This is a genomic window from Amycolatopsis sp. CB00013 (assembly GCF_001905755.1).
Classification (GTDB): Bacteria; Actinomycetota; Actinomycetes; order Mycobacteriales; family Pseudonocardiaceae; genus Amycolatopsis; species Amycolatopsis japonica.
Map to the genome: position 1 here is coordinate 1,771,391 of NZ_LIWC01000001.1, position 113,221 is coordinate 1,884,611.

The window sequence follows — 113,221 nt, forward strand, 5'->3', positions numbered from 1 at the left end:
GACGTAGATCAGCCCCATTTCGGCGGCAGCCAACGGTTCGTCGAGTTGGCGCAGGCCGCTATGGCGTTCGTCAGCGAGCCATTTGCGTTCCGGACCCCAGTACAGCTCGTCGGGTTCGCACACCTCGGCCCGGCCGCCGCCGAACCCGAAGGTCTTGAACCCCATGGATTCCAAGGCACGGTTACCGGCGAAGACCATCAAGTCGGCCCAGGAGATCTTGCGTCCGTACTTCTTCTTCACCGGCCACAACAACCGGCGGGCCTTGTCCAGGTTGCGGTTGTCCGGCCAGCTGTTCAACGGTGCGAAGCGTTGCATTCCCGCGCTCGCCCCACCTCGGCCGTCGCTGACGCGGTACGTACCCGCGGCGTGCCAGGCCATGCGCAGCACAAGAGGACCGTAGTGGCCGAAGTCGGCAGGCCACCAATCCTGCGACGTCGTCAGCACTTCGTCGATGTCACGCGCCAGTTCGTCGAGATCCAGCGTGTCGAATCGCTCGGCGTAGTCGAAGTCCGCGAACAAGGGGTCGTCCTCGGGCCGACGCCGGCGCAAGGCCGTCAGGTCGACCCGGTCCGGCCACCAATCGGTGGCGTCGCCCCCCGCCGCCGGATGATTCCGCCGCCGGGGCTGCCTGGTCTCGCCCAGAACCTTGTCGTAGGTCCGGTAGACGTGGGTATCGGGATTCTCGGGCATCGTCGCCTCCCCAAGTGCCATCGCCGCTTTGCCGCCGGAACGGCCACACCGCTCAGCCGAAGACCAGTGGCAACAGGATCGCGGCGCTGAGCAACGAGATCCCGCTGAACAGGTCGGCCCTGATCCGGACGACCCTGGCGGCCATCCTCCCGACGTACAGACCGGCGAACGACATGACCACGGTCATCGCGCCGAACGTCAGCATCGGGACCACGAGGGAGAATCCCGCGATTCCCAGCCCGGCGCCCGCGATGAAGTTGTCGACGGTCAGCGAAAGCGGCATGCCGAAGAGGGTCACCCATGGGTGATCCATGTCCTGCGGCTCCGGATGACGGATAGCCCCGACGATGAAGTACACGCCGTACAACCCCAGCGCCGCCGCCCCGATGTACTCGGCCCAATCCCCGAGGAAATCACCCAGATAGCTACCGAGGAATCCACCCAAGAGCGGCCCCACCGCGTCCCATATCCCGAAGACGAGGGCGACCTGCAAGGCGCGCCGCCAGCCGAACGGGATCGTCCCGATGGCGATCGACGAGCGGAAGTTGTCGAGACTGAGCCCGAAGGCGAGCGCGAGTAGCGGCAGGAATTCAAGCGACATCTGAACCACCTCGAAAGGGCGAGCAGGGTGACCAGGGAGAGCGGGCCGGAAACGGTTCATTTCCGATGGCCGGAACTCACAACCCACAGGGAGCTCGTGACTTCGCCGGTGGACTGTCGAAGGGCGTGACGCAAGGCCCGCGAGACCGAGTTTCCGATCCGGGGCCTTGCGTCAACGCCGACGTAGCCGGGAAGCAGGTTTTCGGGTACCTGCCGCGACTACGGGAAAACGAACGGCACGGGCCCGGGAGCCCGGCCGTCAGCCACGGTAGAAGTAGCCGGTGGCCTCAGCACACACCTCGACGACCGTGTACTCCGGAGTTTCCCACTTCATATTTCCTCCTCGCTGTCGACTACACCCGGCGACGGGGCGAACCGGGCATTCGTGATCCGCGCAAACTCGAGGACGAACTCACGAAATTTCGCGGTCATGAAAGAGCATCCTCGATTTAACGAAGCCGGGGCAACCGACCTTGAACCACTGGGTGGCAACCGGTGCCGAACGGCGTCCCGGCGCCCACGAACGGAGTGGGCGGGTGCACGGACGGGCACCGCACCCTCACCCGCCACGCCAGGCCCACGTCGCCGGTGCGGCGAGTGCTTCCCCTCACCGGCGCCGACCACTCACCCATGTCTCCACTGACGTTGCGAAAGCCACTTTCGCAACGTTGAAGGTTGCGAAAGTGGCTTTCGCAACCCGCCACCTTTGACGCCTCACGGCCGGAGCCCGAATCGCCACCCCGTCCACCGAACGTGGCCGACCGCGGCCATAAGAACTTGGCCTTGACGTATAAGGCCTTTCGATGGCGATCAGCCGACTTTCCATCCGTCGACCCACGAATCCGGGATTAAACTGCCGACGTGCGAATCTACCTTGGCTCCGATCATGCCGGACTCGAACTCAAGAACCACTTCGTCGCAAGGCTCTCCGCGCTCGGCCACGAAACGATCGATGTCGGGCCGTCCGTCTACGACGCGAACGACGACTATCCGCCGTTCTGTGTCGAAGCGGCACGGCGCGTCGTGGCCGACGAAGGGAGCCTCGGTGTCGTCATCGGCGGTTCCGGGAACGGGGAACAGATCGCCGCGAACAAGGTGCCCGGCGCACGCGCCGCGCTGACCTGGAGCGTGGACACCGCCAAGCTCGCCCGGCAGCACAACAACGCGCTGCTGGCGGGTATCGGCGCCCGGATGCACACGGTCGAAGAGGCCGAACACATCGTGGACGCGTTTCTCGGCACCGAATTCGAGGGCGGACGCCACCAACGCAGGATCGACCTGCTGTCCGAGTACGAGCGCACCGGCGAAGCTCCCGCCCTGCCGGGACACTGACCGAGGCGGCAAGTCCGTGAAGGCCTCCTTGAGGGACTCTGGGTCCCTCAAGGAGGCCTTCACGGACACTCGGACGGCACCTGCGGCCCCGTGTGAAGGCCCCCTTCACACGGAATGGCCAAGCCCGAGCTGCTGTTCGATCTTCTCCCAGAGACCGTCGTCGTCCGAGACCGCGCGGCCGGCGTCATGGACCGCCCACGCCGTCGTGACGACGGACCGCAGCAGTTCGTCATCACCGACCGCGTTCGGCATGCGGGACATGGCATCCGGCGTGAGGTCGGAGGAGACGGCCCGCAGGGGCCTTCCAGGCGCGAGCAGCCCGCTCAAGTCGGCGGCGACATAGGTCGGACGCGCGGACGGCTCGGCGCAGGCCAGATCGCGGAGACGGGACGCGCCGCTCAGGACGAGGAGCGAATCGAGGCCGGCAGAGTTGGCACCTTCGATGTCGGTGTCCAGCAGGTCCCCGCACACCAGGGTCTCGGAGTGAACGGTGCCGAGCCGGTGACGCGCCAGGTCGAACAGGGCCGCTCGTGGTTTGCCCACCACGTGAGGGGATGCGCTGGTGGCGGTCCGCACCAGGGCGACCAACGCCCCGTTGCCCGGCGCCCGCCCGTACGGCGTGGGCAAGGTGAGGTCGACGTTCGTGGCCACCCAGGTGGCTCCCGCGTCGGCGAGCCTGCCCACCGCCGCCAGCTCACGCCAGGTGACGTCGGTTCCCAGCCCCTGGACGACGGCCTCCACCGGCGTACCGTCCAGATCCGCGACACGGACCGGGGTCAACCCGGCCTCCGTGAGCGCACGGGCGACGCCTGGGCCTCCCACCGCGAACACGGGTGTCCCCCTGCCAAGACGCTCCGCCAGATGTGCCGCGGCCGCCTGCGAACTGGTGACCACCGACCAACCCCGCGGGGCGACTCCCAGCCCGCGAAGATGCTCGCTCACCTCCTCGGGTGGGCGGGACGCGTTGTTGGTCGCGAACACGACCGGGGTGCCCCGCGCCGTCACGCGGTTCAAGGTCTCCACCGCATGGGGAACGGCCGAGGGGCCGCGGTAGACCACGCCGTCGAGGTCGCAGATCAGCCCGCGGTACCGCGTGATCAGCGCATCGTTCCCGGTCTTCTCAGCCGTCATGCGGTTCGGCGCCCCTCCTGCTCGCGCCGAGCGACGTGCGGGCGTTCGGACCGCACCATCCGCACTGTCTCCGGCTTCGACGACATCACCAGAGACTGGGTGAAGACGCGGCCAGAGTGGTGCTGGACACCTCGCAACAACTCGCTTCCGGTCAGCCCCGTGGCGCAGAAGAGGATGTTCTCCCCACCCACCAGGTCTTCGGTGTGGAGGACCTTCCCTTCCTGCAGCCGGGCCTGCAGCGCGCCACCCGAACAGGTCAGGGCGGCCGCGGCGATCACCCCTTCGGCCGCTCCCCCGGCGCCCAGCAGGATGTCCACTGGGCTCTCGGGCCGCGCCACCGCGATCGCGCCGGAGACCTCACCGCCTTCCAGCAAATGGATCCGTGCGCCCGCGTCGCGGATCTCGTGGACGAGATCCCGGTGGTACGGGCGGTTGAGCACGGCGACGACGACGTCCGACACGCGAATGTCCTTGGCCTTGGCGACCGCTCGCAGGTTCTCCGCCACCGGGCGGCGGATGTCGACGACGTCGACGCACTCGGGACCGACGGCCAGCTTCTCCATCGAGGCACCCGGCGAGGGGTCGAACAACGCACCACGCTCGGCAACGGCGATCGCGGACAGGGAGTACGGCACGTCCTTGACCGGCGAGAGCGCGCCGTCGCCCGCGGTGATGGCGACGTCGCACGCCGGGCCGTCCCCGCTCCCGACGTCGTCACCGGCGAACAGGACCGGCGTGGCGCCCTTCCCGTCCGCGCCCGCCACCACAACACCGCGCATCCGCACCGACCCGAGGAGTTCGCGCATCACGTGGGCGGCGGCCTCGCCGCTGTTCCCGTCCCCGAACCCGACCCATTCGCCCGCCGCGATCGCGGCCGCCTCGGTGACGCGCACGAGTTCGAGCGCGAGAGCCTGACCGGAGCCCCCGGCCGCCATCCCTGGACGTCCGGGGATGTCCCATTCCTGAGTATTCATCGTTCTCACTTCACTCGGCCGAGCAAGGAAACAGCACCGCGGGCGACCGGCCCGGCCGTCCGCGTGGCCGGACCGGTCGCCCTTCAAGCGGACGCGAACCGCATTCAGCGGGCGGCGGCGTTCGCGACCGCTCGTTCGGAGAGCGCGTTCTGGGCGGCGACCCGGTTGCCTTCGTCACCCCGCCAGGCCTCCAGGGCGGGCCCGACGAGCGCCCGTCCGAAGGAGTAGGTGAGCTCCCAGGGAAGCGGGTCGAGTTCCTGCATCGCCCCGAGGTGCTGTGTCGCCACCTCCGGGCTTTGCCCACCGGAAAGGAACGCGATACCCGGCACGGACGACGGCACGGTCTCCCGCAGGGTCTCCACCGTCGCCCGCGCGACGTCGGCCACCGTGGGCCGCTCCGGGCTCCCGGTCCCGGCGACCACCATGTTCGGCTTGAGGACGATGCCGTCGAGCCGCACCCGCATCAGATCGAGTTCCTCGAACAGCGACTCCAGTACGGCCGTGGTCACCTGACGGCAACGCTCCAGCGTGTGGTCCCCGTCCATCAAGACCTCGGGCTCGACGATCGGAACCAGACCGGCCTCCTGGCAGAGACCGGCGTACCGCGCCAGGGCGTGCACGTTCGCGCGCACCGCGCGGGCCGAAGGCTCGTCCTCGCCGATCGTGATCACGGCCCGCCACTTGGCGAACGTCGCGCCGAGCCGCACGTACTCCGTCACTCGTTCACGCAGGCCATCGAGGCCCTCGGTGATCTTCTCCTCCGGCGATCCCGCCAGCGGCTTCGCTCCCGTGTCGACCTTGATCCCGGTGAGAATCCCGATGTCTTCGAGGAACTCCGGGAACGTGCGCCCGTCACTCACTTTCTGGTGGAACGTCTCGTCCGCGAGGATGATCCCGCTGACGGATTCCGAGAGCCGCGGCGTCGTGACGATCAATTCCCGGTAGATCCGGCGATTTTCCGCGGTCGCTTCGACGCCCACCTTCTCCAGCCTGGCGGACATCGTCCCGATGCTCTCGTCGGCGGCGAGGATACCGCGCCGATCGGAGACCATCGTGCGAGCGATCTTGTTCAGGGCTGACATCTACTGTTGCTCCTCCTGTATCGGACACCGGATGGTGTGACATTTCCGCGAGAGGTCTGAGTCAGGTCATCGATCCGTGTCCCTCGCCTGCCAAGCTGGGCTCTCGCGAGTGCTTGCGCTTCCGCCAGTCGACCGTCCTCGGTTGCTGCCCCGGCACGACGACCGGCGGCATCGGGCTGCCCTTGGACACCGCGATCTCCAGTAATTCCTTCGCGTGGTCCGGGAGACCCCGGCGTTCGCTCCAAGCCGCGTAAATGGGTTTGGCCGGCATCTCCTGGTCGACGGTCACCAGGTGCAGCCGGCCTTCCGCGAGTTCGGACCGCACGGTGGAGACGTTCAGCACGGTCACCCGCTTGCTGGTCGCGACCGTCTGCTTGATCGCGGCGCTGGAAGGGAATTCGACGTAGCCGCGGGGGACCCGGGAGGTTCCCAGCAGTTCGTCGGTGAACTCGCGCAGCCCTGAGCCGCGCTCGCGCAGCACGAGCGGGGCGGCCGCCAGCTCCTGCACCGTCAACGGGCTGCGCCTCGCCGCCCAAGGGTGCCTCGAGCCGACGACCACGGCCAGTTTGTCGTCGCAGATGTACCGGGTCATCAGGTCCTCGCGGGACTGTTCCCGCCCTTGCCCCCCGGCATGGCACCAGCCGTCGATGAACGCGAGATCGACGTGGCTCGCGCGGATCAGCCGGTGCAGTGTCTCCACGCTGCCTGTCCGAACCTCGACACGCGCCTCACCGAACGAGAAACCCGACCGGTTCAGCCATTCGGGGATCAAATGCTCGGAAACCGCCGGGCTGCCCGCGATCCGGAGCCGTTTCGCGTCGGAAGACCTCGCCCCCGAGCCGAATTCGAGCAACTCCCTTGCCGCCTGCATGACATTGCGGGCGTACTTCGCCAGCATCTCCCCGTCTTCGGTGAGCTTCGATCCGGCGGGAGAGCGCTCCAGAAGCTTGAGCCCGAGACGTCGTTCCATCGCGCTGATCCGGATACTGGCCGCGGGCTGGGAAAGGCTGTGCGCTTGCGCGGCCTTTCCCACGCTCCCGTGGCTTTCCACCGAGAGCAGCAGATCGAGGTCTGCGAGCTGAGGCATCTTCGACGGAAGAACCACGGTTTCACCTCTCATTCCGGACTTCGTCGTGCTGTCACGTTCGTTCGCACGGGACGCCGGGAATATGCCGATCGCCACCGGCGCCCCGTGCTGTGGACCGAGCCTGCGGGGAGCGGAACGCAGGGTCAATCCGTCCGGCACGAACGTCCGGCACCCGAGCACGAACGGTGTGCACCAAGCCATTTACGGGCCGAAACGGAAGCCGGGCCGGAGGTGAAAGGGCTCACACTCCCTTTCGTCGCGGCGAAGACCCCGTTCGTCCTCGATCCACCGCCGTTCGTTCTCGCGGATCCCGTCAGAGTGCCGCGTCACACGCTCGTGCGGCGCGGATCAGGAGGAGCTCGGCCCGCTCCTCACGAACGACCTTCAGCACATCGTCCGAGAGCAGTCCGCTCTCCATCACTTCGTCGGTGTCCGCCAGCACGCTGAGCTCGTCTTCGGTGAACCGTGGATAGAGCGCGCGGGCGAACGCGAGTACGAACTCGGGCCGGCCGGTCGCCGCGAGGTCCTTCAACGATCGCCAATAGTGGTCGGTGTACCGGGTGAGCAAGGCTTCCTGCCCCGGCTCGCGCAACCCCGCCATGACGGCTTTCTTTTCCGCGAGCGAAAGGTCGTCGCCGGTCGACCGCGCCCACGCCTCGTCCTTCGCCGCGACGGTGGGGCGTGCGGCTTCCACCATCAAGGCGTTCCGGTGGCCGCTGTCCCCTGGATCGGCTTCCCGCGCGACGTCCAGCAGTCCGCCGACGTCGCGTCCGATAGCCGCGAGGCGGAACAGGCTCCGCCACCGGAGATCCCGGTCCACTTCCAGTCCGGCCCAGGGAGATCGTCCGCACACGATCTCCTGCAGCAGACCGTGCCCCTCGGCCCGCACGACCCCCACGAGGACACGGGCGAACACCAATTGCCGATCACCACCCGGCGCGGCGGCCGCCAGCTGTTCGTGGATCCGGCGCGCCAGGCCTTCGAGCGCCTGGCGCCGATCGGCAGGGGCACCATAGACCCGCACCGCTTGTACGGCGCGCTCCAGAAGCGCCTTCAGGACCCCGTCGTCGTCCTCATGTACACCGTGGGTGAGAACGGCCGATGCGTAGCTTCGTGCGGGTAGTCGCGCGTCGAGCACGTCGTCCCACAGCGCTCCCCACACGACCGCGCGCGCCCGCCGATCGTCCAAGGTGGACAGAGCTCGTAAGGCCGTCCGGCGGGATCGTGGATCCAGCCTCACCTTGACGTGGCATACCGCGTCGTCGTTGGGCACCAGCAGGTCCGGACCGCCGAACGCGGTGAGGTCCTCTTCGGACCTGCCGGGGGTGAGCACGACCGGCACCCGCCGCCGTGGCACCAGCTTGCCGTCGTGGTCCTCGAAGGCGGCGACACGCAGATTCAGGTGACGCGGCAGGACTTCCGGATCGGGAAGCTGTACCAGCCGGTCACCGGCGGCGAGGCGGGACACCTCGACCGTGTTGACGCCCCGGCGCAGCAGCCATTCGTCCACCCATCGGCCCAGATCCTCGTCCGAGGACTGTCTCAGCGCCGCCACGAAGTCGTCGAGGGAGGCGTTTCCCCACGCGTGTGCTCGCAGGTACGTCCGTACCCCGGCGAAGAAGGTCTCCCATCCGAGTCGCCCGGCGAGATCGCGCAGGACCGCGGCTCCTCGTTTGTAGACGATCGGGCCGAAATTCACCCGCGCGGCGTCGGTGTCGACGGTTTCGACCCGGATCGCGTGGCCGGTGGGCAACCGGTCGGCGTGCCGGGCCACCGGCAGGGAGTGGTGCGCGTACGCGGTCCAGCCTTCCCCGTACCGCGTCGCGTCGCGCTGCGCGATGATCGACATCAGCTCCGCGAACGCCTCGTTCAGCCACAGGTCGTCCCACCAGCGCAGGGTCACGTAGTCGCCGAACCACATGTGCGCCATCTCGTGCAGCAGCACCTCGGCCCGGCGCCGCCGTTCGTCGTCGGTGACCCGGTGCCGGAACAGGAACCGCTCGTTCAGCGTGACGCAGCCAGGATGTTCCATACCCCCGAACGCGTATTCGGGCGCGAAGACGTGGTCGTACTTGGTGAACGGGTACGGCAGGGCGAACGACCCGCGGTAGAAGTCGAGGCCGCGGCCGATCACGTCGAACAACTCGGGCGCGTCCTCGACGAGCTCTTCGAAGAGCGAGTCCCGCGCGTACAGTGCCAGCGGCACTCCGCGGTGGTGGGAGCCCAGCCGGCGGAACGAGCCGACGGCGAAGGCCACCAGATACGGCGGCAGTGGTGGTGTGGGTTCGAAACGCCACGCCGTCCGCCCGCCCGCGGTCCGCGATTCGACGGGGTCGGTGTTGGCGACCACCACCGCCTGGTCGGAGGCGGTGACGGTCACTTCGACAGGGGCCTTCAGGTCGGGCTGGTCGAAACAGGCGAACACCTTGTGCGCCGCGAAAGGCTGGAACTTCGTGTGCAGGTAGACGTGGCCGTCGAGCGGGTCACGGAACCGGTGCAGCCCCTCGCCGGTTCGCGAGTACGGAGCGGTACCGGCCACCCTGACCGTGTTCGCACCCGGCCGGACCTCCAGCCGGACGCGCGTCCCGTTCTGCGCGTCCGGCCCCAGCGCACGGCCGTTGCACTCGACCGACTCGACCTCTCCCGCGAAGTCGAGGAAGACGAACCCGATTCCGGTCCTCGCCTGGAAGCGGACCACCGTCGTCGTCGCGAACGTCCGCTCCCCCAGTGTCACATCGAGGTCCACTGTGTACTGGACACCGAAGATCGCGGCGGACCGCGCCGTGGCTTCGTCCCGCGTCAGGGGGCGTCCGGCACGACTTCCGGCGGACATGCGGTCATCGCCTTCGGGCCGAGACGGTCGGCCGCCGGTAGACGAGCCGCTCGCGGATCACCTCGCCGTCCGCCGCGACGTCCTCCTGATTGGCCCGGACGAGTGCCGACTGGACCAGGTGATGATCCGGTGAGTGCTGGCACACCGGATCGGTACGGCCCGCATCGCCGGTCAGCGCGAACGCCTGGCACCGGCAACCGCCGAAGTCCAGCTCCTTGCGCGGACAGCCGCGGCAGGGATCGGGCATCCACTCCGTGCCCCGGTACGCCTCGAACGCGGCGGATTTCGTCCAGATCCACTCGAGGTCGTGGTCGCGAACCGAGGAGAACTCCATCGTCTTGATCTCCGCGGCGACAGGACACGGGTAGACCACGCCGTCCGGCGCCACGGTCAGCGCGGTCTGCGCCCAGCCGCCCATGCACGGCTTCGGGTAGGGCTCGTAGTAGTCCGGCAGGATCCAGAGCATCTCCATCCGCTCGGCCAGCTCCGCCTTCCGGCGTTCGTAGACGCCGACGGCCTCGTCCAGCTGGGATTTGCTCGGCATCAGCGACTCGCGATTGCGCAGAGCCCAGCCGTAGTACTGGCTGTTCGCGAGTTCCAGCCGCTCGGCGCCCCATTTCACGCAGACGTCGATGATCGCGTCCAGCCGGTGCAGGTTCAGCCGGTGCAGCACCACGTTCATGTTCAACGGCAGCCCGGCGTCGCGGATGATGCCCGCGGCCGCTTCCTTCTTGTCGAACCGTTTGCTGGCCGCGACCAGGTCCGTCGACTCGGCGGCGTCCCCCTGGATGCTCAGCTGGGCGCTGTTGAGGCCCGCCGCGACGAGCGATTCCGCCCGGGCCTCGGTCAGCCCGAGGCCGCTGGTGATCAGGTTCGTGTACAGGCCGAGACGGCGGCACTCGGCGACCAACGTCTCCAGGTCGCCGCGGACGAGGGGTTCACCGCCCGAAAAGTGGACCTGGACGACGCCGAGCCCGGCCGCCTCGCCGATCACCCTCACCCATTCGTCGGTCCCGAGTTCGTCCTCCCGCTCGCGCAGCTCCAACGGGTTCGAGCAGTAGACGCAGTGCAGCGGGCACCGGTGCGTGACTTCGGCCAGCAGGCCGTACGGCTGCGGGGTCCCGTTCATGTGACCACCACCCAGCCCCGTCCGCTCGCGTCACGGAGGAACGTCATCACGTCGTTCACCAGATCGGTCGCCTCGAACTCCTGCTCGAGCCGCTCGACCACCTGCCGCACGGTCCGGCTGCCGTCGCACAGGCCGAGGATCGCCGCCCCGGACTTGTTCAGGAGCACCACCCGCTCCGGCAACAGCAGAAGCTCCACGTCGCGGACGCTGTCATGCTTGAGCATCGCCTTCGTCGCCAAGCGGGGCGTGGCCGCCAGATCGCCGTCGTCCATCACGAACCCTTGCCGTACGCGAACTGCACGGCGTCCAACAGGCTCCACAAGACATCGCATTTGAACTCCAGGGCTCGGGCGCACGCGTCCTGCTGCGCCCTGGACTTCGCGTGCTCCAGCACCAGCTCGAGCAGATGCGCGATGTCCTTGGGCTGCTGGGTCAGGCGCGCCCGGAAGTACTCCAGGCCTTCCTCGGCGATCCACGGGTAATGCCGCCGGACGTCGGTGATCCGCCTGCTGAGCAGATCCGGCGCGAACAGTTCCGTCAGCGCCGACGCCACGGATTCCAGCCACGGCTTCTGCCGGCAAAAGTCCACATAGGCGTCCACTGCGAACCGTACTCCGGGCAGCACCGTGTCGACGTCGAACAGTTCTTCGCGGGTCAGGCCGACGGCCTCACCCAAGCGCACCCATTTCTCGAGGCCGCCTTCGGTTCCTTCGCGCCCATCGTGATCGATGATGCGCTGGATCCACCGGCGGCGGTCCGCCCGGCCGGGCAGTTTGGTCAGGATGAACGCGTCCTTCACCGGCAGGTTCAGCTGGTAGTAGAAGCGATTGCGCACCCAGCCCCGGAACTCTTCCTCGGTCAGCGTTCCCGAATGCATCCGTTCGTTGAACGGGTGCAGATGGTGGTACCGCTTCTCCCCGATCGACCGCAGCCGTGCTTCGAACTCCTCCGCGGACCAAGGGTTCATACTTCCACCTCCAAGCCTGCTCGACCGATCTCGATGCCCAGGCTCGTCAGCCACCGCCGCTCGCCGGACCCTTCGTCGAGGATCGGGTTCGTGTTGTTGATATGCGTGTAGATCTTCCGTTTCGCCGGAAGCGCCGCCAACGCACGGGCCGAACCGTCGGCGCCGCCGACGGGCATGTGTCCCATGGACCTTCCGGTCCGGCTTCCCGCACCCTGGCAGGACATCTCGTCGTCCGTCCAAAATGTCCCGTCCAGGAAGACGCAATCGGCCGAGGCCACCTGCTCGGCGAACTTCGCGTCCCAGCGCGGCAGCGTCGGCGCGTACACGACGGTTCCGCCCGTCACCTTGTCTTGCAGACGGAAACCCACCTCCCACTCCGACGAGCCGCGCTGCGGCGCATGCCGCGACTTCCCGACATAGCGCGGCGCCTTGGAACCGGTCAGGAAGGCGGTCGCCCGTAGCCGGTCGTCCAGGTCCAGCGGCTTGCCGATTTCGAGAAGCGACCAGGAAAGATCCGCGTAATCGCTCAGCAGTTCCCGGACCGGGAACCACGAACTCAGCGCCTCCAGCACGGGACGGGTCCCGTAGACCTTCAGCGACGACTCCTCACGCAACATCAGCAGGCCGATCGTGTGATCGAACTCCGCGTCCGTCAGGAGCACGCCGGCCACCGGCGTCGCCCGGATCCCCGGTCCCGGATGCAAGGCGGGATCCGCCGCGATCTGGTGGTGGACGTCCGGGGTCGCGTTGAGCAGGAACCATCGCTCACCGTCCCCGGAAACCGCGAGACCGGCGTGCATCGTCGCGACTTCGGGCTTCGCTCGGGCGGTACGGCATCCGGCGCACGCGCAGTTCCATTGCGGAAAACCGCCGCCTGCCGCGACTCCGAGGCAATGAACGAACACGCGTCCTCCCTCGAATCCGGCCCCTGGCAGCGGCCGTGACCTGAACTCGGTTTGTCTTCGCCCACCTTCTTCGTCCACGCCGGCCCTGACAATCGATCGCGCACGACCGGCGCCGAATCTCTGACGAACGGCGACCCCGCCGCCACGAGCGGATCGCCGCGGCCATGGACGGGACCGGCGGAGCCGCGCTCCCGGGGAACGGTGTGGTTATTCGTTGTGTGTATCGGGGGATTGTGTTTTCGGATGTGGTGGGGTGTTGCCGGTTGGTGTTGGGGTGGTGATGGTGGTGGGGTTCTGGTTTTCGTTGTGGTGAGGAGTGTTGTTGTGGAGTTGCAGGTTGCGTTGGATGTGCTGGATCTGCCGTCGGCGTTGACGTTGGCGAATCAGGTGGCCGGGCATGTGGACATTTTGGAGCTGGGGACTCCGTTGGTGAAGTCGGCGGGGATCGGTGCGGTGTCGGCGATCAAGGCGGCGTTCCCGGACAAGCTGGTGTTCGTGGATCTGAAGACGGCGGACGCGGGTGAGCTGGAGGCGACGCTGGCGTTCGAGGCGGGCGCGGATCTGGTGACGGTGATGGGCGCCGCGGACGACGACACGGTGCGGGGTGCGGTCGCCGCCGGGAAGAAGTACGGCAAGCAGGTGGTGGCGGACATGATCACCGTGGTGGACGGGCGGGTGTCCCGGATCCGGGAGGTCGCGAAACTCGGGGTGTCGTTCGTGGAGATCCACGCCGGTCTGGACGAACAGGCCCGTCCCGGCTACACGATCGAGCAGTTGCTGCGCGACGGCAGGGAAGCGGGAGTGCCGTTCTCCATCGCCGGCGGCATCAAGATCGACACCATCGCCTCCGTCCGTGAGGCAGGCGCGAAAGTCGCCGTCGCCGGAGGCGCCATCTACAACGCCACCGACCCCGCCACCGCAGCCAAAGAACTCAAACAACGCGCCACCCGCTAGGAAGGAGTCGGCGTGGAAGGCCAGAAGACCAATGCCCGCCACGACACCTATTGCTCCTTGATGCTGCAGGCCGCCGGCGTGCTTAGGTTGCGCTACGCGGAATGCAGCCAGGACACCACGTTGTCCCCCGCCGCGGCGAACCAGCTAGCGGACGTCTTCGAGAGTGTCGCGCACGGGGATCCGGCTTACGACCAGATCGATCCGAAGGAGGCGATCGCGCTGGCGCATCGCCTGCTCGACGACGACCACCCTGAGCTGTCGAGGATGTGGCCCAGGACCAGGTGATGGGGGCGCCGGTCCACCGGCCGTGCGCGAGCCGGTGGACCGGCGAAATCAAGGATCATTCGCAGCTCGACGAGGAGTACACGATGACCACTGCCGTTGCCACCGAAGCCCCCGCCCGATCCGCGCCCACGGGCGACCCCGCCCTGATCGGCGTCCCCACCTTCATCGTCGGTGCGACCGCGCTCGGCCTGGTGCTGACCGGCTACGTGCCGGCCGCCGCGGTCGGCGCCTCGATCGCGATCATCCTGCCCGCCACCGGTATCGGCCAGCTGGTCGCCGCCGTATGGGCCGCCGCGCTGGGCGAAAACGCCGTCGCCGCGGTGTTCGGGATCTTCGCCGGGTTCTGGCTCAGTTACGCGGCGCTGGTACTCGGCCTGATCCACGGCTGGTTCGGCATCACCCCCGACGCGGCGGTCGCGACGCAAGGCCTGTTCCTGATCGCCTGGCTGGTCACGATCGTCCTGCTGACCCTGACCACACTGCGGCTGCCCGCCGCGTTCACGGTCCTGTTCGTGTTGGTCGACATCGCGCTCGCGCTGGTGCTGTACGGCACCGTCGGCGGCTCCACGGCGGCCACCACGGCGGGCGGCTACGCCGTGTTCGCGTTCACCGCGGTCGGCGTGTACCTGTTCGCCGGCGCGGTGTCCACCGCGACCGGCGGCAAGCCACTGCCGCTCGGCCGTCCGGTATTGACCTGACCCGGACGCGAAATCCGTATAGTTCTCCCCGGCGCCGACCGTATGGCGTCGGGGAGACGTTTGCGTCGGAGATCCGGTCAACCGATCTTGTCGCAGTCGGCTACACCGCGAATATGGACCCCCTTGCCTTCTTGACTCGTCACATTCTTGATGAATTCCCAGTTCGCCCGGTACTCGGCGAAGATACGATCGTCCGTGATCCGGAGAAGGTTCTCGTCGTTGCTGTATTCGGACAGCGAGTTGAGGTTGTTGCTGCCCGCGAACACGACCTTCTTCCTGGACCCCTCGTACTCCCCGTCGATGAGCACGTCTTTGTTGTGCATGTACCACGGATTGTCCGGGTGGAAGACTCGCAGGCTCAGCTTCCCGTACTTGAGCGCCCTCGCCACCTTCTGACAGTCGGACTTGTCGATCCTCGTGACGACGATCGCGGTACCGCACCCATCTCGCGCCTTCTCGATCAGCTTGTCGAGAACCTCGGGACGCTTGAGGGAGAAGTGTCCGACCCGGATGTCGCCCCCCTTCGTGCAATCGGTCTTGCCGAGCTCTTCGAGCATGGTTATCGGCCGACCATCGCCCGAGCGCGGATAGAAGTAGCTCTTGACGTTTCCCGTAGCCGTCGGGCCACCATTCTCGGCATAGTAGTTCTCGGACTGCTTCATATTCTCGAGGTCGGCGAAGTACTTCTCATAACGGGAATACAATCCCCGGTTCCCGACGTCGGTGTACCAGCTGTCGTAATATCCGTCCGACGGAGCGGCGACCCCACTCCCGCTCCCACCGGAGGTGCCGAGCAGGTTCGCCGATCCGGTGGAGACCACCGGCGCGGTGCCTTCCTGATCGTCGATCAACAGGAACTTGTTGTGCATCGCGTTCGTACCCTGACACGAGTTCTTGCGCGCGCCTCCTTCGCAGATCTTTATCCAGGATTCGTCGCCACCGCCCTTCAGCGCATCCTGAACGGCGCTCACCTGCTGCTTCGCCTCGTCCGGCGCCTTGCCACTGACCAAAATCTGAACTGTCACGTCGTTGTTCTCGTGAGCGTTGATCAGCGCGTCGGCGATCCCCTTGTGCGAGAAGAGATAGGCGGCGTATTTGATCGTCGAACCGCGCTTGGCCGACTTGATCAAAGACTCCAGATGTGGGGCGATGTTGTTTCGGCCCGGAACATCGAAGACCGCGGTCGCCTTGTTCTCGGAGATCACGGCTGCCGACACCCCTTCGGCGAGCCCACCGGCCACGCCGGCGACGGTGATCGCCACGACGGCGGCCATCGCGGCCACCTTGCCGATACGAGTAGTACTGCGGATGTACATGGACCTTCCCCTCTGAGCGGTACCCGTACCGGCTCGAAGGTGCTGCCTGACCTGGCCGTCTCAGGCAGCCCGCGGCACGTGGCGTTCCTCGACACCAAGATCCCGTCGTCCCCGGGGGACGACAACACCTTTTCGCCGAGTCGAAAACCCGCTCCGCGGCTTCGAATCAGCTCCGCAGCTTCGTCACGGTCCACAGCGCCGTTCCCGCACGGCAGACCCGGAGCCCGACGGCCTCCGCCTGGCCGCCGCTGTTGTGCAGGCAGAGCCCGGTCGACACGTTGGTGAAGTACTTGTTCGTCGTGGACGACGTCCGCCAGTCGCTGGCATTGGCCTCACAGGACCCGGCGAAAACCGATGACGTTCCCGCGGCGAGACATAGTCCGGACGCCTTGTTCTTGAACTTTCCGGGAGCGTAGTTGTTCCACTTCTGGTGATTGTTCCCATCCTGACAAACATGCGTGTACACGCTGCCCGCCGAATTGGAATCCAGGCAGCGCTGGACACCTGCCGCGAACCTGATCCAGAACAGCGACTCGGCCTGCGTCGCCGCGGTGGCGATGCCGGGTGCCGCGGTGAACGCCAATGCCGTGGTCGCGGCGGCCGCCGCGATTCGGACGAGAATTCCCTTGAGTGTCATGATGATTCTCCTCATGGCCGACTGATACGAATTTCCGGATATCCAACGATCACCCATGAAATGTACAAATTTCGAAATCCCCACGCCCCCGAACGGAAATCGACGTTAGCGCCTGCAAGACCCGATTTCGTGGATCGATCACCGAAAGCACTCCAATGGAGGAATACGTGATCACACGACACGCCGATTCGCCACCCGCACACTCCACGTTCAGAGCAGTGCGGTCACCCATCCGGACGCCACTGCCCCCGCGCGCGTCGTCGAGCGGGCGCCTCCATGCGACCAAAAGCGTGAACAGGGCACCAAACCAGAAGTTGGGTGTTACATTGCCTAGGCGAAGTGTCACACGGTCGGGGAGGGCGTGCTGTGGGTTTCGAGGTCGATGTCGCGGACATCAGCAGCGCGGCGGGCAAGCTCGCCGCGGGGAAGCCGCCGGCGCTCGCCCCCGGCGGCGCGCCGAACGTCGGTGCCACCCATCGGGCCGCCGGGTTCGCGGGAGACTACGACGTCTGGCTGTCGACCCGGCAGGAGGATTTGGTGGCCTCGCAGCAGCAGGTCACCAGCCTGGTCGAAGCCATCCAGGCCGCCGCGAAGAGCTACGACGGCACAGAGTCGGCCGCGCGCGACACTTTCCTGAAGGCGCTGGACAAGGGCTTCGCGGGGATCGACCGGTGAGCTCGGTCTTCGACAAGATCCGCCGGCTCCACGACCAGGTCGCCAAAGGCAGCACGACCGACCTCGACGACCGGGCGCGGGCGTGCCGGACCACCAAGGAAGCCGTGCTGGACGCCAAATCGCTGGTCGAAGCAGTCCGCGTTCAGCTGGCCGAAGGATGGCAAGGCGGAGCCGGTGAGTCGGCGCTCGCCTCGCTCGCGGACTTCAAGAAGAACCGTGACGACCAGGCCCAAGATCTCGAAGAGTCCGCGAAGTCGTTCGAGGTGGTCCGCGACGCGCTGGCCAAGGCACAGGGCGACGCCCGCAGTCACCTCGCGGACGCCGAATCCCTGCGGCAGAAGCTGGACGGCGTCTGGAACGACCTTTCGCACGGAAAGGGCAACATCGTCTTCGCCTGGGCACAGGACAAGGCGATCAAAGCGCGGGCACTCGTCGTGCTCGCCGACTTGGAGAGGGTCATCCTCGGTTACGACGCGGTCCTGCTCGCCGAAGGCCTGAAACTGCGGAACAAGACGGGCCAGGTATGGGAACTCGCGGGTTCGGGAAAGCGGAACCTCGCCGAGATCGCCGCGATCATGCTGCGTGAGATCCCGGGTTTCGCCGAGCTGGTGAAGAACGATCCGAGACTCAAGGCCGCCCTGCTGACCGGTAACTGGGAACTGCTCCTGCAGAACCGCGAGATCGCGCAGAAGATCTACGACTACCTCGGCTTCAAATACGTCGCGGACGGCGACTACTACACCACCGGCGAACACTCGGTACAGAGTTTCCTCGGCTGGCACGACTTGTACGACAAGCTCGAAAAGCTCATCGGCGCGAACCTCGACAAGACCGGCGACGACGGCGACAACATGGAGTTCACCGACCCGAAGACCGGAAAGCAATACCGGCTGGAGCTGTGGAAGGGCGGTTACGGATTCGGCGGCGCGTTCGGCGGCGAAGTCGGGTTCTACACCCGCGAACCGGGCTCCTCGGACCCGTCCGGCTACTTCAACGCCGCCCAGGGCGACGACCAGATCAAGGTGACCCAGACGATCTACGACAAGACCACCGACGAGGTCTACTTCACCAACGACGGCCAAGGCGCCGACGGCAGCGACAAGAAGCACTTCTGGAACCTGGGGATCCGCACCGACCCGAACGTCGATCCGAGCCAACTGGCCCAGCGCGCCACGATCGAGGTGCGGGACGCAGGCCTGCGCGACCAGCTCTACGACGAGATGACCCGGTGGGCCGCCGCGCACCCCGACCAGAACCTCACCGTCACCAAGACGACCGACGTCCCACCGGCCCTGAGCTACACCTGGGAAAAGTGACCCCGCTCAGGTCAAGGACTCCCGTTTGAACTCCCACGGCTCGTCGTCATCGCTTCGCCGCGGGATCTCGGTTTCCCGCAGCCCGGTGAACACGCCGTCGACGTCGATCAGGCCGGCGACGTCGTCGGCGACACGCCGGCCGTGGCGCTCTTCGATGTCTTCGAGCCCCTCGCGCAGGGCGGTGGTCGCGGCGTTCCTGGCCGTGGTCCGCAACGCACGGGCCAGCTGCTCCGGGTCACTCATGAACCCACTCTAGGCGGTGACCGGGCCGCGGCGTTCCAGGAAGACGGCGTCCTGCCAAGCGCCGTCGCGTCGGACGATGCGCTCGCGGATGCCGACGGTGCGATAACCGGCACTCTGATGCAGGGCGATGGAGGCGCGGTCATCGGTGAAGACCGAGGTCTGCAGCGTCCAGAGCCCGGCCGCGTCGGCTTCCGTGACTTGCTTGTGCATCAAGGCTTTACCCACGCCGCGGCCACGGTGGCTTTCAGCGACGAGGACGGATGTCTCGGCGACTCCCCGATAGCACTCGCGTTCCGAAACCGGAACTGCGACCGCCCAGCCGACGACCTCGCCGCCGATCTCGGCGACCCATCGGTGGCCAAAGGTTTCGCGACTGGGAACCTCGGCTTTGAAGGTGGCGATTCCTTCACCATGGATCCGGCGGACCGAGTCCCGGTCGCCGTCGCGCAGCGCGCGGACGACGACGTCTTCCGGCAGGTTCTCCGGACAGCACGGACGCGGGGCGAGCAGGCCCATCACGGCGTCGGCGGCGTGCGGCAGCCCGCTGCAGCAGGCCTGGTTGATGGTCACGACCGTGGCCGTGCCTTCCTTGCGCAGGTGCAGGAAGCCGACCTCGGCCAGTTTTCGGACGTGGTGGGAGCACGTCGACTGGCTGGTTCCGAGGATCTCCGTGAGCGCGCCGACGGTCAGGCCACGCGGCGAGGTCGCGACCGCGTGCAGGAGTTTGACCCGCATGGGCTCGGCGAGACAGGCGAACCAGCCGGCGTAAGTCGTGGCTTCATGCTCGGGCAGGAGGACGGGCTCAACCGTGGTCATGCCGCCCAGTATCGACCGGAATCGATGGTTGCGTCAATCGATTGCGGTCGATACAGTCCCCGCATCGCTTCAATCGAGACAGATCGATGAAAGGTGCATGGGGATGAACGAGCTGCCTGTCGTGGTGATCGGCGCGGGACCGGTGGGGTTGGCGGCGGCCGCCGAGCTGGTGGAGCGGGGTTTCGAGCCACTGGTGCTGGAACGCGGCGCGGGGGCGGGCGCGGGAGTGGCCGAGTGGAATCACGTGCGGTTGTTCTCGGCCTGGTCCGAGCTCGTCGCTCCGGCGGCCGGGCGGTTACTGGAGGGCACCGGCTGGACGCGACCCGATGGCGAGGCGTATCCGACGGGCTCGGAGTGGGCCGAGCGTTATCTGCGACCCCTGGCGACGGCGCTCGGCCATCGGGTGCGGTTCGATGCCGAGGTGGTCGGTGTCGCGCGGCGAGGCCGGGATCGCGTCGTGGACGGCGGCCGCGACACGGAGCCGTTCACCGTGCATGTCCTCGCCGGGGACGGCTCGGAAGAGCGGATCGCGGCACGGGCGGTCATCGACGCTTCGGGGACCTGGTCGACGCCGAATCCCCTTGGCGGGGAAGGACTTCCCGCCATCGGCGAACGAGCGGCGGCGGACCGGATCGCCTACCGCGTGCCGGATCTGGGCGACCCGGCGGTGCGGAACCGGTACGCGGGCGGACACGTGGTGGTCGCGGGGAGCGGACACTCGGCGCTGACCGCGCTGGTCGCGTTGTCCGGGCTCGCGAAAGACGCGCCCGGTACGCGGATCAGCTGGGTGTTGCGCCGCGGGTCGGTCGGCAACACCTTCGGCGGTGGCGATGCCGACCAGCTCCCGGCGCGGGGAGCGCTCGGCCTGCGGGCTCAGGAGGCCGTGAAGTCCGGGCTGATCGACGTCGTGACCGGATTCCGCACAGAAGCGCTCGAACGCGACGACGCGGGGAGGCTCGCGCTGATCTCCTCCGCGGGCCAGCGGATCGAGCACGTCGACGAAGTGGTGACGCTGTCCGGGTTCCGGCCGGACCTGACCTGGTTGTCGGAGCTCCGGCTGGAGCTGGACCCGACCCTGCAGGCGCCGGTCGCCCTCGCGCCGCTGATCGATCCGAACGTGCATTCCTGCGGAACCGTCTACCCGCACGGCGCGAAGGAACTCGCCCACCCGGAGAAGGACTTCTACCTGGCCGGGATGAAGAGCTACGGCCGAGCGCCGACTTTCCTCGCCATGACCGGTTACGAACAGGTCCGCAGCATCGCCGCCGAACTCGCCGGTGACCACGAAGCGGCGACGCGCATCGAATTGCACATGGCCGAAACCGGCGTATGCGGCGGCGCCGGGCTGTTCGACGAGCCTGACGACGCGGCGTCCGGTGGATGCTGCGTCACGCCGGAGACGGAGGTCCTGACACGGTCGTGACCCTCGCCCGCGCGGTTCCGATCACTCCACCGGCGCTTTCGTGGTCCAGCGTTTCCGCAGCCGGAGACTCACGTACACCAGGGCGACCAGCACCGGGACCTCGATCAGCGGTCCGACGACCCCGGCGAGCGCCTGACCCGACGTCACGCCGAAAACGCCGATGGCGACGGCGATCGCGAGTTCGAAGTTGTTGCCCGCGGCGGTGAACGCCAGTGTCGTGGTGCGTTCGTAGGACAGCCCGGACGCCTTGCCCAGCAGATATCCGCTGGTCCACATGACGGCGAAGTAGGCAAGCAGCGGCAAGGCGATCCGGGCGACGTCGAGAGGCCGGGACGTGATGGTCTCCCCTTGCAGGGCGAACAGGATCACGATGGTGAACAACAGGCCGTACAACGCGACCGGGCCGATCTTCGGCAGGAACGTGCCCTCGTACCACTCACGGCCCTTGTTCCGCTCCCCCGCGCGGCGGGACAGATAGCCCGCGGCGAGCGGGATGCCGAGGAAAACGACGACGCTGAGCGCGATTTCCCACGGTGAGAAGTCGACGCTCGAGGTGTCCAGACCGAGCCAGCCGGGCAGCAGGTCCAGGTAGAACCAGCCGAGCACCCCGAACATCAGCACCTGGAAGACCGAGTTCACCGCGACCAGCACCGCCGCGGCCTCGCGATCACCGCAGGCGAGGTCGTTCCAGATGATCACCATCGCGATGCACCGGGCGAGACCGACGATGATCAGGCCGGTCCGATACTCGGGTAGGTCCGGCAGCATCAGCCAGGCGAGCGCGAACATCAGCGCCGGGCCGAGAATCCAGTTCAGCACCAAGGAAAGCACCATCGTGCGCCGGTCCTTGGTCACCGCGCCGAGCCGGTCGTAGCGGACCTTCGCCAGGACCGGGTACATCATCAGCAACAGCCCGAGCGCGATCGGCAGCGACACCTGCCCGATCTTCACCGCGTCCAGCACTTCCCGCAGACCGGGGATCACGCTGCCCAGCAGCAGCCCGGCACCCATCGCGATGATGATCCAAGCCGGCAGATAACGGTCCAGAAAGGACAGATTGCGCAGGACGTCGGGTTCGTCGGCGGCAAGCGTCACGTTGGGGCCTCCTGGCTCCGGGAAGTCGGTCAGGCGTCGAGGATTTCGGCGACCAGGCCGCGGACGCGGCGGTCGATCTCGTCCCGGATCGGACGGACGGCGTCCGCGCCCTGCCCCGCCGGGTCTTCAAGGGGCCAGTCCAGGTACCGCTTTCCGGGGAACACCGGACAGGTGTCCCCACAGCCCATGGTGATCACCACGTCGGATGCCTCGACGTCCTCGGTGGACAGCTTGCTCGGCACCTCGGCGGTGATGTCCAAGCCCCACTCCGCGAGCGCCGCGGCCGCGGCCGGGTTCACCATCGCGGCGGGCTCCGAACCAGCGGACCGGACAGTGATCCGGCCGAGCGAGTAGTGCTGCAGCAACGCCGCGGCCATCTGTGAACGACCGGCGTTGTGCACGCAGACGAACAACACCTCGGGTGTGCGGGTCATCGGCGGAGTCCTCTCGGCGTTCGACTGGATCGAAGTCCACGAATCCAGATTCAAGGACTTGCATCGATATTTGTCAATCCACCGGGTACGCTCGCCGTCGAAGGTCACTCCGACCGAGGAGGACACATGGCGACGGAGCACGGGCGCGGCCGGAAGCCGGTGCCCATCACCCTTCTGATGGCCGAGCCCGCGGCGGTCATCGCCCAGGACGAGGCCGAGCAGGCGGCGAAGTTGTTCAAGGCCCTCTCGGATCCGATCCGGATCAGGCTGCTGTCGCTGGTCCGTCATTCACCCGGCGGCGAGGCCTGCTTCTGCGATCTCGCCGAAGAGTTCGACATGCCGCAGCCGTCACTGAGTCATCATCTCCGCGTTCTGGTCGCGGCAGGCATCCTCGATCGGGAACGACGCGGCACCTGGAGCTGGTACACCGTCCTTCCCGAGCCGCTCCGCTCCCTGGAGACCCTTCTGCACGCCGGTGGCCCGCTGGCCGACCGGGCCGCGCCGCTGTCGAAGACGTGACCGTCCGGCTGACGATATGCCGCGGCACCTGACGGTTCCGGCGGCCGCCACAACATGTTCACAACAGTCCCGTGTCGTGTCGCCGGTCAGGATTCCTGCTCGATGTCTTCGACGCAGGGAGGGAACTTGCGCGCATTGAGGAAGCTTTCCGCGATGGTCGCCGTAGTGGCCGCCACCATGCTGTGCCCGGCGATGGCGAGCGCCGCCGTCGGGTGCGCCGAACTCAGCCGGGGCGGCAACATCGATCCAGGTCTGGCCTCGATGCCGAACGGGCCGCTGGACATCTTCCAGGTCAGCTCGTCCGGCAACGTCTTCCGCACTCAGGTGGACCCCCGCACGAACGGAGTGATCACCGCCCAGAACCTCGGAGGCGTGTCCCGTTCCGAGCCGGGCGCCGTTTCCTGGGGCCCGGGGCATTCGGCGGTGTTCGTCCGCGGCGCCGACGACGCGCTGTACTTCATGCAGTTCGAGAACGGCGTGGCGTCCGGCTGGCAGAACCTCGGCGGGGTCATCACTTGGAATCCGCACGCGGTTTCGGCCGGACCGGGGCATCTCATCGTCTTCTATCGAGGCTCCAACAAACAACTGTGGTACCGCGAATACGTGAACGGCGTGTGGGGCCCGCACACCAGCCTCGGCGGCGTGCTGACGTCCAGCCCGATCGGGGTCTCCTCGCGGCCGGGCCATGTCGCGGTCGTCACCAGGGGCCAGGCGAACGACCTGTACTACCTGGAACGGGTCGGGGCCGGCTGGAGCAACTGGGTCGGGCTCGGCGGCAGGTTCGCCGTCGACCCGATCGCCGTCTCGCGGGGGCCGGGACTGGTCGACGTGTTCGTGCGGACGACCAACTCGCGGGTCGCGGGGATCAGCTACAACGGCTCGTCCTGGGGCTCGTGGTTCGACCTCGGGGCGCCACGGGGCGGCGCGGTGTCCGAACCGGGCGCGGCCGCGACGAGTTCGGGCGAACTGGTCGTGTTCGCCCGCGGTGACGAGGCTCCCGCGCAGTTCCGCCCCATCACGCGCAACTCCTCGTTCGACGGCGGGGTGACCTGGTCGGGCTGGATCATGGTCGACGCGGGTTATGGCCCTCCGTCGTCCAACAACCCCGAGGCGACCGCGAACGCGTTCGGCGGTTGGAACTTCGCCGCGACGAACTTCCCGGCCGGTGCTCGTGTCGGACCGCTACGGGTTTGCTCGTCCTCGTTGTGACCGTGAAACCGCCGCCGGGGCACCGTTCCCGGCGGCGGTTCGTGGCCTCACTTCTCCCTCAGCCACTGCTCCGCTTTTCGCCAGATGGCCCGCGAATCGAGGCCGGCGGTGCGCCAGGTGGTGGCGCGGGTGGTGCCGAGGTCGCGGTACTTCCGCATGATCGCCACGTGGGCCGGCAATCCGACGAACCCACGCAAGCCCTCGTGGTCGCGCCACACCGAAACCGATCCCAGCCGCCAGCGCGACGGTTCCACCCACAGCCATTGGCCGACCGCGCCGGGCAGCCGGGGCCACTCGCGGCTGAGCACGTAGCCCGCCCGGTAGGCACCCGGGGTGCTCCGGAAGTCGTCGAGCGTCAACGCGGTGACGCTGACCAGCACGTCTCCGGAGAAGTCCGCGGCATGGCCGGGCATCCACTTACCTCTGATCATGCTCGCTCCTCACGTCGCTTCAGTCCGAAATGGCTGCGCCACGCGTATGATACGCACATGCTTACTAATTGGTTGTCGTACCTTCGCGCTAGCGTCGCTTCATGACCCCCGCCGATGCCCGCGAAGCCCTCCTGTTCCACTCATGCACACACCCGGATGTGGACGATCCGCGCTGGCGGACGGGTTTCATCGGGTCATTGCGTCCCTTCTCCGGCTTGCGCGAGGAGAACTACCACGAAGTGATGTCGGCGTTGCGGGCTCTCGCCGAACCACTACAGGCCGACTTCGTTCCCCGCGAGGTGGTCTCGGCCGTGGTCGGAATGTGTCATTTCGCGCGGGCTTGGGGTGTCGCACCCGATGGCATGCTGGGCCAGAACGGGCTGATCAGCGCCGCGGACGCTGCCCGTCTCGACGAATGGATCTGGACCATTTCCTACGCGCTGGCCATGATCCTGGACGGCGCCGTGGCGGAGGCCTTCGACGACTACGACCGTCGCCGAACCTGAGCGGCAAGAAACTGACTTCGTCGGGCGTTGCGCCTACGCTGGCGGATCACCGGGCCACATCAGGAGGCAGCGATGCGCAACGAAGCCATGGAACGGCTGGACGTCCTGGTGGGATCGTGGCGAACGACGCTGAGCGACGCGTGGTTCCTGGAACCGGCCGATCGAAAGGTACCGGGTTCGGCGACGATCGAGTGGCTCGGTGAGGCGTTCGTGGTCCTTCGCTGGACGATGGACTGCGAGGACGGGCAAGCCGCGAGCGAGATGGTCCTGGTTCTCGGTCGCAGCGACACCCGCGACGCGTATACGGCTCTGTACCACGACGAACGAGGTGTGTGCCGGGTCTTCGCCATGACCTTCGACGAAACGAACTGGAGCCTGAGCCGGGAAGACCCCGACATGTTCCAACGGTTCGTCGCGGAGGTCGAGCCGGATCGGATCACGGGCCGCTGGGAGGCGTCCGAGGATCAGGGATCCACCTGGCGCAAGGATTTCGACCTCGTTTTCGAGAGGTAGCCGTCAGGTCTTCCGGACGGCGCCGGTGAAACCCGCGATGAACAGGGTCGCCGACGCCCACGCCGCCAGCTGCAGGGCCCAGCCCGCGATGGTGAGGGCCTGCCCGGTGGCGGTACCGGTGGGGGCGCACAGCTCCCGCGCTCCCGTCTTGACCAGTGGCAGCCCGAGATCCAGCCCCACCCCGATCCGTTCCACGACAGCGCATGGCGTCGCCGGTGCGCTCGCGCGCGCGGTGTGCGCCAGGCCGCCCTGCCCGCCGAGGACGAGGGCCAGCACGACCGAACCGGCGAGGACGGTGAACAACAGCAGCAGTGCCCGCCAGGGTTGATAGCCGAAGCCGAGGGCCAGCCCGGTGAACCGGGCCCACATCCGGTCGTGCCACCGAAGTCCGCCGCGGCGGATCTGATCACGCCGTTGCGCCATCAGGATGCCCCGCACTTCGGCGTCGTGGCCGGCCGCCCGGTGGACGGCGGCCAACTGCTGATAGGGCTGGGCGGCGTAGCCGGGCGTACGGGCACGCAACAGCTCCAGCCACCGGGACAAACCGATCTGCTCCGGAAGGTCTCCGTAGGTCGTCTCGGCGATATCGATCAGAGCCCCCGACGCCTGATCCGACCGGGTCACCTCGCTGGTGTCCAACCACAGCGAGCCCTCGATCGACGCCCCGTTCAACCGGATCACGGCGGGTTCGGTGCCGGTGGCCCGGAACCCGGCGCGCAGGAACACGGCCCGGTCGACCTTCAGACCGTCGGCGTACAAGGCGGGCCCGTCCGGGTTCTCCAACCACGCACCGCCGCAATCGAGCAAGCCGACGTGGGCGTCGACCAGTTGGACCGCGCCGGTGGCCCGGAATCCGGCGCGCAGGAACACGCCGTGATCGACGTGCAGCCGGTCGGCCTGCAGGGCGGGCCCGGACGTGTTCTCCAGCCGCGCCCCGTCGCATTCCAGCACCCCGAGATGGGCCCCGCGCAACCGGACCGCACCGGCCGGAGTGCGGGCGTTCACGACCACACCCTTCATCTTCATCGCCGAAGTGGTGAACCTTTCGGCGTCCACCGGCGGATCCTGCGCGGAATGCCCGAAGCGGGACCGGTCCAGCACCAGCCCCGGCAGACGGCCGTCGCGCAGGTCCAGGCCGTCGGGGAGAAAGCAGTCGACCAGCTCGACCCGCCTCTCGCCGGCGATGTTCGCCAGATCGAGGCGGCCGGTGATCCGCGCCCCGCGCAACCGCAGCCCGTGCGGGTCCACCTCGACGTCCCGGCGGCCCCGGACCAGGTCACGGATCAGCGCCGCGGAGACGGTGCGGCTGCTTCCCCACGACGGCATCTCGGCCGGGTCGACCCTTCTGCCACCGGTCAGGTCGAGCACCTCGCCGTCGCGGACCGCGTCGAGCAGGCGCCGCCCCATCCCCTCGTCTGACACCCGATCATGCTGGCCCGCCCACGGCACGACGGCAAGCGCGAAACTCGAGTGCGATCGGCCTGATCTGCCACTACGGTCCCGACCATGCCCGCGGATGCTTTCGTACCAGCCGGTTTCGTCCCGCCGACCGCGCTCGTCACCGACGAGTTCCGCCTCGAACCCTTGGGACCGGAACACAATTCGGCCGACCATGCCGCCTGGACGTCGAGTATCGAGCACATCCGCTCCACTCCCGGCTATCCCGACGGCGACTGGCCGCCGCGCGACGGTATGACCCTCGACGAGAACCTCGCCGACCTGCGCCGCCACGCCGAAGACTTCGCGCGACACAAAGGCTTCACGTTCACCGTCCTCAGCCCGGCCGACGGCGACGTCATCGGTTGCGTCTATCTGTATCCCACGGCCTCCGAGGACTGGGACGTCACGGTGCAGTCCTGGGTCCGGGCCGACAAAGCGGAGCTGGATGCCGTGCTCGCCGACGCCGTCGCACGCTGGCTCGTCTCGGATTGGCCGTGGGAACGGGTGGATCGCTGCGGTCGCTGAGGTGACGGCTGTACGTGAAGGCCCCCTTCCTTGCGCTAGACGCAGTGAAGGGGGCCTTCACGTACTTGGGGAGGCCTTCACGGACCTGATCATCAACGTCCGGCGACCCGAAATCGCAGGTGAGTCGCGACCCCCGCGACAGGTTCACCCTCCGGCACCAACTCGCCGGCGCGCCCGCCGAACAGCCCGGTCCCCTGCCCCAGCAGCACCGGGGCGATGTGGAGATGCACCTCGTCGAGCAGGCCCGCGCCGAGCAGTTGCCCGGCGACGTCCGCGCCCATCACCAGGACGTCCTTGTCTCCCGCGGCTTCCTTGGCCCGCCGGACCGCGGCCTCCAGTCCGTCGAAGGAGAACGTCCCGCCGTTGTCGCCGCGGAAGTCTTCCTCGATCCGGTGGGTCACCACGAAACTCGGCACGCCGGGCCACGGCGTACCGCCCCACGGACGCAGGCCGAGGTCGAAGGTGCGCCGCCCGATGACGGTGGCCCCGACGATCGCGTTCACCTCCTCGACGGCACGGGCGTCGGCTCCCTCGCCCGCCATCCACTCGTGCAGCCGTTCGCCGCCGTCCCCCATCGGCTCGTCGGCCCGCACGTTCGGCCCGGCGGTGAAACCGTCCAGCGACATCGACACATCCAGCACCACCTTGCTCATCGCAAGGCCTCCTTCGTCTCCGTAGCGCCGCGATCCGGGCGCGTTCATCGAAGAGTCGGAGCCGGCCCGGCCATCTCGACATCGGCGATTGCGCGATCCAGCCGACGCGGTCTATGTTCCTACGTGTCCGGATAGCGTCTCAGGCTGTCCGATTATCGGACGCCTCGCCGGAATCGGCCGAAGACGAGGAGCGAAAGTGACGAACGTGCCCGCCTCGCGCGCGACGGCCGATTCGAGTGTCAGCCGGTCGGCGTTCCGGCGGGTCCTGGCGGGCAGTACCGCGGGCGCCGTGCTCGAGTGGTACGACTTCGCGCTCTACGGGATCCTCGCGGCGACCGTGCTCGGCCCGCTGTTCTTCCCTGGTGGCAACGGATTCGCCCAGTTGCTGCTCGCGCTGGCGACGCAGGGGCTCGGCTTCGTCGCCCGCCCGATCGGCGGCATCGTCTTCGGGCATCTCGGCGATCGCCTCGGGCGCAAACCCATGCTGGTGACCACTTTCCTGCTACTCGGGTTGTCGACCTCCGCGATCGGGCTGCTCCCCACCTATTCGCAGGTCGGGATCGGGGCGACGATCTCGCTCGTCGTGCTGCGGCTGATCCAGGGATTCGCCCTCGGCGGCGAGTTCGGCGCGGCGGTGCTGATGGTCAGCGAATACGGGAGCCCGAAACGGCGCGGGTTCTGGTCGGCGTGGCCGCAGGCGGGTGCGCCTCTGGGCACGGTGCTGGCCACGGCCGTGGTCGGCGGGATCGCCTTGGTCCTCCCCGACAACGCCTTCGACCAGTGGGGCTGGCGAGTCGGGTTCTTGTTCGCGATCCCGCTCCTGGCCATCGGCTTCTGGATCCGGCGCCGCATCGACGAATCCCCGGTGTTCCAGGAAGCGCAGGCACGGGCCTCGGCTTCCGCGGAGACCGTCCGCGAGCGGTCGAGCATCCTCGAAACGCTCGCCCACCCCGGTCCCGTCCTGCGCGGTCTCGGCGTGCGGCTGGGCGAAAACGTGGCCTTCTACGTCTACACCGTCTTCGTGGTCGCTTATGCCACAAAGACTTTCGGCTACGACAAAGCCGACGTTCTCCTCGCCGTCGCCATCGGGTCGCTGCTGCAGTTCGCGGGGATGCTCGCCGGCGGCCATTGGTCCGACCGCGTCGGGCGGCGCACCGCGATGCTGGTCCCCGCGCTCGGTCTCGCGGTCTGGGCGCCGGTCTTCTTCGCGATCGTCCAGGCCGACGCGCTGCCTTTGCTCTATCTCGGCGTCGGCGTCGGCGCGGCGTTGCACGGGCTCCTCGCCGGGCCGGAAGCGGCTTGGATCGCCGAACTCTTCCCGACGCGCCGCCGTTTCGCCGGCGCTTCCCTGGTCTTCCAAGGATCTTCGATCATCGCCGGTGCGCCGGCGCCGCTCATCGCGGTGTGGCTGGCCGAAAAGCAGGGCCCCACGGCGGTCGTGCTGTACCTCGTGGGCACGATCGCCGTCACCGTCGTCGCCCTGCTCCTCAGCGCCGAAACCCGTGGAGCCGACCTGAACTAGGCGTCGATGGGCACGAGCAGCCCGAACACCCGCGTCGCGACCCGCCCCTCGGCGACCAGCGCCGGATGATCCGCCACCACCGCTTCACCGCCGGACCACGGTCGGCTGTCCAGCAGGACTTCGTTGTTCAGCAACGCGCCCTCGTTGTGCGCGACGAACAACCGGAGCCCGTGCACCTTCCGGCTGAGCTTCTCCGCGCGCAACGCTTCCAGCAACCGGTCGAGCAACGGTTCGACGGAAGGCACGTTCTCGGCGAACAGGGTGATCTGCGCACCCAGCACCAGTTCGAACGGACCGTCCGGATGGTCGTACCGCTCGCGGTCGACCTGATCGGCCGCGGCGCCGGGCGACAGCAACCCGTTGACCATCGGATGCAACGACCCGAGGCTGAACTTGTTCACCGCCTGGCCGATCGCTTCACGCCAAGTGGTGCCGAACCCGGCGAAGCTCTCGACGAGCCACGGCTCGGCCAGCGCGGGATGCGACACTGCGAAGTCGACCTGAGCCATCACCTTGCCTTCCGAGGTGGGGTGCACGACGAGTTTCGTATCGACACGAGCGTCATCGCCCAGCAGGACGCCGTGCTCGCTGAGCAAAGACTCGAATACCGCTTGCGGTGAAGGCACACCGCCGTCGTCCTCGACGACCGGTTCCAGATCCTTGAACAACACGGGTTCGCCGAGTTCCAGGTCCGCGAGCTGCGATCCGGCGTTCAGCGCCTCGTTGATCACGGCGAACGTGCTGCTGCGGAACGCGATCCGCTCGAATTCCGCACGGGTCGCGTACTGGGCACGCTCGTACGCCGCCACGAAGACCGGCTCCTGCGCGAGGAAGACCTGCCCGCGGGAGTCGCGCACGGTGTCCGGATACGTGACGTCCGGCAGCAACCGCCGGACGTAGGCCATCGGCAAAAAGACGAGCAGCCGCTCGGCCAGCCACGGCTCCACTCCCGCGCCGGTCAGCCGTTCCCAGAACACGTCGTCGCTCGGCGGTTCTTCGCCCGCGCAGAACGCGGCGATCCCGATTTCGAGCGCGCCATCGAGCCCCCATGATGCGATCACCGCCGAAGTCTAGGGGAGGCACGCGGGACCCGGTGCACTCCAGCCCTCGACGATGGCCGCGATGATCTTGGTGGTCGCCTCCCCCGCGTCCGCGCTGACGACGTGCCCGGCGCCGGGGATGACGTGCTCGGCCACGCCTTCGGCCTTCGCCCAGCGGGGCATCGCGGTCGCGATGTTGCCGGTGCGGTCGTCTTCACCGCGAACGAGGGCGAGCGGAACGGGCGTGCGGTAGCCCGGCTCCGGGTCGACGAGCGACACGGTGGCCCGCCAGACGTCGAGGAAGACGCGTTTGGGCATCCGCGCGAACGTCGCCTCGCATTCGGCGATCCCCGCCGGGGTCACAGCGGACGCGCGGGCCATGAGTCCCGGCAAACGCCCGGCGGGGATGAGCGCCAGTGAGGGCGCGGCGAGTTTCAGCAGAAGCCGTTCGGCGGCGGTCAGCGGGCCTTCGTTCCACGTCGAATCCACGACGATGAGGCCCGAAGCGCGGTCCGGGAAACGGCGGACGAGCGCTTGGGAGAGATTCCCGCCGAGTGAGTGTCCGATCAGGACCGGACGCTCGAGCCCGAGGTGGTCGAGGAGCGAGTGGAGGGAGTCGAGCGCGAGAGCCGCGCTGAACCGCGTGCCCGGCAGGAGGCTCGACTCCCCATGAGCGGGTTGATCCCAGCTGATCACCCGATGACCGGCGTCGTGCAGGGCGTGCGCCTGCGCGTCGAACATCCGGTGATCCATCCCGGCGCCGTGGGTGAAGACGACGGGCCGCCGCTCCCCCGCCAGATCGCCGTACCGCAGCTCGTAGCCGTCCTTTCGGAGCACCTCGCTCATTTTCACCATGTTCTGAACATACTGTAAGTAGGTCAGGAGCCGGTTTCGAGCCACTCCTGGAAAGTGGGGCCGGCCAGCTTGGCGTGCGGGCCGGGCAGGAACCCGCCCTTGGCGGCGATCTCGCCGTCGGGCACGTTCGCCCCGTCGATGCCGACGACCTTGATCCCCCGGGCGTCACCGGCGAGCCGAGCCGCCTCCGCCATGATCTCCTCGCGTGGCCCGGCGATCTCGGGGATCGGAGTTCCGGGTGCGGCCGGAGCAGCCGCAAGATCGGCCAGCTCCTCGGCCACGGCGCGGCAAGCCACGAGCTGAGTGGGCACAGCGGGCACATAAGCGACGTCGTCCCGCCGCCAGTCGAGCAGCTGAAGCACGAACTCGTGGAACTGAGCCGCCCGCAGAAGACGGACCGGCAGCGGCCCGGCCGAGAGGAACTCCTCGTGCTCCTTCTTGGCGGCGAGGAACCCGGTGGTGGCGTTGTCGACGCCGATGATGGACGCCGCGGCGATCAGGCCGACTCCGGCCCGCCTGCCTTCCTCGTGCAGATTGCGGGCCGAGGTACGGAAGAACTCCGTCGCCGCCTCCTGGTCGGAAGCGTGCCAAGAGGCGACGTCGATGATGACGTCCACCCCGGTGAGCGCCTCGGCGAGCCCTTCGCCGGTGATGATGTCCACGCCGGTGGCCCGGGACATCGGGACGACTTCGTGCGCGCGTTCGGTGAGGACGTCGACGACGTGGCGTCCCAGCCGCCCGGTCGCTCCCGCCACTGCGAACTTGCTCATTTTTCAGGCCTTTCGTGAAGGTGGAAGGTCAGTCGGTGTAGTTGCGGCCGGGCGGCATCCCCGGGATCGGCTTCGCGATGAGCGCGGCGGGGGCGAAGAACCCGATGTGGGCGATGACCATGACGAGCGTCCAGAGCGCCTTGTCGTCGTAGTGCGCGGACGCCCTGGTGTACAGCTGGTCGGGAACGCGCTCCCCCGACGGGTTGGCGGTGAACACGGCTTCCCCCAGCTCCAGCGCGACCCGTTCGGCATCGGTGAAGCAGGTCGCGTCGCGCCAGGTGACCACGGAGGTGATCCGCTCCTCGGATTCACCGAGCTCTCGCAGAACGCGCGTTTCACGGACGACGAAATACGTGCTGCCGAGCAGTTGCCCGGCACGCAGTTGCACCAGGCTGACCGTGGTCGCGGGAATGGTGCCGTTCTTGATGACCTTGTGCAGGCCCGCGCCGACTTCCGCCAGCTCGGGCACGAACGGGAGCGGATTGGGCATCCGCGACCGCGGGCCCTTCGCCGAAGTTGTGGACATGATCGGGACTTCCTCACTCGTATGTCGCTTGGTGACGAGCAAGAGATCCCGGCGGCAGGCCCGGTGTGACAAGTCCGCCGTGTGGCGCAGGCCACCACTCCCGGGTGTCACAAACCGGCGGCGGCCGGGATCGTAGGGACGAACACGAACGGGGGAAACCAGCGATGAGCGAACAGCACGAGACACCCGGCGTCCTGGATCCGGCGACCGAAACGTTCGTGGCCCATCGCAATCTGCTGTTCACCGTGGCCTACGAGATGCTCGGTTCGGCCACCGACGCCGAGGACGTCCTGCAGGAGACCTGGCTGCGCTGGTCGGGCGTCGAACTCGACACGGTGCTGGACCGGCGCGCGTTCCTGGTCCGGATCACGACGCGGCAGGCACTCAAACGTCTGCGGACGCTCGGCCGCCGCAAGGAGTCCTACGTCGGGCCGTGGCTGCCCGAACCGCTGCTGACCGCACCGGACGTGGCCGAGGACGTCGAACTGGCCGCGAGCGTTTCGATGGCGATGCTGCTCGTGCTGGAGACCCTCGCGCCGACCGAGCGGGCGGTTTTCGTGCTACGAGAGGTTTTCGCCGTCGACTACGACGAAATAGCCCAGGCCGTCGACAAGACTCCCGCCGCCGTACGGCAGATCGCTCATCGGGCGCGGGCCCACGTCGCCGCGCGCAAACCGCGCGGCACCGGCTCCCCGGCCGAGCACCGGGCCGCGCTCCAGGCGTTCCAGGCCGCGGTGGAAACCGGCGACCTGCAGGGGCTGCTCGACATCCTCGCGCCGGACGTCGTCGCCCTCAGCGACGGTGGCGGGATCAAACACGCCCTGCCGCGGCCGGTCGTCGGCGCGGACGAAGTGGCGCGGCTGCTGGCCGTCGGGTGGTGGAAACGCGGGGCGGAACGGACCGTCGAACCGGTCCAGGTCAACGGCGGACCCGGCCTGCTCATCCGGATCGGCGGCGAGATCGACGGTGTGCTGGCGGTGCGGGTCGAAAACGGCTACGTCACCGGCGCTTACCACGTCCGCAATCCCGAGAAACTCTCAAGTGTGACAAGGGAAATCACCGTGAGCCGATGACAAAGCGTCCTTCGCCGCATCAGACGCGGCGAAGGACGCTTTCAGCCCGTCCAGGGTCACTCCCGGACGGTGGCCGGGGCACGCTGGGGTTCGTCCGGGACCGGATCGACGGGCGCGGCCGGAACCGCCGGCTTGCCGCGCCGCCTGCGGATTTCGAACCCGACGAGGATCAGCGCGAGCGTCACGGCGCTCAGCCAGAACTGCGAGCGGGTCGACGGCAGCAGCGCCATCGCCAGGATCACGCCGCCCATCAGGGCGATGGTCGCGTAGCTCAGCCACGGGAACAGCCACATCTTGAGCGTGAGCTTGTCCGGATCCTCCCGCTCCAGCCGACGGCGGAGCCGCACCTGCGCGAGCGCGATCGAGAGGTATACGAACAGCGCGACGGCGCCGTAGGAGTTGACCAGGAACTGGAAGATCAGGTCCGGCGAGGTGTAGGCGGCGATGACGGAGACGTATCCGATGACCGTCCCGGCCAGGATCGCGCGCCTCGGCACGCCGCTGCCGGAAAGGCGGGTGAACGCCTTCGGCGCGTCGCCGTTGCTGGTCAGCGCGAACAACATCCGCGACGAGGTGTACAGGGCCGAGTTCAGGCATGAGAGCACCGCGGTCAGGACGATCGCGTTCATGATCGTCGCCACGGCCGGGATGCCGAGCACCTCCAGCACCGCCGCGTACGGGCTGACCGCCGTCGCCGGATCGTCCCAGGACTTGATCGCGACGACGAGGAACACGGAACCGACGTAGAACAGCACCACGCGGAAGATGATCGAGCGCATGGCCTTCGCGACCGCCTTCTGCGGCTCCGCGGATTCGGCGGCGGCGATGGTGACGATCTCCGCGCCGGTGTAGAACCCGATGCACGGCACCACCGCCGCGAGTACCGCGCCGATCCCGAGTGGCGCGAACCCGCCGTGGGACACCAGATTCGTCAGGCCGCCGTTGGCACCCGGCCAGAAACCGAACAGGTACAGGGCGCCGACGACCAGGAAGACGACGATCGCGACGACCTTGATCGACGAGAACCAGTACTCGAACTCCCCGTAGGACCGCGCCGAGACCATATTGGTACCGGTGAGGATCAGCAGCAGGCCGAGACTGAGCACCCACAGTGGCACGTCGGGTACCCACAGCTGCAGGATCCGGCCGCCCGCGACGGCCTCGACCGCCACGACGATGACGAAGAAGTACCAGTACATCCAGCCGACGGCGAAGCCCGCGCGGTTGCCGAGCGCCTCCCTGGCGTAGACGTAGAACGACCCGAGCGCGGGTTTGGCGATCGTCATCTCCGCGAGCATGCGCATGATGAGCACGGTGATCAGACCGGCGATGAGGAACGAGACCACCGCCGCCGGGCCCGCCGATTGAATGACCACGCCACTGCCGACGAACAGTCCGGCGCCGATGACGCCGCCGAGGGCGATCAGGTTCATATGTCGCTGTTTGAGCCCTGGTTTCAGGCCGCTGCTCTGTGCGGGACCGGACGTTGAAGTCACGTCTCCTCCTTCTCGCACGCACCGCCGGAGCGGTGGCGCTGGGAGCTCCATTGTGGTTCCGGTCACCGTAGGAACAAGTCGGGCCAGGGGCGAGTGCCAGTTACGATGTGGGAAAGGGGTCCAGATCACTCTCGGGACGAGCGTCGCCCGGCCAAGGCCAGCAGTTCCGCCGCCGGACCGGTGAGGCGCCGTCCCTCCGGCCAGACCGCGTGCAGCACCCGTCCGAAGTCGACACCGTTCACCGCGACGGGCACGAGATCGTGGTCCGCGACGTCCAGGGCGCTGATCACCGCGGGACCAGCGCCCGCCACCACGGCGCTGCGGACGGCGGAGGCGGAACCCAGTTCCAGCAACGGTTTCACCGGTCCCACGCCGGCCACGCGCAACGCGAGGTCGACGGTCTCCCTGGTTCCGGAGCCGCGTTCCCGCACCACGAGCGGCGTCGCCGCCAGCTCCGCCGGGGTCAGGGGACGGCGTTCGCGCGCCCAAGGATGGGTGCGGTCGACCACGACCACGAGATGGTCCACGGCGACCTTCCGCGATGTGAGCCCGGTGAAGGGGCCCGGTGATTCGACGAAGCCGATGTCGGCCTTGCCCTCGCGGGCAAGTCCGGCGACCCGATCCGAGTTCGTGACCTCCAGGCCGAGGTGGAGCCCGGGGTGAGCGCGGTTGAGTTCCCCGATCCAGCGTGGGACCAGATGCTCGGCCGGCGTCATGCTCGCCGCGATCCGGAGCCCGTTCTCGTGCCGGTTCCGCAGGGCTTCGGCGCCATCGAGCAGTCCGTCGAGTTCGGCGAGCACGCGCCGCGCCCAGCTCGCGATCACCCGGCCGTCCGGGGTGAGCGCGGAACCGCGACGGGTCCGGTCCACCAGCACCAGACCCAGCCTTCGTTCCACAAAGGACAGTCGTTTGCCCGCCGACGGCCGCGTCATCCCGAGTGCGACGGCGGCCTGACCGATACTGCCCAATTCGCCGACGAGGACCAGCAGGCGCAAGGAGTCCAGCTCCGGGGCTGTCATAGCCAAAGTGCATGACCTATCCGTCGTTCTCCCGGCTACCGGCGCTGTCCTTTCCGGACGACGCTCGTCGGTATGAGCACCACGTCTGCGCGGCGAACGAAGCCGCACCTCACCGGTCTGGCCGTCACCGCCCTCGGTGTGGTCGTCGCGTACCTGCTGAGCACCGCCGTTCCCGTGCTGAGCGCACTCACCCTCGCGGTCGTGCTCGGGGTGCTCGCCGGCTCGCTGCCGGTGCTCTCGGACGGCACCCGGCAAGCGATCGCGAAGGTGACGAAGAAGCTCCTGCGTGCCGGTGTCGTCCTTCTCGGTCTGCAACTCGCGCTCCCTTCGGTGCTTTCCCTCGGCCCCGGCACGCTGCTCGCGGTGGTGCTGACGGTCGGCCTCACGTTCCTCGGCACGATCGGGCTCGGCAGGCTGATCGGTGTCCCGCGGGGACTCGCGATGCTGGTCGCGACCGGTTTCTCGATCTGTGGCGCGTCGGCGATCGCGGCGATGGAAGGGGTCGTCGAACGCGAGGACTCCGACGTCGCGACCGCGGTCGCACTGGTCACCTTCTACGGCGGCCTGGCGATCGCGGCGGTCCCGCTCATCGGCGGATGGCTGGGGATGGACGCGCTGCGGATCGGCGGCTGGGCCGGATTGGGCGTGCACGAGGTCGCCCAGGTCGTCGCGGCCGCCACCCCGGCCGGGACCGCCGCCGTCGCGGTCGCCGTGGTGGTGAAGCTGAGCCGTGTCGTCCTGCTGGCGCCGATGGTCGCCGCGGTCAGCGTGCACGAACGGCGGCGCCGCCCGTCAGCCGCCGGGAAGCGCGCCCCGCTGGTCCCGCTGTTCGTCCTCGGTTTCCTGGCGATGGTGGTGGTGCGGAGCACCGGGATCCTGCCCGGCGTGGCGCTCGACGTCGCCAAGGTCGTCTGCACGCTGCTGCTGGCCGGAGCGCTCTTCGGGCTGGGCTGCGCGGTCCGGATCGGCACGCTGGTCCGCACCGGTGGCCGGGCGCTGCTGCTCGGCCTGCTCTCCACGCTGCTCGTCGGCACCATCGCCTACGTCACCCTCGCGCTGCTCGGCTAGCTTGGACGGCGGTCAAGAGGGCGAGCGTCTCGATGTCGGACGCCGAGCAGCCGCGCGAGAGATCGTTGAGCGGCGCCGCGAGGCCCTGGAGGATCGGGCCGAGCGCGACGGCGCCGCCGAGCCGTTCGGCGATCTTGTAGCCGATGTTGCCCGCGTCCAGATTAGGGAACACGAGGACGTTCGCGCGGCCGGCGACCGCGGAACCGGGCGCCTTGGCCGCCGCGATCGACGCCACCAGCGCGGCGTCGAACTGCAGTTCACCGTCCACCGGAAGACCGGGTTCCCGCTGCCGCACCAGCGAAGTCGCCTCGCGGACGACCTCGACCCGCTGATGGTCGGCACTCCCCTGCGTGCTGAACGACAGCATGGCGACGACGGGGTCCTCCCCGGTCAGACCGCGGTGGGTCGCCGCGGCGGCGAGGGCGATGTCCGCCAGCTGCGCCGCGCCCGGCTCGGGCACCACCGCGCAGTCCGAAAAGGTCAGCCGTCGTCCGTCCGGGAGCAGCAACAGGAAGCAACTGCTCAAAGTGGACACACCCGGGGCGAGCCCCACGACCCGCAGCCCGGCGCGCAGGACGTCGGCGGTCGGCCGCGTCGCCCCGGCGACGCAGGCGTCCACGTTCCCCGCTCGCAGGGCGGCGGCCGACACGAACACCGGATCGCGCCGGGCGGCGGCGAGCTTTTCCGGGTGCCGCGCGAATCCCGCCGCCAGCGCGGCCTCGGTCCGGTCGTCGGCAAGGGCTTCCGCGACGTCCACGATCAAGTCGTCCGTGGCTCCTGCCGCGAGCAGGCGCGCCCCGTCGCCGAACAGCAACGGCCGTACGACACCTTCGTCTCGGAGCGCCAGCGCGGCCCGGACGGCGCGGTCGTCGTCGCCGTCCGGCAAGGCGACGCGGAGATTCCGGCCGCGCAAGGCCTTCCGCCATCTGTCGAGCGTCGCGTCCGGCGTGACCACGGTGGTCAAGCTCATCGAAGTACCTCCACGTACGAAGCGGGGGCCGCCGGAAGACGGCGACCCCCACCGGGTGAAAAGGGCTGGTTCAGGGCTGGACGGCCTTCTCGACGTCGTTGAGCATCGCGTCGACGCCGTGCAGCAGTTCGGTGAGCACTTCGCGGTCGGCGACCAGCGGCGGGGAGATCATCAGCATCGTCGCGCCGCGATCGTCGCCGCGGAGGATGACTCCCGTGCGCCGGAACGCCTCCGGGAGCACCTCACGAAGCACCTTCAGCGATTCGGCGTCGGTCAGCTCCCGGCCGCTGTCGCGGTCGGCCATCAACTCGATGGCGTAGAAGAACCCGGTGCCGCGGACGTCCTTGACGCAGCGGTGCGCGGACTTGAGGGAGTCCAGCGCGGCGAACAGTTCCGGGCCCTCGGTGAGGACGTTACCGAGCACGTTCTCGTCCCGCATCGCGGTGAGGTTCGCGACCGCGACGGCGGTGGCGACGGGATGCCCGCCCCAGGTGGCGCCGTGGGTGAAGACGCCGCCCTTCGGCGAGTCGTACAGCTCGGTGACCAGCTTCTCGCGCACGATCACCCCGCCGAGCGGCGCGTATCCCGACGTCGATCCCTTGGCGAAGGTGATCAGATCCGGCACGACGCCGGTGATCCCGTGCCCGAACCAGTGCCCGAGCCTGCCGAACGAGCAGATGACCTCGTCCGAGACGAGCAGGATGCCGTACTTGTCGCACAGGGCGCGCAAAGCGGGCCAGTACCCCTTCGGCGGGACCAGAGCGCCGCGCCCGTTCTGCACCGGCTCGGCGAACAGCGCCGCGATGGTCTCCGGCCCTTCTTCGAGGATGACCCGCTCGATCGCCGCGACACAGTCCAATTCGGACGCTGGGCCGCAGTCTCCCAGCAGCCCCAACGTGTTCGGCACGTGGCGGACGCCGGGCATGAGCGGGCCGAACGGTTCCTTGATCTTCGCGAGCCCGGTCACCGAAAGGGCGCCGATGGTGGTGCCGTGATAGGCCATGTCGCGGCTGATGATCTTCGTCCGCTCGGGCTGTCCCTGGCTGCGGTGATACTGCCGGGCGAATTTGAGCGCGGTTTCGACCGCCTCCGAGCCGGAGTTGACGAAGAACGTCGTCCCGAGGTCGCCCGGCGCCAGTTCGGCCAGCAACGTGGCGGCCTCGATCGCGGGCGTATGCGCCGAGCCCCAGTTGCTCGCGTAGGCCAGGGTGCCGACCTGGTCGGCGGCGGCCGCGGCGATGTCGGCCCGTCCGTGGCCCATGTTGACGCAGAAGAGCCCGGCGAGCCCGTCGAGATGACGGCGTCCTTCGGTGTCGATCAGGTAGCTTCCCTCGCCGCGTACGAACACCGGGAAATCCGAGGCCCAGGTGTCCTTGCGGGTGAAGTGCGGGCCGAGATGCCGTCGAGCCTGCGCTCGCAGCTGGGTGACGTCCACCGGAGACCTCCTTCGAGACACGAGTCTGTGCTTTGACTTTCGCAACCCGGCTGACACCGGCCCAGCACCAGAGCGGCGACGTTCGATGGGTCCAGTTGGTCGTGAGTGGAGACCCGCTTGAGGTACGTGAAGGCCTCCTTGAGGGACCCAGAGTCCCTCAAGGAGGCCTTCACCGACGAGGGACGCCGTGCCGCACTGACGTGATCGAAGGCGGAACTCGCGTGATCAGAGACGGAACTCCCCGAGTGCGGCCCCCAATCACGCGAGTCACGTCCCTGATCACGCGAGTCACGCTTTTGCACACACCGCAGCTGTTCCTGACGCGCGTGAAGGCCCCCTTCCCCCGGCTCAGCCGAGGAAAGGGGGCCTTCACGCGCAAAACGAGCCCTACACGTAGTCCTTGTACTTCTCCAGGAACCGCACCGGCTTCGACAGCGCGTCGCGGCGGAACGGGTCGCCCAGCTCGCGGGTGCACATGATCTCGACGACGGTGGTCTTGCCCTCGTTCATCTGCGCCTCGACGGCGCGTTGCAACGCGGGGCCGACCTCGTCGAGCTTCTCCACGACAATGCCTTCCGCGCCCATCGCCTTGGCGATCCCCGCGAAGCTCTCGCTCTCCAGCTCGCCCGCGACGAACCGCCGGTTGTAGAAGTCGACCTGGTTCTTCTTCTCCGCGCCCCACTGCCGGTTGTGGAACACCACCGCGGTGACCGGGATGTCGTGGCGGACCGCGGTCATGATCTCGCCCATGCTCATCCCCCACGCGCCGTCGCCGGCGTAGGAGATCGCGGGCCGGTCGGGGGCCGCGGCCTTGGCGCCGATGATGGTCGGCAGCGCGTATCCGCAGTTACCGAAACTCATCGGCGCGAAGAAGGAGCGCGGCTCCTCGAAACGCAGATAGCTGTTCGCGACCGAGTTGATGTTGCCGATGTCGGTCGACACCATCACCCGCGGCGGCATGGCCTTCTCCAGTTCCCGCAACACTTCCCGCGGGTGCAGCCAGTTGCCCTCCTCGCCGTCCTGCTCCGCGATCATGTCGAGGCTGAACGGGTCGGTCTCGTGCGTCCAGGCGTCGAGCTCGGCCTCCCACGCGTCCTTCTCCGCCTTGATCTTCGCCGCGCGAGCGTCCTTTGTGGAGTCACAGGCCAGCGTCCGGTCCGCCAGCCGCTTGGTCAGCGCGACCGCCGCGTCCTTGGCGTCACCGCAGATGCCGACGGTGATCTTCTTGACCAGGCCGAGCATCTTGTGGTCCGCGTCGATCTGGATGATCTTCGCGTCCTTGGGCCAGTAGTCCATGCCATGCTGCGGCAGGGTGCCGAACGGGCCGAGCCGCGAACCGAGCGCGATCACGACGTCCGCCTGCGAAATGAGCTTCATCGCGGCCTTGGAACCCTGGTATCCCAGCGGCCCGCACCACTGCGGGTGGCTCGCCGGGAACGAGTCGTTGTGCAGGTAGCTGTTCACCACCGGCGCGCCGAGGCGTTCGGCGAGCGCCTTGCACTCCTCGACGCCGTCGGCCATCACGACGCCGCCGCCGGAGATGATCACCGGGAACTCCGCCGTGGCCAGCAGTGCGGCGGCCTCGTCGAGGCTCCGTTCGCCGCCGGGGCCGCGGTCGAGCCGGGCGGGTTCCGGGATCTCGGCCTCGATCTCGCCGTAGAAGAAGTCGCGCGGGATGTTGAGCTGCGTCGGGCCGAGTTCCGAATGGGCGCGGTCGAAGCAGCGGCCGGTGTACTCGGCCATCCGCTTCGGGTTGTTGACGTGCCCCTGGTACTTGGTGAACTCCTGGAACATCGGCAGCTGGTTGGCCTCCTGGAAGCCACCGAGGCCGGTGCCCATGGTGCCCGCTTCCGGCGTCACGATGACGACCGGGCTGTGCGCCCAGTACGCGGCCGCGATCGCGGTCACGCAGTTGCTGATACCCGGGCCGTTCTGCCCGATGACGACGCCGTGCCTGCCGCTCACCCGGGCGTAGCCGTCGGCCATGTGCCCGGCGCCCTGCTCGTGCACCACCGGTACCAGCCGGATGCCCGCCGGCGCGAAGATGTCCATCGCGTCCATGAACGCCGACCCCATGATGCCGAAGATGTCGGTGACGCCGTTCGCCACGAGCGTCTCGACGAAGGCCTCGGACGGGGTCATCTTCTTCCGGCCGCTGACGACCACGCGGCCGTCACCCGTCTTCCGTTCCGTCATGTTCCGCTCCTTCGACAGGCGAGATTTACAAAAATCGGTACGTGGCGTTCCTGAAATCAGGATGCGACCGACGATAGGACGCCAACCGTCCAGCGTCAACGTCGGATTCTGGAAACCGAGACGCCATGTGCTACTTTTCGGAACATGGAGCTGCTTCGCGAACCCGATCCGATCAACGGGGACACGCCGACCATGCGGCTGTTCTCCCTGCTCGAACTGATCGCCGCCAAGGACCAGCTGGTCTCCCTGCAGGGTCTCGTCGAGGAGACAGGCTTGCCGAAACCGACCCTGCACCGCATGCTGCAACAGCTCGAAGGCGCGGGCCTGCTGATCCGGCAGGCCGACGGACGCCACTACGGCACCGGCCACCGGCTGCGACGGCTCGCGGAGAACCTGCTCCTCAATGCCACCCACCACGGCGCCCGGCACGCCGTCCTGCGTCACCTCGTCGACGAACTCGGCGAGAGCTGCAACGTGACCACCTTGTCCGGCAATGAGATCGTGTACCTCGACCGAGTCGAAACCCCGGAGCCGCTGCGGTTCTACCTCCGGCCGGGCTCGCGGGTGCCGATCCACTGTTCGGCCAGCGGCAAGATGATCCTCGCGCAGATGAGCCCGTCGCAGCGGCGGAAGCTGCTCGCGCACGCGCCGCTCAAGCGGTACACCGACAAGACCATCACCGACCTCGACGCGCTCGAGGCCGAGTTCACCCGCATCCGCCGGGACGGGTTCGCCCTCGACGACGAGGAGTTCCTGCCCGGGCTGGTGTGCGTCGCGGTCCTCGTGCCAGGGCGCGCCAACCTCTGCGTCGCCGTGCAGGCGCCGGTCATGCGGCTGACGCCGGACAAGGCCCTGCAGACGCTCCCTGCGCTTCAGCGCGCGGCCGAGGCGATCAGCAGCGTCGACGCCGAGGGCGGGTCCGAACCGGAAAGTGTTCCGTCGTAAGGAGTTCTCATGATCCCCGAGCTTCGGCTCCCGGTACGTGACGTCTTCGGCATCGATTCGGATCTCGTCGTCGGCGCGTTCCGCGAACGCACCGAGCACGTCCCCGAGGTCGACGAGGCGTACCGCTTCAACCCGGACGTGACGCTGGCGCTGCTCGCCGGGTTCACCCGCGACCGCCGCGTGCTGGTGCAGGGGCTGCACGGCACCGGGAAGTCGACCCATATCGAACAGGTCGCCGCGCGGCTCAATTGGCCGTGCGTGCGGGTCAACCTGGACGGTCACCTCAACCGCCTCGACCTCGTCGGCCGCGACGCGGTCGTGCTGCGCGAGGGCAAGCAGGTCACCGAGTTCCAGGAGGGCATCCTCCCGTGGGCCTTGCAGCGGCCGGTCGCGCTGGTGCTCGACGAGTACGACGCGGGCCGCCCGGACGTGATGTTCGTGCTGCAACGGGTCCTCGAACGCGACGGCAAGTTCACCCTCACCGACCAGAACCGGGTGCTGCGGCCGCATCCGTCGTTCCGGTTGTTCGCCACCGCCAACACGGTCGGGCTGGGCAATCTCAACGGGCTCTACCACGGCGCGCAGCGGCTGAACCACGCGCAGATCGACCGCTGGAACATCGTGGCGTCGCTGAACTACCTGCCCCCCGCCGAGGAGATCGCGATCGTGCGGGCCAGGCTGCCCGGCATCCCGGAATCCCTGGCGGCGTCCCTGGTCGCGGTCGCCGCGTTGACCCGCAAGGGTTTCCAGGCCGGTGATCTGTCCACTTTGATGTCCCCGCGCACGGTGATCACCTGGGCGGAGAACATCGAGATCTTCGGTGATCCGGCGACGGCCTTCCGGCTGTCCTTCGTGAACAAATGCGACGAAGCCGAGCGCGACCTGGTGGCGGAGTACTTCCAGCGCTGCTTCGACGACGAACTCCACCTGCTCTCGGCATGACCGCCGGGCAGGCGGAAACCCGGCGCCGCAACCAGGTCGAGGAACTGTGCGCGGCCGCGGTCCGGGCGCTCACCGGCGACCCGGCCCTGCATTTCCGGGCGCGGCGGCTGCATCGGGGACGCGACCCGCTCCCCCTGCACGCGCCGCATCTGCGTCAGTCCGCCGCCGACGATCTGGTGTCGTCCCGCGGGATCGCGGACGGGATGGCCTTGCGTCTCACCGTCTCGGACACCGCGCTGCACCGTGGCCTGAGCCCGAGCGATCCGGCCGAGCGCGGGATTTTCGAGCTGCTGGAACAGTTCCGCGTCGAGTCGCTCCCGCCCGCGGACATGCCGGGAATGCGACGGAACCTGCGACTGCGCCATCTGCGCTGGTCACTGGAGTTCCACCGGTCCGGACTGACCGAGACCGCGCGTGGACTGCTCCTGTACACCGTCGCGCAGATCTGCCGGTCGCGGATCACCGGCGAACCGGTGGTCGAAGAGACCGAGGATCTCATCGAAGCGACCAGATTCGCGCTGGCGCTTTCGCTCGGTCACGACCTCGCCGGGCTTCGACGGCACCGGACGGACCAGAAGGCGTTCGCCGAACACGCGCTGGCGATCGCCCGGACGACCGGCGTCCTGCTCGCCGGCACCGAGCAGGACGCCGAGAACGAGGGTGATCCCACCGACCCGCGGTTCAGCCTCGTGATCGACTTCGACAAGAGTCACGGCGAACAGATTCCCGTCGCGACCGCGGGCACCAGCCGGACGTTGGGTGAATCCGGTGCGGCGTACCGGATTCACACCACCGCGTACGACCGTGAACAACGGGTGTCGGACCTGGTGCGCCCCGCGATGCTCGCCGAACTCCGCGAGCGGCTCGACCGGCGTGTCGGCAGGCAGGGCGTCGGGCCGGGACGGCTCGCACGCGACCTCAAAGCGGTGCTCGCCGAACCGGCGCGCGACGGCTGGGACGGCGCGCAGGAGGAAGGTCTCCTCGACGGCCGGACCCTGGCGCAGCTGATCAGTTCCCCCACGGAGCGGAGGATCTTCCGCACCGAGCGGATCGAACCGGTGGCGGACACACTCGTGACGTTCCTGATCGACTGCTCGGGTTCCATGACCGCGCACGCGGAACCCGTCGCCGCGCTGGTCGACCTCTTCGCGCGCTCGATCGAACTCGCCGGGGCGACCTGCGAAGTGCTCGGGTTCACCACCGGCGGCTGGAACGGGGGCAGGCCACGGCGGGACTGGATCCGGGCCGGACGGCCACGGCATCCCGGCAGGCTCAACGAACGACTCCACCTCGTGTTCAAGGCCGCCGAGACGCCGTGGCGCCGGGCACGGCCCGATCTCGCCGCGCTGCTGAAAGCCGATCTGTTCCGCGAAGGGATCGACGGCGAGGCGGTGGCCTGGGCCTGCGCCCGGATGCGCGCGCGACCCGAAGCACGCCGGATCCTGCTCGTCCTCTCCGACGGCAGCCCCATGGACAGCGCGACGAGCCTGGCGAACGATCCGCATTACCTGGACGAGCATCTGCGGGAAACGGTGCTGCGGGAGGAAAGCACCGTCGAGATCCGTGGGGTCGGCGTCGGTCTCGACCTCAGCCCCTTCTACCGCCGCTCGCGAGTGCTCGACACTTCGGTCACGTCCGGGTACGCGCCGTTCCGGGACGTCCTCGGATTACTGGCCCTGCGGTGAATCCTGCTGGCCTTCGTTCTGCTGCTCGCCGCCGGACTCACCGAGGTAGTCCTTCGCCTTGTCGGCGGCCGAGTCGATCTTGTCGGAGTGTTCACCGAAGCGGGACTTCGCGAAGTCGGCGGCCTTGTCGACGTGCTCCCCGCTCACCTTGTCCTTCATACCTTCGAAGTCGATACCCATGAGAACTCCTCACTTTTCGGTACGCCGTCGATCCGGCGCCTGTCTTCCATCAAAGTGCATTCGCGTCTCGGGGCAACTCGGGGGCGACGGGTGGGTGAGTCCGGCACGATTTCCTTCGACCAGGTAAGGAAAATCCGCCTCGACCGGGAAGACACGACGCTCACGGTCGCTCACTCGGGTGGACTTGCCGATCTCTTCACCGGTCCATGACTGTAACGAGTTTCCTGGTCGAAGCGATTTATTCGGGCTTCGGCCACGGATGGCGACTGAGGGCCGCCCACGCTCGCGGTTGGCGCTTTTAGTCCTTTCGTGTTCGTATCCCTGGCGTCAGCCAATGCGGAGACGGCCAAAGGGAGTTCGAACTTCATGCGCAGGACAATTGCCCGAACGGTAACGGGCGTGGCGATCGTGGCCGGCCTCGTGGCCGCGTGCGGCTCCGAAGGCGAAAACGGTGCGGCTGGGTCTTCTGGCACGAATGGAACCGCTTCAAGTGCGGCGGGCGCGCCGTCCTCTGGCGCCGACGCCTCGGCCTCGTCGGGAGCGGGAACCGGAGACGCGGGCCAGGCCGGCGGCGAGGCGGCCCAGAAGGTGACCGCCGCGATCCAGCAGGCGCTGCAGCAGTCACCGATCACCTTTACCACGGAAAGTGCGGAACTGTCCGAAAAGAGCAAATCGGCCCTCGGTGAAATCGCCAAGGCCATGCAGGGCAACGACGTCAAGCTCGCCGTCGCCACGCACGCGGGTTACCCCGACGCGGAAAAGTCCAAGACCCTTTCCGAAAAGCGGGCGGAAGCGATCGCCGCCGCGCTCGAAGGAGCGGGCGTGGCCAAGGACCGCGTCAAGACCGAGGCGACCGGCAACGAAAAGGCGCAGGGCGACAAGGCGTTGGACACGCAGATCACCGTCGCACAGTGACCTTCGACGGAAGCGCGGGCGGGGGAAGCGAATCCCCCGCCCGCGCGCCGCGTCCCCGCCGTTGTCACTATCTGATCGGCCCGAGCGGTTTTCCGAATTTCGGCGACGAGCTGATCGCGGCGACCTGGCTCCGGTATCTGGCACGGACCGAGCCGGAGGCGGACGTCTGGCTCGACACCCACTCACCGGGGCCCGCGCAACTGCTGCTGAACGATCTGCACCCGCGCCTCCGATGCACGGACACCTTGTGGCGGCTGTGCGGCGAAGCGCCGTCGGACGATCCGTGGGAGGTCGCGAACTGGGTGCAGTCGGCGGTGAACGACCCCGGGCTCGCGCCACGCTGGGACGCGGGCATCGACCTGCTCGGCCGGACCGACGTGCTGCACCTGATCGGCGGCGGCTACCTCAACGCGTTGTGGCCGCGGCACATCGGGCTGCTCGCGGGCGCCGCGGCCGCCGCCCGGCGGTCGGGGGCCCGCACCGCCATGACCGGGCAGGGACTGACGCCGTTCCCGCCCGGTGCCACCGATCTCCTCCGCTCGCTCGCCGACCGTTTCGACGTCGTCGACGTCCGCGACGATCCGTCGGCCGAACTGCTGCCGGGGGTCGTCCGCACGTGCGACGACGTCTTCCTGGAACCACCCGAGCAGAGACCCACCGCGCAGGCGCGCGAATTCGTGCTGTGCGTCCAATCCGACATCGGCGCCTTCGAGCCGTCCGTGCTGGCCGCCCAGGTACTGGGTTTGTTGCGGGCTTGGGACGTCCACCCGGAGCAACTCGCCGTCGTCGAAGGGATTCCCCGCGTCGACCGCGCTGTTCCGGCACTGCTGGAACACGAACTCGCCGGCGCCGAATTCCACCCGTTCCGCGACATCTGGCGCCACGGCCTGCCGCTGGCGCCCGGGCAGACCTGGATCTCCAGCCGCTACCACCTGCATCTCGTCGCCGCCGCGGCCGGCGCGAGCGGTCTCGCGTTCAGCGTGTCGCGCGGGTACTACACGACCAAGCACCGCAGCCTCATCGACCTCGGCTCGGGCTGGACGTCGTTCGACGCCGAGGAGGGCGGAACTCCGGACCGGCCGACCGGTACCGGGTTCCCGCCCCACGTCCTCAGGCGGTGCCGCGACCTGAAACGCTCGGTCGCGACGGCGGTGTACGGGAGTCAAGTGATCGAGGAGGTCCGGCCCGCGACGCGGCGCCTCGCCCTGCGCTCATGGCGAACCCGGTCAAGCTAGCCGGATCTCTCTGGTCACGTGCTGAGTGACGGGACCGCCTCGGCGGCCGGGGCACTCTCGGCCGATCGCGCCACCGGCGTCCGCGCCACGTCCGGTTTCACCAGGCTCCAGGTCACCACCACGGCCAGGTTCACCCCGAGCGACACCAGACCCGCGTTGAAGCCGCCGAAAGTCGCGCCGGTGACGTACAGGGCGATCGCGGTCAACACTCCGGCGACCATCCCGGCGGCGACCGCGGCCGTCCGCACCCGGCGCACGAAGAGGATCGCGAGCCAGCCGGGGACGACCTGGGCCAGCAGGTTGTAGGTCAGGTTCAGGATGGTGAGCATCAACGTCGACGCGACGAGGGTCAGAACCGCCGCCAGCACCAGGAAGCTCGCCACCGCGACGACCGTCCACCGCCGTTGCGCCGCGGCCGGGACGTTCGGCGCGAGGTTGCGGCAGACCATGCCGCCGATGGTGAGCGCGGTCGCCGCGAGCACCAGCACACCGGAGAGCGCGGCGCCGGCGGCGACGAGTCCGAGCAGCCAGTCGGGCAGCAAACCCTTGGCGGTCACCATGAACACCGTGTTCGGGTTCTTCAGGTCCGGATGTGCGCGCACGCCGTAGTACGCGGCCAGCACCAGGAACGGGTAGATCAGCATGTACATCGGCATCCACACGGTCGAGCTCTTCACGGCACGTTCGGAGCGGGCCGGGAACACGTACGCGCCACCGAAGCCGAGATAGAACACGATGCTCTGGAACAGGATCGTCGTCATCGCGAACGTCAGTTCCGAGCCGCCCATCGTGGTCTGCGCCGCGCTGAGCACCTCGGGTCCGCTGACCTTCGCGGTACCGCCGGCGGCGATCACGACCGCCACCCCGACGAGCACGACGCCGAGCAGCATGAAGAAATCCTTGAGGATCGAGACGAACGCGGGCGACCGCACGCCGGAGACGGCGATGTAGATGAACGCCACGATGCCCGCCAGCACCACGCTTCGCACCGGATCCAGCCGCAGCCCCAGATTGCTCAGCACCACCTGGAGCCCGATGAACTGGTACTGCCCCCACGGGACCAGCGCGATCAGCATCGTCACGCAGGTGATCAGCTCGAGCCGCCTGCTGCCGAAATGCCGTCCGAACACGTCGGGCACGGTCATCGCGTCGTACCGTTTCGCCGCCCGCCACACCAGCGGGGCCAGGAAGTAGCCCAGCGAGTACGCGAGCAGGATGTACCCGAGGAACCAGATCCCGTAGCTCGCGCCGTGCGCGTAGATCCCGCTCGGGAACCCGATCATCGTCCCGATGCTGTACACCTCGCCGACCGCGAGAAAGTACACCAGCCACGCCGGGAAGGACCGGCCGCCGACGAGGAATTCCGAGATCCCGCCGCCGCGCGTGGACCGTCCGGCCCACACCGCGAGCCCGATCGAGCCCGCCATCACCACCGCCACGATCGCGATCAGCATCAGTCGTCCTCCGGGTAGTGGGCGCGGTCGAAGAAACGCCAGCTGATCCACAGGCACAGGGTGGTCAGCGGGCAGCAGCAGAACACCCAGAAGAACAGCACCGGGATGCCCAGCACCGACGCCGTCGATCCGGACAGGAGCAGAATTCCCGACAGCAGGGCGAAAGCGGGGACGAATAGTCCTATGAGGACACTCGGCCAGCTGCGGATCATCGTCGTGCTCCCGTCGTCTCGCGCCGCCAGACGATCTCGCCGCCGCTGACGGTGGCGTCCACGGTCAGCTCGCGGATCCGGTCGGGGTCGACCGTGGTGGGATCGCCGGACAGCACCGCGAGATCGGCGAGTTTCCCGATCTCCAGGCTGCCTTTGATGTCTTCCTCTCCCGCGAGGTAGGCGGCGTCGATCGTGTAACCGCGCAACGCGGCGTCGACGTCCACTGCCTGTTCGGGACCGAGTACCTTGCCCTGCCTGGTGATCCGGCGAACCGCGCACCAGATCCCCTCCAGCGGCGGCACCGGTGTCACCGGGGTGTCCGAATGCAGTCCGAAATGGATTCCGCGCGAGCGGGCCGAAACCAGCGGGCTGATCCGTCGCGCCCGCTCGGGCCCGAGGAAGACGTCGCGATGCCGGTCTCCCCAGTAGTAGACGTGCTTGATGAAGAACGACGCGAGGACATCGTGGGCGGCCATCCGGTCCAACTGGTCCTCGCGCACTGTCTGGCAGTGCTCGATCCGGTGCCGCCTGCCGGTGCCCCGCGGCGAGCCCAGCCGGGAGTAGCCGTCGATGATCGCGTCGATCGCCGCGTCGCCGTTGCCGTGCACGGCGACCTGCCAGCCCGCCGCGTCGAGCGCGGCGATCCGGCGGCCGAGGTCGGCGGATTCGAGCAGCATCATGCCGTGCTCGTCCGGAGCACAGGTGTAACCCTCCGCGAGACAGCCGGTCTTGCCCTGGATCGAACCGTCCGCGACGATCTTCACCCCCGTCATCGCGAACTTGTCGTCCACCTGGGCTTCCGGCGCTTCCGGCCGGCCTTCGTCAAGGCCGGGCAGCAGACCGTCGAACAGGTAGCCGCGCACCCGGACCCGCAGCTTCCCGGCGCGCCTCAGCAGCGCGTACGCCTCCAGTTCCGCCGCTCCGCCGATGAGCCCGATACCGGTGTCGTGCACGGAGGTCACGCCGTTGGCGAGGTACTCCTCGTCCGCCAGGAGGAGGGCTTCGGCCAGTTCGCCCGCGCTCTGCCCGGGCAGCCGGGACGTGACGAGGAAGGCCGCCGTCTCCACGAGCACACCGGTCGGCTCCCCACGGGCGTCGCGCACGATGAGCCCGCCGGGCGGGTCCGGGGTCTCGGCGGTGATCCCGACCTCGCGCAGGGCGAGCGAATTCGCGGTGCAGAAATGGCCGGAAACATGGGTCAGCACCACGGGATTGCGACCGGAGACGGGGTCGAGGTCCGCGCGGGTCGGATGACGGCCGTCCGCGAGCAGCGTGTCGTCGTACCGGAAACCCCGGATCCACTCCCCCGGGCCCAGCTCCTTCGCCGCCTGCGCGACCCGGCCCACGATGTCGGCGATGGTGTCGTTGGGCGGGCTGCCGGCGTCGACCGGCGCGGCCAGCGTCATCCCGAAGAACGCCGGATGGTTGTGGGATTCGACGAAACCGGGGATAACCGTGCGCTCGGCAAGGTCGAGCACGGTGGTCTCCGGGCCGATCAGCCGGGAGATGTCCCGTTCGGAACCCAGCGCGGTGATCCGGCCGCCGCTCGCGGCCAGCGCGCGCACCCGTCTCCCCGCCGCGTCCAGGGTGAGGACGGTGCCACCGAGCGCGACGAAATCGGCTTCTCGAACGAACTCCACCACACGGACCTCCTGGCGACGTGTCCTGGCTCACGAGCGATCCCCAGACACTGCGGCACGTCTGGCCGCCTGAACAGGTCCAGAACGGTCCGGCGCGGTGGTACCAGTTACGCGATCAGGTCGCGGCAGGCCTCACCGAGCAGACGGATGCCGGGGTCGATGTCGCGCAAGGGGACGGCCGCGAACCCGATCCGGAAATGGTTCTTCGGCGGGTCGTCCCCGACGAAGAAGATGTCGCCGGGCTCGATCAGGACGCCGTCGCGCTCGGCTCGTTCCATCAGCGCCCGGCAGTCCAGTTCGGACGGTCCGGTCATCCAGAGGCTGACCCCGCCCGGCGGATACGCCGTCTGCGTCCACGGCAGGTGTTCGGTGACCGCGGCGCAGGTCGCCTCCCATTTCCGCATCAGTTTCGTGCGATACCGGCGGAGGGAGCGGTGGTACTCGCCGCTGTCGATGAGCAACGCCAGCGCCCGCTGGAGATGACCTGGCGGATGCCGCAGCACGTATCGCCGGATCTCCCGCAGCTCGCGAACCAGTTCGCGCGGGCCGACCAGGTATCCCAACCGCAGGCCGGGCGAGAGGAACTTGGAGAAGGTGCCGAGGTAGATCGCGTCTCCGGTGCCGTCGAGCGCCTTGAGCGCGGGCGTGGGGCTGCCGTGGTACCGGAATTCGCTGTCGTAGTCGTCCTCGACGAGCACCGTGCCCGCACTCGCGGCGAGGCTGAGCAGCCGTCGGCGGCGGCCGATGCTCAACGTCGCGTTCGTCGGGTGATGGTGGCTCGGGGTGAGGTAGAGCAGGTCGACGCCGTCGAGCGTGTCCGGCGGGCGCAGGCCGCTCTGATCGACGTCGACGCCGCGCAGCCCGGCGCCGGTGCGCAGGAAGATGTGCCGGGCGTCGAGATAGCCCGGGTTCTCCATCGCCACGACGCTGTCCGGCCCGAGCAGCGCGCGGCCGAGCAGGTCGAGCCCCTGCTGCGAGCCGACGGTGATCAGGACCTCGGACGGGTCGGCCTCGATCCCCCGTGCGGTGAGCAGCTGACGGCAGATCAGGTCGACCAGCATCGGATCGTCGGAGCCGACGCTGTCCTGCAGGCTCGGGAACACGTGCGGCCGGTACAGCGCGTCACGCAGGCAGCGGGTCCACGACCGCGCGGGAAAGGCGGTGACGTCCACCTGACCGGCGAGGAACGGGTACGGATAGGTGTGCCAGTCCGGGCGTTTCTCGATATGCGGCACCCCGGCGTCCGGATACCGGCGCACCCGCGCGCTCCAGTCGATGGCCGGGCTGGTGCCGCGCTCCTGCACCGCGCAGTGCGGCCGCATCTCCGCGTTGATGAACAGCCCGCTGCGCTCGCGGCTCTCCACGAACCCCTCGGCGACCAGCTCCTGGTAGGCGAGGTTGATGGTGTTGCGGGAAACGCTGAGTTCGGCGGCCAGCTCACGCGAGCTCGGCAGCCGGTGCGCCGGATCGAACGTGCCGATCGCGATGCCGTGCTCGATGGCGCGCCGCACCTGCCTGTAGAGCGGCTCGGTGGACGTCCGGTCGATTTCGATCAACGTTCGCGGCAACGGCACCTCCCTTTCGGCGACGGGCCGGGATCTGAACCTAACTCCGGATCCCGGCCCGCACCACCTAGCCGAGCACGTCGTCGAGCGAAACGGAGCCGATTCCGAGCGCCTCGCCGACCGGCGCGGACGTCAGCCTGCCGTCGACCGTGCTGACCCCGCCGCGCAGCTCCGGGCACCGCGCGACGGCGCCGGACAGACCGTGGTTCGCCAGCTCCAGCGCGTACGGCAGCGTGACGTTCGTCAGCGCGTACGTCGAGGTGTGCGGGACGGCGCCGGGCATGTTGGCGACGCAGTAGAACACCGAGTTGTGCACCTGGAAGGTCGGCTCCGCGTGCGTCGTCGGCCGCGTGTCCTCGAAACAGCCACCCTGGTCGACCGAGATGTCGACGAGCACGCTGCCCGGCTTCATGCGGGAAACGAGATCGTTCGACACCAGGCTCGGCGCCTTGGCACCGGGCACGAGTACCGCGCCGATCACGAGATCGGCTTCGAGCACCGCCTCTTCGATCGAGTACGCGTTGGCCGCGGCGGTGCGGATCCGGCCCTGGTACATCCGGTCGGCGGCACGGAGCTTGTCGACGTTCTTGTCGAACAGGACGACGTCGGCCCAGGTCCCGGCCGCGCCGGCGACCGCGTTCATCCCCGCGACACCGGCGCCGAGTACGACCACGCGCGCCGGGGCCACGCCGGAGACGCCGCCGATGAGCACCCCGCGCCCGCCGTTGGCGCGCATGAGCGTCTGCGCGCCGACCTGCGGGGCCAGCCGTCCGGCGACCTCGCTCATCGGGAACAGCAGGGGCAGCGACCCGTTCGGCAGCTGCACCGTCTCGTACGCCACCGACGTCGTGCCCGCGTCCAGCAGCGCCCGCGTGCACGGCTCGCTCGCGGCGAGGTGCAGGTAGGTGAACAGCAGCTGATCGCGGCGCAGGCGGTGGTACTCCTCGGCGATCGGCTCCTTGACCTTGAGCACGAGGTCTCCGGTCGCCCAGACGTCGTCGGCGCTGTCGAGCACCTTCGCGCCGGCGGCGGCGTAGTCCTCGTCGCGCACGGAGGATCCTTCGCCCGCTCCGCGCTCGACGAACACCTCGTGCCCGGCCGAAGTGAACTCGTGCACGCCCGCGGGCGTCACCGCGACCCGGTACTCGTGGTTCTTGACTTCACGAGGGACACCGATCTTCATCTCACGCTCCCGTCTGTTCCAAAGGCAGTGACGCTGAGCGTGCGGCACGGCTGGAACGGCCAGAAGGGCCAGAACCCGCGTGTTCGACGGGTCCAGTTCGCGAGGCGGCGGTCCGTGAAGGTCTCACCACTTGCCGTCGTAGAGCATGACCTGCTCGCGGTCATAGCGTGTCGCGAAAGCCACTTTCGCGACGTCTGATGTCCCGAAAGTGGCTTTCGCGACACGCCCCTGGCGCAGACTCACAGAGCCCGGGCCGAAGGGGACTTTCCCCACATCCGACGCGACGAAAGCCACCTTCACAACACCCGGCCTCCTTCGGCACCCATAGCGCTGGGCTATGACGTCTTCGCCAAGCGACGGCTACCGCCACCCCGCGCCCGGCTCCACAATGGACTCGTGGGAACCCTGGCCATGACCTCGCTCGCGGCGGCGGCCGGGGTCGTCGCCCAGCGCCTTTCCGGGATGGGGCTTTCCCTGCTGTGCGTGCCGTTCCTGGCGCTGGCCCTGGGCCCGCTCGACGCCGTCCGGCTCACCCTGCTGCTCGGCTTCCCGGTCTATCTCGCGGTCGCGATCACCCATTGGCGGGCGATCAGGTGGACGCAGGTCGCGTGGCTGACGGTGCCCGCGGTGGTGTTCACCCCGGTCGTCACGCTCGTCGTCCGCGATGTCCCGACACGGCCGTTGCTGCTCGCCGCGGGCGGCTGCTGTGTCCTCGCCGTCGGTGTGCTGGCGAGCGGTGTCACGAGCAGGCGGCTGGCGGGTAGAACGGCCGCTGTCGGCGCGGGCGTGCTGAGCGCGGCGATGAACTCCGTCGCCGGGCTTTCCGGTCCCGCCGTGGCGGTGTACGGGGCGAGCGCGGGCTGGGGCGCGGACGAGACCCGCGGGACGCTGTCGATCTATTTCTTCCTCCTCGGCCTGGTCGCGTTGCCCAGTCTCGGCTGGGTGGAGGTGCCCGTGAGCGTGCTCCTCGCGGTCGCGGTCGCCGCTCTCGCGGGCGATCTGCTGGGGCGAGCGCTGAGCCGCCGGGTCGGCGAACGGTCCGTCCGCTGGTCCGTCCTGCTGCTTTCGGCGGCGGGTGGTGCGTTGACGCTGGCGCACGCGGCCTGAGCACCGCCGGTAATACGATGGCCGGTGATGACACCGCCGGACCGCCCCGAATGGCGATCGCGTGCGTGGCTGGTCGCCTCGGCGGTGCTGGTCGTGGCCGCGGTCGCGCTGCTGGCCGTCGGCGCGAACGGGCCCGGCGCGGTCGTCGTGCCGATTCTGGTCGTGGCCACGGCCATCGGCGTGACGACGTGGACGGTGGTCCGCGCGCGCAAGCGGCGCCTCGACTACGAAGCACGCCTCACCGGCTGGGCGGCCGAGCACGCCACGCAGCATGAGCGGCTCCGGATCGCCCGGGAACTCCACGACATCGTTTCCCACGGCCTCGGCGTGATCACGTTGCGAGCCAGCGCGGCACGGCGGGTTCAAGGAGAAGTCCGGGAAGCGGAGCGCGAACAGGCACTCGTCGACATCGAGCGGACGAGCCGGGACGCGGTCACCGAACTCCGGCGCATGCTGGCCGTGCTTCGCGACCCTGACGAGCGCGGCGCACCGTTGCGGCCCGTGCTGAACCTGTCGGATCTTCCCGCCATCGTCGAGGCCGTCCACCCGCTGGGCCTCGAACCGCGACTGGACGTCGGCGAACTCGGGGACGTTTCCCCTGGGGTACAAGCGACTGTCTGCGAAATCGTCCGCGAAGCCGTCGCGAACACCGCGCGCTACGCCGGACCGACGGTCGCCCGCGTCGAGCTACGGCGCGACGGCGACACGATCGTCGTGACCGTCGAGGACGACGGACCGCGAAGTGCCTGGTCCCCCGCCGCCGGGGCCGGCCACGGCCTGGCCGGACTTCGGGAACGTGCCGAGATCCTCGGCGGCGATCTGCACGCGGCACCGGCCGGAACCGGATTCCGCCTCACCGCACGACTTCCGGACGGAGCACACCGGTGACCGAACAGCCACCGATCCGGGTCCTGCTCGCCGACGACCAGCGGCTGTTGCGGCACAGCCTGGCGATCATCATCGACGCCACACCGGACATGGTCGTCGTCGGACAGGCCGAGGACGGGCTCCAAGCGGTGGAAATGGCGCGGCGGCTGAGCCCGGACGTCGTGCTGATGGACATCCGCATGCCCGGCCAGGACGGGATCGTGGCCACCCAGGAGATCGGCGCCTGCCCCGGCCTGGCCGGGACCAGGATCCTCGTGCTGAGCATGTTCGAACTGGACGAGTACGTCTACGGCGCGCTCCGCGCGGGAGCGAGCGGTTTCCTGCTCAAGGACACCGAACCGGACGAGCTTCTCGCCGCCGTCCGCCGGACGCGCACCGGCGAATCCCTGTTCGCGCCCGCCATCCTCACCCGGCTGATAGAGCACTACGTCACGGCGCCGCCGCACCGCAGCCCGCCCCCACCTGCCGGGCTGACCCAGCGGGAGATCGAGATCCTCACGTTCGTCGGCCGCGGGCTGTCCAACACCGAGATCGCCGAGACGCTGATCATCTCCGTCAAGACGGTCAAGACGCATATCAGCCGGCTCCTGAGCAAACTTTCCGCCCGCGACCGCGCTCAGCTCGTGATCACGGCGTACGACCTGGGCCTGGTGGCCCCGCGCGCGGTCAAGCGTCCCGCCGGTGGAAGGTGATCGCCGAGATCCCCACCGCGACGAGCGCCCAGCCCAGCACGACGGCCGAGCCGCCGAGTGAGCGCACGTCGTGGCTCGCGGCGTCCGGCAGGTAGTCCGCGAAAGTGGCCCGGTCACGGAGAAGCGGGCCCGCGATGAAGTAGTACCCGAGCAGCCCGGCCACCGCCGGGACACTCCACCGCACGACCGTCGCGACGGCGGCGGAGAAGACCGTGGTGAGTGCGAGGTAGGCACTCGCTCCCACCGCCTCGGACCACGGTCCACCGGCCAGCGCGGTCAGGACGGCCGCCGGAACGGCCACGATCAGGAGTGCCGTCATTTTGGCCAGCTGCAAGGTGATCCGGCGGGGCATGGCGGTCAGGGTCCGGTGGATCTGACCCCCGCTGTACTCCGACGTCACCGCGACGACGCCGAGGACGAGAAACCCGGCTTGGGTGTAGCCGACGGGTGAGACGCCTTGTCGCGCGAACGCGGTCGCGAGGATCGCCGAAACCGCCAAGGTGCCGAACAGGGTGAAGTACGTGGCCGGCAGGCTGAGCAGTTTGAGGATCTCGGCCCGGATCGCCCGGCCGCCCGTCACGCGTCCCTCCCGCGGAAGAGGAGGAAGCCCGCAGCGAGCAGCGCCGCGACCCAGGCCGTCATCACCAGGCCACCGGTGACCGGCGAGAGCCGGACGGGCAGCTCCACCCGCTCGATGAACATCCGGAATCCGGCCAGGTCGGGGAAGAACGCGGCCAGCGGCGTGAGTTTCGTGAGCAGGTAGGTGACCGTGACCACCGACGTGTTCAGGATCAGCACGGTGAGCGGCAGGATTCCGTTGCGTGTCACCAGGGTCAGGCCGGACGCGAGCAAGGCCGTCAGCACCCAGTAGAGGACGACTCCCGGCAGGCGCCCGAAATCGCTCACGCCCAGCGCTTCGACGATCGTGAGGGTGATGGCCGAGGAAACCGTCGCCAGCGCCGCGACCACGGTGACCATCGCCGCCAGCTTCGTGATCAGCAAGCGCCGCCGGGACGGCACGACCGTGAGGCTCGTGGTGATCTGGCGTCCGCCACCGGCGTTCTCCCCTTCGGTGGTGTATTCGCTGCTCACCGCGACGACGCCCAGGATGATCGCGCCCACCACGCCGAACGCGAGTTCCTGGAACCCGAGGTCCACGTTGCCGCCGCGCCTGGCCGCCGCCCTCGCGTTGAGGAACGTCAGAATGGCCGGAAGCAGTACGCCGATCGCGACCGCGGCCCAGACCGACGGCAGCGAGGTGAGCTTGCGCAGTTCTCCCCGATAGGCCCTCATCGCGCCGCCCCCGTGGTGAGCGCGAAGAAGGCGTCCTCCAGGCTTCGGTGCCCGCCGACGACTTCCGCGAGTGTTCCCCGCGCGACGATCCTGCCGCGGTCGATGACCACGACGTCGTCGACCGTCTCCGACAGTTCTCCCATGAGATGACTCGAAAGCAGGACGGTCCGCCCGGCCGCGGCCCGCGCACGGAGGAAACCGCGGATCCAGCGGATGCCTTCCGGATCGAGGCCGTTGACCGGTTCGTCGAGCACCAGTACCTCGGGATCGCCCAGCAGCGCCGCCGCCAGGGCCAACCGCCGCCCCATCCCCAGCGAGTAGCCGCGGACGCGTTTGCCCGCGGCGGCGGACAGTCCGACCTCCGCGAGGACCTCGTCCACCCTGCCGCGCGGGATGCCGCCCGCCGCGGCGACCCAGTTCAGATGCGCCCGGCCGGTGCGCGAGCGATGTGCTCCCGAGCCGTCGAGTACGGCGCCGACCTTGCGCAGGGGATCGCGCAGCCCGGCGAACGGAACGCCGTCGACCAGCGCGGTCCCCGACGTCGGCCGGTCCAAACCGAGCAGGATCCGCAGGGTCGACGATTTCCCGGCACCGTTGGGCCCGAGGAAGCCGGTCACGCGGCCCGGGCGCGCTTCGAAACCGACGTCGGAAAGGATCGTCGCCGATCCTCGTCGTTTGGTGAGCCGGTCGAACTGGATCATCGGGTCTTCTTTCCGTCGAGCGTGATCATGTCGCTCGCCAGTCCATCCCGGCGGGGCATCCGCTCGCGTCGGACCGGGGACCGATCCTGCCCGGTGCCAGTCGGCCCTGGGGCCTACGTCATGACCTGATTTGCCTGGTCAGGGATCGGGATCGATTCAGGGATTCTCTGCTAGCCTCGCGGACGTCCCGCTGCTCACCGGGGGCGGCGCGACCAGGCAAGGAGTGCACATGACCGCGATCATCCGCGTCCACGGTCGTCAGATCCTCGACAGCCGGGGCAACCCGACCGTCGAGGTCGACGTCGAACTCGCGGACGGCTCGCTCGGACGGGCCGCCGTGCCGTCGGGCGCCTCCACCGGCACCAAGGAAGCCGTCGAACTGCGCGACGGCGACAAGACCCGTTTCCACGGCAAGGGTGTCCGCAAAGCCGTCGACGCCGTCAACACCGAGATCGCCGAAGCCGTCGTCGGGCTCGACGCCGAAGCCCAGGCCGACGTCGACCGCGCGCTGATCGCACTGGACGGCACCGCGAACAAGGCTCGGCTCGGCGCCAATGCCACCCTCGGCGTCTCGCTGGCCGTGGCGAAGGCCGCCGCGGCCGCAAAGCGACTTCCGTTGTACCGCTACGTCGGTGGCGTGTTCGCGCATCTGCTTCCGATGCCGATGATGAACATCATCAACGGCGGGGCGCACGCGGACAACCCGATCGACTTCCAGGAGTTCATGATCGGCCCGCTCGGCGCGGAGACCTTCGCCGACGCCGTCCGCATGGGCTCGGAGGTGTTCCACACCCTGCGCGCGTCGCTGCGCGAAGCCGGGCACGGCACCAACGTCGGCGACGAAGGCGGCTTCGCGCCGAACCTCAGCTCCGCCGACGAAGCACTCGAGTTCGTGCTGCGCGCCATCGAGCAGTCCGGCTACACCCCCGGCGAGGACATCGCCCTGCTGCTCGACCCGGCCGCGTCCGAGTTCTACACCGACGGCGTCTACGACTACACCGGCGAGGGACGCAAACGCAGCGTCGAGGAGCACGTGGCCTACCTCGCCGATCTGACGTCGCGCTACCCCATCGTGTCCATTGAGGACGGTGTCGCCCAGGACGACTTCACCGGTTGGAAGCAGCTCACCGACACCATCGGCGACCGTGTCCAGCTCGTCGGCGACGATGTCTTCTGCACCAACGTGAATCTGCTCAACGACGGTATCGAGCGAGGCATCGGGAACTCGATCCTGGTGAAGGTCAACCAGATCGGGACGCTCACCGAAACGCTCACCACGGTCGAGACCGCGCACAAGGCCGGCTACTCCGTGGTGATGTCGCACCGCTCCGGCGAGACCGAGGACACCACCATCGCCGACCTCGCCGTCGCCACCAACTGCGGTCAGATCAAGACCGGCTCGCTGTCGCGCTCCGACCGCACGGCCAAGTACAACCAGCTCATCCGCATCGAAGAGGAACTCGGCACCGAAGCCCGCTACGCCGGTTCCACCACGCTCAGCGGCCGCCGCTGACGAACCGGCCGGGTGCCGGCTCCGCCCGGAGCCGGCACCCGCGTCGACCAGATCATCCCGAGCCCCTCCCCGAAGCCCAGATTCTCTGGACGTTCATCGCCCCCTCAGTAATGGCTGCTCCGGTAGTAGAACCCGCTTCCGGCGGCCCTGCCGGTGCCCGGATCGGACGCGTAATAGCCACACGGCACCATCGGTGGGTGGCCGAGCTTCACCTCCTCGTTGGTCCAATACCCGCACTCGCCGATATTCGGATACGGACCGTGCCAGCCACCGACGAGAACTTCCGCGGTGGACGCGCCCGGCGCTATCGCGAGTGCCGCCGCACCGGCGGCGATCAGCAGACCGAACCTTCGCATGATCATGGATCTCCCCTTGGTTTCACCATTCGCCGAAGTGGTGCGACTTCGAAGGTAGTCATTCCCGCCGCCTTTCAACGGCTCGTTCGGCCTCGACGGACAAAGTCCGGACAATCACCTCGACCACCTGCGACGTAAGGTTGTCCGGCGACGGGCTGGTCGGGGCTTTCGAACGGTGCGATGATCGATCCGGATACGGATTCGAGGGGTGAAGCCATGCCGAGGCCGGAGCGGCCATTGGAAAGCGATGGCGGCGTTGTCTGCGAGTTCGCGGCGGCACTACGGCGACTACGCCAGGAGGCGGGTACTCCGCCCTACCGACAACTGGCGACGCGGGCGCACTATTCGGCCAGCACCCTTGCGGCCGCGGCTGCCGGGAAACAACTACCGACGCTGCCGGTCACGCGTGCCTTCGCCGCCGCCTGTGGTGCCGACCCCGACGAGTGGGAGCAGCGCTGGCGCGACGCCTACGTCGCGTCGTCCGCCGAATCTCCGGCGCCCACAGGCGACGACGGGATCGAGTCCGCACGGTTCCCGCCCACCGTCCCGGCCCGGGCGGTCCGGCGCACCGAGATCCTCGCCGCAGCCGCCTGCCTCGCCGTCTTGGCCGTACTCACCACCGCCGCGTCGGACGACCGGGTCCCCGCGACCGCACCGGTTCCGTTGTCCGCTCAGCACACGGCGACCCACATCCGGGGCGACCTTCGAGTCAGCAGTACCGATGGCCGACGGGCCGCGCTCACCGAAGGCGACGGCGTGATTCGCCTGTGGGATACGCAGGACATCACCGCTCCCCGCCTCGCGGCGACGATCACCACCGAGGTCCCGCCTTCCGCCCTCCGACTGGCGGACGACGGCGCCACCTTGATCGCCACGGTTCCCCACCGGCCGCTTTCCAAGCCCGCCGAGCACGAGCGCCGCTGGAACATCGCCGATCTGGACCACCCGCGTGAGATCTCCACCGGCTCGCCGGTGGCGAGCATTTAGGGCGCTTCGAGCGCGCGAGGCAGGTTCCTGCTAGCGCCTTGACCGTGTGTAGCGGCGCGGAAGCGAAGACGCCATCGTCCGACTGTGGTGGGATCCGGCGGCAGGGCGGCCCGTCAGCCATCCCCTCAGTGGGCACACCGGTCCGGTGACGGCAGTGGCCTTCGATCCCGTCGGCGGTCTGCTCTCCACCGGCGGCCACGACAAGACCATCCGTATGTGGAGCAACGCCCCGCTCCCCTAGGTTCGCCGACTGGCGAGATACATCGTTTTAGATGTATCGTTTCCGATATGAAAGCCGGTGAGCTGTACCTGCTCGGCAAGCACCTGATGGAGCTCGCGTCCCGGGGCATGCGCGACGACGCCGATCCCGAAGTGCCGGAGATCTATCTGGTGCTGATCTCGGTGGTCGTCGAAGCGCCGGGGCTGTCGATCAGCGAGCTGACCGCGCGCACCGGTTTCGCGCAGAGCCATGTCTCCGCCGCCGTTGCCAAGCTGCGTGAGCGGGGCGCCCTGCGCACGCATCCGGATCCGGCCGACCGCCGCCGCACCTTGGTCTCCCCGGTCGACGGCCTGGTCACGGCTGTCGCGCAGCGCCAGCATCGTGACGCCGAGCAGGTTCTCGCGGCGGCGCTCACCGAACTCGATCCGGACGAGGATTCGGCCGCGGAACGCGCGGCGCGTCTAGTCGAGGCCGCGGACGAGCTGTACCGCCTGCTCACCGCCCGCGCCCTCAAAGTGGGCGGCGACCCCGCCGCGCTGATGCCGCTGCACTCGCTGGCCGAAGAGGTGACCGGCAAACCGAAGAAATAGGGGGAAGCACATGGAGTACCCGTTCACGGCGACCGAACTCGAGGAGCCCGTGAGCCGCGTGCGTCTCGCGACCGGCGAGGACGCCTGGCTCGTCACCCGCTACGACGACATCCGCGCCCTGCTTACCGATCCGCGATTCCGCGTCTGGCTGCCCGGGGTTCCCGAGACCGGCGCCGACGCTCTGCTCTTCACCATGAACGGCCCCGAGCACGCGCGGCTCAGGCGCATCGCGGGCAAGGCACTCACCCCACGCCGGGTGGAGTTCCTGCGGCCGCGCGTCGAAGCGATCGCGGAAGACCAGGTCGCGAAGCTGCTCGCACCGGGTCCGCCCGCGGAAGTCCTTGAGGGATATGCGATCCCGTTCGCCCTCTCGGTGCTGAACGAACTCCTCGGTGTTCCGCCGTCGGCTCGTGACGCGCTGCGAAGCTGGGCGGACGGCATGCTCGCGGTGTTCACCGCGCCGAGCTACGAGGAGATGACCGAGGCCTCCCGGAAGCTGGGTGACTACCTCACGGAACTGGTCGAGGCGAAGCACCGCGCGCCCGGCGAGGACCTCCTGACCGGCCTGTTGCAGGCCAGGGACGACGACGGCGACGCGCTGCGGCCGGACGAGGTCACCCAACTCGCCTTCGCGATCCTTCTCGGCGGATACGTCCCGTCCGCGAACGCCTTGGCCCAGATCGTGCTGCGGCTGGCGGCCGACCCCGAACTGCCCCGCGATCCCGCGCCGATCGAGGAATTCCTTCGCCAGGACCAAGGTTCGGCCGCCGACCAGGGGCGGGTCGCGGTCGAAGACGCCGACATCGGCGGGGTGCCGATCCGCGCGGGCGAGTTCGTCCTCGCCTCCCTGCGGGCGGGCAACCACGACCCCCGGCGGTTTCCCGAACCGGAGCGAGTCGATCCCCTTCGCACGCAAGGACATCTGACCTTCGGCCACGGACCGCACCACTGCCTCGGCGCGGCACTGGCCCGCCTGCAACTGCGGACCGGTGTCACCGCACTGCTAACCGCCGTACCGGGACTGCGCCTCGCGGTACCGCTCGAAGAAGTCGCCTGGCGGCGGATGTTCCTGACGCTCCGAGGTCCGGTCGCGGTGTCGATCGACTGGTGATCACCTGTACAGCGCCGACACCTCGCGTGATCAGACGGACGACACGCGTGACTGGATGGACGCCACCCGCGCGAAGGGGTAGGGGTTCAAGTGGGGTCGTGAGTGGAAATGATCGTTCTAACCCTCTTTACCACTCACGACCCCCACGGGAACCGGACATCATGACATCAATCGGGTACATGTCCGTCGCAAAGTGTCCCTTGTGGACACATCGTGCTGGGGCCATCCCCGCGAGTCATCCCGGAACCCCGCGCGGCAGGGGTTCGATCACGCCACGACGACCCTTTCCTGAACTACTCAGACCAGCCTAATCGGGGTCGTGCAGCCGGAGCGTGTCGCGAAAGCCACTTTCGCGACGTCTGACGTCCCGAAAGTGGCTTTCGCGACCTGCCCGAATCACTCACGACGGCGGCTACACCAGTTTCCGCAACGCCTCCCTCAGCGCGGAAAGAGCGGCCTCGGGCTCATCCCAGAAGATCATGTGCCCCGCATCCGGGATCTCGACGAACTCCGCCGGCGGATTGCGCTCCGCCGCTTCGGCCGCACCGGCGGCGGTGACGACCGGACTCGCACCGCCGTAAAGGAAGTACGTCGGCGCGGGCACCTTCGGCCAGTCGTCGAAGAAGTCCTCGGATTCGAATCCGGCGTGCGTGGCGACGATCGCGTCGCGGGAGCACGAAGACAGCCAGCGGGCGCGCAGTTCCTGTTCCCTGCGCGGCCATCGCGGCCAGGATCGGGCCACTTCGTCGGCGTCGGTCCCCCGGCGGGCCTGGTCGAGTTGCCCGAGGAACGCGTCGAGAGTGGTCGGATACGGTGCCCGTCCGGGACCGCTCAGCGGCGGATCGGCCAGCACCGTGCCCCGAAGCGGGCGGGTGGTGGCGGCACGGGCCGCGATCCGCGCGCCCATCGAGTGTCCGAAAAGGATCGGATCGCGTAGCCCGAGCCCGTCCACGACAGCGTCGACGTCCGCGGCGTAGCTCGCCAGGTCGTACTCGGTGCCGTCGTCGGACAGCCCGCGGCCGCGGACGTCGAGCACGAGCGGGCGCACGAGATCGGTGAGTTCCCGTGCCACGAAGTCCATCGTGACCGCGGGGCTGGTGATCCCCGGCAGCACGAGCACCGGGACGCCGTCGGCGGGACCGTAGTCGAGCACGTGCAGGCGGACCGAACCCGAAGTCACCCAGCGGCTGGTCGCCGGAACGTCGCCGAGATCCGCCAAGGCGGGTTGACCGAGCGTGCGGCGATCCGGATTCCCGAGATACGTCAGGGCCTCGTCGAGGCCGACGACGTCCGCGTATTTCGCTTGCAGGTCGAACAAAGCGGCATCGTGGGGCCCGGCGGCGCGGTCACCACAGGCGTCCCGGACGACGAGGGTGTCGAAGCCGGACTGGACGGCGTCGACGGCGGTCGCGCGGACACATCCCGAAGTCGTCGCACCGCAAACGACGACGGTGTCCGTGCCCAGGCTCGTGAGGAGCGCGGCCAGCGACGTCCCGTGGAACGCCGACGCGCCCTTCTTCAGGATGAGATGGTCGCCCTCACGCTGTTCGAGCCGTGGATCGAGGGCGACCGCGTCGCTTCCTTCGCGGAGTGCCCGCATTCCGGGCGCTTTCCGGAGCCATGCGACGGCATCGCCGTCCGCCTCGGCCGGTGTGTAACTGATCGCGGTGTAGATCACCGGCACACCTCGTCGCCGGGCTTCGGCGACGAGGGCAGTGGTCGCGGTGACTTCGGCGGTGAGGTCCGCGCCGGACGGGAACGCGGGTTCGGTGAATCCCCGGGTCAGGTCGACAACGACCAGCGCCGGACGCGATCCGCGTGGCACGCTCGCCCCGAAACCGGCCCGGTCGTACACGCTGTCGAGACTTTCATCGACGGGCACGCTGCAACTCCTTGATCAGTTTGTCCTGGGTGCGGATCCGGCCCAGCAGCCAGCCCTGGAACAGCCCGAGCGCCGCGGCGGCCGCGATCACGCCGTAGCGTTTGACGCCCTCCGGAAGCACCATCGCGAGCCCATCGACGGCTTCCGGCGCGGGAGCGGCGCTCGTGGCCGCGACGGGCCCCGCCCGAAGCTGATCCGCGAGATTCCTCGCGAACTGATCGAGCAGCCGGGTGGAGACGGCACCGATCGCGCCCTTGCCGAATTGGGCGAGCTTGCCGCGGATCGACAGGTCGGTGCGCAACTCGATGGTGGCGCCGCCGGGCGCCTCGCGCACGGTCAGCGTCACGTCGGCTTCGGCGTCGCCGTTGCCGTGGGCGTCCGCTCCCCTGGCCAGCAACCGCAGGCTGCGATCGGCCTCGGTGACGTCGGTGAACCGCACGGTGCCCGAGTAGGCGGCGGTGATCGGGCCGACCTTGACCTTGACGCGGCCGAGATAGGCGTCGTCCTGCCGCCCGTCGAGGGTCGCGCCTGGCAGGCAGCCCGCCACCCGTTCGACGTCGTTGATCAAGGCGAAGACCTCGTCGGGTCCCGCCGGTACGGACAGCTGGTTCTCCAGGATCACGCTGTCGCCTCCTTCTCCTTGGCGTGGCATCGACGGGTCGCGGTCGCCTCGATCGCGTCCACGATCGTCTGATAACCGGTGCAGCGGCACAGATTCGCCGAGACGGCCTCGCGGATCTCCTCGCGCCCGGCGTCGGGCCGCTGGGCCAGAAATCCTTCGGCCAGCATGAGGAATCCGGGGGTGCAGAAGCCGCACTGCAGGCCGTGGTGCTCGCTGAAAGACCGCTGCAGATCGGAAAGTTCGCCGTCGCGCCCCAGTGATTCGACCGTGCGGATCTCGGCCGACTCCGCCTGCACGGCGAACATCAGGCACGCCCGCACCGGTTCGCCGTCGACGAGGACGGTGCACGCGCCGCATACGCCGTGCTCGCAGCCGACATGGGTACCGGTCAGCCCGAGGTCGTGCCGCAGCACGTCGAGCAGGGTCTTGCGCGGCTCGACGAGGGCCTCGTGCGTCTCGCCGTTGACGTTCAGGTCGATCAGGTGCCGGTCGCTCATGATGGAACGCTCATTTCCTTGTGGACCCCCGCGTCGAGCGCGGCGAGCACGGTCTGCGGATGCACCGGGGTCACGTCGAGTTCGACTCCCGTGTGGCGCAACGCGTCGTTGATCGCGTTCAGCACCGCGGCGGGCGCGCCGATGGTGCCGCCCTCCCCCGCCCCCTTCGCGCCGTTTTCCGTGAAAGCGCAAGGGGTTTCGAGATGGGTGACGGTGATGTCGGGGATCTCCGTCGCGGTCGGGACCAGGTAGTCGATGAAGCTGGCAGCCGACGGTTCCCCGTTGCCCGCATAGGTGATCTCCTCGAACAACGCGCCGGCGATACCCTGCGCGATCCCGCCGCGGCACTGGCCGTCGACGACCTGCGGGTGGATCACCACCCCGCAGTCCTCGACGCACGCGTAGCGCAGGATCTTGATCTGGCCGGTGCCCGGATCGGCTTCGACGACCACGGCGTGCGTCGCGTTCGAGAAGGTGCCGTCACCGGGAACGTCGAAGCTCGCCGTGGCCGTCAGCGTCGGCTCGACGTCCTTGGGCAGCAGGTGACTGCGCAGGTACGCCACGTCGGCGATCTCCTCGAACGACGCGCGGCGTTGCGGATCGTCGATCTGGACGACGCCGCCGTCACCGTCGAGGCGGACGTTGTCCGGACTCGTCTCGAGCAGATGCGCGGCGATCTTGCACAGCAGTTCGCCGAGTTTCCCGGCAGCGAGCGACACCGCCGAGCCACCGATCGTCACCGACCGGGAAGCGAACGTCCCCCAGCCGTAGGCGATGCGCTCGGTGTCGCCCTGACGCAGTTTGACCTGGTCGAGGTGCAGCCCGAGCCGGTCGGCCACGATCTGCGCCAGCGTCGTCTCGTGCGACTGGCCGTGGTTCATGGTGCCGCTGGTGACCACGACGGAGCCGGTGGTGTCCATCCGGATCTCGGAGATGTCGAAACCGGGAACCACGGCCATCTTCCGTTTGGCGAAGGCGCCCGAGCCGTAGCCGGTCCGCTCGGAGAAACAGCAGTAGCCGATGCCGATGTGCCTGCCCTCGGCGGCGGCACGCTCCCGGATCTCGTACCAGCCCTCGTCCCGGATGGCCGCCTCGGCGAGTTCGAGCGATTCGCGGTAGGTGCCGGGGTCGTAGGTGATGGCGTTGACCCCGGTGTACGGGAACTGCGTGATCACGTTGCGCCGCCGGATCTCGACCGGATCGAGGCCAAGTTCCCGCGCCGCGCGTTCCATGATCCGCTCGATCGCCATCACGTACTGCGGACGGCTGACCCCGCGATACGGCGCCGTCGGTGCCTTGTTGCTCGCGATGGCGCGGGCACGGACGCGGTATTCGGGCACCTGGTACACACTCGGCATCTCGGCCGACGCCATCAGCGGCTCGATCCCCGCCGTGAACGGGTAGCAGGAATAGGCACCCATGTCGCAGACGACGTCGACGTCCAGCGCGGTGATCCGCCCGTCCTCGTCGAACGCCGCCAGCGTGCGGTAACGCTGTTCCCTGGCAAGGAATCCGGCCGTGAGCGCCTCGCGCCGGTCTTCGATCCACTTCACCGGCCGATTCAGCCGCCGGGCCGCCGCCGCGACCGCGATCTCCTCACGGCCGACGACGCATTTCTGGCCGAAGCCGCCGCCCATGTCCGGGACGGTGACCCGCACGGTGCGTTCGGGGACCCGCAGCGAGCGGGCCATCGCCGTGCGCACCTGATGCGGCACCTGGGTGCACATCTGGACGAGCAACTGGTCGTCGTGGTCGTCCCAGGACGCCACGACTCCCCGTGTTTCGAGCGGGAGCGCGTTCTGCCGCCCGCTCTTCGTGACGACCTCGACCACGCGGCCGCCGCCCGCGCGGGCCGCCTCGAACGCCGCGTCGACACCGGGCGTGTCGAACATCGACACGTCGACGAGCACGTTGCCCGGCGCCTCGTCGTGCACGAGTGGAGCGCCCTCGGCGAACGCCGACTCCTCCGACACGATCGCCCCGAGCGGCTCGTAATCCACCACCGCGGCCTCGACACCGTCTTCGGCGCTGTACGGATCGCGGGCGACGACCAGCGCCACCGGCTCACCGGTGAACCGCACCTTCTCCCTGGCGAGGATCGGCATCGCGGTGGGCGAGAACTCCTCGGGCGGGCGATCGAGCAGAGCGACGATGTCCCCGAGCCCCAGATCTTCCGCCGTAAACGCGGCGACGACTCCTTCGACCGCCAAGGTGGCCGACAGGTCGATCCCGGCCAACTTGCCGTGCGCGACCGTCGAACGGACGAAGGCCGCGTGCAGCATTCCCGGCAGTTGGATGTCGTCGACGAACCGGCCGCGGCCGGTGAGCAGGCGAGGATCCTCACGCCGGGGCACGGACGCGCCGACCCAGCGGCCTTGGCGTCCGTCGAACCGTGCGGTCATCGCGTTCCTCCTTTCTCCCACGCCTCGTGCAGCGCCTGGGTGACGAGCGTGCGCGCCAGCCGGCGGCGGTAAGCCGCGCTGCCCGCCGCGTCGTCGGGCGGATCGATCGCCGCCGCGGCGGCCGCCCCGCAGGCGGCGAACAGCTCCGGGCCGGGAACGCCGCCGTCGAGCAGCGCTTCGGCCTCGGGCACCCGGACGGGCGCGGGGGCGACGCCGCCGAGCACGACGCGGCCCCCGCGCTCCGCGTCGATGCTCACAGCGGCGTCGACGATCGCGAAATCGCCGTGACGGCGGGCGAATTCGGTCAGCGCGGCCCGGGGCGACGGCCTCGTGAAGCGCACCGCGGTCACGACCTCGTCCGGTTCGACGGCGGTGGTGTAGAAGCCGTGGAACATCTCCGCGGCCGGGATCTCCCTGGGGCCGCGCGGGCCCTCGGCGACGACGACCGCGTCGAGCAGCAGGGCCAGCAGGCACCATTCCGCGGTCGCGTCGCCGTGGACGACGCTGCCCGCCACCGTGCCGCGGGACCGGATCGGCAGATGCCCCACCCACCGCATCGCGCGGGAAAGCACGTCGAAATCCGGTCCCAGCTCGGCGAGCTCGACCGCCCGATGGGTGACCAGCGCGCCGATGGTGAGGCTGGAACCGGTGCGACGGAAGGAGTTCAGCGCCGGGTCCCGGCGCAACGGTCCCAGATCCACCAGCGCCGTGGGGCGGGCGAGCCGGAAGTTCATCATCGGCATCAGGCTCTGACCACCGGCGATGAGCTTCGGATCCTCACCCGCCGCGGCGAGCTCGCCGAGCAGGCCGACGGCGTCGGTGACGTCGTGGGCCCGGTGGTACCGGAACGCGGCGGGCTTCACAGAGCCGTCCTGGTCTCGGCGGGTGCCTCGACCGGGTCGACGATCCGGTCGAGTTCGCGGCCGCGGGTCTCCGGCGCGCCCACCTTCATGAACACGACCGCGGCCACCACGAGCACACCCAGCACGGTGAAGGTGAGCGGCAGCCCGAGCACCGGCCACAGCACGCTTCCGAACAGCAGCGGTGCGAAACCAGTGATCGCCCGGCTCGACGACGACGCCCAGCCGAACCCCGAGGCCCGCAATTCCGTCGGGTAGAGCTCGGAGACGTAGGCGTACATCACCGGGATGACCACCAGCGCGAACAGGCCGAACGCGCCGATCGCCACCACCGCCGCGGCAGGCGTGTCGAGCAGCAGGGAGAACACGACGAGCGACAGTGCGGTGAGCGGACCGGCGACCATGATGATCCGCTTGCGGCCGACCTTGTCGACCAGGAGCACGGCCACCGCGACACCGACGATGCCGGTCGCGTTCATGAGCGCGGTCGACGCGAAGGCGGCGATCTCGCCGAATCCCTGCGCCCGCAGGATGGACGGCATCCAGCTCAGCGCGGCGTAGTAGACCAGCATGACGCTGATGAACAGCGACCACGCCACCGCCGTGATCCGCGGGTTGAACGCCCACACCCGGCGCAGCTGATCGAACGCGGCCGCGACCGCGCCGCCGCGGGTGTCCTCGACCACCGCGGGCGGGACCGAGTACGGCTCCGGTGTCGCTCCCGTGCGGCGCACGAGGTCGTCGATCACGGCCCGCGCCTCCGCCTCACGGCCCTTGCGCACCAGGTACAGCGGCGATTCCGGGACGCCACGCCGCACCCAGAACAGCAGCAGCGCGGGCAGGATCATCAAGACCAGCATCCAGCGCCAGTTCCCTTGGACCGGGAGCAGCAGCGTCGCGGTGACGGCGGCCAGTGTGGTCCCGATCGGCCACCAGCCGTCCATCGCGGACAAGACCCGGCCGCGATGTTTGCGCGGGGAGAACTCGCTGACGATCGCGTAGTCGACCGGGATACAGCCGCCCAGTCCGATCCCCGCCAGGAAACGCAGCGCCAGGAACGTCTCCACGTTCGGCGCGAGCGCGCCCAGCACGGAGAACAGCGCGAACAGCAGCAACGTGACACTGAACGCCCGTTTACGGCCGATCCGGTCCGCGATCGTGCCCCAGACGACCGCGCCGACGGCCATGCCGATCAGGTTCGCGGTGGCCACCAGGCCCTTCCCACCGGCGGACAAGCCGAATTCCGTCCCGACGAGCGGGGTGAGGAATCCGTTCAGCGCGACGTCCCAGGCATCGAACATGTAGCCCAGCCCGCCGATGAGGAAGATCTTTCCCTGCACGCTCCAACGCCAGGGCAGGTCCTGGACGATCTGATCACCAGTACGCATGAACCACTCCGATGCGATTGCCGGCCAGCGCGCCTCAGCGGGCGAACTGGTAGTGGATGGACTCGGTGTCGGGGTCGGTGAGCGGGCTGCCGTTCCACAGCCAGTCGTAGGACACGTCGGATTCGCCGTCGAAGCGCCGTAGCTTCTCGTCCCGTTCGCGCTGTTCGGGACCGTCGGGCAGGTGGTAGAAGTCCATGTTCTGCAGCGAGGCGTCCTGGACCATGCCCGCGTGCTTGGCGCGCCGGTCCACGTAGCGGACCAGGGCACCGTCGATCCCGTCGCGCGTGACGCGGCCCAGCTCTTCGGCCAGCACCGCGGCGTCTTCCATCGCCTGGGACGCGCCTTGTGCCTGGTACGGCAGCATCGCGTGGCAGGCGTCGCCGAGCAGGGCGACCCGGCCGTCGACCCAGACCGGGTCACGGCGACGGCGGTACATCGCCCACACCGAGACGTCCTCGTCCTTCGCCTTCGCCAGCATCGTCGGAACCCGATCGTCCCAGTCGTGGTACTCCGCGGCGAGTTCGGCGGCGGTCGCCGGACCGCTCCAGTCCTTCTCCACCGTTTCGGTGCACGGCACGATCGCGACCACGTTGAGGTACTCCCCGCCGCGGATCATGTAGTGCACCAGGTGTTTGTTGGGGCCGTACCAGATCGTGGAGTGGTAGCGGTCGGACAGGAAGCGCGTGGCGGGATCCTGCGCGATCAGGTCGCCGGAGATCAGCGCCCGGTACGCCATCTCGCCGGAGAACGCGAGGGTGTCGTCGAAGCCGGCGAGATCGCGCACCGAAGACCGGATGCCGTCCGCCCCGATCACGAGGTCGCCGGTGAACCGGCGTCCGTCGGCGGCGATCACGGCGGGCCGGTCCGGCACCGTCCGGTCGAGGTCGACCACCCGCGCGCCGGTCGCCACCCGCACCACCGGACCGATCCCGTCGGGATCCAGGCAGGCGTCGAGCAGCACTCCGTGCAGGTCGGCGCGGTGGTAGTGCCAGTAGGGCGCGCCGTACTGGTCGGTCACCCGCCCGCCGAGCTCCAGCTGGGCGATGATGCTGCCGTCGGCCCAGCGACGGCGCACCTGGTCCTGCGGCTCGGTCCGCACCCGCTCCAGCCGGGCGCGCAGCCCGAGGCCGATGAGGATCCGGCTGGCGTTCGGCGCGGTCTGGATCCCCGCGCCGATCTCGCCCAGCGCCGGGGCGGCCTCGACCACGGTGACGCGCAACCCCCGCTGCCGCAGGGACAACGCGGCGCAGAGCCCACCGAGCCCGCCACCGACGACAACGACCTCAAACGACTGACTCGCGGCCATGCCCGCCTCCCGTCTTCGTCAACGCTTCCGCGCCGCTGAGCAACCTCCCGGCGCCGGGCACCGTGGGTTCGACGCCGAGTTCCGTCAGGATCCGGAACGTCGTGGCCGTCGCCGCCGACAGGACCGGGATCCCGATTTCGTCCTCCACCGGCTGGATCGCGGGCAGCGACGGCATCTGCACACAGGCGGACAGCACCAGGGTGTCCACATCGGACAGATTCAGCTTGCGATGGTGCTCGCGCAGCCCGGCGGGATCCAGCCGGGCCACGGCGAGGTTGTCCGGCACTTCCAGCGAAAGGGCGTCGGCGACCTCGAATCCGGCGTCCTCGATGTAGTCCGCCACCGCCTTGGTCAACGGCTTCAGGTACGGCGTGATGATCGCGACCTTGCGGGCGCCGAGCGCTTCGAGCCCGGACAGCAGCGCACCGGCACTGGAGACGACCGGCGCGTCACAACCCTCTTCACGCAGCACGCGCGTGATGTCGTCTTCGGCGGTGCAGTGGTAGCCGGGACCCTGGGCCATGATCGCCACGAGACACGCGGTTGCGACGACATCGGGCTTGGCGTCGGCGAGTTCGGCCGCCGCCCGTCCGGCCTGGGCGTTCATCGCCCGCAGCTGTTCGGGTTCGACGTGCCGCATCCGGGCCCTCGCGGAGTGGAAGACGAACCGGTCCCCCGGCTCGGCCTCCTCCCTGGCGCGCAGCATCCGCGGCAGCTCGGTCTCCATCGTGAGATTCGAGCTGGGGACGATCATCCCGATGTGGTGGTCGGTCATCGGCGGGCCGCCGGACGCATCTCGGCGACGGTCAGCTCGCCGTTGTCGACGATCAGTTCGTCGTCCAGGTAAAGGGAATTGCCGCGCATGGGGATGTCGAAGTGGCAAGGCGTGTCGTTCGGGCCGCCGAGCTCGTTGTTGGGGCCGATGGAGAACATGACGTTGCCGTAGAAACTCCGCAGCTCCATGCCCATCCCACCGGGGAACTGGGTCAGGCCGTGCCAGTGCGCGCGCTCGTCGAGGCCCCAGCCCACGTGGCTCATGCCGTAGCCGCGGGGATCGTCGAAACTCTCGATGTAGGAACGCAGCAGATCCGCGTCGAGCCCGGACGATCCGGCTCCGCCGCGGATGTCCCGGATGAAGCCCTGCTCGATGGTGATCTCGACCGGGGTCTGTACGTAGCTGTTGAACGGCAACAGAACGTCGCCCGGTGACAGCACGATCTTCCCGTCGACGCCGTCGTCGGCACCGCCGGTGAACACGAACGCCGCCGGCCAGTGGTCCCAGCGGCCGGGCGTGTCGGTGTAGCCGTATTCGGACAACGTCGGGTACACGCCGAGCTGATACGTGACGTCGGTACCCGCCGGGCTGGTGATGCGCATCGTGCCCGCCTTGGCCAGGAGTTCCGCGCCGATCTCCACGCGCTCGCGCAGTTCCTTCGTCGGCATGAGCCTGGCCAGCAGCTCGGGCGGTTCGACGGCGGTGAGGATCCGGGTGCCCGCGTCCTGGATGGCGAACTGTTCCTTGCTGAACAACAGGAACGTGCAGTCGACCACCATGTCGACGCTCTTGAGCGCCTCCACCGCCAACGGGATGTTCCCGAGCCCCGAGTCGCCCACCGCCCACGCGCCCGCCGCGCTGACCGGCGAGGGCAGCCGCATGTGGTAGGCCGAAGCGCCGAGCTGCTGCGCGGCCCACAAGAAGGCGTCGGCGTACTCCGCCCGCTCACCGCCGCGGGTCAGCACCACCACGGTCTCGCCCTCGTGCACCCCCGAGAACGTCAGCTGGCGCAAACAGATGTCGTTGAACAGGTTCCGGTCCATCGCCGACCACCTCCATATTGATCCGAGCACGTACTATCCGGGTACGCAAGACCGGGCTTCATACGAACACGTACTATCCGGATACGCAAGAGGTGACTGCGGACAGATCTCGGCGGCCTTCCCGTGAGCGACCGTCCGGACACGTAGGATCACCGCGGGGGCCCGGGCAGCGGGTTGGAGCCGACAAGGAGTAGCGATGGGTGAAGCGGCGCGTACGGGCAGGCTCAAGGGCGACACGCCGGCCGTCACTCCCGCGCCACCCTCCGACCTGCTGGCGGCCCCCGGCTACGGCGCCCGGCGGCTGTACCAGGCCTACCTCGCCGCGTGGAACCGTCACGTGGACCCGGTACTGACCGGCCCGCAGTTCGCGGTCCTGTCCGCGGTCCGCGCCTACCCCGGAAGCGACCAGAGTTCGCTGGCCGGCGCGGTCGCCCTCGACACCTCGACGATGGCCGACCTGTGCCGCAGGCTGGAGCGGCGAGGGCTCATCCGCCGCGTCGAATCCCCGCACGACGCGCGGCGCAAACTGCTTTCGCTCACCGACGAGGGCAAGTCGGTCTTGAGCCAGGTCAACCGCCGCGCCCGGCGACTGGACAAGGCGCTCCTCGACGGCGACGACGACATCGACATGGCCGCGCTGCTCAACGCCCTCGGCGCGCGCTGGGAGCGGATCGCCGAGGTCGACAAACTGCGCTGACTGTCGGCCGCCGCTTGCGTGCCGAGCCGTTGCCTCGCTGCGCCCAATGTGGCATTGGGGACGCCCACCGTCTCCAATGCCACATTGGGCGCACACCAACGCCGCATCAGACGCAGCGAAAGCCCCCTTCGGTCCAGCCGTAGAGCACGCCACTTTGCCCCATCTTTCGAAATTGAGGGGTTTGGCCGTCCACAAGGGACACTTTCCGAGGGTGAATGCCCGATTTGACCGCTTTAAGCTCGGGGTGTGAGTGATTTTTTTGGGGGGGGGGCGGACGGGTCGGCCGTGGGGTGAAGGCTCCCTTCGCCGCGTCTGATGCGATGAAGGGAGCCTTCACCCCCGGTCACTCATCCGCATCGCCAGTCCGGACTCACGCCGCAGAGCTCACTTGCCTTACTTCGAGTACTGGTCGTAGTGCAGCACCGCGTCGAGCGGAAGACGTTCCCGCCAGCCGTGCCGTTCCAGATCGGGCACCGTCGGCAGATCGCGCACCGGGCCGACGCACAGCCACGCCACCGGGCGCACGTGTTCGGGCAACGCCACCAGTTCGCGCAAGTACTCTTCGCGGTAGAAGCTGACCCAGCCGACGCCGAGCCCTTCGGCGGTCGCCGCCAGCCAGAGGTTCTGGATGGCCAGGCACACCGAGTACAGACCGGCGTCGGCGATCGCGTGCCGCCCCAGGACATCCGGCGCACCGCGCGACGGGTCGTAGCCGACCACGATGCCCGCGGAAGACGCCACGATCCCTTCGATCTTGATCGGCGCGAAGACACGGGCCCTCTCGGCATCCAGCCCGCCTTCGAACACTTCGCGTTCGGCGAGCACGTGTTCACGGAACTTCTTGCGAAGGTCCATATCGGACACGACGACGAAATCCCATGGCTGGGAGAGGCCGACGCTCGGTGCCGCGTGCGCCGCGCTCAGTACGCGACGCAGTACCTCCGCCGGAATCGGCTCTCCGGTGAACTCACCCCTCGTGTCCCGGCGGCGGAAGATGGTCTCGTACAACGAACGGTCGTCTGCGTCACGCTTCATGAGCCCGATCGTGCCTGACCGGCTCCCGCGGGGATCGAGCGGTCGATCTCCCCACCGGACGTCCACCTCGTACCCACCCGCCGCCCACCGGTGCGCCGCACGGTGTTGTTCAGGCCGGTCACCCCCGGCCTGGATCACAACATCAAGGGAGACAACACATGTCCGAATACGACATCGTCCGCTACTGGAAGGACGAGGGCTACCGGGCCGCGGTCGGCGGCAACATCCTGCCCGCGAACCCGGCCGGGATCGTCGAGCTCACCGACGAGGCGCTCGACTCGCTCGTCGCCGGTGCGGGCGCCGAGATGGTGCTGGGCTCGTGCCTGTTCGTCAGCTGCTTCAACCAGCCGAAGCCGGACGCCGAACAGGCCTGATCGAGAACCGGCCTCGGGCGGCGTACGGGCCGGAGCATCGAACCCCGTACGCCGCCCGAGGCCGACCGACTTCCGGGGAGGACGTCATGGCCGAGTCGATCGACCAACGGGAGCAGCCGCCGATCTTCCGGGCCCAGGCGGTGGCCCACCACCGGCGGGGCCGGGACGAGAAGGGCGAACCACCCGAACTCCCGGCTCCGGCCCTGCGACGGCTGTGGGTCCTGCTCGCCGCGTTGGCCGCGGCCCTGCTGACCGGCGCCGCGACGGTACCCGTCACGGTGTACCGGCAAGGCGACGCGATCGCGGTGACCGGCGTCGAGGAGCCGGTCGTGGTCGTGCTGCCGATGTCCGGCGCGGCAGAGCCGGCGGAGAACGCGGAGGTCGTGCTCCGGGAAGGCACCGTGCGCGGGCGGGTGGTCGAGCGGTTCAGCGGCCTTTCCCGTGCCGGCCTCACGGCCCGGTTCGGGATACCGGCGGCCGATGACCTGCCGGAGCCCGCGGTCGCAGCCGTGGTGCGGCTCGACGGCGCGACCATCCGGCCCGGCGGCCGTTACCCCGCCTGGATCGAGGTGGGCACCGCCCCCTTGCTCGCACGGCTCACCGGGCGAACCGATGAGTGAACCGAAACGGCGCCGGCTCCGCCGCCGGGTACCGGTCGTCCGGCAGTTGACCACCACGGAGTGCGGGGCCGCCTGCCTCGCCATGATGCTCGGCTTCTTCGGCCGGTCCACCCGGGTTTCCGAATGCCGCGAACTGTTCGGCGTGACACGGGACGGGATCACCGCGCGGTCGCTGGTGCGGGCCGCGCGGGCCTTCGGGCTGAGCGTCAAGGCCTTCTCCGTCGAGCTCACCGGATTCGCCCGGCTCGATCTGCCGGTGGTCGCGCACTGGTCGTTCAACCATTTCGTCGTGGTCGAGAAGCGGCGGAGGAACGGCTACCTGATCATCGATCCCGCGAGCGGCAGACGTCTGATCGACGACGCCGAGTTCGCCCGCGAGTTCACCGGGGTGGCGCTGGCGATGACGCCGGGGCCGTCGTTCTCCCGGCGCAGTCGTGACCGGTCCGCGGTTTCGGTGTACCTGCGGCAGGTGCTGCGGCTGCCGGGCTGGCGGCCCCTGCTCGCCCAGGTTTTGGTGGTGTCACTGGTCGTCCAGCTGCTGGTCCTCGCGATCCCCGCGGTGACCAAGGTGCTCGTCGACCACGTGATCCCCCTGCACGTCACCGATGTGCTGCAGGTCGTCGTCGCCGGGATCGTGCTCGTGGTGGTGACCGACCTCGTCGCGGGATACCTGCGGGCGTCCATCCTGATCCACCTGCAAAGCCGGTTCGACACCCGGATCATGCTCGGGCTCTTCGGCCATCTGCTGAGTCTCCCCTACGGTTTCTTCGCGCAGCGGACCAGCGGCGACCTCCTGCTCCGGTTGAGCAGTTCGGGGATGATCCGGGAAATGCTCACCAGCCAGACCCTGTCGGTCCTGCTCGACGGCGGGTTCGTGCTGGTCTTCCTGGCGGTGCTCTTCACCGCGAGCCCCCTGTTCGGCTCGCTGGCGCTGGCGATCGGCGCCGTCCAGGTGCTCACGCTGCTGCTCGCCGCGCGGCCGTTGCGTGAGCTGACCCAGCGATATCTGGTCGCGCAGGCCGATTCGCAGAGTTTCGGCGTCCAGGTGATCAGGGGTATCGGCTCGCTCAAGGCCTCCGGCTCCGAGGGCCAGATCCTCGACTACTGGTCCTCGCTCTTCCTCGAAGAACTGCGAGCCTCGCTTCGCCGGAACCGGCTCACGGCGGTCGTGAACACCGTGCTGCACGCGTTGCGGACCTTCGCTCCCTTGGTGCTCCTCAGTGTCGGGGCGGTGAGCGTGCTCGACGGCTCGATGCGCTTGGGCACCATGCTGGCGTTGAACGGCGTCGCCGTCGCCTTCCTGTCCCCGCTGGCGTCCTTGGTGACGACGGGGCAACAACTCCACCTGGCCGGCGTGCACTTCCGCCGGATCGTCGACGTGATCGAAGCGACGCCCGAACCCGACGACGCGCCCGTCTCGGACACGGCGTTGACGGGCAGGCTGGAGTTGTCCGGGGTTTCGTTCTCCTACGACCCGCACGGGCCACGGGTGCTGGAAGACCTGTCGTTCGCCGTCGAACCGGGGCAGAAGGTCGCGCTGGTGGGCCGGACCGGTGCCAGCAAGAGCACCTTGGCGATGCTGATGCTCGGGCTGTACCGGCCCACCAGTGGCGTGGTCCGCTACGACGGACGCCCGCTGGAGGAGCTCAACCTGCGGCAGGTGCGCAGCCAGTTCGGGGTCGTACTGCAGGAACCGTTCCTGTTCAACGGTTCCATCAAGGCGAACATCTCGCTCAACGATCCGGGGATGAGCCTGGAACGTGTCGTCGAGGCTGCCTCGCTCGCCGGGATCCGGGACGACATCGAACGGATGCCGATGCGGTACGACACGCTGCTCGGCGAGGGTGGCGGCGGGCTTTCCGGCGGGCAGCGGCAGCGGCTGGCACTGGCCCGCGCGCTGGCCACCTCGCCGGCGTTCCTGTTGCTGGACGAGGCGACCAGCCATCTGGACCTGGCGACCGAAGCCCTCGTCGACGCCAACCTGAGCGCGTTGCCGTGCACGCGGATCGTCATCGCGCACCGCCTCAGCACGGTGCGGAACGCCGATCTGATCCTGGTGCTGGAGCACGGGCGGATCGTCGAACGCGGACGGCATGAGGAACTGCTGGAACTCGGCGGGCGCTACGCGGATCTCGTCCGCACTCAGCTCGCGCCCACGGCTTGAGCCTCGGAGAGCAGGCCGAGGCTCCGGACTGCCGCTTCGCCACGGGCCACCGGGGCCACGACGAACTCGTCGGCCCCGGTCGCGTCCGCCAGTTCCGCCAGCCCCTCGGCAGCGGTGGCGGGCGCGCCGGCGATCAGGGTCAGGGGAAGACGACGGGCCCTGCCGAGATGCGGATGCGCCGCGGCCGCTTCGGGCGACCGCAACAGCAACGGCGGCACGCCCGCCAGCATCTCCAGCATCCGGAGCCGGTGCGGATCGGCCAGCCGGTCCGCCTCGGCGTCGGTGTCCGCGACGAGCACATTGACCGAGACGAGGACGTACGGCGCGGTCAACCCGGCCGAGGGGACGAAGGAGTCGCGGTACACCCGCAGCGGTTCGAAGGAACCACCGGACGTGCGGAGGTGGTACGCGAACGCGAACGGGACACCGAGTTCGCCCGCCAGCCGCGCCCCCCGCTCCCCCGAGCCGAGCAGCACGACACCGGGCATGCTGGTCGGCACCGGAGTCGCCGCGAAGTGGTCCCAAATCCCTTCGCGGGATCGCGGATCGCCGAGCAGGCCGAGCACGTCCCGCACCTGGCGGGGGAAATCGGCGTCGTCCGGACGTCGTAACGCGGCCGCCGTGGCCGGGTCGGTGCCCGGCGCGCGGCCGATGCCCAGGTCGATCCGGCCGGGGTGCAACGCTTCGAGCATGGCGAACTGTTCGGCGACGACGAGCGGTGAGTGGTTGGGCAGCATCACGCCACCCGAACCGACCCTGATCCGCCGGGTGACGGCGGCGAGATGGGCGATCAGCACCGGCGGCGAGGTGGCCGCGACACTGCGCATGTTGTGGTGTTCGGCCACCCAGAAACGCCGGTAGCCGAACTCGTCGGCGCACCGCGCGAGAGCGGTGGTCTCGGCCAGCACGCCGGCACTGGTGGACTCGGTGCCGAGGACGGCGAGATCGAGTACGGACAACGGGATCGTCATGACGGTGGCTCCAGGGTGAGGATCGACGGCACCCGCGCGGGGTCCGCGGCTCGCAGCAGGCCGTGGCCGATGCCGGCGAGCCCGGTCAGCAGGCCGGGTGTCTCGGCGTGATTCGGGACGCCGCACAGCCAGCCGGTGGTTTCGATGTCCTTCAGCACGGCGGCCCTCCGCTCCCCCGCCGTGGCGTGCCCGGCGGCTGTCAGCAGGTCGAGGGCGCCGAGATCGCCGTGGCACAGCGAATGGTTCGCGCCCGTGCCCGCGGCGGCCGTGGTGTCCGCGGCCTGGGCGATCTCGACCCTGGTCTCGGGTCCGCGCAACGCGGCGGGCAACGCCAGCCGTCCCAGGCCGATCCCGACCGCGCCGTGACACCACGCGGTCATGGGCGCTCGTCCGCCGTCCTCACGCAGATCCGGCCAGTTCCCGGAAGCGGTGTCGTACAAGGCGCGTTCGTGCGCGAGGGCAGCGGACGCCGCGTCGGCGAACCGGACGTCGCCGGTCGTCTCGGCGACGACGGCCAAGGCCCAGCCGATCCCGGCGGAGCCGTGCGCGAAGCCGGTGAGCGGCCGGGGCCCGAGCGGGGTCACCCAGCCCAGGGTCCGCCGGGCGTCGTCCGCCTGCGCGGTCGCCAGCAGATGGTCGCCGCAGTGCCGCATGATCGCGAGCAGCCCGGGGTCCGGCCGATGCCGATACAACCCGCCGAGCACACCCGCCAGACCGGCGGAGCCACCGAGCACGTCCAGCTGGTCGTCTTCGTCGATCGATCCGTCCAGCCGGAAGGCCAGCTCGACGGCTTCGTCGAGCAGATCCGGCCGTCGCCAGAGGACGCCGAGGTGGGTTAGCAGGTGGATCGTGCCGCCCCAACCCGAGTACGCCCCGACCTGCCGGGACGGCAGTTCCGGGCGGCCGAGCCGGAACCGCACCGACGCGAGCGCTCCTTCCGCCAGCCTGGTGTGGCGGTCTTGGCCGGTGACGTCGCCGAGATACGCGAGGAACAGCGCGATCCCGGAGAGTCCGCCGTACAGATCCGCCCCGAGCGGGGTCAGATCCCAATACCGTTCTTGGAAGGCGGTCAGCCCGAGCCAGGAAACACCGTGGTCGTGCCGGATCGCGAGCTTCTCCAGCCGGTCGCCGACGGCCTGGGCGGCCGCCCGGTGATTCCCGGTCTCCCTGGGACGCGGACGGCCGCCGTGCGGTGGCCGGACCGGCCCGGCGGCGGGATCCCCGACGCTCAGCGCACTGAGCGAGCCTCGGATGATCCAGCTCTGCCATTCGAGGTCCGCCTCGGAGAGCTTCGCGATCCGCGCCCTGACCCGGTCGAGTCCGGAACGATCGAGCAGGCCCGGAATCCGCCCTCCCTCGCTGTCGTAGACGTCGCGCGACGACGGCCGGGTCACGAACATCGGGACGTCACCGCGCCACAGATCCGCCCGTTCGGCCGCGATCACCGCGCCCGGGAGGCCGGAGTGTTCGGCGGACACCCAGAGTTTGTCGAAGAACCGATCGCGGTCCAGGCCGTCCCGCAGCAGATCGGGATGAGTGCTTTCGCGCAGCAGCAGGCTGTAGACATGGGTCGGGCGCAGGATCACCCGGATCTCGTCGACGGCGAACCGGTCCAGCCTCCCGCCCGCGGTCACCAACGCGCCGCGTTCGGCGGCGAGCGCGCGATAGACGTCGCGGAATCCGCCGAGCAGATCCTCGACGTGGTCGAGCACCGAGATTTCGGCTCCACGCAACGTCGGGCGGTTGTGCCCGCCGCCGACCTTCATCCGCTTGCGCTCGACGTGCATCTCGTCGGTCCCCGCGGCCGCCCAGTACGGCGAAGCGCGAGGTGTCAGCTGATCTTCTCGATTGCCGAGACCGGAGATGTCGACACCGGGTGCCCCGTCGTGTCCCCATGCGCGTTGCGGCAGCAGGCCGACCCGCAGTACCGAGTCCAGCGCCACCTGCTTGGCGGCGTCCTCGGGCTCCGCCGTGACCAGCCGCGAAAGATCCGGCTGGAACAGCGATTCGAGGTCGACCACCACCGGCTGCCCGCCCGCGGCGATGAGGTTCTCGTGGTGCAGATCCGTGCCGCCCAGCGCGTACATCAGGGCCAGCTGCCCGCCGAGGCGCCGGTAGAACATCGCCACCTCACGCTCGTGGAGGCAGGGCCTCTGCTCCACGAACTCGGTCCAGCCGTACTCGCCCCGGTCGAGTACCGCGAAGGTGGGCAGATCCAGCCCGGCGACCCTGGCGTTCAGCCAGTCGACCAGCTGGTGGAAATGCCGGTCGATCGCCAGCGACTTCGGCTTGTAGACCAGCCGGTGCCCGCCGGTGAACGAGGCGATGAGCACCGCCCGCCCGCCTCGGTGCCGATCGCCGACGTGGCCCTCCACGCGGCTCAAGAGCCCCGGCTCGGCCGACGGGAAGAGCGACTCCTTGAGCAGAGACCAATCCGCGGTGAGCCTGCGCAGGAATTCCAGCAGTACCACGGTCCGTCGTTCGACATGTTCGCTGAGGAGCCTGCCGAGTACCGGGTACTCGGTGAACAGCGCGTCGATCGTGGCCGGTTCACGCAGGTCCCGGAGGAACGCGCGATAACGGTCTGCCGGGCTCTCGCCGTCCAAGTCTCCGCGCAGCCGGGCGACGTTGAGTTCGAGGACCGACGTCCGCTCGACGAGGGCGGCGACACCGAGTTCGACATTGGTACGCACCAGATGGGCGGCGCTGCCCGGATCCACCGGACCACCCTCCGCGGACAGCCGGGTCAGCTCTGCCGTGACCTGTACTCGGGCCTTGCGCAGCAACGGTTCCGCGAGCACCACGAAGCCGCGCGGTTCCGTGTCGTCGCGGTGACTCTCGTCGGCGTACACCCCCAGATCCGCCAGCCACGACGGACTCGGGGAGCGATCGCGCAGGGCGGACTCGTCTTCGCCGAGCAACGCTTCCAGTCCCGCTTCGGTGATCCCGTCCAGTTCCAGCCGACGGCCGAACCAGTCTCCCCGGTCGAACGGCCGCTGCTCCCGCCAGCGGACGAGCCTGCGCCGCGCCTGCTCGCCGCCGTTCCCGGCGCCGTCCACCGGCAGCCTCTCGGCGAGGGAAAGCGCGCGATACCAAGAGGAATCGTCGAGTCTCACCGGTCAGTCTCCGTTCTTCTCGGTGGTTGCGGTGACCACGCTGAGGCCAGGCGGTCGGCATCGGGTGTGCGGCCGGTCGGCACCGGGTGTGCGGACACGGCCGGGCAGGACGCGCAGCGCGGCGGGCGACCGGTCGTCCGGCAGACAGACGGCGTAATCGCGCAGCAGGTCGTGCATCGCGTACCGGCCGGGGGCGACGACGTCGAGCATGTTCGCCGCGGCGAGCTGGGAGAGGGCGCGCCGCGCCGCGCGGAGTCCGAGCCCGGCGATCGCGACGGTCTTCCCGACGTCGAGCTCCGTCCCGGCTCGCCCGGCCGCCCGGAACACCCGGGCCGCGTCGAACGGAAGCCGTCGGTAGGACCAGGAAAGACCTTCGCGCACCGACGCGTACGGATCACCCGCCACCTCAAGCAATTCGAGCCGGTCCTCCGGTTCGGCGAGGGCGTCGACGAGTTCGCGCAGCGCGGTGTCCGGCTCGGCGGTGGCGACTTCCGCGGCGATCCGGAGCGCCAGCGGAAGCCGGGCGCACAGTTCGGCCAACGCGGACACCGAACGCGGATCCGCGTCGGCCCGGTCGCCGATCAGGGCGCGCAGGAGTGCGATCGCGTCGGCGAGCGGCAGACGGCCGACGCCGACGCGGCGCGCACCGTGCAGGGCGACCAGGCCGGCCAGCGAGTCCCTGCTCGTCGTCACCACCGTGCACGACGGGGTGCCCGGCAGCAACGGCCGGACCTGCCCGGCCCAACCCGCGTTGTCCAGCACGAGGAGGAGACGACGGCCGGCGACCTCGGTACGGAAGCGGGCGGCCTGGTCGTCGAGTCCGACGGGGATCTCCCGTTCGCTCAACCCCAGTGCGCCGAGGAACCCGGACAACGCGGCTCCCGGCGGCACCGGGCGGCCGGGGCCGTGGCCGCCGAGGTCCACGTACAGCTGCCCGTCCGGAAAGCGTTCCCGGGCGAGGTGGGCCCAGCGGAGGGCCAACGCGGTCTTGCCGACGCCGGCGGTCCCCGAAACCACGGCCGTCCCCGCGGCGGCGGTGACCCGGCCGAGTTCGGAGAGTTCGGCTTCGCGCCCCTGGAAATCGCGGATCTCGGCGGGCAGCTGAGCGGGTACCGGCGCGCGGGTGATCGCCGGAGGATCCTTTTTCGGTGCCGGTGCCGGAGCCGGTCCGGCGAGGACGAGACGATGTGCCCGCCGAAGACTCGAGCTCGGTTCGACACCGAGCTCCGTCACCAGCGCACGCCGGATCCGTTGGTACACCGCGAGAGCGTCGGCCTGCCGGTCGCAGCCGTGCAGTGCCAGCATCAGCTGCGCCCACAACCGTTCCCGCAAAGGATGTCTGCGCACCAAGGGTTGCAGCTCGGTGACGAGTTCCGGGGTGGCACCCCTCCGCAGTTCGGCGTCGACCCGGTCTTCGAACAGGGCGAGCCGTAGTTCCTCGAGGCGGGCCGCCTCCGCACGGCAGGTCTCCCCTTCGAGGCCGTCGAGAGCCGGCCCGCGCCAGCAGGACAACGCCTCGCGCAACAGGGCCGCCGCCCGGCTCGCGTCCGTTTTCGCGATCACCGCCAGCTCCTCGACCCGGTCCAGATCGCGTTCACCGGGGCGGACCTGCAGCAGGTATCCCGGCGCCCTGGTCAACAGCCGCTCGTCGCGCCCGACCCCCAGTGTCCGGCGCAGCATGGCGACGCAGCCCTTCAACAGACCGCGGGCGGACGAGGGCGCACCGGCGCCCCACAGCTCGTCGATCAACCGGTCGGCCGACACGACCGAGTTGGCGTTGAGCAGGAGGAGCGCGAGCAAGGTCCGCTGCTGTGGTCCCCCGAGGGGCAGCCGCGCGCCGTCGTCCCAGACCTCCAATGGCCCCAGAATCCTGAATATCATCCCGTTCTCAGCTCGTTCCCCGTGTCCCCCGCCGGGTTACCCGCCAACCGGATACCGGCTCTTTCCGTTCCTTTCCCTTGCGATAAAAGGAATTCTTACCGGCCGACTATTGGAAAATGTTGTGATTGTGTTGTGGCGACCGAAATACCGGCTCTACCATTCTTCCGGGCGGGAGGATTGTGAGGGGATCACGTGGATTTCCGGTTACTGGGGCCGGTCCGGCTGCAGGTGCGCGGGCAGAACGTCGCCATCGGCGAGCCGCGCAGGCAGGCCGTGCTCGCCGTGCTGTTGCTCGAAGCGGGCCGAACCGTCGGCGTCGATCTGCTGATAGACCGGGTCTGGGGAGAGTCACCGCCCGGACAGGTGCGCCGTTCCCTGCAGGCGCACATCACGCGGATCCGGCGCGCGCTGGAACAGGCCGATCCCGGTGGCGCGCGGGTGGCCAGGGATCCCGGTGGCTACCGCCTCGTCGCCCGGCCCGAACAGGTCGACGTCTTCCGGTTCCGGCGCCTGCTCCGCGAGCACCCGACCGACGTCAGCAGGCTGAGCGCGGCACTCGAACTCTGGGAGGGTGAACCACTGGCCGGGCTGCGCGGCGATTGGGCCGAACGCACCCGCCGCACGCTCCGTCAGGAGTACACGGCGGCGATCGTCGCGTGGGCCGACGCCAAGATCCGTGACGGCGACGCGGCGGCGACGCTCACCCGCCTGACCGAACTCACCGACGAGAATCCGTTGCAGGAGCCCGCCGCGGCGGCGTTGATGCGGGCGCTGTACGCCGTGGGCCGCGGCGCCGACGCGCTCACCCACTACGAACGGATTCTTCGCGCACTGCGTGAAGAACTGGGCGCGGATCCCGGGCCGGAACTCGCCGCCGTGCACGAGGCCGTACTCCGCCATGACCTGCCGACGGCGAGCGCGGCGCCTGCTCCCGTGCCCGCCCAGCTGCCCGCCGACGTCGCGGCGTTCACCGGCCGGGCCGACGTGCTGGCCGAGCTGGACCGGTTCCTCGCCGACGGCACCGGCGAAGAACCGGTCCTCGTCTGCCTCACCGGTACGGCCGGGGCGGGCAAGACCGCGACCGCCGTGCACTGGGGCCACCGGGTCCGGGACCGCTTTCCTGACGGACAGCTGTACCTGGATCTGTGCGGCTACGCCCCCGGCGAGCCGATGCCCTCGTCCGACGCGCTGGCCGCCCTCCTGTCCGCGCTGCTGCCCGAAGGCACGCGGATGCCGCCAGGGCAGGCGGAACGCGCCGCCCGGTTCCGCACCGAGGTGGCGAGCAGGCGGATGCTCGTCCTGCTGGACAACGCGGCGACGCTCGAACAGATCCGGCCCCTGCTCCCCGGCACGCACACCTGCGCCGTGGTGGTCACCAGCCGCGACTCACTCGCCGGGCTGGTCGCGCTCCACGGCGCCCACCGGGTCGACGTCGACCGGTTGTCCGAAGCCGACGCGGCCGACCTGCTCCGGCGGCTGATCGGCACCCGGGTCGACACCGAACCCGAGGCCACCGCCGAACTGGCCGAACGATGTGTCCGGCTGCCGCTCACCCTGCGCCTGGCGGCCGAACTCGCCGTGTCCCGGCCCGCCACCCCGCTGTCCCGGCTGGTCGGCGAACTGCGGGCCGCCCAGCAGACGTTGAAGCTGCTCAGTTCCGGCGGTGATCAGCGGGCCGCGGTGCGGGCGGTGTTCTCGTGGTCGCTGCGACAGCTCAGCGAAGACACGATCCGCGCCTTCGCCCTCCTCGGCAGGCATCCGGCGCCTGTGTTCGACTCGTACGCCCTGGCCGCGTTGACCGGCCACTCCTTCGACGAGGCCCGGGCCGTGCTGGACGCCCTCGTCCGCGCGCATCTGGTCCACCCCACCGGTGACGACCGCTACGGCATGCACGACCTGCTGAAGGCGTACGCCGCGGAGATCGAGAGCGACGAGCCCGCGGCGCTGGACCGGGTCTACGGCTACTACCTCGCCACCATCGCGGCGGCGATGGATCGCCTCTACCCCGCCGAAGCGAACCGACGGCCCTCGGTCGCCTCGCCGGAGTGCGCGATGCCCGCGCTCGACGACGCCGACAGCGCCCGGGACTGGCTGGACGCCGAACTGCCGACCGTCCAGGCGCTGGCCACGGCCGGGAGACCCGAACACGCCGTGACACTGTCCGCGCTGCTGTTCCGCTACCTCGACGGACATCACGAGACGGCGGCGCTGGCCGTCCACGGGCACGCCATCAAGGCCGCCCGCGCCATCGGTGACCGCGCCGCCGAAGCGGACGCGCTGGTCGCCGCCGGCGGCCTCCACATGCAAGCGGGCAGAGCCGTGTCGGCCGCCGCGGACATGTGGGCGGCGTACGCCTTGTTCGGCGAGGCCGGGAATCCGCTCGGCCAGGCACGCGCACTGGGAAACGTCGGAATGATCGAGGAAAGCGCCGGATACTACCGGCAGGCCGCCGATTACTACACCCGCGCGCTGGCCCTGTTCCACCGTCTCGGCGACCTGACCGGTCAGGCTCATCAGCTCACCCGGCTGGGCACCGTCGAAGCCCGGATCGACCGCCGGGAAGAGGGATACGAGCACCTTCGGCAGGCGATGGCCCTGCATCAGGAGGCGGGCCACCGTTTCGGCGAGGCCTGGGTGAAGATCGGCCTGGGGGAACTCGCCGCGAACGAAGGCGGGCTCGCCGATTCCTGCCGCCTGCACGCCGAAGCCGCGGCCTTGTTCGGCAGGCTCGGCCATCGGGGCAGCGAGGCGTGGGCCATCGACGGGCTCGGACGGGCCGAAGCGCTGGACGGCCGTCCGGTCGACGCGGCCGCCCACCACCGTCAGGCGCTCGACCTGTTCCGGCGGCACGGTGGCCGCGACGGCGAATCCTGGGCACTCAACGGACTCGGCGAAGCCTGTCTGGCCTGCGGCTACCCGGACACGGCCGGCGCGAACCACGCCGAGGCCCTGGACGTGGCGACGCGGTACGGCTGCCACGAGCAGGTCGCGCGCGCCCACCGGGGGCTCGCGCGGGTCGCCTCGGATCCGGAAACCGTCCGCGACCACTACGAACGCGCGATCGCCCGGTACGCCGAGCTGGGCCTTCCCGCCGCGGAGTGCACCAGGACGGAACTCGCGGAGCTTTCCTTGTCCTGTTGAAGGGTGGGCACGAAGTCAAACGTGCCGCCTTCGTGGGCTAAAGGGTCCCTTCGCCGCATCTGATGCGACGAAGGGAGCCTTCAGCCCGGTCGAAACCGCTCCCGGCCGACGATCAGGGGACTTCGTAGAACTTGTCGTAGTGGCCCGGCGCGTAATAGAACTTGCCCTTGTCGTCCATGACGATGCGATCCGGCTTCGGCCGCTGGTTCTCCGGCAACGGTTTCCCGTTGAAGTCCGTGTACTGGTCGGCGTCCCGGATGGGTTTGTTGTCGTACCGCGGCGTCGGGTGGACGTCGAATTCGTAGTACTTGCCGTCGTACGGTTTCGTCGGCTTCCCGTCCGGGCCGAACGGCTGATCGGCGTGGTTCTTGCCGTCGCTCGTCTTGCCGTTGTGCGGCAACCGGCCCTCGTTCCCGAGCTTGCCGCCCGCCTGGCCGTGGTTCCCGTAGATCCTGCCGCCCCAGGTCGAACCGGGACCGGGGGTCGGCTTGTTCCCCAAGCCCAGCGAGTTGAGCTTGTTGTCGTCCACGCCGTTGTGCCAGGCGCCGAACTGGCCGCTGTCCTTGTGGTCGCGGATCCACTGTTTCATCTTGATCGCCGCGTCCTTCTGCGCCTGGGTCAGCTCGTCGAACTTCCCGAGGTTCGGGGAAAGCCCGGGCGGCTGCTCGGGTTGCGGTTTGGAATTCTTCCCCTTGCCACCGCCCCCGCCGCGCGTTCCGCTGTAGTCGCCGCCGCCCGGTTTCGGGCCGCGGGGTTTCCCCGCCGGGCCGGTCTTGCCCGTGTCGATCTTGCGGAGTGCCTTCTCCGCCTCGGCGAAGATGTTCTTCGCCTTCTTCATCAACGGCGCGAGCGCGCTCATCGCCTTGACCAGTTTGGTGACGACGGTGGCGATCTTGGAGGCGGTCTTCGCGATCGCGGCGGTGACCTGGGGCAGCACCCAGGTCATCCCGAGGCCGAGCGTCGCCAGCACCTGCAGGGCCCAGCTGATCAGCCTGCCGATCAGTTCGGCGATGGTGTCACGGACCAGGGTGCGGACCGCGGTGACCACCTCCCCGCCGATCTTGGTGCCGGACGCCGCGCCGCCTGCGGCCTGCTGGCAGGCGCCGATCAGCGCCGCGACGTCCGCTCCCCGCGTGCGATAGGCGTCGCCCGCGGCACCGGCCCAGTTCGCGGTTTCGGCGACGACCATCGCGTCCAGGTCGGCACTGATCGAGCCGAGTTCGACGGCCACGTTCTGCCAGGTTTCGGCGTGCGCGGCGATCTCGTCCGGTGCTCCGGCGAGGGCGTCGAGCGCCTCCTTCAGCGGTCCGACGTGCTCCATCAGCCAGCCGACCCCGGCGGCGAGGATGGTGCCGAACGGATCGAGGGCGGCGGACACGGCGTCCATGGCGGTGCCGACCGCGCCGACGGCGACGGACGCCCAGTCACCGCTTTCGATGGACGCCTTGAGCTCGGTCGCGGATTCGAGCAAGGGAACGCCGGACACCGCGGTGGTGGAATCCTTCGGTGTGGCGACGAGCGGGTTGGTCATCGCTGCGCCTTCTCCTTCGGCGTCGCCGGGATCGCGGCCTCGTACTGCTTGAACATCTCGACACCGGCGGTGTCCTGCTCGGTGTAGGACCGTTCGGCCGTGCGCAGGTTCGCGGCGGTCGCCTTCACGCCGTCGATCGCGGCCTTGATCGAGTCGATCGTCTTCTCCTCCGCCGGATTGATGAACGGCGGGACGAACGCGCAGATCAGACCGTAGGCCTCGTCCGACATGGCCGCGGTGTTCGCCGCCGACAGCACGGTGCCCAACCGCTCGGCGATCCCGTCGACAGTGGCCGCGTGCTTGCCGATTTCGGCCGGTACGACCTGAAAACTCATCTGCCATCCCTTCGAGGGGCCGGAGCGTCAACGCGGACACGATGCCAGCCGCCCGCCGCCCGTGTCCGCGCTCTGTGCGGACAGACAACGTTCCTTGCCCTAAAGGGCACGATCCACTGTGGACACACGTTGTCCGTCGGCGAGGAACGGCGTCAGCAGGCGGAGCAATTCGCCAGGCTTGTCCAGCGGGATGATGTGGCCGCAGTCCGGCAGCAGATGGGCGGTGAGGTCGTCGGTGACGGGACGCAGTTGCCGTTCCAGCGCACGGCCGACGGGATGCGCGCCGATCGCCATCGTGGGCACGGCGAGACGGCGCGTCGCGACCGCCTCACCGATCTGGCGCGCGCTGACCGGCATGGCGCGATAGTGGGAAAAGGCGCAGCGCAGGGCTTCCCCACCGGTGTAGGCGTCGACGAAGGCGTCGCGGATCTCCGGCGCCACACCACGCCCGAGGGTGCCCGAGGCGAGAAACCAGTCGATGTACTCCGCCTCGTGTCCGATAAGGACGGTTTCGCCCAGCCCGGGAACGGCGTGGAAGCCGAACCACCACGGCGGGCCACCGGCGAGGAAGTCCTCGGCGCCGGGCAGCGAGCCCAACAGCGACTCCATCAGGACGAGCCGCCGCACCAGCTCCGGCCGCCGCAGGGCGAGCAGGAAGGCGACCGGCGTGCCGGCGTCGATGGCGACCACCGCCGCGCTGGGTTCGCCGAGCGCGTCGAGAAGGCTCTCGATGTCCGAGGCCAGCGTGCTCGCGTCGTAGCCTTCGGCGGCTCGGGTGCTGTCGCCGAACCCGCGCAGATCCGGGGCGATGACCCGGTGGTGCTCGGAGAGCGGGCCGATGATCTCGCTCCAGAGCCGCCAGGTGTGCGGGAAGCCGTGCAGCAGGAGAACCGCGGGCCCGCTGCCCGCGACGGCCACGTTGACCCGGATGCCGTTGACGGTGATCCGCCGTGATGAGGGCACGTCGCCTCCGATGTGGTTACCATTGGTTACCAGAAAACCGTAGGTAACTTCGGCGATGCCGCCAAGACGGCACTTTCGACACAGGTGGTGAGCTCCAGGTGACCCCACGGCGCGGTGATCTCTTCGACCCCGAATGCCCCACTCGCCGTCTGCTGGACCGCATCGGGACGAAATGGACGTCGATGGCGGTCAAGGTCCTCGCGGAGGCGGCTCCGCACGAGGTGCGGTTCGCCGAGCTGCGGCGCCGGATCCCCGGGGTGTCCCAGAAGATGCTGTCGGTGACCTTGCACAGCCTGGTCCGCGACGGCCTCGTCGTCCGCCGGGTGGAGCCCACCGTGCCGCCCCGGGTGCACTACGGGCTGACCGACCTCGGTTTGTCACTGGACGTCCCGCTGGCGGCGCTCCGGGACTGGGCCGAAGAGCACATGTCACGGATCGACGAGGCGAACGCGGTCAGCGACGCCGCGAGGAAGAGTTCCGCCACCGGAATGGAGTAACGTGCTCCGGTGCGACGTGCGCGAAGGGAGACGACACTGTCTCGGGAAACGGCTCGGATCTGGTTGCCCGAGCGGCGCCGAAGCGGCTTGAGCCTCGCGTTCGCGCTGCTCGTCGCCGCGCTGGCGATCGCGTTCGGCGACGACGTGCTCTCACTCGCCTCGGTGGACGGCGGCGTCCTGGTTCTTCTCGCCTACCTCATCGGCTATCTCGTCGTGACGGTGGCCGCGTTCGGCGCGGCGACCTCGGAGCAGATCCAGGACTGGGCGTGCCGGGAGAGCCGCGGCACGTTCGTGCAGCGCTACGTCTTCGGGACGGCGCCAGGGCCGGGAGTGTCGATCTTCATCGCCGCGGCCGCGCTCGCGGTGGCGGTCGTGTGGATGCCCGGTCTGGGCGGCGAGAGCCTGCCCGCGGGCATGCGCGTGGGAGTGGCGGTGGCCCTGGTCGTCGTCGCGTGGATCTGTGTGCTCGTGTCCTTCGCTATCGCCTACCACGCGGACAACGTGGTCGAAGAGGGCAAGGCGATGCGGTTCCCCGACGACGGAATCGCCGAGTGGTCCGACTACATCTACTTCGCGGTGTCCGTGATGACGACGTTCGGCACGACCGACGTGGACGTCGTCTCCCGCGAGATGCGCAGGACGGTGACGACGCACGCGATCATCGCCTTCGTGTTCAACACCGTCACCGTGGCGGCGGTCGTATCCGCCTTGAACAGCGGCTGAAATCCGGGCTCAGCCGAGCCGGAGCAGGATCGGGCTGCCGGTGACGGTGACATCGGCACCGGGCTCGACCGGCGTCCCGGTCCCGTCGAGCCCTTCGACCGATGTGGTGCCCGGCGCCGACGGGATCCGTTCGGAACGGTCGATGGTCCACCAGATCAGGAAGTTCCGGCCGCCCTGGTCGAAGCGGCATTGCCAAAGATGGTCGGGCAGCCCGGCTTCGCGCCCTTGCCCGCAGGAATGGATTCGGCTGCCCTTCAACCACTCGTTCAGGCGTTCCACGTGTCGCGCCGCCTTCGTATGCGGACCGCCGACGGGTTGCAGCACGATCGGGATCTTCGCGCTGCCCCAGTTGTAGAAGTACATCCGGCGGTATTGCGCGTACAGCCCGGAGAGGAAGAACCGGGCCGCGTGCTGCGCTCCCCGATCGGCGTCCACGGGTTGCTGCCTGTTCACGTCGTAGGCCGAACCGGTGCTCCACAGCCGGACGCCGGCGCCGGCCTCCTGCAGTGCCTTCTCGATCTCCCGAGCCAACGGCAGCATCGTCTCCGGCGGGTCGGAGTCGTTGCGGGGAGCCAGTTTCACCGCGGCGGCGGCGCAATGGTCGTAGCCGCCGAGCCGGGCGAACTGTCGCAGCTTCTCGAACGCCGAAGGATCCCAGAGCTCGCCCATGGACGGGCACACCACGGTGGCAGCCGGGTCGGCGGACTTGATCGCCCGGCTCGCCAGCCGCGTCATCTCCACCAATTCGGGCATCGAACCGGAGAAGAAGTCCTGATGATTGGCCAGATCCCACAGTTCGTAGGCGTCGATCCGGCCCCGGTACTGCTCGGCGACGGCACGCACGAACCGTTCCCAGTCCGCGAGGTCGTCGGGCGGGCCGGTGCGGGAGTCGTCGGTGTAGACGGACTTCGGGCTGTTCGGGCTCGCCCAGGACGGGGTGCCGCCGAAGGTCAGCGTCACCGGGAGCCCGGCCCCTCGAGCGCCGGTCACGAGCCGTTCGAGCGTCTTCCAGTCGTAACTGCCGCGCGCGGGCTCCAGGTTCTGCCACCGGGTGCGGGTGTTCCACAACCGGACCGACCCGACGCCGAACGACGGCATCTGCCCGGTGTTGGAGTTCGCCGTCACCCCGACGAACTCCGGCTCGATCGCGCGGGGCGCGTTCGTCCACATCGACGCCTGGACGGCGGGGGTCGTGTCGAGCACCGGCCGGTCCGGCGGATACGCCATGGCTCCTCCGGCGAGCAGGACGACCCCGAGGACCGCGGCCAGCGCGACCTTGGTGAGCGGCCGCCTCCGCTCGGGCACGACCACCTCGGCGTCCGGGATGTCGGTGTCCGGGCCGGGGCTGTCCCGGACCGTGGCGTCGCCCAGGTCCGCGCGCTCCCACGCCCGGTACAGCTTCGCGAGTTCCTCCCGGCTCGCGCCGCAGGTCGTCGCGATCGCCTCGATCGGCGCGAACGTCGCGGGAACGTTCCGGCCCGTGCAGTAGCGATGCACGGTCGACCGGCTCGAATGCACCTTGCGTCCGAGCTGTTCGTAGCTCAGCCCGCTCCGCTGTTTGTGCTCGGTGAGAAGTGCCGCCAACCTGGCAGCCGCCTCGCTCACCATCCCGCTGAGCCCCCTCCGCTCCACGTGCCAGACCGGTTCTCAGTGTCCCATCGCCGGCCTTTCGCCGCGCGAATTCGGAAGATCACGTCTCCCGCCCCGGCGTCGCCGCAGGTCAGCGGGCTGATTCCATCCCAGCCTCCCATTCCGCGCGGTTTCGCTTGCCACGATGCGCCGCGGCGGAGAGCGTGGACCCGGCAGCAGATCCGGCCATGGGGAGGAATCGGAAATGGAACCGCACAGGACGACGGCGTCCGGAGGGAAGTCGCGCCTGCGGCTGGGCGCACTGGCGGGCGCGCTGCTGATGGCGGTGGCGACCGGAGTTCCGGCCGCCGCCGCGTCCGCGCCGTCGAAGCTCACCACCCGGGCGACCTTCAACACCCCGGGTGGCGGCCAGATCGTCGAACACCTCGAAAAGCTGATCCGGGGCGCGCCGGAGAACTCGACGATCAGGACCGCGCAATACCTTCTGCGGGACGCGCCGATCACGGACGCGCTCGGGGACGCCGCGGAACGCGGGGTGCACGTCCAGGTCCTGGTCAACGGGAAGGCGACGGACCATCCGAACTACAAGGAGATGAAGAACCGGCTCGAAAAGACCGGCGACAAGAACTCGTGGGCGAAGCACTGCAAGAGCGGCCGAGGCTGCAACGGCGGCAACGCGATGCACAACAAGTTCTTCCTGTTCGACCGGACGCTGGACGCGACCGCGGTGGTCGCGACCGGCTCGGCCAACTTCAGCGAGAACACAACGGGCGGCAAGGGCGGCTGGAACAGCTACTACACCGACGTCGGCAACGCCGGTCTGTTCGCCAGGTACAACGACTACTTCGCCGACTTGCGCAGGGTCGCGGACGGGGCCACGGCGAACCCCGACTACTACGAAGCCAACCCGCCCGTCGTCACCGGTGACACCAAGAGCTACTTCTATCCGAGGCTCAAGGACGCGGGCAACGACACCGTCGAGAACTCCTTGAAGGAGGTCGGCTGCTCGAAGGAGAAGAGCAAGATCCGCATCGGGGTCTGGTCACTCACCCGGATGAAGATCATCGAACGGCTGCGCATCCTGGCCGCCCAGGGTTGCTCGGTGGACATCGTCGCCTTGCGGATGACCGAGGGCTCGTGCGAGGCGCTGATGAAGGGGAAGCCGGATCGAGTGCGCCTTCGCGGGTTCAAAGCCGGGAACGAGGCCGGTATCCACGAGAAGAACATGATGATCGAGGGCGACTACCTGAAGCCGGGCACCAAGGTCGTCTTCACCGGAAGCCAGAACTTCAACAACCCGTCGTTGCACGAGAACGACGAGAACGTCGTCCGGGTGTTGAACAACAAGGCGATCTACCAGAGCTTCGTGACGAACTTCGAGCAGGTGGCCGACGCCACCGACCAGGAGATCAAGTCGTCAGGGGACTGCGTGAAGATGGTGCCGCCCAACGATCCCGCCCCGACCGAGGGGTGACGACCGCGCTGGCGCCGCCCTTGCTCGCTGAAGTACATGAAGGCCCCCTTCCTTGCGCTAGACGCGGTGAAGGGGGCCTTCATGCACTTGGCAGCGCGTGAAGGCGCCCTTCACGCGCGATCGCCGTGACTGCTGTGGTTGCTGGTGCACCTGCGGCGCCGCTGAGTCCGTGAAGGCCTCCTTCACTACCCTGAGGGTAGTGAAGGAGGCCTTCACGGACTACGACCCCACTGCCACCACCACCTTGACGCTGAGCGGCTTACCGCTCACGAGGTCAGGGGCGCAGGCCTGCCAAGCCGAAGGTGCGGGTGTTGCGAAAGCCACTTTCGCAACATTGAAGGTTGCGAAAGTGGCTTTCGCAACGCCGGCAAGCGACGTCAGGAGCGCCAGGTGTCGTTCAGCGCCATCGTGCAGCCACTCGAAGCGCTACCGACGCGATTGGCACCAGATTCCCAGGTGACGGCGCCACCCTCCTTGCGAATGTACTTGTACTGGAACGCCGCCCCCTTCGGCAGCGCGACCTTCCCCGTCCACAAAGGATAGTTCGCGGACGAAAGCGGCACGGCGTTCGCCGGGTTCCACGCACCGAGTTCGGCACGGTCGCCGACGACGAAGATGTTCTGGCCCCACGAAGTCGTGGCGTTCACCGTGAACTCCGCCGAAACGCCGGAGCACGCCGCACTGTACCGCTGCTTCACCACGGACGGCGTCTCGACCGGGGCACCGGCGTCGATCGAGTGCGCCAGCCGGACGAACTGCGCCATCGACCACGCCAGCGGTGTCGCCGCACCGGTGCCTTCGCCGAAGGTGAAGCCCGCGGCGCTCGGCCGGTCCCAAACCTGTTCCGGGATCAGGAAACCGGCGTTCGCCGAGGCCGCCATGGTGGCCAGATGCGTCGTCGCCGAGCGGCCGTTGGCCAGTTCGTATTCGCCGCGTTCACCGGTGAGCAGCGGCCACAGCCGTCCGACGCCCGCGCCGGTGTAGGGACCTCCGGACGCCGTCTCGCCGTAGCCGTCGTGGTTGTACCGGTACCACATCGGGCCGTTCGGGGTGTCGACCTTCAGCGTGGAGTCCACTTCGGACAGTGAAGCGGCGACGTCGGGATCGGCCGCCGGTTTCACGCCGAGGCGGACGAGGTCCAGGAAGCCCGCGTCGATGATGGCGCGCTCGTCGTGGTTCCCGCCGCCGTTCTGCAGGAAGACGTTCTGGCCGTCGTTGGGATTGCCGTTTCCGTCGATCCGGTGGAAGTACCGGCCGTCACCGAGCGGGCCGGAAGTGGTGAACGTCCATGCGCTGACCTGCGTCTGCCACTGGTCGGCGAGCCGGCGATAACGCGCGGCGCTCGTGGTGTCCCCGTTGCGTTCGGCGATGTCGGCGGCGCAGATCAGGCCGGCGATCTCCGCGGCGATGGTGGACGGCGAGTAGCCGCCGTTCTCCTCCCAGCGTTCCTGCGGCGTGGAGGGGCCGCGTGCAACGAGGAAGTCCGCGGACTTCTTCACCTTCGCCCACATCCCCGTGTCGAACCGGCCCAGCTGCCACGCGAGCACGATCGGGAAGGCGACCTCGTCCATCTGCAGGCTGGTCCAGCAGTTGGTGCCGTCGAGCCGGGTGTTCTGCGGGAAGGAGCCGTCCGCTCGCTGCTGCACGGTGAACAGGTAGTCGACCGACCGGTTGGCCGCCGCCGAGTCGCCCGCCGCGATCTGCGCGGTCGAGACCTGGTAGAGGTCGCGAGACCAGACGGCGTGGTACCCGCAGTCCCCCGTGCCGTTCGCGTCCTTCGCCTCGCCCCACGGATTGGTGAGCGACGCGACGTTCGCTCCCGGATAGGTCTTGTCCTCGTGGGCTTTGAGGGTCATCAGCGCGACGTTGTACTGCGTGGTCAGCCCGGCGCCCGAGATCGACCGGGGTACCGCGGCCAGCGAGGAGAGATAGCCGTTCCAGCCGGACCGGTACGCGGTGTCCGCCGCCGCGAAACCGCCCGCGAGCGAGGCCGACGCGTTCGCCGACGCGGCACCCCGATCGCTTCCGAAACCGACCGCGAGCGTGAAGGTCGTGTCGGTCCCCACGGGAATCTGCCCCAGCTGCACCAGGTTCCCCGGCGTCGAGGCCGAGTCGTACTGCGCGCCGAGAACGTGGTCACCGCTCAGGTCGACATAGCCGTCGCTCGCGGTCCCGCTGTAGCCGCTGGTCGCCTTGACGAAACCGGTGGAGGCGGCCAACGCGCTGGACACCGGCCCGTCCGAAGCGACCAGCTGCCCGCCGGAAGTGGCGCCCGTGTCCCCCATGCCGCTGTTGTTCAGGGACGGGTTGTACAGCGCGTACAACTGCAGCGGACCGCCGCTGAGTACCTCGAACCTGGTCTGGATCAGCACGGTGGACCGGGCCGGGTCGGCGGTGTGGGTCTTGGTGATGCGATACCGGCCGTTGGTGGCGGTGTTGATCTGCCGGTAGCTCAGCGAACGCGGATCGGTGAGCACGAGCTGTTTGGTGGTGTGATCGCGTTCCAGCTGGGTGAACCCGGCGCCGTCCGACACCACGTACTGCAGGTCCTGGACGTTGGCGGTGTCCACGGTGGGGTAATAGATCTCGTGGTTGATGCCCTGGCCGAGGGTGAACCACACCTTCGACGCGGCCCCGGCGGCGGTACCGAAACCTTCCTTGCCCCCGGTCGTCCAGGCCGCCCCGGTACCCGGCGCCCCTGGTGCGTCCGCCAAGGGCGCGGCGCTCACCGGCGTGGCGGCCAGGAGTGCCGGCACGGTCAACAGCGCGACCATCGCGCGACGCCGCTTCGGTGACTTCATGAGGGTCCTTCCCACAGGCTTCATCGACGGCAGGATTTGTTGTTAGCGGCAACTTATTACCTGAACCGTCGCGCCCGGCAGGGCCGATCGGAGTAACCCGGACCAGTTACACCGGTGGTCCGGTGAATCGGCTGAGATCGCTGGGCGGACCATCGAGAATCAGGTCAGCCGCGCGAGCAAGGACCTGCACACGAGTCTCTCCTGGGTGGTCAGCGGCGAGAAAGTGATTGCCGATGGCCGCGCAGAACGCGAGCAACGCCCGGGCTTCGACCTCGTCGGGATCGTCGCAGAACGTCGCGATCCCGTCGCGGGCCAGTTGCATCCGCCGGTTGTCCACGCGCCGCAGGCGTTCAGCCACAGCTTCGTCACGACGAGCCCAGTCACGCACGGCCAGGTCGATGGGCAGCAGCCGGCCACCGGAGAAGGTGAGCCGACCGGCCAGCCGGACCTTGTCCCGCGCGTCGCACCCCTCCTGCTCGACACGAGCGAGGACCTCGTCGACACTTTCGTACTCCCAGGCGTCCAACATCGCCTCCAGCAGCGCCGCGCGGTCGGCGAAGTAGCCGTAGAACCCGCCCTTGGTCACGCCGAGCGCCTTGGCGAGCGCCTCGACGCGCACCGCGTCCACCCCGCCTTCCGCCAGCGCCCGCAGACCTTCTTCGACCCACTTCTCCCGCGGTGTGCGCAATGCGCCCATGCCGTGGCCCACCTCACCCTCTCCACTGGTTGTACGCCACCGTATAACCGGTCTAGCCTGACGTTATACGCAACCGTATAACACAACCTGGGGAGTTGACATGATCAAATGGGCGGGTTGGCTCATCACCCTGTTCGGCACGGCCCACACCTTGGGCGCCCTCACGGTGATGAAGGCCGCCGGTCACGCCGGCGCCTGGTTCAGCGGAGCCCTGTGGCAAGACGATCTCGCCGCCATGAGCCCCGCGAACAGCGCCTTTTGGCTCAGCGCGGCCAGTTTCGGCGTGCCGCTCGTCCTGGTCGGCCTGACCGTGCTCTGGCTGGAGCGTCGCGGCATCACCCCTCCCCTGTTCCTCGCCTGGGCGCTGGGGATCTGGACCCTGCTGATCGCCGCGGTCCTTCTGTTCACGCCCTGGCCGATCCTTCTGATCGCGACCGCGCTGCTGCTGGCCGGGATCCTGCGCAGCGAACCGGCCCCGCCGCGGGATGCGACGGGGCCGGTTCAGGGAGTGCGCGGGATCAGCCGACCGGACGCGGCTTGAGGTTCACCTCCACCGTGTTGCCGGGGCCGGAGGTGACGGCGGTGATGATGTCGTTGAGGAACCCACAGCCCTGCAGCGGCGGCAGGGTGTAGGAGCCGGTGAGCTTGCCACCGGCCAGCGGGTCGAAGCCCGCCTTCGACTGCAACGGGATCTGAGCCGGCGTCTTCGTCTGGCACTTCGCGCTCGCCGAGACCGGGAAGCCGAAGACGCTGATCCGCGGCAACTTGACCGTCACCGCCGAGGTCGACTTGAGCACACCGCCGGCCAGCGTGCCGGTGGTCTTGCCCGCCGACGCGAACTCGATCTTCGCGTTGACCGGGACGAAGCCCCAGAGCGTGAGGTTCGCGCTCGTCGGGTTCAGCGTCAGGTCGGCCTCGAAGGTCCCGTTCGCCAGGTTGATCGCGGCGTTGATACCACCGCGCAGGTCGATCGGGCCGGAGAGCTTCTTCAGCTGCGTCTTGCCGGTCAGGTCGTAGCTGTACTTGACGACCGGGGACGTGCTCGGCTTGGTCTTCGCCGTGACCGGCGCGCTGGCGGCCGACTTGTTCCCCGCGGCGTCCTTGGCGACGACGGTGAAGGTGTACTCCGTGTCGGCCGTGAGACCGTCCACAGTGGCCGAAGTGCCCGTGACCGACTTGACGACCTCGGTGCCCTTCAAGACGTCGTAGCCGGTCACGCCGACGTTGTCCGTCGCCGCGTCCCACGCGAGGCTCACGCTGGTCTGCGTGGTCCCGGTGGACAGCGGGTTGCCCGGCACGCCGGGAGCCACCGTGTCGGGCGCGGCCTGCGTCCGGACGGTGACGGCGGCGCTGGGGGTCGACGCGTTGCCCGCGGCGTCCTTGGCGACGACGGTGAACGAGTACTCCGTGTCGGCCGCGAGACCGTCCACAGTGGCCGAAGTCCCTGCCACCGACTTCACCAGCGTGGTGCCGTTGAAGACGTCATAGCCGGTCACGCCGACGTTGTCCGTCGCGGCGTTCCATTCGAGGTTCACGCTGGTCTGCGTGGTCCCGGTGGAGCGCGGGTTGCCCGGCGCGGCGGGAGCCTGCGTGTCCGGCGCGGCCTGCGTCCGCGCCGTGGCGGCGGCGCTGGGAGCCGACACGTTGCCCGCGGCATCCTTCGCCACCACGGTGAACGAGTACTCCGTGTCCGGCGCGAGACCGTCCACAGTGGCCGAAGTCCCCGTCACCGACTTCACCAGCGTGCCGCCGTTGAAGACGTCGTAGCCGACGACACCGACGTTGTCGCTCGACGCGGTCCAGGACAGCGCGACGCTGGACTGGGTGACGTCGGTCGTGGCGAGACCAGCCGGAACGCTGGGCGCTTCGGTGTCCGGAGCGGTGGCGGTCCGGGCGGTCACCGGCGCGCTGGGCTCCGACTTGTTCCCGGCCGCGTCCTTGGCCGCCACGGTGAAGGTGTATTCGGTGTCGGCGGCGAGACCGTCGACGGTGGCGCTGGTTTCGGTCACCGACTTCACCAGGGTGGCGCCGTTGTAGACGTCGTAACCGGTGACGCCGACGTTGTCACTCGACGCGTCCCACGCCAGGCCGACGCTGGAGGCCGAGGTACCGGTCGAGCGCGGGTTGCCCGGCGCACCCGGAGCCTGCGTGTCGGGCGCCGCCTGCGTCCGCGCCGTGACAGCGGCGCTCGCCGCCGACGGGTTGCCCGCGGCGTCCTTGGCCACCACGGTGAACGAGTACTCCGTGTCGGCCGTCAGACCGTCGATCGTGGCCTGCGGTTCGGTGACCGACTTGACGACCTCGGAACCCTTCAAGACGTCGTACCCGGTGACACCGACGTTGTCACTCGACGCGTCCCAGGCCAGCGTCACACTGGTTTGGGTGGTTCCGGTCGAGTGCACGTTCGCGGGCGTCGTCGGCGCCTGCGTGTCCGGGGCCTTCGCGGTCCGGGCGGTCGCGGGCGCGGTGGCGGGCGAGACGTTGCCGGCCGCGTCCTTCGCCTTGACGGTGAAGGAATACTCCGTGTCCGGGGTGAGACCGTCGACCGTGGCCGAGGTGCCGGTCACGGACTTGACGAGATTCGCGCCCGAGTAGACGTCGTAGCCGGTCACGGCGACGTTGTCGGTGGCGGCGCCCCAGGACAGCGCGACACTGTTCTGGGTGACGTCACCGACCGTCACGGCGCCGGGAGCCGACGGCGCGGTCGTGTCCGCCGCCGCGGTGACGGTGAAGGTGTGCAGCACGTTGGCCTGGCCGCTCGCGGGGGTGCAGTCCGCGACGAACGTGCCGAGGCCGGTCTCCGCGCCGGAGGCGGTCAGCGGCGTCATGGTCAGCACCAGGTCGTGCACCGACAGCGTGGCCGTCCCCGGCTGGTCGAATCGCAGCGACGGCGCGGAACCGGTCGCGTTGATCACCAGGTCGTTGCCCTTGGGCGGGATGGGTTGCTGCGGAACCGCGGTCGGCACGCCGACGGCGAGATGCCCCTGCGGGCTCGAGACCAGCGAGGTGGCCAGCGCCGATCCCTTGATGGTCTCGGCGCCGACGAGCCGGAGCCCTTCGGTCGCGGTCGAGCCCGCGTTGGAGACCGCCGTGATGTCTATCTTGGGGGTGAACTGGCCCACCGGGATCGAGTTCGGCAGCGTGGCGTTGATGTCGACCGTGACGTCCTGGTTGCCGATCAACGGGAACGGGCAGCTGTAGACCTGCTTCAGCGGCGGGTGGTTCCCCGAGCCGACAACGGCTTCCGGGGTGACCGGCGAACCGGTCACCGTGTAGGTCTGCAGGACGGTCTCGGCCCCCGCCGCCAGCGTGCAGTCCGAAGTGAAGGTGCCGAGACCGGTTTCGGTGCCGTCGGCCTTGAGCGGGGTCATCACCAGCTGCAGGTTGTTCACGGCGAGCGTCGCGGTGCCGGGCTGGTCGAACCTCAGCGCGGGCGCGCTGCCCGTGGCGTTCACGACGAGGTCGTTGCCCGCCGCCGGGATGGGCTGCTTCGGCACGTCGGAATCGACCTTCACCGTCATCGTGCCCTGGCTGCCGGGCATCGTCACGGTGGAGGTCGCCTTCGCGGTGCCCTTGATGGACTCGGCACCGACGAGACGAAGGCCTTCCGTCGCCGTCTTGCCCGCGTTGGACACGGCGGTGATCTCGATGGCGGGAGTCAGTTTCCCGGTCTCGATCGTCGAAGGTTGCGTGGTCTTGATGGTGACCGAGACGTTCTGATTACCGATCAACGGGAACGGGCACGAGTAATTCTGCGTGAGCTCACCCGGAGCCGCGGCACTGGTGCCCGAGCCGATCGTGAGACCCAGTGTCACCAAGGCCGCCGTGCTCACGACGGCGATGCCCCCGGCCAGTCTTCGACTACGTCTTCTGTGTTTCACAGGTCCCTCTCCAACACATAGACCACACCCGCCGAAACCATCGGACAAACGATTAATGGCCGCTTTCGCGGGCCCTTCCCAGCGGGCGCGTGTGCACATTTACGGGTATGCCACAGGGAATTAACACACCCGCGAGGCTCGGCAGGCAAGGAAAATCACAGAGCCCGCGCGACCATTCTTCGTCTTTGTCATACGCGGCCGATTCGCCGTTCGCGAATCTGTCAGCCGCGCCCCCAAAACGTCCGCCGCCACCCCCGCGAGGGTGGTTACTGGCCAACAGGGCCGCGATCGGGTCGGCCTACTTGCCGCGCCAGGGCGGGACCCAGCCGAGGCGTTTGCAGACCGTGTCGAAGTCGGCGTCGGTCAGGCTCCGGCGATCCGAGAGATTCGCCGACCGCGGCCCGAGGATCTGCATCCGGTCGACCGCGGTACCCGGGTCGCCGATGTCCTTGCGGACCTCGATCAGGAAGTCCGCGTAGAGGCGGAACTGGATGTCCGGCGGTGCCCCGGCCGGAAGTCCCTGCATGAGGCGGGAGTACGCCTTGACGATGCCGTCCGAGCCGTACACGTTCACCCATGTGTCGAAGCGGCGTTTGTGCTTCAGTTCCTCTTCCGTGGGCAGGTCGTCGGTGGTGAACATCCGTTCCAGCATGTCGACGACGGGTTCGCACATCGCGCGTTTCTGCTCGGAGATCCGTTCGCGGACCTGGTCGGCGCTCTGCACCCGCGCCTCGAGACGGCGCGCGGCCAGCGCGAAGATCCCGGCGACCACCGCCGCGGAGATCGAGGCGACGGCTGCGATCACGGCGACGACGATGGAAGACATGCGATCGATCCAACCACGATCGGCCGCCCGGCGAGTGTCACTCAGCGATCGCGGCCAAGACGCGGCGCGCGTTCACCGCTTCCTCGTCGACGCGGTCCCGCGTCCGCGCGCGAGTGATCAAGGCCTTCCACAGCGCCCACCCACGGCCACGCTCCCATTCGGAATCGTCGACCGGAAGCCGCTCGCGGAACGCTCGCCTGCCGTCGGCGGTCAGCGACGTCCAGGCGATCGCCAAGTCACAGGACGGATCGCCGACGCCACAGGTGCCGAAATCGATGACGGCCGCCAGTCCCCCGCCGTCGAGCAGGAGATTCCCCGGCGCGAAGTCGCCGTGGAACCAGCGATCCGTTCCATCCCAAGGGCTGTCCAGCGCGGTCTTCCAGATCTCGCGCGCTGCGCCGGTGTCGATGTCGCCGTCCAACGCCGCGAGCGCGCGCTCGGTCTGCGCGTCGTAGGTGCGCAGGGTGGCGCCCCGGAACCAGTTGTGCTTGCCGGGTTGCGGGCCGCCCGTGGTGTCGATGGCCCGCAGCGCCGCCAGGAAACCGGCGAGGTCGAGGGCGAACCGGACCGGGTCGGAGATCCGAGCGGCGCTCGCGGGTTCACCGTCGAGCCATCGGTAGACCGACCACTCGAAGGGGTAGCCCGCGCCAGGACGTCCTTTCGCCAGCGGAACCGGGACGGGCACCGGCAACCGGGGAGCGAGCAACGGGAGCCAGCGCTGCTCCTTGTCCACCGCCAAGGCGTACTCGGCGGCGCTCGGCAGCCGTGCCACCATGTCGTCGCCGATCCGGAAAGTCCTGTTGTCCCAGCCGGATTCGGCCACCGGGCGGACCGGGAGACCGGCCCACTCCGGGAACTGCTCGCTCAGCAGCGCGCGCACCTGCGGCGCGTCCACGGTGATGCGCCGCGGCATCGGGCCCAGGTCCGGCGTAGTGCTCTTCGGTCGCGGGGAATCCACACTCCGAGTCTCGTCGTGCCGTCCAGTGGATATTCGGCGGACGTCATGCCGAGTGGGGAGGATTCGGGACGTTGGACGTCCCGAATCCTCCCCACTCGCAACCGATACCTGCTCCTCCAGCCCTAGCCGAGGGTCCAGTACACCGCGTGCGACTTCCCGGCCGCGTTCGAAGCGGCGCCGACGACGCGGCCGTTGTCCGTGATCCGGTAACCCTGGCTGCGGGTGCCGCCGGGCAGCGTGCCGAGCTGCCTGCGTTCCCCGTCCCGGAACCAGACCGTCGCCTGGCTCCGGAAAGTGCCCGCCACGGTGCCTTGCGAGTCGACCGCTTCGGCGTCGGCGCCGAGGCCGTCGTCGGGCAGTGCGATGACGTCGCCGTCGAGATCCCACAGCACGGCCGATCGGCGCGGCGGGTTGAGATAACCGCTGCCGACCACGTAACCGGTGGGGCCGATCCCGTAGATCCACACCGAATACGGGCTGGGCCAGTCCAGGGGATGGATCACGCCGTCCCGATCCCATTTCGCCGGGATCGGGGGCCCGCTGCTGGTCTCCCGCAAGGCGCCGGCGGCCACTCCGCCCTTGTTGATCCGGCTCGCGCCGCTGCTCACCCCTTGCGGCGCCAGCTCGGTGATCGGCCCGCCGTTCACCCAGCGCGCGGCTTGGTTCGCCGCGGAGCGGACGGCGCTGCCGATGACGATGGTGCCGTCGCCGGAGATACCGTCGGCCATGCTCCAGGTCTCACCGGGCAACGTGCCGAGGTCGGTGGCCGTGCCATCGGGATCCCAGCGGAACCCGTGATACTGCTCGGCAGGCGTCAGCCAGGCCCCGACGACGACGTCGGTGTCGCTGATCGCCCAGGCGGTGGCGTTGTGATAGCCGGGCGGAAGCTGCAGCAAGGTCGCCTGCCCCGCGGCGTCCCAGCGTGCGGGTACGGCGGTGGTCGCGGTCAGCACGTACCCCGCGGACACCCCGGAGCTGTTGATGTCGCGCACCTGCCCTTCGGTGCCTCCCGGCGTGGGCAGCGCCATGATCTGGCCGGTGGCGTCCCAGCGAACCGGATGGCTGCGCTTCGGGGTCGGGCCCGCGAGCGACAGCCCTACCATCTCCCCCGCCTCGTTGACCGCGAGGACCGTGCTCTCGTCGTCCCCCGGCAGCGTGCCGAGGTCCACCGGCCCCGTCGTGGTGGCCTGCGCGGTCCCCGTCACCGCGCCGGTGACCACGGCGAGAGCCGCCACCAGTGTGAACATCCGTCTTCGCGCGACAGGCACACTATTCCTCTTCACGATGACTCCCCAATCCCGATCAGTGGTGTGGATGTGCGGACCCCGGAGCGACACTAATGCACTCACTTCACGAATCACGCACGTTCCACACGAACAGCCGACCGGGACCGTCGGGCAGCGGAAACTCTTGACAGCAGCCGAATTTGGCAGTCGTGCGCGCCGGTATCCGAAAACCCGGCACATTCTTGACACAAGAAACGCGGACCATCCGGAAAATGCCGTCGGGAAACACAATCGGGCGGCGGCATTCGTACGTTCGGCCGTATCCGGCGGCCGACGCGTCAGGTGTTCGCGCCGAGCCGGTCCGTCCGGACGAGTTCGGCCAGGAGCGCGGCCTGTTCCCGGTGGTATGCCTCGACGTTCGCCAGTTTGACGTCCTCGTAGCCACGAACCAGATCGGGCAGCTCGGCCAAGGCCAGCAGCCTTCCGCGATCGGCGTCTTCGGTGCCGAAAGCGGTGAGGATCGTCTCCCGGTACTGCCCGACGAGCTCTCGCTCCACCTTCCGGACGTGTGCCTTGCCGAACGGGTCCCAGCGGGTGCCGCGCAGTTTCCGCGCGGCACGCAGCGCGACGAACACCGGGCGGAACTTCGGGCCCAGCGCGATCTTCCGCTTCATGCCCATCGCGCGCAGGAAGGGCGGGTGGAGGCGGTAGGCGTACCGGCTCCCGACGCCGAACTCCTCCTCGATCCCGGCGAGTACCGCGGGATCGAGCGACAGCCGCGCGACCTCGTACTCGTCCTTGTAGGCCATCAGCTTGTGCAGATTCCGCGCCACCGCTTCGGTGATGGCGGTCGAATCCCCTTCCAGGACCCGGACACGCTCGACGAACTCGGCGTACTCCCTCGCGTAGCGCACGTTCTGGTACCGGACGAGTTCGGGGACGCGGATGTCCAGCAGCCGCGCGAGTTCCGAACCCGGCTCGGCGTGCACGAGCGCGCGGGCGCGCAGGGCGGCCGCCGACGGGGTGGGGCTCGCGGCGACGGCGGCCGGGGCGACCACGGCGTGCAGGGCGTCGGGATCGGCGACGAGCTGCCTGCCGCGCCGGAACGCCTGGAGGTTGCCCGCGATGGCGACCCCGTTGAGTTCGATCGCGCGTTCCAGGCTGGCCGCGTCCAGCGGGATGGCGCCGGTCTGGTGCGCCGCGCCGAGCTGGAGGATGTTGGCGAACTGGTCGTCGTCGAACAGGATTTCCGCCAGTTCCCGCGCGTCGAGCGCCACCGTCCGCGCCGCGTTGTCCGAGATCGCCCCGCGCACGGCGGCGGCGTCGGGGAAGGACACCGTGGTGTCGACGACCATCCGGCCGGTCGGCACCTCGGTCGTGGAGACCACGGCAGTGGTCCGGCCGGAGTCCGCCACCGTCAGATGCGCCGGATCAGCGCCGACGAGGACATCGCAGGCCAGGTAGAGGTCGCATTCCCCGGCCGCGAGTTTCGGGGCCTGCGGCGTCGGCTCGGCGGTGATCTTCAGATCCGAGACGACGGCGCCGCCCTTCTGCGCGAGCCCGGTCTGGTCCAGTGTCCGGACCTGCTTGCCTTCGAGCACGGCGGCCGTGGCGAGGATCTGCGCGACGGTGACCACGCCGGTCCCGCCGACCCCGGTGATGCGCACGGTGAAGTCGGTGCCGGCGGTCTCGGGCTCGGGCAGTTCGGCCGCGGTGATCTCCCCGGCCTTGCGCCGGTGTTTGCGGCCGGTGGGCACCACCGTCATGAACGAGGGGCAGTCGCCGGCCAGGCAGGAGTAGTCCACGTTGCACGAGGACTGGTGGATCGTGGTCTTGCGGCCGAATTCGGTGCTGACCGGCTGCACGGACAGGCAGTTCGACTTCTCGCCGCAGTCGCCGCAGCCCTCGCACACCCGCTCGTTGATCACGACCTTGGCGGCCGGGGTCTCCAGTTTGCCGCGACGGCGTTTGCGGCGTTTCTCGGCGGCGCATTCCTGGTCGTGGATGAGGACCGTCACCCCGGGAACCCGGGCCAGTTCCTCTTGCGTGCTCAGCAGTTCGTCACGGTGCCGGACCTCGACACCGTCCGGCATCCGGACGCCGCGGAGCCGCTTCGGCTCGTCGCTGGTGATGACCACCTTCGCGACGCCTTCGACGAGGAGCAGCGACGCCAGCCGTTCCACCGACAGGCCACCGACGGCGTCCTGCCCGCCGGTCATCGCGACCGTCGCGTTGTAGAGGATCTTGTAGGTGATGTTCACCCCGGCGGCCACCGCCGCCCGGACCGCGAGGCTGCCGGAGTGGGTGAACGTGCCGTCACCGATGTTCTGCACGAAATGCGAGGCGTCGACGAACGGCTCCATTCCGAGCCACTGCGCGCCCTCGCCGCCCATCTGGGTCAGGCCGACGACGTCACCGACCTGTTCCGGCTCCATGAACAACGCCATGGCGTGGCAGCCGATGCCGCCGCCGACCACCGTGCCCTCGGGCACCTTGGTCGAGGAGTTGTGCGGGCAGCCGGAACAGAAGTACGGCGTCCTGGTCAGCAACGGCACGGAAATGCGCTCGCGGCGGCGCTGTCGCCGCCACGCGGTCACGGACGGGATCTCGTGGTGCTCGCTCAGCCGGGTGGCCAGCACCCTCGCGATGGCGTCCGGGTCGAGCTCGCCGAGTTCGGTGCACAACGTGCGGCCGTCCGGGCCGGTCTTGCCGTACACGGTGGGCGCGCCGGCGGTGCCGTACAAGACTTCCTTGATCGCCGATTCGACGAAGGAGCGCTTCTCCTCCACCACGACGATCTCGTCGAGCCCATCGGCGAAGCGGCGAACGATCGACGGTTCGAGCGGGTGGATGACACCGAGCTTGAGGATCCGGATCCCGTGACGGGACAACGCGTCGGCGTCCAGGCCGAGCAACCTCAGCGCCTGCATCAAGTCCAAATAGGACTTTCCGGCGGTGACGATGCCGACGCGATCCGCCGGTCCCTCCTGGACGATCCGGTTGATCCCGCTCGCGCGCACGTACTCGACGGCCAGCGGCAGGCGTTCGGTGTACAGGCTGCGTTCGAGCGCCATCAACGTGGTGCCGAGCAGCCGGGTACTGGGCTTGTGCCGGTACGCGGGCAGCGCCAGCTCGGGCGCCGTCCAGGTCGGCCGGACGTGCGCGGTGCTCGCGGCGTCGGCCACGTTCGCCACGAGTTTCATCGACGACCACAGGCCGCTCGCCCTGGACAGCTCCACCGCGTGCAGCCCGAAGTCCAGCACGTCCTGGGAGTCGGACGGGAAGAACACCGGCATGGCCAGATCGGCCAGCGCGAGCTCGGAGGCGCACGGCACCGACGAGGATTTGGCGTTCGGATCGTCGCCGACCAGCGCCACCGCGCCGCCCGCCGGGTCGGTACCCGCGAGGTTGGCGTGCCGCAGGGCGTCGGTCGCCCGGTCGAGGCCGGGTGCCTTGCCGTACCAGAACCCGGTGACCCCGCCGCGCGACGAGCCGACCGACGCGGTGAGCTGGCTGCCCATGACCGCGGTCGCGGCGAGCTCCTCGTTCAAGCCGGGACGGTGCACGACGTCGTGCTTTTCGAGCAGGTGGGAGCGGCGGCCGAGTTCGAGGTCGTAGCCGGCCAGCGGCGATCCCTCGTAGCCGGAGACGAACACGGCGGGGGACGCCCCGGCGGCGCGATCGTGCCGCACCCGGTCGAACAGCATCCGGACCAGGGCCTGGACACCGCTGAGGTAGACGGTGCCGTCCTCCCGCAGATACCGGTCCTCCAACGTGAACTGCTCCACCAGACCTGCCTCCTTCGGCACCCCCGCGTGACGTCACGACAGGAGACCCGACCGCGCGGGCCGTCGCAACAGGCGGCAGTCTATTGGCACCCGGCACGCAAAAAATCCGGCCCATCTTCTCCGCTGGCCGATATCCGTTGCGTCTGCGTACCATCCTGGCTCATGGCGGACCAGCTCATCGACGAGACCGATCGCGAGATCCTCGAACTGCTGCGGGAGGACGCTCGGCGCACCCTTGGCGACATCGGGGCCCGCGTCACGCTGTCCACCGCGGCGGTCAAACGCCGGATCGACCGTATGCAGGAGAACGGTGTCATCGTCGGCTACACCGTCCAGATCGACCACGCCAAACTCGGCTGGGGCATCGAGGCGTTCACCGAACTGCGGTTCACCGGGACCACCAAGGTCGGCGAGATCGTCCGCACCACCACCCGGATGCCCGAGGCCCAGGCGGTGTTCACCATCGCGGGCGACCCCGACGCGCTCGTCTGGCTGCGGGTGCGGGACATGGGCCACCTGCAGCGCACCATCGACGAGATCCGGCGGCATCACCAGGTGACGGGCACGAAGACGCTGATGGTGCTGGATTCCTGGACGCGCGGTCAGCAGTGGCCGCACCCCTCGTGAGCGTCGGCCCCAGAAGTACATGAAGGCCCCCTTCCTGTACCTAGGCGCAAGGAAGGGGGCCTTCATGTCCTTGACAAGCGAGCAGTGCCCCGCAGCAGCCGCTCCCCCGTCCGCACCAGGTACTCGGCGAATTCCGCCGGTTCCTCCACCCTGAACTCGATGTCGGTCAGCGTCAGAACCACCCCCAACCACTCGAACGAATCGACGTAGGCGACGTACCGGCACCTGTCGTCACCGAGCGCTTCGAAACTCCCGTCGACCCGGTGAAGCCGGGCAGCGGCCTCGCTCGCGCCGATGTCGAGGGTCAGCGTGATCCGGAGGGATTTCGGGCTGTGGAAGCGTTCCTGGAGGTGCGCCGCCACATCGTCGACGGGGAGCGGACGCGGCTCGAACGCCACATCGGTCATCGACGGCGTGCCGATCCGGTCGAGCCGGAAGCTCCGCCAATCCCGTCGGCCGAGGTCCCAGGCGTAGAGGTACCACCGCCTGCCGAGCTGGACGAGCCGCATCGGCTCGACCGTCCGCGACGACGGGCCGTCCTTGCCCGTGTACGCGAACTCGAGGCACCGCCGAGCCGCGATCGCCGCGGCGAGGACGTTCAGGACGTCTTGGGCGACCCGCGGCCGTTCACCGGTCCCGAACTCGACCGCGGCGAGCATTTCGTCGGTCCGCCGTCTCAGTGCCGACGGCAGGACACGCCGGAGTTTCGCGGCGGCGCGGTCGGCCGATTCGGCGGTCAGGTCCACGCCGGTTCCGCCCGCCGCCGCGAGCCGCAGGCCGAGCACAGTGGCGATCGCCTCGTCGTGTTCCAGCATCAGCGGCGGCAGCGCGGTGCCCGCGACCAGCCGGTAGTTGCCCCCGGGACCGCGGCTGCTCTCCACGGGATAGCCCAGACCGCGCAAGTTGTCGATGTCCCGGCGCAGGGTGCGCGGCGGGACTTCCATGGCCGTCGCGAGTTCGGCGGCGGGCCACGCCCGGCCGGATTGCAGGAGCGACAGCAGCCGCAGCATCCGTTCCCGTGGTGCCGTCACGACGCCTCCCGCTAGTTGTGGCCGTAATCCGGCCACATCTCATCGTAGCCTCGATTCATGGCGAAAGTTCAAGCTGACCGAGGCCGGTGGATCACCGTGGAAGGAGCCCGGACGCACAACCTCCGCGACATCTCGGTGCGGGTGCCGAAACACCGGCTGACGGTGTTCACCGGCGTATCGGGCTCCGGGAAGTCGTCGCTCGCGTTCGACACCATCGCGGCCGAAGCCGAGCGCCTGGTCACCGGGACCTATCCCGCCTTCGTCCGGAACCGGCTCCCCCAGCATCCGCCCGCCGACGTCGACCGGATCGACGGCCTCGTCTTCACCACGATCGTCGATCAACGCCGGTTCACCGGCAACGCGCGGTCCACTGTGGGCACGGCGAGCGACATCGCGCCACTGCTGCGCCTCCTGTTCTCCCGGCTCGGAAAGCCGGGCGCCGGGTTCTCGCCCGCCTACTCGTTCAACGATCCGGCCGGGATGTGCCCGCGCTGCGAAGGGCTCGGCGCGGTCGACGACATCGACCTCGACCGGCTGCTCGACCGCTCGCGAAGCCTGCGCGATGGCGCCGTGCGGTTCCCGACGTTCGCTCCCGGCACCTACCGCTGGAAACGGCTGGTCCATTCCGGACTCGTCGATCCCGATGTCCCGTTAGGACGGTTACCGGCGGCGAAGGTCGAGACCCTGCTGCACGCCGAAGCACTCCCCCTCGACGACCCCGGCTCCGAATACCCCAAACACGGGCTGTTCGACGGCATCGTCCCGCGCCTGCGGGATTCGTACCTGCGCAAGACGCCGTCGCGCCTCACGGCCGAGGAACAGGAAGGACTCGCCGGAGTCGTCACCCGCGGCGTCTGCCCCGAGTGCTCGGGAACCCGCCTTTCCGAGGCGGCACGCGGAAGCCTGATCGACGGGCGGTCCATCGCGGACTGGTCCGCCATGCCGGTCGGCGAACTGCGTGACGTCGTCGCGGCCGTGCGCGATCCGTCGGTGGCTCCGCTGTCGCAAGCGATCCGGGAACGCCTCGACGCGCTGGATTCCGTCGGTCTCGGCTACCTCAGCCTGTCCAGGGAGTCGCGGACGCTGTCCGGCGGCGAGGCCCAGCGCGTCAAGATCGTCCGCCATCTCGGCAGCGCGCTGAGCGACGTCTGCTACGTGTTCGACGAACCCAGCACCGGCCTGCATCCGCACGACGTGCACCGCCTTCTCGAACTGCTGGCCAGGCTCCGCGACGCGCACAACACGATCCTCGTGGTCGAACACCATCCCGCCGTCATCGCGGCCGCCGACCACGTCATCGACCTCGGACCCGCCGGAGGCGACGGCGGCGGACGCATCCAGTTCGAAGGCGGCCCCGGCGAACTCGTCACGGCCGGTACCGAGACCGGGCGGATCCTCGGTGTCCCGCTTCGCTTCCGCGAGCGGACCCGCGTCGCGCGGGGTGCCGTGACGATCTCCGGTGCCCGCAGCCACAACCTCCGTGACGTCACCGTCGACGTGCCGCTCGGGGTCCTGACCGTCGTTTCGGGGGTCGCCGGCTCCGGCAAGAGCACCCTGATCACCGGTGAACTCCCCCGGCGGCATCCCGATTTCGTCGTCGTCGAACAGGCTCCGCTGCGCGGTGGGATCCGGTCGACCCCCGCCACGGTGCTCGGTATCGCCGAGCCCATCCGCGAAACCTTCGGGAAGGCCACGGG

103 protein-coding genes and 2 pseudogenes (2 of these 105 cut by a window edge) are annotated in these 113,221 nt (G+C 69.0%); 40 read left to right on the forward strand and 65 right to left on the reverse strand.

Annotated elements, in window-relative coordinates; all coding sequences use genetic code 11:
- Positions 1-690 carry the beginning of a catalase/peroxidase HPI gene (gene katG, locus AMK34_RS07935; RefSeq protein ID WP_083649776.1) on the reverse strand. Its footprint begins 1,542 nt before the window's first position, so the window shows 690 of its 2,232 coding nt (coding positions 1-690); the start codon lies at positions 688-690; its stop codon lies off the left edge, out of view.
- A 52-nt stretch (positions 691-742) separates the two neighbouring features.
- Entirely contained in the window at positions 743-1,291 is a 549-nt protein-coding gene (locus tag AMK34_RS07940; protein ID WP_073843990.1) for a manganese efflux pump MntP, read from the reverse strand.
- A gap of 860 nt (positions 1,292-2,151) precedes the next feature.
- Between AMK34_RS07940 and AMK34_RS07945 the strand changes: the two genes are divergently transcribed.
- The gene (locus AMK34_RS07945; protein WP_073843991.1) at positions 2,152-2,622 is read left to right on the forward strand and encodes a ribose-5-phosphate isomerase; all 471 of its coding nucleotides are present in this window, start codon (positions 2,152-2,154) and stop codon (positions 2,620-2,622) included.
- 105 nt (positions 2,623-2,727) lie between these two features.
- Here AMK34_RS07945 and AMK34_RS07950 read toward each other — a convergent pair whose 3' ends face one another.
- The 9 genes from AMK34_RS07950 to pqqB all read right to left on the reverse strand — a co-directional run bounded on the left by AMK34_RS07950 (position 2,728) and on the right by pqqB (position 12,730).
- Complete coding sequence (locus tag AMK34_RS07950; RefSeq protein ID WP_073843993.1) at positions 2,728-3,753, reverse strand: HAD-IIA family hydrolase; 1,026 nt, start codon at positions 3,751-3,753, stop codon at positions 2,728-2,730.
- Positions 3,750-4,727, reverse strand: coding sequence for a fructose-bisphosphatase class II (locus AMK34_RS07955; protein ID WP_083649777.1), 978 nt, complete (start codon positions 4,725-4,727; stop codon positions 3,750-3,752). Before AMK34_RS07955 ends, AMK34_RS07950 begins: the two co-directional genes overlap by 4 nt.
- 104 nt (positions 4,728-4,831) lie before the next feature.
- The gene (locus AMK34_RS07960; RefSeq protein ID WP_073843997.1) at positions 4,832-5,809 is read right to left on the reverse strand and encodes a class I fructose-bisphosphate aldolase; all 978 of its coding nucleotides are present in this window, start codon (positions 5,807-5,809) and stop codon (positions 4,832-4,834) included.
- Positions 5,810-5,870: 61 nt separating this feature from the next.
- Entirely contained in the window at positions 5,871-6,914 is a 1,044-nt protein-coding gene (locus tag AMK34_RS07965) for a LysR family transcriptional regulator (RefSeq protein ID WP_073844674.1), read from the reverse strand.
- 295 nt (positions 6,915-7,209) lie between these two features.
- Positions 7,210-9,729: an aminopeptidase N gene (gene pepN / locus AMK34_RS07970; RefSeq protein WP_073843999.1), complete on the reverse strand. Its 2,520-nt coding sequence runs from the start codon at positions 9,727-9,729 to the stop codon at positions 7,210-7,212.
- Positions 9,730-9,733: 4 nt separating this feature from the next.
- A complete protein-coding gene (pqqE, locus tag AMK34_RS07975) occupies positions 9,734-10,858 on the reverse strand; it encodes a pyrroloquinoline quinone biosynthesis protein PqqE (protein ID WP_073844001.1) in 1,125 nt (374 codons plus the stop codon).
- Complete coding sequence (gene pqqD / locus AMK34_RS07980) at positions 10,855-11,130, reverse strand: pyrroloquinoline quinone biosynthesis peptide chaperone PqqD (protein ID WP_073844003.1); 276 nt, start codon at positions 11,128-11,130, stop codon at positions 10,855-10,857. Before pqqD ends, pqqE begins: the two co-directional genes overlap by 4 nt.
- Positions 11,130-11,825, reverse strand: coding sequence for a pyrroloquinoline-quinone synthase PqqC (pqqC, locus tag AMK34_RS07985; RefSeq protein WP_073844005.1), 696 nt, complete (start codon positions 11,823-11,825; stop codon positions 11,130-11,132). Before pqqC ends, pqqD begins: the two co-directional genes overlap by 1 nt.
- Positions 11,822-12,730, reverse strand: a complete 909-nt coding sequence (pqqB, locus tag AMK34_RS07990; protein WP_073844006.1) for a pyrroloquinoline quinone biosynthesis protein PqqB — start codon at positions 12,728-12,730, stop codon at positions 11,822-11,824. Before pqqB ends, pqqC begins: the two co-directional genes overlap by 4 nt.
- A 324-nt stretch (positions 12,731-13,054) precedes the next feature.
- Between pqqB and hxlA the strand changes: the two genes are divergently transcribed.
- The 3 genes from hxlA (at position 13,055) to AMK34_RS08005 (ending at position 14,667) form a co-directional block, all read left to right on the forward strand.
- Positions 13,055-13,684, forward strand: coding sequence for a 3-hexulose-6-phosphate synthase (gene hxlA, locus AMK34_RS07995; RefSeq protein ID WP_073844008.1), 630 nt, complete (start codon positions 13,055-13,057; stop codon positions 13,682-13,684).
- 12 nt (positions 13,685-13,696) lie between these two features.
- Positions 13,697-13,969, forward strand: a complete 273-nt coding sequence (locus tag AMK34_RS08000) for a hypothetical protein (RefSeq protein ID WP_073844010.1) — start codon at positions 13,697-13,699, stop codon at positions 13,967-13,969.
- An 83-nt stretch (positions 13,970-14,052) separates the two neighbouring features.
- Positions 14,053-14,667: a GPR1/FUN34/YaaH family transporter gene (locus AMK34_RS08005; protein ID WP_073844676.1), complete on the forward strand. Its 615-nt coding sequence runs from the start codon at positions 14,053-14,055 to the stop codon at positions 14,665-14,667.
- A gap of 77 nt (positions 14,668-14,744) precedes the next feature.
- On the opposite strand, the gene AMK34_RS08010 is transcribed toward AMK34_RS08005, so the two are convergent.
- Together AMK34_RS08010 and AMK34_RS08015 are read right to left on the reverse strand one after the other, a co-directional pair.
- Positions 14,745-15,983, reverse strand: a complete 1,239-nt coding sequence (locus tag AMK34_RS08010; protein WP_073844012.1) for a phospholipase D-like domain-containing protein — start codon at positions 15,981-15,983, stop codon at positions 14,745-14,747.
- A 166-nt stretch (positions 15,984-16,149) separates the two neighbouring features.
- Positions 16,150-16,620 carry an RICIN domain-containing protein gene (locus AMK34_RS08015; protein ID WP_073844014.1) on the reverse strand — a complete coding sequence of 157 codons (471 nt, stop codon included), beginning with the start codon at positions 16,618-16,620 and terminating at the stop codon, positions 16,150-16,152.
- Positions 16,621-16,986: 366 nt separating this feature from the next.
- Between AMK34_RS08015 and AMK34_RS42960 the strand changes: the two genes are divergently transcribed.
- Positions 16,987-17,295, forward strand: a complete 309-nt coding sequence (locus tag AMK34_RS42960; RefSeq protein WP_038512270.1) for a hypothetical protein — start codon at positions 16,987-16,989, stop codon at positions 17,293-17,295.
- Positions 17,292-18,611, forward strand: coding sequence for a DUF4474 domain-containing protein (locus tag AMK34_RS08025; RefSeq protein WP_073844016.1), 1,320 nt, complete (start codon positions 17,292-17,294; stop codon positions 18,609-18,611). Before AMK34_RS42960 ends, AMK34_RS08025 begins: the two co-directional genes overlap by 4 nt.
- A gap of 6 nt (positions 18,612-18,617) precedes the next feature.
- On the opposite strand, the gene AMK34_RS08030 is transcribed toward AMK34_RS08025, so the two are convergent.
- Together AMK34_RS08030 and AMK34_RS08035 are read right to left on the reverse strand one after the other, a co-directional pair.
- Positions 18,618-18,854 carry a hypothetical protein gene (locus AMK34_RS08030; RefSeq protein ID WP_073844018.1) on the reverse strand — a complete coding sequence of 79 codons (237 nt, stop codon included), beginning with the start codon at positions 18,852-18,854 and terminating at the stop codon, positions 18,618-18,620.
- Positions 18,855-18,863: 9 nt separating this feature from the next.
- Positions 18,864-19,670 (reverse strand): helix-turn-helix domain-containing GNAT family N-acetyltransferase, encoded by an 807-nt coding sequence (locus AMK34_RS08035; RefSeq protein ID WP_073844020.1) that lies wholly within the window; start codon positions 19,668-19,670, stop codon positions 18,864-18,866.
- Positions 19,671-19,773: 103 nt separating this feature from the next.
- On the opposite strand from AMK34_RS08035, the gene AMK34_RS08040 reads away from it, so the two are divergent.
- Positions 19,774-21,093, forward strand: a complete 1,320-nt coding sequence (locus AMK34_RS08040; RefSeq protein WP_073844022.1) for an NAD(P)-binding domain-containing protein — start codon at positions 19,774-19,776, stop codon at positions 21,091-21,093.
- A gap of 21 nt (positions 21,094-21,114) precedes the next feature.
- On the opposite strand, the gene arsB is transcribed toward AMK34_RS08040, so the two are convergent.
- Together arsB and AMK34_RS08050 are read right to left on the reverse strand one after the other, a co-directional pair.
- The gene (gene arsB, locus AMK34_RS08045) at positions 21,115-22,188 is read right to left on the reverse strand and encodes an ACR3 family arsenite efflux transporter (RefSeq protein WP_073844024.1); all 1,074 of its coding nucleotides are present in this window, start codon (positions 22,186-22,188) and stop codon (positions 21,115-21,117) included.
- A gap of 29 nt (positions 22,189-22,217) precedes the next feature.
- On the reverse strand, positions 22,218-22,622 hold the full coding sequence (locus AMK34_RS08050; RefSeq protein ID WP_073844678.1) for an arsenate-mycothiol transferase ArsC: 405 nt from the start codon (positions 22,620-22,622) through the stop codon (positions 22,218-22,220).
- 126 nt (positions 22,623-22,748) lie between these two features.
- Here AMK34_RS08050 and AMK34_RS08055 point away from each other — a divergent pair, with 126 nt between their 5' ends.
- Positions 22,749-23,141, forward strand: a complete 393-nt coding sequence (locus AMK34_RS08055; protein WP_174492024.1) for an ArsR/SmtB family transcription factor — start codon at positions 22,749-22,751, stop codon at positions 23,139-23,141.
- A 126-nt stretch (positions 23,142-23,267) separates the two neighbouring features.
- A complete protein-coding gene (locus tag AMK34_RS08060; protein WP_143202354.1) occupies positions 23,268-24,350 on the forward strand; it encodes a hypothetical protein in 1,083 nt (360 codons plus the stop codon).
- 47 nt (positions 24,351-24,397) lie between these two features.
- Here the strand turns inward: AMK34_RS08060 and AMK34_RS08065 are convergent, their stop codons facing one another.
- Entirely contained in the window at positions 24,398-24,781 is a 384-nt protein-coding gene (locus AMK34_RS08065) for a hypothetical protein (RefSeq protein WP_073844028.1), read from the reverse strand.
- A 101-nt stretch (positions 24,782-24,882) separates the two neighbouring features.
- On the opposite strand from AMK34_RS08065, the gene AMK34_RS08070 reads away from it, so the two are divergent.
- The gene (locus tag AMK34_RS08070) at positions 24,883-25,287 is read left to right on the forward strand and encodes a hypothetical protein (protein WP_038512257.1); all 405 of its coding nucleotides are present in this window, start codon (positions 24,883-24,885) and stop codon (positions 25,285-25,287) included.
- A gap of 72 nt (positions 25,288-25,359) precedes the next feature.
- Positions 25,360-25,800: a hypothetical protein gene (locus AMK34_RS08075; RefSeq protein WP_073844030.1), complete on the forward strand. Its 441-nt coding sequence runs from the start codon at positions 25,360-25,362 to the stop codon at positions 25,798-25,800.
- A gap of 3 nt (positions 25,801-25,803) precedes the next feature.
- Here the strand turns inward: AMK34_RS08075 and AMK34_RS08080 are convergent, their stop codons facing one another.
- Positions 25,804-27,222 carry a hypothetical protein gene (locus AMK34_RS08080; RefSeq protein ID WP_143202355.1) on the reverse strand — a complete coding sequence of 473 codons (1,419 nt, stop codon included), beginning with the start codon at positions 27,220-27,222 and terminating at the stop codon, positions 25,804-25,806.
- Positions 27,223-27,306: 84 nt separating this feature from the next.
- On the opposite strand from AMK34_RS08080, the gene AMK34_RS08085 reads away from it, so the two are divergent.
- A complete protein-coding gene (locus tag AMK34_RS08085; protein ID WP_073844033.1) occupies positions 27,307-27,765 on the forward strand; it encodes a GNAT family N-acetyltransferase in 459 nt (152 codons plus the stop codon).
- A 92-nt stretch (positions 27,766-27,857) separates the two neighbouring features.
- Here AMK34_RS08085 and AMK34_RS08090 read toward each other — a convergent pair whose 3' ends face one another.
- A complete protein-coding gene (locus AMK34_RS08090) occupies positions 27,858-28,418 on the reverse strand; it encodes a dihydrofolate reductase family protein (RefSeq protein WP_073844034.1) in 561 nt (186 codons plus the stop codon).
- 196 nt (positions 28,419-28,614) lie between these two features.
- On the opposite strand from AMK34_RS08090, the gene AMK34_RS08095 reads away from it, so the two are divergent.
- The gene (locus AMK34_RS08095; RefSeq protein ID WP_073844035.1) at positions 28,615-29,940 is read left to right on the forward strand and encodes an MFS transporter; all 1,326 of its coding nucleotides are present in this window, start codon (positions 28,615-28,617) and stop codon (positions 29,938-29,940) included.
- Here the strand turns inward: AMK34_RS08095 and AMK34_RS08100 are convergent.
- Genes AMK34_RS08100 through AMK34_RS08115 form a run of 4 tightly spaced genes read right to left on the reverse strand, consistent with a single transcriptional unit; the run spans position 29,937 to position 33,131 of the window.
- Positions 29,937-31,001 (reverse strand): DUF6348 family protein, encoded by a 1,065-nt coding sequence (locus tag AMK34_RS08100; RefSeq protein WP_073844037.1) that lies wholly within the window; start codon positions 30,999-31,001, stop codon positions 29,937-29,939. The genes AMK34_RS08095 and AMK34_RS08100 overlap by 4 nt on opposite strands.
- A gap of 9 nt (positions 31,002-31,010) precedes the next feature.
- Positions 31,011-31,835 carry an alpha/beta fold hydrolase gene (locus AMK34_RS08105; RefSeq protein WP_073844039.1) on the reverse strand — a complete coding sequence of 275 codons (825 nt, stop codon included), beginning with the start codon at positions 31,833-31,835 and terminating at the stop codon, positions 31,011-31,013.
- Between the two features lie 23 nt (positions 31,836-31,858).
- Complete coding sequence (locus tag AMK34_RS08110; protein ID WP_073844041.1) at positions 31,859-32,605, reverse strand: SDR family oxidoreductase; 747 nt, start codon at positions 32,603-32,605, stop codon at positions 31,859-31,861.
- 28 nt (positions 32,606-32,633) lie between these two features.
- Entirely contained in the window at positions 32,634-33,131 is a 498-nt protein-coding gene (locus tag AMK34_RS08115; protein ID WP_073844043.1) for a carboxymuconolactone decarboxylase family protein, read from the reverse strand.
- Between the two features lie 164 nt (positions 33,132-33,295).
- Between AMK34_RS08115 and AMK34_RS08120 the strand changes: the two genes are divergently transcribed.
- Complete coding sequence (locus AMK34_RS08120) at positions 33,296-34,204, forward strand: RNA polymerase sigma-70 factor (protein WP_073844045.1); 909 nt, start codon at positions 33,296-33,298, stop codon at positions 34,202-34,204.
- 56 nt (positions 34,205-34,260) lie between these two features.
- On the opposite strand, the gene AMK34_RS08125 is transcribed toward AMK34_RS08120, so the two are convergent.
- On the reverse strand, positions 34,261-35,637 hold the full coding sequence (locus AMK34_RS08125; RefSeq protein WP_038512240.1) for an amino acid permease: 1,377 nt from the start codon (positions 35,635-35,637) through the stop codon (positions 34,261-34,263).
- 188 nt (positions 35,638-35,825) lie between these two features.
- A complete protein-coding gene (locus AMK34_RS08130) occupies positions 35,826-36,719 on the reverse strand; it encodes a LysR family transcriptional regulator (protein WP_038512238.1) in 894 nt (297 codons plus the stop codon).
- Positions 36,720-36,791: 72 nt separating this feature from the next.
- Between AMK34_RS08130 and AMK34_RS08135 the strand changes: the two genes are divergently transcribed.
- Positions 36,792-37,787: a YeiH family protein gene (locus tag AMK34_RS08135; protein ID WP_038512236.1), complete on the forward strand. Its 996-nt coding sequence runs from the start codon at positions 36,792-36,794 to the stop codon at positions 37,785-37,787.
- Here the strand turns inward: AMK34_RS08135 and AMK34_RS08140 are convergent.
- The 3 genes from AMK34_RS08140 to xsc form a co-directional block, all read right to left on the reverse strand.
- Entirely contained in the window at positions 37,765-38,757 is a 993-nt protein-coding gene (locus AMK34_RS08140; RefSeq protein WP_073844046.1) for a phosphotransacetylase, read from the reverse strand. The two genes, AMK34_RS08135 and AMK34_RS08140, sit on opposite strands and share 23 nt — an antisense overlap.
- A 70-nt stretch (positions 38,758-38,827) precedes the next feature.
- The gene (locus tag AMK34_RS08145) at positions 38,828-40,192 is read right to left on the reverse strand and encodes an aspartate aminotransferase family protein (RefSeq protein WP_073844048.1); all 1,365 of its coding nucleotides are present in this window, start codon (positions 40,190-40,192) and stop codon (positions 38,828-38,830) included.
- 387 nt (positions 40,193-40,579) lie between these two features.
- The gene (gene xsc, locus AMK34_RS08150; RefSeq protein WP_038512231.1) at positions 40,580-42,388 is read right to left on the reverse strand and encodes a sulfoacetaldehyde acetyltransferase; all 1,809 of its coding nucleotides are present in this window, start codon (positions 42,386-42,388) and stop codon (positions 40,580-40,582) included.
- A gap of 144 nt (positions 42,389-42,532) precedes the next feature.
- Here xsc and AMK34_RS08155 point away from each other — a divergent pair, with 144 nt between their 5' ends.
- From AMK34_RS08155 to AMK34_RS08165, 3 genes are read left to right on the forward strand one after another with little or no spacing between them, the layout of a single operon-like run.
- Entirely contained in the window at positions 42,533-43,333 is an 801-nt protein-coding gene (locus AMK34_RS08155) for an IclR family transcriptional regulator (protein WP_073844050.1), read from the forward strand.
- Between the two features lie 9 nt (positions 43,334-43,342).
- Positions 43,343-44,275, forward strand: coding sequence for an AAA family ATPase (locus AMK34_RS08160; RefSeq protein ID WP_073844052.1), 933 nt, complete (start codon positions 43,343-43,345; stop codon positions 44,273-44,275).
- Positions 44,272-45,960, forward strand: a complete 1,689-nt coding sequence (locus tag AMK34_RS08165) for a cobaltochelatase CobT-related protein (protein WP_073844054.1) — start codon at positions 44,272-44,274, stop codon at positions 45,958-45,960. The genes AMK34_RS08160 and AMK34_RS08165 overlap by 4 nt, the downstream gene beginning before the upstream one ends.
- Here AMK34_RS08165 and AMK34_RS08170 read toward each other — a convergent pair.
- A complete protein-coding gene (locus AMK34_RS08170) occupies positions 45,943-46,140 on the reverse strand; it encodes an antitoxin (protein WP_037339279.1) in 198 nt (65 codons plus the stop codon). The genes AMK34_RS08165 and AMK34_RS08170 overlap by 18 nt on opposite strands.
- Before the next feature lie 309 nt (positions 46,141-46,449).
- Here AMK34_RS08170 and AMK34_RS08175 point away from each other — a divergent pair, with 309 nt between their 5' ends.
- Positions 46,450-47,055, forward strand: coding sequence for an OmpA family protein (locus tag AMK34_RS08175; RefSeq protein ID WP_241832713.1), 606 nt, complete (start codon positions 46,450-46,452; stop codon positions 47,053-47,055).
- The gene (locus tag AMK34_RS08180; RefSeq protein WP_073844058.1) at positions 47,052-48,290 is read left to right on the forward strand and encodes a polysaccharide pyruvyl transferase family protein; all 1,239 of its coding nucleotides are present in this window, start codon (positions 47,052-47,054) and stop codon (positions 48,288-48,290) included. Before AMK34_RS08175 ends, AMK34_RS08180 begins: the two co-directional genes overlap by 4 nt.
- Positions 48,291-48,304: 14 nt before the next feature.
- Here the strand turns inward: AMK34_RS08180 and AMK34_RS08185 are convergent, their stop codons facing one another.
- The 6 genes from AMK34_RS08185 to AMK34_RS42965 all read right to left on the reverse strand — a co-directional run bounded on the left by AMK34_RS08185 (position 48,305) and on the right by AMK34_RS42965 (position 54,644).
- Positions 48,305-49,744 carry a sodium:solute symporter family protein gene (locus AMK34_RS08185; RefSeq protein ID WP_073844060.1) on the reverse strand — a complete coding sequence of 480 codons (1,440 nt, stop codon included), beginning with the start codon at positions 49,742-49,744 and terminating at the stop codon, positions 48,305-48,307.
- Complete coding sequence (locus tag AMK34_RS08190; protein ID WP_073844062.1) at positions 49,744-49,956, reverse strand: DUF3311 domain-containing protein; 213 nt, start codon at positions 49,954-49,956, stop codon at positions 49,744-49,746. The genes AMK34_RS08185 and AMK34_RS08190 overlap by 1 nt, the downstream gene beginning before the upstream one ends.
- Positions 49,953-51,599: an amidohydrolase gene (locus AMK34_RS08195; protein ID WP_073844064.1), complete on the reverse strand. Its 1,647-nt coding sequence runs from the start codon at positions 51,597-51,599 to the stop codon at positions 49,953-49,955. Before AMK34_RS08195 ends, AMK34_RS08190 begins: the two co-directional genes overlap by 4 nt.
- 104 nt (positions 51,600-51,703) lie before the next feature.
- Entirely contained in the window at positions 51,704-53,164 is a 1,461-nt protein-coding gene (pdxR, locus tag AMK34_RS08200; protein ID WP_073844680.1) for a MocR-like pyridoxine biosynthesis transcription factor PdxR, read from the reverse strand.
- Positions 53,165-53,228: 64 nt separating this feature from the next.
- Entirely contained in the window at positions 53,229-54,344 is a 1,116-nt protein-coding gene (gene ald, locus AMK34_RS08205) for an alanine dehydrogenase (protein WP_073844066.1), read from the reverse strand.
- Positions 54,345-54,467: 123 nt separating this feature from the next.
- Positions 54,468-54,644, reverse strand: a complete 177-nt coding sequence (locus AMK34_RS42965; protein ID WP_158073277.1) for a hypothetical protein — start codon at positions 54,642-54,644, stop codon at positions 54,468-54,470.
- Positions 54,645-54,740: 96 nt separating this feature from the next.
- Here AMK34_RS42965 and AMK34_RS08210 point away from each other — a divergent pair, with 96 nt between their 5' ends.
- From AMK34_RS08210 to AMK34_RS08220, 3 genes are read left to right on the forward strand one after another with little or no spacing between them, the layout of a single operon-like run.
- Positions 54,741-55,451: a TSUP family transporter gene (locus AMK34_RS08210; protein ID WP_241832714.1), complete on the forward strand. Its 711-nt coding sequence runs from the start codon at positions 54,741-54,743 to the stop codon at positions 55,449-55,451.
- A gap of 27 nt (positions 55,452-55,478) precedes the next feature.
- Complete coding sequence (locus tag AMK34_RS08215) at positions 55,479-56,339, forward strand: sensor histidine kinase (protein WP_073844070.1); 861 nt, start codon at positions 55,479-55,481, stop codon at positions 56,337-56,339.
- The gene (locus AMK34_RS08220) at positions 56,336-57,031 is read left to right on the forward strand and encodes a response regulator (protein WP_073844072.1); all 696 of its coding nucleotides are present in this window, start codon (positions 56,336-56,338) and stop codon (positions 57,029-57,031) included. Before AMK34_RS08215 ends, AMK34_RS08220 begins: the two co-directional genes overlap by 4 nt.
- Here AMK34_RS08220 and AMK34_RS08225 read toward each other — a convergent pair.
- The 3 genes from AMK34_RS08225 to AMK34_RS08235 are packed head-to-tail and all read right to left on the reverse strand — an operon-like array spanning position 57,006 to position 59,025.
- Positions 57,006-57,611 (reverse strand): hypothetical protein, encoded by a 606-nt coding sequence (locus tag AMK34_RS08225; RefSeq protein ID WP_073844074.1) that lies wholly within the window; start codon positions 57,609-57,611, stop codon positions 57,006-57,008. The genes AMK34_RS08220 and AMK34_RS08225 overlap by 26 nt on opposite strands.
- Positions 57,608-58,324 carry an ABC transporter permease gene (locus AMK34_RS08230; RefSeq protein ID WP_073844076.1) on the reverse strand — a complete coding sequence of 239 codons (717 nt, stop codon included), beginning with the start codon at positions 58,322-58,324 and terminating at the stop codon, positions 57,608-57,610. The genes AMK34_RS08225 and AMK34_RS08230 overlap by 4 nt, the downstream gene beginning before the upstream one ends.
- Entirely contained in the window at positions 58,321-59,025 is a 705-nt protein-coding gene (locus tag AMK34_RS08235; protein WP_038512200.1) for an ABC transporter ATP-binding protein, read from the reverse strand. The genes AMK34_RS08230 and AMK34_RS08235 overlap by 4 nt, the downstream gene beginning before the upstream one ends.
- 229 nt (positions 59,026-59,254) lie before the next feature.
- Here AMK34_RS08235 and eno point away from each other — a divergent pair, with 229 nt between their 5' ends.
- Complete coding sequence (gene eno, locus AMK34_RS08240) at positions 59,255-60,538, forward strand: phosphopyruvate hydratase (RefSeq protein ID WP_073844078.1); 1,284 nt, start codon at positions 59,255-59,257, stop codon at positions 60,536-60,538.
- Positions 60,539-60,642: 104 nt separating this feature from the next.
- Here eno and AMK34_RS08245 read toward each other — a convergent pair whose 3' ends face one another.
- The gene (locus AMK34_RS08245; RefSeq protein ID WP_073844080.1) at positions 60,643-60,900 is read right to left on the reverse strand and encodes a hypothetical protein; all 258 of its coding nucleotides are present in this window, start codon (positions 60,898-60,900) and stop codon (positions 60,643-60,645) included.
- A 210-nt stretch (positions 60,901-61,110) separates the two neighbouring features.
- On the opposite strand from AMK34_RS08245, the gene AMK34_RS08250 reads away from it, so the two are divergent.
- The 4 genes from AMK34_RS08250 (at position 61,111) to AMK34_RS08265 (ending at position 63,802) form a co-directional block, all read left to right on the forward strand.
- The gene (locus AMK34_RS08250; RefSeq protein WP_083649819.1) at positions 61,111-61,881 is read left to right on the forward strand and encodes a helix-turn-helix domain-containing protein; all 771 of its coding nucleotides are present in this window, start codon (positions 61,111-61,113) and stop codon (positions 61,879-61,881) included.
- Positions 61,882-61,963: 82 nt separating this feature from the next.
- Positions 61,964-62,122 (forward strand): hypothetical protein, encoded by a 159-nt coding sequence (locus AMK34_RS43705; RefSeq protein ID WP_274534427.1) that lies wholly within the window; start codon positions 61,964-61,966, stop codon positions 62,120-62,122.
- Positions 62,123-62,169: 47 nt separating this feature from the next.
- Positions 62,170-62,691 carry a MarR family winged helix-turn-helix transcriptional regulator gene (locus tag AMK34_RS08260; RefSeq protein WP_073844083.1) on the forward strand — a complete coding sequence of 174 codons (522 nt, stop codon included), beginning with the start codon at positions 62,170-62,172 and terminating at the stop codon, positions 62,689-62,691.
- 10 nt (positions 62,692-62,701) lie between these two features.
- On the forward strand, positions 62,702-63,802 hold the full coding sequence (locus tag AMK34_RS08265; protein WP_073844085.1) for a cytochrome P450: 1,101 nt from the start codon (positions 62,702-62,704) through the stop codon (positions 63,800-63,802).
- Between the two features lie 412 nt (positions 63,803-64,214).
- On the opposite strand, the gene AMK34_RS43710 is transcribed toward AMK34_RS08265, so the two are convergent.
- From AMK34_RS43710 to AMK34_RS08310, 9 genes are read right to left on the reverse strand one after another with little or no spacing between them, the layout of a single operon-like run.
- On the reverse strand, positions 64,215-65,684 hold the full coding sequence (locus AMK34_RS43710) for an isochorismatase family protein (protein WP_073844087.1): 1,470 nt from the start codon (positions 65,682-65,684) through the stop codon (positions 64,215-64,217).
- Positions 65,671-66,306, reverse strand: a complete 636-nt coding sequence (locus AMK34_RS08275; protein WP_073844089.1) for an SRPBCC family protein — start codon at positions 66,304-66,306, stop codon at positions 65,671-65,673. The genes AMK34_RS43710 and AMK34_RS08275 overlap by 14 nt, the downstream gene beginning before the upstream one ends.
- The gene (locus AMK34_RS08280) at positions 66,303-66,803 is read right to left on the reverse strand and encodes a (2Fe-2S)-binding protein (RefSeq protein WP_038512183.1); all 501 of its coding nucleotides are present in this window, start codon (positions 66,801-66,803) and stop codon (positions 66,303-66,305) included. Before AMK34_RS08280 ends, AMK34_RS08275 begins: the two co-directional genes overlap by 4 nt.
- Positions 66,800-69,205, reverse strand: a complete 2,406-nt coding sequence (locus tag AMK34_RS08285) for a xanthine dehydrogenase family protein molybdopterin-binding subunit (RefSeq protein ID WP_073844091.1) — start codon at positions 69,203-69,205, stop codon at positions 66,800-66,802. Before AMK34_RS08285 ends, AMK34_RS08280 begins: the two co-directional genes overlap by 4 nt.
- Positions 69,202-70,068, reverse strand: coding sequence for an FAD binding domain-containing protein (locus AMK34_RS08290; protein WP_038512177.1), 867 nt, complete (start codon positions 70,066-70,068; stop codon positions 69,202-69,204). The genes AMK34_RS08285 and AMK34_RS08290 overlap by 4 nt, the downstream gene beginning before the upstream one ends.
- Positions 70,065-71,453 carry an MFS transporter gene (locus tag AMK34_RS08295; protein ID WP_038512174.1) on the reverse strand — a complete coding sequence of 463 codons (1,389 nt, stop codon included), beginning with the start codon at positions 71,451-71,453 and terminating at the stop codon, positions 70,065-70,067. The genes AMK34_RS08290 and AMK34_RS08295 overlap by 4 nt, the downstream gene beginning before the upstream one ends.
- Before the next feature lie 34 nt (positions 71,454-71,487).
- Complete coding sequence (locus tag AMK34_RS08300; protein ID WP_073844092.1) at positions 71,488-72,759, reverse strand: FAD-dependent monooxygenase; 1,272 nt, start codon at positions 72,757-72,759, stop codon at positions 71,488-71,490.
- Entirely contained in the window at positions 72,737-73,534 is a 798-nt protein-coding gene (locus AMK34_RS08305) for a maleate cis-trans isomerase family protein (protein WP_073844093.1), read from the reverse strand. The genes AMK34_RS08300 and AMK34_RS08305 overlap by 23 nt, the downstream gene beginning before the upstream one ends.
- Positions 73,531-74,577, reverse strand: a complete 1,047-nt coding sequence (locus AMK34_RS08310) for a leucyl aminopeptidase (RefSeq protein ID WP_038512165.1) — start codon at positions 74,575-74,577, stop codon at positions 73,531-73,533. Before AMK34_RS08310 ends, AMK34_RS08305 begins: the two co-directional genes overlap by 4 nt.
- A 196-nt stretch (positions 74,578-74,773) precedes the next feature.
- On the opposite strand from AMK34_RS08310, the gene AMK34_RS08315 reads away from it, so the two are divergent.
- Complete coding sequence (locus AMK34_RS08315; protein WP_038512162.1) at positions 74,774-75,274, forward strand: MarR family winged helix-turn-helix transcriptional regulator; 501 nt, start codon at positions 74,774-74,776, stop codon at positions 75,272-75,274.
- Positions 75,275-75,667: 393 nt separating this feature from the next.
- Here the strand turns inward: AMK34_RS08315 and bluB are convergent, their stop codons facing one another.
- Entirely contained in the window at positions 75,668-76,309 is a 642-nt protein-coding gene (gene bluB / locus AMK34_RS08320) for a 5,6-dimethylbenzimidazole synthase (protein WP_038512159.1), read from the reverse strand.
- A 158-nt stretch (positions 76,310-76,467) separates the two neighbouring features.
- Here bluB and AMK34_RS08325 point away from each other — a divergent pair, with 158 nt between their 5' ends.
- From AMK34_RS08325 to AMK34_RS43930, 4 genes and pseudogenes are all read left to right on the forward strand, one after another.
- Positions 76,468-76,683, forward strand: coding sequence for a mersacidin/lichenicidin family type 2 lantibiotic (locus tag AMK34_RS08325; protein ID WP_051972459.1), 216 nt, complete (start codon positions 76,468-76,470; stop codon positions 76,681-76,683).
- 86 nt (positions 76,684-76,769) lie between these two features.
- Positions 76,770-77,303 carry a hypothetical protein gene (locus tag AMK34_RS08330; RefSeq protein ID WP_073844094.1) on the forward strand — a complete coding sequence of 178 codons (534 nt, stop codon included), beginning with the start codon at positions 76,770-76,772 and terminating at the stop codon, positions 77,301-77,303.
- Positions 77,296-78,600 (forward strand): annotated as a pseudogene (locus AMK34_RS43925) (cysteine peptidase family C39 domain-containing protein); the annotation flags it as partial. The gene AMK34_RS08330 and the pseudogene AMK34_RS43925, both read left to right, overlap by 8 nt.
- A 243-nt stretch (positions 78,601-78,843) precedes the next feature.
- Positions 78,844-79,255, forward strand: a pseudogene (locus tag AMK34_RS43930) (ATP-binding cassette domain-containing protein); the annotation flags it as partial.
- 190 nt (positions 79,256-79,445) lie between these two features.
- Here AMK34_RS43930 and AMK34_RS08340 read toward each other — a convergent pair.
- From AMK34_RS08340 to AMK34_RS08350, 3 genes are read right to left on the reverse strand one after another with little or no spacing between them, the layout of a single operon-like run.
- The gene (locus AMK34_RS08340) at positions 79,446-80,438 is read right to left on the reverse strand and encodes an LLM class flavin-dependent oxidoreductase (RefSeq protein ID WP_073844098.1); all 993 of its coding nucleotides are present in this window, start codon (positions 80,436-80,438) and stop codon (positions 79,446-79,448) included.
- Positions 80,435-83,554 carry a type 2 lanthipeptide synthetase LanM family protein gene (locus tag AMK34_RS08345; protein WP_073844100.1) on the reverse strand — a complete coding sequence of 1,040 codons (3,120 nt, stop codon included), beginning with the start codon at positions 83,552-83,554 and terminating at the stop codon, positions 80,435-80,437. Before AMK34_RS08345 ends, AMK34_RS08340 begins: the two co-directional genes overlap by 4 nt.
- A 3-nt stretch (positions 83,555-83,557) precedes the next feature.
- Positions 83,558-85,435: an AfsR/SARP family transcriptional regulator gene (locus tag AMK34_RS08350; protein ID WP_083649785.1), complete on the reverse strand. Its 1,878-nt coding sequence runs from the start codon at positions 85,433-85,435 to the stop codon at positions 83,558-83,560.
- Between the two features lie 192 nt (positions 85,436-85,627).
- Here AMK34_RS08350 and AMK34_RS08355 point away from each other — a divergent pair, with 192 nt between their 5' ends.
- The gene (locus AMK34_RS08355) at positions 85,628-88,576 is read left to right on the forward strand and encodes an AfsR/SARP family transcriptional regulator (protein WP_073844104.1); all 2,949 of its coding nucleotides are present in this window, start codon (positions 85,628-85,630) and stop codon (positions 88,574-88,576) included.
- 112 nt (positions 88,577-88,688) lie between these two features.
- Here AMK34_RS08355 and AMK34_RS43840 read toward each other — a convergent pair whose 3' ends face one another.
- The 3 genes from AMK34_RS43840 to AMK34_RS08370 form a co-directional block, all read right to left on the reverse strand.
- Positions 88,689-90,107, reverse strand: a complete 1,419-nt coding sequence (locus tag AMK34_RS43840; RefSeq protein WP_073844106.1) for a WXG100 family type VII secretion target — start codon at positions 90,105-90,107, stop codon at positions 88,689-88,691.
- Positions 90,104-90,442 (reverse strand): type VII secretion target, encoded by a 339-nt coding sequence (locus AMK34_RS08365; RefSeq protein ID WP_038512139.1) that lies wholly within the window; start codon positions 90,440-90,442, stop codon positions 90,104-90,106. The genes AMK34_RS43840 and AMK34_RS08365 overlap by 4 nt, the downstream gene beginning before the upstream one ends.
- 99 nt (positions 90,443-90,541) lie before the next feature.
- Positions 90,542-91,405, reverse strand: coding sequence for an alpha/beta fold hydrolase (locus AMK34_RS08370; protein WP_083649786.1), 864 nt, complete (start codon positions 91,403-91,405; stop codon positions 90,542-90,544).
- Positions 91,406-91,503: 98 nt separating this feature from the next.
- On the opposite strand from AMK34_RS08370, the gene AMK34_RS08375 reads away from it, so the two are divergent.
- Together AMK34_RS08375 and AMK34_RS08380 are read left to right on the forward strand one after the other, a co-directional pair.
- Entirely contained in the window at positions 91,504-91,902 is a 399-nt protein-coding gene (locus AMK34_RS08375; RefSeq protein ID WP_073844108.1) for a winged helix-turn-helix transcriptional regulator, read from the forward strand.
- A 9-nt stretch (positions 91,903-91,911) separates the two neighbouring features.
- A complete protein-coding gene (locus AMK34_RS08380; protein ID WP_073844110.1) occupies positions 91,912-92,625 on the forward strand; it encodes a DUF1345 domain-containing protein in 714 nt (237 codons plus the stop codon).
- A 9-nt stretch (positions 92,626-92,634) separates the two neighbouring features.
- Here AMK34_RS08380 and AMK34_RS08385 read toward each other — a convergent pair whose 3' ends face one another.
- Positions 92,635-94,209, reverse strand: a complete 1,575-nt coding sequence (locus tag AMK34_RS08385) for a helix-turn-helix domain-containing protein (protein WP_158073278.1) — start codon at positions 94,207-94,209, stop codon at positions 92,635-92,637.
- Positions 94,210-94,459: 250 nt separating this feature from the next.
- Between AMK34_RS08385 and AMK34_RS08390 the strand changes: the two genes are divergently transcribed.
- Entirely contained in the window at positions 94,460-95,689 is a 1,230-nt protein-coding gene (locus tag AMK34_RS08390; RefSeq protein ID WP_073844112.1) for a phospholipase D-like domain-containing protein, read from the forward strand.
- 377 nt (positions 95,690-96,066) lie between these two features.
- Here AMK34_RS08390 and AMK34_RS08395 read toward each other — a convergent pair whose 3' ends face one another.
- Both AMK34_RS08395 and AMK34_RS08400 read right to left on the reverse strand, forming a co-directional pair.
- The gene (locus AMK34_RS08395; protein ID WP_073844114.1) at positions 96,067-98,490 is read right to left on the reverse strand and encodes a glucan 1,4-alpha-glucosidase; all 2,424 of its coding nucleotides are present in this window, start codon (positions 98,488-98,490) and stop codon (positions 96,067-96,069) included.
- Between the two features lie 106 nt (positions 98,491-98,596).
- The gene (locus tag AMK34_RS08400; RefSeq protein ID WP_198941647.1) at positions 98,597-99,187 is read right to left on the reverse strand and encodes a TetR/AcrR family transcriptional regulator; all 591 of its coding nucleotides are present in this window, start codon (positions 99,185-99,187) and stop codon (positions 98,597-98,599) included.
- Positions 99,188-99,287: 100 nt separating this feature from the next.
- Between AMK34_RS08400 and AMK34_RS08405 the strand changes: the two genes are divergently transcribed.
- Positions 99,288-99,728, forward strand: coding sequence for a DUF6463 family protein (locus AMK34_RS08405; RefSeq protein ID WP_073844118.1), 441 nt, complete (start codon positions 99,288-99,290; stop codon positions 99,726-99,728).
- Here AMK34_RS08405 and AMK34_RS08410 read toward each other — a convergent pair.
- The 5 genes from AMK34_RS08410 to AMK34_RS08430 all read right to left on the reverse strand — a co-directional run bounded on the left by AMK34_RS08410 (position 99,706) and on the right by AMK34_RS08430 (position 109,866).
- Positions 99,706-103,020: a fibronectin type III domain-containing protein gene (locus AMK34_RS08410; RefSeq protein ID WP_241832715.1), complete on the reverse strand. Its 3,315-nt coding sequence runs from the start codon at positions 103,018-103,020 to the stop codon at positions 99,706-99,708. The genes AMK34_RS08405 and AMK34_RS08410 overlap by 23 nt on opposite strands.
- A 346-nt stretch (positions 103,021-103,366) precedes the next feature.
- Positions 103,367-103,894 (reverse strand): hypothetical protein, encoded by a 528-nt coding sequence (locus tag AMK34_RS08415; protein ID WP_038512115.1) that lies wholly within the window; start codon positions 103,892-103,894, stop codon positions 103,367-103,369.
- 37 nt (positions 103,895-103,931) lie between these two features.
- A complete protein-coding gene (locus AMK34_RS08420; protein WP_073844120.1) occupies positions 103,932-104,807 on the reverse strand; it encodes an aminoglycoside phosphotransferase family protein in 876 nt (291 codons plus the stop codon).
- A gap of 167 nt (positions 104,808-104,974) precedes the next feature.
- A complete protein-coding gene (locus AMK34_RS08425; protein ID WP_073844121.1) occupies positions 104,975-106,099 on the reverse strand; it encodes a hypothetical protein in 1,125 nt (374 codons plus the stop codon).
- 317 nt (positions 106,100-106,416) lie between these two features.
- On the reverse strand, positions 106,417-109,866 hold the full coding sequence (locus AMK34_RS08430) for an indolepyruvate ferredoxin oxidoreductase family protein (RefSeq protein ID WP_073844123.1): 3,450 nt from the start codon (positions 109,864-109,866) through the stop codon (positions 106,417-106,419).
- A gap of 162 nt (positions 109,867-110,028) precedes the next feature.
- Between AMK34_RS08430 and AMK34_RS08435 the strand changes: the two genes are divergently transcribed.
- Positions 110,029-110,493: an Lrp/AsnC family transcriptional regulator gene (locus AMK34_RS08435; RefSeq protein ID WP_038512105.1), complete on the forward strand. Its 465-nt coding sequence runs from the start codon at positions 110,029-110,031 to the stop codon at positions 110,491-110,493.
- Between the two features lie 62 nt (positions 110,494-110,555).
- Here the strand turns inward: AMK34_RS08435 and AMK34_RS08440 are convergent, their stop codons facing one another.
- Positions 110,556-111,524, reverse strand: a complete 969-nt coding sequence (locus tag AMK34_RS08440) for a helix-turn-helix transcriptional regulator (protein WP_241832716.1) — start codon at positions 111,522-111,524, stop codon at positions 110,556-110,558.
- A gap of 57 nt (positions 111,525-111,581) precedes the next feature.
- Here AMK34_RS08440 and AMK34_RS08445 point away from each other — a divergent pair, with 57 nt between their 5' ends.
- Positions 111,582-113,221, forward strand: the 5' portion of a protein-coding gene (locus tag AMK34_RS08445) for an excinuclease ABC subunit UvrA (RefSeq protein WP_241832717.1). Its footprint extends 709 nt past the window's final position; only the first 1,640 of its 2,349 coding nucleotides appear in the window; its start codon is at positions 111,582-111,584; its stop codon lies beyond the right edge, outside the window.

What these genes read in the sequence shown, in the direction of transcription:
- AMK34_RS07940 (WP_073843990.1), bottom strand. Translation starts at nt 1,291, where the DNA reads ATGTCGCTTGAATTCCTGCCGCTACTCGCGCTCGCCTTCGGGCTCAGT.
- AMK34_RS07950 (WP_073843993.1), bottom strand. Translation starts at nt 3,753, where the DNA reads ATGACGGCTGAGAAGACCGGGAACGATGCGCTGATCACGCGGTACCGC.
- AMK34_RS07955 (WP_083649777.1), bottom strand. Translation starts at nt 4,727, where the DNA reads ATGAATACTCAGGAATGGGACATCCCCGGACGTCCAGGGATGGCGGCC.
- AMK34_RS07960 (WP_073843997.1), bottom strand. Translation starts at nt 5,809, where the DNA reads ATGTCAGCCCTGAACAAGATCGCTCGCACGATGGTCTCCGATCGGCGC.
- pepN (WP_073843999.1), bottom strand. Translation starts at nt 9,729, where the DNA reads ATGTCCGCCGGAAGTCGTGCCGGACGCCCCCTGACGCGGGACGAAGCC.
- pqqE (WP_073844001.1), bottom strand. Translation starts at nt 10,858, where the DNA reads ATGAACGGGACCCCGCAGCCGTACGGCCTGCTGGCCGAAGTCACGCAC.
- pqqD (WP_073844003.1), bottom strand. Translation starts at nt 11,130, where the DNA reads ATGGACGACGGCGATCTGGCGGCCACGCCCCGCTTGGCGACGAAGGCG.
- pqqC (WP_073844005.1), bottom strand. Translation starts at nt 11,825, where the DNA reads ATGAACCCTTGGTCCGCGGAGGAGTTCGAAGCACGGCTGCGGTCGATC.
- AMK34_RS08005 (WP_073844676.1), top strand. Translation starts at nt 14,053, where the DNA reads ATGACCACTGCCGTTGCCACCGAAGCCCCCGCCCGATCCGCGCCCACG.
- AMK34_RS08010 (WP_073844012.1), bottom strand. Translation starts at nt 15,983, where the DNA reads ATGTACATCCGCAGTACTACTCGTATCGGCAAGGTGGCCGCGATGGCC.
- AMK34_RS08015 (WP_073844014.1), bottom strand. Translation starts at nt 16,620, where the DNA reads ATGACACTCAAGGGAATTCTCGTCCGAATCGCGGCGGCCGCCGCGACC.
- AMK34_RS08030 (WP_073844018.1), bottom strand. Translation starts at nt 18,854, where the DNA reads ATGAGTGACCCGGAGCAGCTGGCCCGTGCGTTGCGGACCACGGCCAGG.
- AMK34_RS08035 (WP_073844020.1), bottom strand. Translation starts at nt 19,670, where the DNA reads ATGACCACGGTTGAGCCCGTCCTCCTGCCCGAGCATGAAGCCACGACT.
- AMK34_RS08040 (WP_073844022.1), top strand. Translation starts at nt 19,774, where the DNA reads ATGAACGAGCTGCCTGTCGTGGTGATCGGCGCGGGACCGGTGGGGTTG.
- AMK34_RS08050 (WP_073844678.1), bottom strand. Translation starts at nt 22,622, where the DNA reads ATGACCCGCACACCCGAGGTGTTGTTCGTCTGCGTGCACAACGCCGGT.
- AMK34_RS08055 (WP_174492024.1), top strand. Translation starts at nt 22,749, where the DNA reads ATGGCGACGGAGCACGGGCGCGGCCGGAAGCCGGTGCCCATCACCCTT.
- AMK34_RS08065 (WP_073844028.1), bottom strand. Translation starts at nt 24,781, where the DNA reads ATGATCAGAGGTAAGTGGATGCCCGGCCATGCCGCGGACTTCTCCGGA.
- AMK34_RS08070 (WP_038512257.1), top strand. Translation starts at nt 24,883, where the DNA reads ATGACCCCCGCCGATGCCCGCGAAGCCCTCCTGTTCCACTCATGCACA.
- AMK34_RS08075 (WP_073844030.1), top strand. Translation starts at nt 25,360, where the DNA reads ATGCGCAACGAAGCCATGGAACGGCTGGACGTCCTGGTGGGATCGTGG.
- AMK34_RS08085 (WP_073844033.1), top strand. Translation starts at nt 27,307, where the DNA reads ATGCCCGCGGATGCTTTCGTACCAGCCGGTTTCGTCCCGCCGACCGCG.
- AMK34_RS08090 (WP_073844034.1), bottom strand. Translation starts at nt 28,418, where the DNA reads ATGAGCAAGGTGGTGCTGGATGTGTCGATGTCGCTGGACGGTTTCACC.
- AMK34_RS08105 (WP_073844039.1), bottom strand. Translation starts at nt 31,835, where the DNA reads ATGGTGAAAATGAGCGAGGTGCTCCGAAAGGACGGCTACGAGCTGCGG.
- AMK34_RS08110 (WP_073844041.1), bottom strand. Translation starts at nt 32,605, where the DNA reads ATGAGCAAGTTCGCAGTGGCGGGAGCGACCGGGCGGCTGGGACGCCAC.
- AMK34_RS08115 (WP_073844043.1), bottom strand. Translation starts at nt 33,131, where the DNA reads ATGTCCACAACTTCGGCGAAGGGCCCGCGGTCGCGGATGCCCAATCCG.
- AMK34_RS08120 (WP_073844045.1), top strand. Translation starts at nt 33,296, where the DNA reads ATGAGCGAACAGCACGAGACACCCGGCGTCCTGGATCCGGCGACCGAA.
- AMK34_RS08125 (WP_038512240.1), bottom strand. Translation starts at nt 35,637, where the DNA reads ATGAACCTGATCGCCCTCGGCGGCGTCATCGGCGCCGGACTGTTCGTC.
- AMK34_RS08130 (WP_038512238.1), bottom strand. Translation starts at nt 36,719, where the DNA reads ATGACAGCCCCGGAGCTGGACTCCTTGCGCCTGCTGGTCCTCGTCGGC.
- AMK34_RS08135 (WP_038512236.1), top strand. Translation starts at nt 36,792, where the DNA reads ATGAGCACCACGTCTGCGCGGCGAACGAAGCCGCACCTCACCGGTCTG.
- AMK34_RS08140 (WP_073844046.1), bottom strand. Translation starts at nt 38,757, where the DNA reads ATGAGCTTGACCACCGTGGTCACGCCGGACGCGACGCTCGACAGATGG.
- xsc (WP_038512231.1), bottom strand. Translation starts at nt 42,388, where the DNA reads ATGACGGAACGGAAGACGGGTGACGGCCGCGTGGTCGTCAGCGGCCGG.
- AMK34_RS08155 (WP_073844050.1), top strand. Translation starts at nt 42,533, where the DNA reads ATGGAGCTGCTTCGCGAACCCGATCCGATCAACGGGGACACGCCGACC.
- AMK34_RS08160 (WP_073844052.1), top strand. Translation starts at nt 43,343, where the DNA reads ATGATCCCCGAGCTTCGGCTCCCGGTACGTGACGTCTTCGGCATCGAT.
- AMK34_RS08165 (WP_073844054.1), top strand. Translation starts at nt 44,272, where the DNA reads ATGACCGCCGGGCAGGCGGAAACCCGGCGCCGCAACCAGGTCGAGGAA.
- AMK34_RS08170 (WP_037339279.1), bottom strand. Translation starts at nt 46,140, where the DNA reads ATGGGTATCGACTTCGAAGGTATGAAGGACAAGGTGAGCGGGGAGCAC.
- AMK34_RS08185 (WP_073844060.1), bottom strand. Translation starts at nt 49,744, where the DNA reads ATGCTGATCGCGATCGTGGCGGTGGTGATGGCGGGCTCGATCGGGCTC.
- AMK34_RS08190 (WP_073844062.1), bottom strand. Translation starts at nt 49,956, where the DNA reads ATGATCCGCAGCTGGCCGAGTGTCCTCATAGGACTATTCGTCCCCGCT.
- ald (WP_073844066.1), bottom strand. Translation starts at nt 54,344, where the DNA reads ATGAAGATCGGTGTCCCTCGTGAAGTCAAGAACCACGAGTACCGGGTC.
- AMK34_RS08215 (WP_073844070.1), top strand. Translation starts at nt 55,479, where the DNA reads ATGACACCGCCGGACCGCCCCGAATGGCGATCGCGTGCGTGGCTGGTC.
- AMK34_RS08230 (WP_073844076.1), bottom strand. Translation starts at nt 58,324, where the DNA reads ATGAGGGCCTATCGGGGAGAACTGCGCAAGCTCACCTCGCTGCCGTCG.
- AMK34_RS08235 (WP_038512200.1), bottom strand. Translation starts at nt 59,025, where the DNA reads ATGATCCAGTTCGACCGGCTCACCAAACGACGAGGATCGGCGACGATC.
- eno (WP_073844078.1), top strand. Translation starts at nt 59,255, where the DNA reads ATGACCGCGATCATCCGCGTCCACGGTCGTCAGATCCTCGACAGCCGG.
- AMK34_RS08245 (WP_073844080.1), bottom strand. Translation starts at nt 60,900, where the DNA reads ATGATCATGCGAAGGTTCGGTCTGCTGATCGCCGCCGGTGCGGCGGCA.
- AMK34_RS08250 (WP_083649819.1), top strand. Translation starts at nt 61,111, where the DNA reads ATGCCGAGGCCGGAGCGGCCATTGGAAAGCGATGGCGGCGTTGTCTGC.
- AMK34_RS08260 (WP_073844083.1), top strand. Translation starts at nt 62,170, where the DNA reads ATGAAAGCCGGTGAGCTGTACCTGCTCGGCAAGCACCTGATGGAGCTC.
- AMK34_RS08265 (WP_073844085.1), top strand. Translation starts at nt 62,702, where the DNA reads ATGGAGTACCCGTTCACGGCGACCGAACTCGAGGAGCCCGTGAGCCGC.
- AMK34_RS08280 (WP_038512183.1), bottom strand. Translation starts at nt 66,803, where the DNA reads ATGAGCGACCGGCACCTGATCGACCTGAACGTCAACGGCGAGACGCAC.
- AMK34_RS08285 (WP_073844091.1), bottom strand. Translation starts at nt 69,205, where the DNA reads ATGACCGCACGGTTCGACGGACGCCAAGGCCGCTGGGTCGGCGCGTCC.
- AMK34_RS08295 (WP_038512174.1), bottom strand. Translation starts at nt 71,453, where the DNA reads ATGCGTACTGGTGATCAGATCGTCCAGGACCTGCCCTGGCGTTGGAGC.
- AMK34_RS08300 (WP_073844092.1), bottom strand. Translation starts at nt 72,759, where the DNA reads ATGGCCGCGAGTCAGTCGTTTGAGGTCGTTGTCGTCGGTGGCGGGCTC.
- AMK34_RS08305 (WP_073844093.1), bottom strand. Translation starts at nt 73,534, where the DNA reads ATGACCGACCACCACATCGGGATGATCGTCCCCAGCTCGAATCTCACG.
- AMK34_RS08310 (WP_038512165.1), bottom strand. Translation starts at nt 74,577, where the DNA reads ATGGACCGGAACCTGTTCAACGACATCTGTTTGCGCCAGCTGACGTTC.
- AMK34_RS08315 (WP_038512162.1), top strand. Translation starts at nt 74,774, where the DNA reads ATGGGTGAAGCGGCGCGTACGGGCAGGCTCAAGGGCGACACGCCGGCC.
- bluB (WP_038512159.1), bottom strand. Translation starts at nt 76,309, where the DNA reads ATGAAGCGTGACGCAGACGACCGTTCGTTGTACGAGACCATCTTCCGC.
- AMK34_RS08325 (WP_051972459.1), top strand. Translation starts at nt 76,468, where the DNA reads ATGTCCGAATACGACATCGTCCGCTACTGGAAGGACGAGGGCTACCGG.
- AMK34_RS08330 (WP_073844094.1), top strand. Translation starts at nt 76,770, where the DNA reads ATGGCCGAGTCGATCGACCAACGGGAGCAGCCGCCGATCTTCCGGGCC.
- AMK34_RS08340 (WP_073844098.1), bottom strand. Translation starts at nt 80,438, where the DNA reads ATGACGATCCCGTTGTCCGTACTCGATCTCGCCGTCCTCGGCACCGAG.
- AMK34_RS08350 (WP_083649785.1), bottom strand. Translation starts at nt 85,435, where the DNA reads ATGATATTCAGGATTCTGGGGCCATTGGAGGTCTGGGACGACGGCGCG.
- AMK34_RS43840 (WP_073844106.1), bottom strand. Translation starts at nt 90,107, where the DNA reads ATGACCAACCCGCTCGTCGCCACACCGAAGGATTCCACCACCGCGGTG.
- AMK34_RS08365 (WP_038512139.1), bottom strand. Translation starts at nt 90,442, where the DNA reads ATGAGTTTTCAGGTCGTACCGGCCGAAATCGGCAAGCACGCGGCCACT.
- AMK34_RS08390 (WP_073844112.1), top strand. Translation starts at nt 94,460, where the DNA reads ATGGAACCGCACAGGACGACGGCGTCCGGAGGGAAGTCGCGCCTGCGG.
- AMK34_RS08395 (WP_073844114.1), bottom strand. Translation starts at nt 98,490, where the DNA reads ATGAAGTCACCGAAGCGGCGTCGCGCGATGGTCGCGCTGTTGACCGTG.
- AMK34_RS08400 (WP_198941647.1), bottom strand. Translation starts at nt 99,187, where the DNA reads ATGGGCGCATTGCGCACACCGCGGGAGAAGTGGGTCGAAGAAGGTCTG.
- AMK34_RS08405 (WP_073844118.1), top strand. Translation starts at nt 99,288, where the DNA reads ATGATCAAATGGGCGGGTTGGCTCATCACCCTGTTCGGCACGGCCCAC.
- AMK34_RS08415 (WP_038512115.1), bottom strand. Translation starts at nt 103,894, where the DNA reads ATGTCTTCCATCGTCGTCGCCGTGATCGCAGCCGTCGCCTCGATCTCC.
- AMK34_RS08420 (WP_073844120.1), bottom strand. Translation starts at nt 104,807, where the DNA reads ATGCCGCGGCGCATCACCGTGGACGCGCCGCAGGTGCGCGCGCTGCTG.
- AMK34_RS08425 (WP_073844121.1), bottom strand. Translation starts at nt 106,099, where the DNA reads ATGTTCACACTGGTGGCGGCTCTCGCCGTGGTCACCGGCGCGGTGACG.
- AMK34_RS08435 (WP_038512105.1), top strand. Translation starts at nt 110,029, where the DNA reads ATGGCGGACCAGCTCATCGACGAGACCGATCGCGAGATCCTCGAACTG.